This window comes from Bacteroides sp. CACC 737, assembly GCF_013874375.1.
GTDB classification, from domain to species: domain Bacteria; phylum Bacteroidota; class Bacteroidia; order Bacteroidales; family Bacteroidaceae; genus Bacteroides; species Bacteroides uniformis.
On sequence record NZ_CP059408.1, the window covers coordinates 2,361,920 to 2,477,262 of the forward strand.

Sequence of the window (115,343 nt, forward strand, 5' to 3'; positions counted from 1 at the left end):
GAAGTATATAGACAAACGGATAAAAACACCTCTAATCACAGAAGAACTATGGGAAGAAGCCAAACATGCAACCTTTTCTATTTATGACAGAAGTCTAGGTTTGATGTATGTGAAGCGATGTGTGGAACAGTTTGAACAAACCAACAAGACAAAATATTTCAGTGACTTCAAAGAATTTGCATTTGAGTCGTCAGTGGAAGACTTCTGCGACACATCAGGCACCGATGTTGTGGTATCAACCATCCACAAGGCTAAAGGCAGGGAATTTGATGACGTATATATGCTCATATCTGACAGCTATGTAAAGGATATCCATCTGATGCGTCGATACTACGTAGGAATAACTCGTGCAAAAAACAGACTATTCATACATACAAACGGCGATTGCTTCAATCATTTAAGTGTAAACCAATATCTCATTGACCAACGACAATATGATATGCCTGAAGAAATTATACTACAGCTCTCTCACAAAGATGTCAATTTGAGATTCTTCAAAGAACGGAAGCAAGAGGTCTTAGCACTGAGAGGAGGAGATTCATTAATTTACAGTGATTTCTTTTTGTACAGTTCATCGACCGATAAACCTATAGCAAAATTATCATCAAGAATGCAGGGCACGTTATCTGAATGGGAACAAAGAGGTTATAAGGTGAAATCTGCATCTGTACGGTTTGTTGTGGCATGGAAGCCCAAAGATGCACCAAAAGATGAAACGGAAACGGCTGTTCTTTTAGCAGACTTGATACTTTCTTTGTAAGTTAAAGCACTTGAAATTATCATATTATCATTACCTTTGTGATACGAATAATGCAAATACATAACAATCATTGATAACGGAATGCTCAGCTTACGATTTCAAGGAAATGTTGGAACATAAGAAAGTGAAGTCATGGCTTAAATCCGTGTCGGCTTTTGCCAATACGGACGGTGGCAGTTTGTTCTATGGAGTGAATGATGACGGCGTAATTGTAGGGTTGGAGAATCCACAAGCCGATGCTGATTTTATCAGTGAAATGATAAAGGCACGACTTGACCCAGTACCAGAGGTACAACTTATTCCGATTGAACACGAAGGACATACTTTGATTGAAGTGAAAGTAAAGGCAGGAACACTTACACCTTATTATTATTATCAAGACGGAACACGTACAGCTTATACACGAGTTGGCAATGAAAGCGTGGAATGTAATTCTCAACAACTTCTTTCATTGGTATTGAAAGGTACGCACATGACATGGGATTCACTGCCTACCCAAGTGAATGCCAGCAAACATTCTTTCATCATCCTTCCAATACTTTCCGTGAGCAAACCCATCAAGAATGGAATGACAAGTATCTGGAATCATTTGGACTAGTAACTCCTGACGGTAAACTGACTAATGCCGGATTGTTGTTTGTGGATAATTGCACTGTATTTCAATCACGTATTTTCTGTACTCGTTGGACTGGACTCTATAAGGATGATGCCATCAGTTCCGTGGAACATCGGGCTAACCTTGTATTGCTCTTAAAATATGGTATGGACTTCATTAAGAACTATACCATGAGCGGATGGGTAAAGATGCCAAACTATCGCTTGAACCTTCCCGACTATTCCGACCGGGCCATCTTTGAAAGATTGGTAAACCACCTTATCCATTGGGATTACACTGTAATGGGCGGTGAAGTGCATATCGACATTTACGATGACCGAGTAGAACTAGTGTTACCAGGTGCAATACTTGACGGTACACAGATTCAAGACCGAGATATATACAAAGTGCCGTCCATGCGCCGCAACCCCGTCATTGCGGATGTATTTACACAATTGGACTACATGGAGAAACGTGGCTCCGGTTTACGCAAAATGCGGGAACTTACGGAGAAGCTGCCTAATTTCCTGCAAGGCAAAGAACCGCAATATCAAACGGAAGCGATTTCTTTCTACACCACATTCTATAATTTGAACTGGGGCAAAAACGGAAGAATACCTATGGAAGAAGTAGCCAACAGGGTAAACAGTACCCTTGAAAAGTACCTTGAAAACGAAGGAAGTTCGGTGGAAAAGTTCGGTGATACGCAAGAAAGTTCGGAGAAAGGTTCGGAGATAATCCAAAAAGGTTCGGAGAAAAAGTTCGGAGATTCGAAAAACAAATCTAAAAGTATTGGGAAAACCGCACAAAAGATTATTGATTTCGTCATTTCCGACCCGTCAATGTCTACAGAAACAATGGCCTATAAAATAGGAATAAGCTCCCGAGCCGTAGAAAAACATATTTCCAAGTTACGTTCTATGGGTATTTTGTCTCGTGAAGGAGCAGACCATGATGGCTATTGGCGCATTATTGTTAAACCATAAACTGAATAATAAACCGATGGGAACATCTTTCATACCACTCAGTGCAATAATTGCCGTTTTAATTATCGCCTTTTTGTTTGCCTCCCTACCACATGTAAATCATAAAACGCGATACAGAGTGCTTCATAACGACTTATATAATTTATCAATTTCAGATTTGGGAACATAAACATAGTTACCGATTTGGCGTGTAGGAATAGAATGACGGCGTATGTGCTTAAATACACTGCAGTCATTGATATGGAATTTCTTTGCGATCTCTCCGATGGTGTAACAATCTTTGGGTTCAAAGGACAATGCCTCCTTTTTTCTCTTTCTACTCCCTGCCTTTGTTTTGAAGTGTTCATCCATATACTACCGACTAAGGCGTATCAGACGCTGACCCAAATTGTATGACGGTATCAAGCCTTGCCGTATCATACGATAAAGAACGTCTTTACTAATTCCGTAAATCAGCATAGCTTCCTTTACGGTTAGATACCCCTTACTGGATGGCATTCATCTAATCAGTACTTGACGTATCGCCTCTTTCTCTTTTGCGATTTGCCTTTTCTTATACGCCCTCTTGGAACAAGCCGGACAACAATACTTCGACACTAATGTGGGAGGAGTAAATATTTTACCACACTCCTCGCAACTTCTTTGAATGGTGTAATTTCCTCTTGGCATATTCTTCTCGTTTTAAATGGTTTATATCAATTTAAGTTGTACCTTATCGCCAAATAAGACGTGTCGCAAACATGTCGCAAATAAGAGATAAAAAAGCCCATAGAAAACACATAGCAACCATGAACCCCATAAACGCAAAAAGCGTGCAACTCATTGAGCTGCACGCTTTTGCTTATTGTTTATTATCTGTTTCCTTATCGGAATCATTTGACTTCCTCAAAGTCAGCATCCTGCACATTATCGCCATGCTTTGTATTATCCTGAGCACCGCCTTGTTGCCCTGCATTCATATCAGGACCAGCTTGTGCACCACCCTGAGCACCGCTCTGGGCATACATTTCAGCACTTGCAGCCTGGAATGCCGTATTCAATTCGGCCATGGCAGAGTCTACGGTAGCCAGGTCTTGAGCCTTATGGGCATCTTTCAGCTTCTGCAAAGCAGCTTCAATCGGAGCCTTCTTGTCGGCAGGGAGCTTGTCGCCGAGTTCCTTCAACTGATTTTCGGTTTGGAAAATCATAGAATCGGCCTGGTTCAGCTTGTCTACTTTCTCACGCTCTTTCTTATCTGCTTCAGCATTGGCTTCGGCTTCGGCTTTCATCTTTTCGATTTCTTCCTTGCTCAAACCGCTGGAAGCTTCGATACGGATAGCTTGTTCCTTACCGGTAGCCTTATCTTTGGCAGACACCTTCAAGATACCGTTGGCGTCGATATCGAACGTTACCTCAATCTGAGGAATACCGCGACGTGCCGGAGCAATACCTGTCAGGTTGAACTGGCCGATTGACTTGTTCTGCGCAGCCATCGGACGCTCACCCTGCAATACATGGATGGTAACCTCCGTTTGGTTGTCGGCAGCAGTAGAGAATGTCTCGCTCTTCTTGCAGGGGATGGTAGTGTTGGCATCAATCAGCTTCGTCATCACACCGCCCATAGTTTCGATACCCATAGAAAGCGGAGTAACATCCAACAATACAACGCCCTTGATTTCGTCCGTCAAAACGGCACCTTGCACGGCAGCACCTACGGCCACCACCTCATCCGGATTCACACCCTTGGAAGGAACTTTACCGAAGAAATCTTCTACCAACTTCTGTACTGCCGGAATACGTGAAGAACCACCTACAAGGATTACTTCATCGATGTCCGCATTGTTCAGACCAGCATCGCTCATAGCCTTCTTACATGGCTCCAAACAAGCTTGAATCAAGTTGTGAGCCAGAGCCTCGAACTTGGCACGGGTCAACGTCTTCACCAAGTGCTTGGGCACACCGCCTACGGGCATGATGTACGGCAAGTTGATTTCAGTGCTGGTAGAAGAGGACAGCTCAATCTTAGCCTTCTCGGCAGCTTCCTTCAGACGTTGCATAGCCATCGGGTCTTGAGTCAGGTCGGCACCTTCGTCGTTCTTGAACTCCTGAACCAGCCAGTCGATGATTACCTGGTCGAAATCGTCACCACCCAGGTGAGTGTCACCGTTGGTTGACAATACTTCGAACACACCGCCACCGAATTCGAGGATAGAGATATCGAATGTACCACCACCAAGGTCGAATACGGCAACCTTCATGTCCTTGTGAGACTTGTCAATACCGTAAGCAAGAGCTGCGGCAGTCGGCTCGTTCACAATACGCTTCACTTCAAGACCTGCAATCTGTCCGGCTTCCTTTGTAGCCTGGCGTTGGGAGTCGGAGAAGTATGCGGGGACGGTAATTACGGCTTCTGTCACTTCTTGTCCCAGATAATCCTCGGCAGTCTTTTTCATCTTCTGCAGAATCATTGCAGAGATTTCCTGCGGAGTATAGAGACGTCCGTCGATGTCTACACGCGGAGTATTGTTGTCACCCTTTACTACTTTATAAGGCATGCGGCCGATTTCTTTCTGCACCTGGTCCCAGTTTTCGCCCATGAAACGTTTGATGGAGAAAACCGTACGGGTGGGGTTCGTGATAGCCTGACGCTTGGCAGGATCACCGATTTTACGTTCGCCACCATCAACAAATGCTACTACTGAAGGAGTGGTGCGCTTACCTTCACTGTTTGCAATTACTACAGGTTCGTTACCTTCGAATACTGCAACGCAAGAGTTTGTTGTTCCTAAGTCAATACCAATAATTTTTCCCATGATCGTTATTTTTTTATTTGTTATTATTCTGTTTCGACGTCCACCTCAGTGGCAGACGCCAATAAAAAGACAAACGTTGTGCCAAATTGTTCAGAGCAGCCGCAGATTTATACTTGTGGCAGTTTATCTGTCAGTTTGGCAGAATTAAAATCATTTTTTCTGTCGGAAATTACCATTTGTTAATTTCCATTCCATTCAAAAGCTCTACTTTTGTCGCTCGAATCAGAGATAATAAAACATGAACAACATTAATCATTTTCCTTGCATACCTTTAACCGTTCCTCCATGGAGGAAATATTGTTCCACCGTGGAGAAAATATCATTCCACCACGAGGGAAATATCGTTCCACCATGGTGGAACGATTAAGGATTAGTTAACATTGGGCTTAATCGCAGCACGGAAATGATTGTTTTTCACATATAAAGAAATAAATAAGATGAGTATGGAAAAGATGAGAGACAGTATCGACTTCAAGAACACGGACATCAAGACATTGTTCCGCAAACTATTGCTCCCTACTGTACTGGGGATGATTTTCTCCGCACTATTCGTTATCACCGACGGCATCTTTGTCGGAAAAGGAATTGGCAGTGATGCTTTGGCGGCGGTCAACATTGTGGCACCGCTATGGTTGTTCTCTACGGGTGTGGGACTTATGTTCGGTGTCGGCGCCTCTGTAGTAGCCTCCATTCATCTGTCACACGGGAAGGTCAAGGTGGCACGCATCAATATCACACAGTCGGTAGTCATATCTTCCTTGTTGCTGATGTGCACTTCCGCCCTATTCTGTTCATTTGCCCCGCAGGTGGTAAAGCTGCTCGGAGGGTCTGAACGGCTCACGCCATTGGCTGTGGAATACATGCTTTGGTTTGTGCCTTTCTCTCTGTTCACGGCATTGCTCAATTCGGGTATGTTTTTCTTGCGGCTGGACGGTTCGCCTAACTTTGCCATGATGTGCAATGTGGTGGCTGCCGTTCTGAACATCCTATTGGATTATCTGTTCATCTTCCCCTTTGACTGGGGGATGTTCGGTGCCGCATTGGCAAGTGCTATAGGCACTACGGTAGGCGCATTGATGGTAGTATTCTATCTACTGCGCCGCCGGTGCACACTGCGCTTCCACCCCATTAAGATGAGCCGGAAAAGCATGCAACTGATGCGCCGCAACATTGGCTATATGTGCCGCTTGGGTTCTTCCGCCTTCTTGTGCGAGGTGGCGATTGCCTGCATGATGTTTGTCGGCAACCAGGTGTTCATCCATTATCTGAAGGAAGACGGAGTGGCGGCATTCAGCATCGCCTGCTATTTCTTTCCTATTATATTTATGGTATATAATGCCATTGCGCAGTCGGCACAGCCGATTATCAGTTATAACTACGGCCTGAACGAAAGCCAACGTGTCCGCCGCGCCTACTTGCTGGCATTGAAAACAGCCATAGGCTGCGGTGTATGTTTTGCCCTGGTCACAATATTCTGCAGTCCTGAAATTGTAGGCATGTTCATAGACCGCAGTTATCCGGCTTATGACATAGCGGTAAAAGGGTTGCCTTTGTATGCCACCGGCTTCGTGTTCTTTGCTGTTAACATCGTATCCATCGGCTATTTCCAGAGTGTGAAGCGTGCCAAATACGCCACAGTTATCACCCTGCTGCGTGGTTTTATTCTGCTGACAGCCTGCTTTTTCGGATTGCCCCTGCTATTGGGAGACCGGGGAATCTGGCTTGCCACCCCTCTTGCAGAAATGCTGACAACCCTCTTTATCCTCGTGATTTACATATCCGGGAAAAGGAAGCATAAAGAAAAATCCGTATCTTTAGACAAGACAGGCTGCACCCCGACATGACTTTTTCATGCAAGCGTAAAAGTTATGTCTTCAGTTTGCACTATCTTTGCGGCATGGAAACTATGACAAAGAAATTCTGCAAGAAGTATAAACTACCGGAAAACACTTTGCACGAACTTCTGTCACACATGGCAGAAGTTCGTTTCAGCAAGGGAGAACTCATTATCAGCGAAGGGGAGAGGAACAGCAATTTCTATCTTTTGAAGAAAGGTATCTGGCGCGCCTACTACCTGACAGAGGGTACGGAAAACTCCCTTTGGTTCGCCGCACCGGGCGACACAGCTTTCTCATCGTGGGGATATGTGGACGGCGAAGTTTCCCCCATCAACATCGAATCAGTGAACGAGAGCATCGCCTATTGTATCAGTAAGCCTGAGCTGGAAGCCCTTTTTTCGTATTCCATAGATATGGCCAACTTCGGCAGAAGAATCTTTGAACGGGAAATTCTGTCGGTAGACAGTTCTACAGTAGCCTACGGTACCCCTCCCACTGCAAAAGAAAGGTACATGACGCTGATGGAAGAGAATCCAGAACTGCTACAGGATGTACCGCTCAAGTATCTGGCTTCTTACCTCTACATCACTCCGCAATCCTTGAGCCGGATACGCGCAGGATTAAAGAAAAAGTAAAAGACTATTTTATATCAAGATACAAAAAAGGCTCCTAGCAGATTATTGCTGTAAGAGCCTTTATTATTTCAACCTATCTTGTCAGTTCTTCACCAACACCATCACCAGGTTATTGTCAGCATCGTACAGCCCGATGCCTCCACCTGCCAGCTTACCAAAAGACTGAACGGAATTTAAGGCTTTCAGCACACGGCCTTCCACCTCCATATCAGGGCATGCCATCATGGTACTGATAACTTGCGGGAAAGAGATTGCCGAAGGATTTTCATCATCAACCTGGAAAGCGCCGTTAATCAAATTGCAACCCGCATTACCGTGCAAGCTCTTTTCTGCAATATTAAATTCAATGAACGGCTGCTTCTCCATTCCATCGGGAATGGCCTCGCCCGCAGCCTCACTAATTATCCACTTTCCTTCCAAATCAGACAACTTGGAAACGGATTCTTTCTTCTGCAACACGACTATGGGACGATTGGAAGCACCGCATAAAGCTATATTTTCCTTTCCCAGCTTCTTATACTTTTTCACTTTGTTCAAAGCCGACAACACATTATTTTCTACAGTCATATCCGGACAAGCCATACGGGTACTTGCTAAAGCGCCAAGGTCAATCGTGCCGGGCTTGGCATTCACGTCAAACGAACCCATCATACGGTTGCAACCACTATTGCCAAATACTTTTCCAGCCTTTGTGTCGAAACCGATATAGGGAAATTCCTGGCCAGGAGCAGGGACTACGGCGGTGCCATTCACTTCAATAATATTCCACTCACCGTTGATAGAAGAAAGAGTTGCGGCATTTTTAGTTGATGCACAAGAAGACAAGCCCATCAATACGCTTGCCATGCATAGGGAAACAAATACTTTTTTCATTTTCGTTGTTTAAGTTAATTTATTCGAGGGGCAAATATATAGAAAATAACCCAAATGCAAGTAATTTATTTAATATTTGAAGCATTTTTCCCAAAGTATTTAGCAGGATTTTAATGTTTATCTAAGAATTAACCCTTATATTTGCTCTCCATATTTTTTATAAACTTAATATAATAATATAGTAGAAAGAAATGGGTAAAGTTCTTATTATCGGTGCAGGCGGTGTAGGTACCGTTGTTGCGCACAAAGTGGCTCAAAATCCTGATGTGTTTACAGAAATCATGATAGCCAGCCGCACCAAGTCTAAATGTGACGCTGTTGTCAAGGCAATCGGTAACCCGAACATCAAAACCGCCCAGGTAGATGCCGACAACGTGGACGAACTGGTAGCACTCTTCAATAGTTTCAAACCCGAAATCGTCATCAACGTAGCCCTCCCCTACCAAGACCTCACCATCATGGAGGCTTGTCTGCAAAGTGGAGTCAACTATCTGGATACTGCCAATTATGAGCCGAAAGATGTTGCCCACTTTGAATACAGTTGGCAATGGGCTTATAAGAAACGCTTCGAAGATGCCGGACTGACCGCCATCCTCGGTTGCGGTTTCGACCCGGGAGTAAGTGGAATATATACGGCATACGCCGCCAAACATCATTTTGACGAAATACAATATCTGGACATTGTAGACTGTAATGCCGGAAATCATCATAAAGCATTCGCCACCAACTTCAATCCGGAAATCAACATCCGTGAGATTACACAGAACGGCCGCTATTATGAAAACGGAGAATGGGTAACAACCAAGCCGCTGGAAATCCACAAAGACCTGACTTATCCGAACATCGGCCCACGCGATTCCTACCTACTTTATCACGAGGAACTGGAGTCTCTGGTAAAGAATTTCCCCACTATCAAGCGTGCACGCTTCTGGATGACGTTTGGCCAGGAATACCTCACACACCTGCGTGTCATCCAAAATATCGGTATGGCCCGCATAGACGAAGTGGAATATAACGGCATGAAGATTGTTCCGCTGCAATTCCTGAAAGCCGTCCTCCCCAACCCGCAAGACCTGGGCGAAAACTACGAAGGCGAAACATCCATCGGCTGCCGCATCCGCGGACTAAAGGATGGCAAAGAGCGTACTTACTATGTATATAACAACTGTAGCCACCAAGAAGCCTATAAGGAAACCGGCATGCAGGGCGTAAGCTATACCACCGGTGTACCTGCCATGATTGGTGCCATGATGTTCCTCAAAGGATTGTGGAAAAAGCCAGGGGTATGGAATGTCGAGGAATTCAATCCGGACCCGTTCATGGAACAGCTCAACAAACAAGGCCTGCCTTGGCATGAGATTATCGACGGAGACTTGGAAGTTTGAAATTAATGATTAATGATTAATGGTTAATGTTTAATGATTAATACCATGCGGACAAAAAGGTGCTCCGCCCATTAATCATTAAACATTAATCACTAATCATTATCCATTAATCACTAATCATTAAACATTAACAAAGTGAATATAGGAGATAAAGCACCCGAAGTATTGGGCATCAACGAAAAAGGTGAAGAAATCCGCTTGAGCGACTATAAGGGAAAGAAGATTGTACTCTACTTCTATCCCAAAGACATGACATCCGGCTGCACGGCACAAGCCTGCAACCTGCGGGATAATTATGCCGACCTGCGCAAAGCCGGTTATGAAGTCATCGGCGTCAGTGTAGACAGCGAAAAGTCACACCAGAAATTTATTGAGAAAAACAATCTGCCTTTTACCCTGATTGCAGACACCGACAAGAAGCTGGTAGAACAATTCGGAGTATGGGGCGAAAAAAGCATGTATGGCCGCAAATATATGGGAACGTTCCGCACAACTTTCATCATTAATGAAGAAGGTATTGTAGAGCGTATCATCACTCCGAAAGAAGTGAAGACCAAAGACCATGCGGCACAAATTTTATAATCATTAAACATTAACAACGTGGCAAAAAAAGACGAACTGAATTTTGAAAATGGCAACAATCTGGCATCAGGTGAAAAGCTGAAAGCCTTGCAGGCTGCCATGGACAAGATAGAAAAGAGCTTTGGCAAAGGCTCTATCATGAAAATGGGTGACGAAAGTGTCGAACAAGTAGAAGTTATTCCCACAGGGTCCATCGGCCTCAATGTAGCTCTTGGCGTGGGAGGATATCCCCGCGGACGTATCATCGAGATTTACGGCCCGGAATCCTCCGGTAAGACAACCCTCGCCATTCATGCTATTGCTGAAGCGCAAAAGGCAGGAGGCATTGCCGCATTCATTGATGCAGAACATGCTTTCGACCGCTTCTATGCGGCAAAACTGGGTGTGGATGTGGACAATCTGCTGATATCACAACCGGACAACGGCGAACAAGCGCTGGAAATCGCAGAGCAACTGATCCGTTCTTCCGCTATTGACATCATTGTAGTGGACTCTGTGGCTGCCTTAACCCCGAAAGCTGAAATTGAAGGCGATATGGGTGACAACAAGGTGGGTCTGCAAGCCCGACTCATGTCACAAGCCTTGCGTAAACTGACGGCAGCTGTCAGCAAAACACGCACCACCTGCATCTTCATCAACCAGTTGCGCGAAAAAATCGGTGTCATGTTCGGCAATCCCGAAACAACTACCGGTGGTAATGCCTTGAAGTTCTATGCCTCCGTACGTCTTGACATCCGTGGAAGCCAAGCCATCAAAAACGGCGATGAAGTAATCGGCAAGCAGACCAAAGTGAAAGTTGTAAAGAACAAGGTAGCTCCTCCTTTCCGTAGAGCGGAATTCGACATCATGTTCGGTGAAGGCATCTCCCGTGCAGGCGAAATCATTGACTTGGGTGCAGAGCTTGGCATCATCAAGAAAAGCGGCTCATGGTTCAGCTATAACGAGACGAAAATTGCCCAGGGACGCGACGCCGCCAAGCAGGTCATCCTTGACAATCCGGAACTGGCAGAAGAGCTGGAAGGGCTTATCTTTGCAGAATTGAGAAAAGACAAATAACAAAAAAACTTGCCAATAGAAAAACAAAACATTCTATTGGCAAGTTTCCCTAAAAGGTTACCGCTTCCTATTCCATCTTTTCCAAACGTTCTTCCAAAGTCTCCATGCTTTTTTCAAAACGTTTCCATGTATCGGTATCCATTTGTTCTTTCAGATACTTGTTGTCTTTCAGTTTAGCTACATTTTCCAGCCCTTTCAATGCCAGTTCTTGCGAACGCTTCAATTCTCCAAGCCAATCGCGGTTCTTCAGCTTCTCTATCTCAGCCCAGTTTATATCCGGAAGCTGTATATTCACATTGTTACCATTCCAGCTGGTATTCTGATACATCATGATATTCTGTATATCCTTCAAAGTCATATCACCTTCCAGATAAACAAATTTCAGAGTGGCTGCACCATCTACAATCATAATCAGCTCCTTCACCTTTTCCCCTTTACGGCTCATGTAGAATTCAGAACTGGAGACTGTTCCCTTCTGCTTCATCAGCAATTCATATCTGGAAGACTGCACCAAAGAACGAAGATCCTTACGCATTTCTTTCTTTACATTATTATCCATTGTAGAAAGTACCTGCACAGAGTTCAACTGTCCGGACACTTTCCCAATATAAACATCTTTAGTAAACAAGTTGGGATTCGTTTCTATCATTGCCTTGGATATGTAGACGGACGACACGCCTTTCATATCTCCATACTTGTTGAATAGGTTCTTCTGTGCCTGGCAAAGCAAAGGCAACATCAGCAGTACACTTGCCAAAATCATTTTCATTGTTTTCATATCAGATTATTGTTGAATTTCTTTTCTTACTTCCTGGTTCACCTTCGTTACGTCTATCCGCGTTTCCTCTATCTGCTCAATTCCCTTGTTCAGATTCGCAGACACCTCGATTAAAGTGGCCTGCAATGCCTTATAAGCAGCTTCCGGATCAGAGAAAGTGTCCTGAGGTGTAGGAGGACGCATATCCTCTCCCATGTTCGTAATGCCATAACCTACACCTACAAGAACCAGAATGGTGGCAGCAATACCTCCTATCCAGCGCCAATTACGTTTGGCCTTGTTCCGGTGGAAAAAACGTTGTTCCTCTTCAGCCTTTTCATCAATCATCCGGCTCAGTTTATCCTCCAATCCGGCGGGAACATTATCCACCACTTTCCCGGGAAAAAAGCTGAGAAAGAGTTTCTTGTCCTTCTGCAAGTGCTCGGGCACTTCTTCGGTTCTGAAAGCTTCCTTCAACAACTCTTCTTCCTGCTCGTTGGTATTCCCTTCATAAAATTCGGCGAGCAGCCTTTCAATTTCCTCGACTTTCATAGTTACTCCATTTATTAAATTCCTCACGTATCTTTTTTCTTGCCCGGGACAACAGTACACGGACATTGGTAGCATTCAATCCCGTGACCTGCTCTATCTCTTCATAAGAACATCCCTTGACATCACGCAACGTTACTATCTTCTGCTGTTGCACCGGCAGATGGGCAATGATGTGCCTTACCTGCTGCGCTTCATCCCGCGCTTCAAAGTTATCTGCTTGAGACACATTATGCACTTCGGCCAACTCCACACTCTGTCTGCTCAAAGTATACTTTCCCGAACGAAGCAAATCAAAGCACATATTTTTCACCAGAGTAACGCTGAATGCTTCCGGATTACTGATAATGGCCAGTCCTTCCCGCTTGTCCCACAACTTCAGATAAGCTTCCTGCACCAAATCTTCAGCATCGGCAGCATTCTCCAATAGTCTATAAGCTATGCAGTACAACTTGCGATGATATGGCAGAAACTCTTTTTTAAAACTTTCAGCGTCCATGGGCTATTTATCAATAGTAGATTCCTGTTTATACCCTTCAGACGTAGGGGGAAAGGATTTTGTTACACGACCAGGAAAAAAAATGGAAAAAAAATGAAAACACCAATAGCACCAGCCCAAGAGTGCGTTTATTTCAAGACATCAGCAATCCGCTTTTTAAGATTCAATTTTGCAATGTCTTCAGGCTTCAGCTCAAGCTCCACCAACACCTTCGCTGTGGAGAGTCTGTATTCCTGCTCTAACGTATCATAATTTATCTGTTCCTTATGAATGGAATACAACAAAGCAAAATCGTAGTTCAAGGCACGTGAGACATTATACAACGTATCCGTATCAATACTTTTTCTCGTAAGCATATAGTCTACACTTTGAGGCTTAACTTTCAGTCTTCGTGCAAGTTCCGCCTTGGTAACCTGCTGTTCAAGCATCACGTTCTTGATTATCTCTCCGATGTATATATTACTTTTTTCCATTTATATGAAGGTACAAATTAATCATTCATATTATAAGGAACACCAATACCAATTTGTCTGTATGTATCGTTCTTTTTATTCATAATTCGTTTGTTTTATCAAATATTTTATGATACTTTTGCAACATATTCATATAAACAAACAAATAATATCTGCTATCATGAATTTACTGACATGTATTCTCATAGCCATCCCTATCGGCATTATTTTTATTATGCTATGGATATACAATGACTACCGGAAATATAAGAAGAAAAATAAGCTGGCCATTTTGCTGTTTCTCCTATTTCCAACCACTTTATCTGCACAATACGTTGATGCAGGATGCCAAGTATCCTTTAAATGGCTGGAGAACCAAAAAGGGAAATTAGAGTATACAAAAGATGGGGTTACTTATAAGTTTATTCCAAACGACTCCCAATGGGAAATTGTAATTCGCAACAACTCTTCAGAAGATATCCGAATAAACTGGGAAAATATGCAATTCATTGTGGACGGAAGAACCTCAGAAGTCAAATACACCATACTTGCAGAAGCGGAAACTCCCTTTGCAATTATAAAAAGCCAGGCAGAAACAAGCCAAAAGATTGGTGTGACAACTTATACGGCAAATAACTCTCAAATATACAACAAGAAAGATATTCGAAAAGGAAGGAATTCCTCCATTACCATTATCCTTCCCATATCTATCGGTAAGCACCCTCAATTCTTCACCTCTTTCGACTTTATCATCAAAAAAGTGAACTAACTATGACTTCTCAAGATATAAAAAAACAGCTGAAAGAACCACATTTCTGGAACATTGTATTAACTGGTCAGCACGCCGAACCGAGAACAAAAGCAATGCTGGAAGCAAAAGGTATCATAACTTGGCTTCCACTTGCTCCGGTCCGGCGTCAATGGGGAAGGATATTAAAAGAAATACACACCCCGGTTATCCCGAAATGTGTATTCGTCTATATATCCAATGAGGAAAGAAATACGTTGCAAAAATCCTACCGACTTCTTCCACCGGAAGTTATACTTCAAGAACTGCCGGACCTATGCAATCAGAACAAGTAGATATATGCCAACGTGCTCACACTAATCACTATCCACAACAAGGTGCCTTGTATCAAGGGCTTGATACCTACTGCCTTCAGTACATCACGTGACAGAGAGGCACCGATAAAGAACAGAGTGATAGTCAGCGTCTTGCGGGCCAAAGAATTGATTCCCTCCCCAATCATGGCACCCGTTTCGGTAGTACCCAGCACATAAGTATTGAAAATCATAGCCAGCACAAAGAAGAAGATGAACCAGGGAATACTGATTTTCTGTCCCTTGCTCTTAAAGATGAACGAAGTTACCAAAGCCAAAGGAATAATCCATAAGGCACGTGTCAGCTTTATAGTCGTTGCCACCTGTAATGCCTCTTCCCCATAGGCGGCACCTGCCCCCACTACCGAACTCGTATCATGTATGGCAATGGCCGCCCATGTGCCGAACTCATGCTGGCTCATGTTCAAAGCGTGGCCTATCATCGGAAAAACAAACAATGCAATGGCATTCAATATAAAGATGGTGCCCAATGCCACAGACATCTCGCTATCCTTTGCCTTCAACACCGGCCCCACAGCCGCAATGGCACTGCCTCCGCAGATAGCCGTACCGGAACTGATAAGATAGGAAGTGTCACGGTCCACTTTCAGGAACTTACGTCCTATGAGCCAGCCTATGAGCAATGTCCCCACTACAGAAATAATCGTGAACTCCATTCCCTCCTTGCCCGAAGCCAGAGAAGCCTGCAGATTCATTCCAAATCCTAACCCTACAACAGAGTATTGCAACAGGTACTTTGAAGTCTTCTTATTGAACTTCGGATGTGCCTGCCCACACAGCAACGCAAAGGCCAACCCCAAGAACAACGCCAACGGCGGAGTGACCCATGCCGAATAGGCATGCATACCGGGCACATAATCCAGCAGCAGAAAGAAGGAGAGGACAACCAGAAGAGATACATAAATAAATTTATTATTACTTTGAAGAAAAGGCATATTAATGCTTTTAGCCAAAACTCGATTTGAAGCCATACTGTTTATTTTACTATTATTACTAATGTTTATTCCTTAATTTTCCGGATGCAAAGGTAGTTCTATTTTAGTACACCCGCCAATCGTTTCTACTTATAGACTATAACTTATTGTTATCGGGACATAAACATATAGTTCATAAAGGCTTGTGACAACCCTCCTTCCTGCCCTTGCAACTGGACAAAGCAGAAGTCGCGAAGCATGGGCATATCCTTTATCTCGACCACGCGGAAAGTGCCTGCCGCCAGTTCCTTGCAGATGGAACGGATAGACACGATTCCCATGCAATCGGAGTTTTCAAGAAAGAGCTTGATGCTTTCGGTACTACCCAGATACATCAGTACATGGAGTGAGGAAAGCTTGACACCGTGCTTCTGGAGTGAGCGTTCTATCACGTCCAGCGTACCAGAACCACGTTCACGAAGCACTAAAGGAATAGCGGGCAAATCCTGGGGAGTAATCTCTTCGGGCAATTGTAAACGGCTTTTGGAATGGACTACCGCTACCAGTTCATCCTCAAGAAAAGTAGTATACTTCAGATTGGGAAGGCGGAAAACCCCTTCCACCAATCCCAAGTCAATGCGGTGTTCCTGCAAAGCGGCTTCTATTTCCCGGGAATTTCCATTGAGCAAGGACAAGTTGACCTGCGGAAACTTGCCGATAAAACTGCCCAGCAACGGAGGAAGCACATACTGCGCAATGGTAGTGCTGGCTCCCAACTTGAGTTCTCCAATATATTCGTTATGTAACAAGTGCATTTCATATTCCAGCCGTTTATAGTCCTCCAATATCCGTTCGCAATGCTCCAAAAGCAGCCGGCCCGACTCGGTCAGACTGATTTTACTTCCCTGCCGGTCGAAAAGCCTCGTCTGGTAAGTGGCCTCCAGCTCCTGGATATGCTTGGTTATAGCCGGCTGACTAACAAACAACTCTTGCGAAGCCTTTGTAAAACTCAAGTTCTTGGCAACAGACTGAAACACTTTTAAACGGAAATCACTCATATACTTCTTATATCCTATAACTCGTCAGACTTGATGCCGAAAGCATGCGCCAAAGAATAAAACACCGGCTCCAGGCGGCAATACACCGGGCTCAGAGGTTCCTCCGTAATGAAATACACAGCTTTGCCCCGTTCTTCTTCATTCTTGTCTTTGAAGAAACCCGCCAGCTTTTCCTCCACTCCATTACCATATACCTGATGGAAAGGCAACAACATCAAACACTTCACATCTGCAGAATCAAGCGCCAGGTTCATCAGGTCAAGAAACAACTCTTCGGTAGAGACTAAACCAGAAGAGGTGACGGAAGAAAATGTAAATTCGCCCAGTGGCGTACGGCATGCCTGGTGATTCAGTCTATTCACATCGGATGGTTCACAACACTTCAGCACGTCCGCTGCAGGAGTATGCACCAACAACACTTCTACCTCATTTTCTTGTTCTCTCAAGCCGGCATCCAATGCCAGATAGCTCAACCATGCCGGCAGGTCAACATCGGGTAGCTTCCTTCCCAACTTACCTTCCAAAAAGTTCTTTGCACCATATACCACTTCATTCAGAAATGCAACATCTATCAATATCACATTTGCCGGAAACTTTATCTTATCCTCCATTATCTCCTATCTTAATACATAATTATACATAATGCTCCTCTGCAAGCGGAGCTCCGAAAACCTACCACACAGAAAGCACAAAACTTTGAAGCAGTAAAAGTACGACAAATTTATCAATAACTTGTATCATCCCAAGCAATTAATCTATATCTCCGAAGCGGAAAGAGAATATCCTTCCCCCACAACACGGAAACCTTGGAGCTGGAACACGAAGACTTAGCTACTAAAACATATAGCCCCTCACTACATAAGATGTGCATCTCGTACTACATGAGATGTACACCTCGTACTACATGAGATGCACATCTCATGCATGACATCCTTATTTGCCCTTCTCTTTAACCAATAGAGTTTAATACGAAAAGGAACTTTGCTCCAACTTCTTATCTAAAGAAGTAGAAAGAAACAAAACGACTGATTTACAGACAATTTGTCATTTTACATACTTTATATGCAGACAATTTGTCCGAAATGTGCCAATGGCAAATCTTTTGCGCCTTCCCAAGTGTTATGAAACTGATAAAATAGAAAGGAGAACAAAATATGAACTTTAACAACTTTACCATTAAAGCGCAAGAAGCAGTGCAGGAGGCTGTGAACCTGGTACAAAGCCGTGGACAGCAGGCCATCGAGCCCGTGCATGTACTTCAAAGCGTGATGAAAGTAGGTGAAAATGTCACCAACTTCATCTTCCAGAAACTGGGCATGAACGGTCAGCAGATAGCACTTGTACTGGACAAGCAAATTGATTCTCTGCCCAAGGTATCCGGCGGAGAGCCATACCTGAGCCGTGAAACGAACGAAGTGTTCCAGAAGGCCACCCAATATTCCAAGGAAATGGGTGATGAATTCGTCTCCCTGGAACCGGTACTGCTGGCTTTGCTGAATGTGAAAAGCACTGCATCCACCATTCTGAAAGATGCCGGGATGACGGAACGCGAACTGCGGGAAGCCATCAACGAACTGCGAAAAGGAGAAAAAGTAACTTCACAATCCAGCGAAGACACTTACCAGTCATTGGAAAAGTACGCTATCAATCTGAACGAAGCAGCCCGCAGCGGCAAACTGGATCCCGTCATCGGCCGTGACGAAGAGATACGGCGTGTCCTGCAGATTCTGAGCCGGCGTACCAAGAACAACCCGATTCTTATCGGTGAACCGGGTACTGGTAAAACAGCTATCGTAGAGGGACTTGCCCACCGTATCTTGCGTGGAGACGTCCCCGAGAACTTGAAGAACAAACAAGTCTACTCCCTGGATATGGGTGCACTGGTGGCGGGCGCTAAATACAAAGGCGAATTTGAAGAACGCCTGAAGGCCGTTATCAACGAAGTGAAGAAGTCCGAAGGAGACATCATCCTCTTCATTGATGAAATCCACACCCTGGTGGGTGCAGGCAAGGGCGAAGGCGCCATGGATGCCGCCAACATCCTGAAACCCGCCCTGGCACGCGGTGAACTGAGGAGCATCGGGGCCACTACCCTCGATGAATATCAGAAGTATTTCGAAAAGGACAAAGCGTTGGAGCGCCGCTTCCAGATTGTCATGGTGAACGAACCGGACACGCTGAGCACCATCTCCATTCTGCGTGGTCTGAAGGAACGTTATGAGAACCATCACCATGTACGGATTAAAGACGATGCCATCATCGCCGCCGTAGAGTTGAGCAACCGCTACATCACCGACCGTTTCTTACCGGACAAGGCTATCGACTTGATGGACGAAGCCGCTGCCAAGCTACGTATGGAAGTCGATTCCGTTCCGGAAGAACTGGACGAAATCTCGCGTAAGATAAAGCAGCTGGAGATTGAACGCGAGGCCATCAAGCGCGAAAACGACAAGCCCAAGCTGGAACAAATCGGCAAAGAACTTGCCGAGCTGAAGGAGCAGGAAAACTCGTACAAGGCGAAATGGCAAAGTGAAAAGACCCTTGTCAACAAAATCCAGCAGAATAAGGTGGAAATAGAGAACCTGAAGTTCGAGGCCGACAAGGCGGAACGGGAAGGCGACTATGGCCGGGTGGCCGAAATCCGTTACGGCAAACTGCAAGCGCTGAACCAGGAGATTGAAGAAACTCAGCAAAAACTGCACGAAATGCAGGGCGACAAGGCCATGATTAAAGAGGAAGTGGACGCTGAAGACATTGCCGACGTAGTATCCCGCTGGACCGGCATACCGGTAAGCAAGATGCTGCAAAGCGAAAAGGACAAACTGTTGCATCTGGAAGCGGAACTGCACCAGCGGGTTATCGGGCAGGACGAAGCCATCGAGGCCGTATCCGATGCCGTACGCCGCAGCCGTGCCGGACTGCAAGACCCGAAACGTCCTATCGGCTCATTCCTTTTCCTGGGAACCACCGGTGTAGGTAAGACGGAATTGGCAAAGGCACTGGCGGAGTTCCTCTTTGACGACGAGACGATGATGACCCGTATCGACATGAGCGAGTATCAGGAGAAACACAGCGTTTCCCGTCTGGTAGGAGCGCCTCCGGGATATGTGGGCTACGATGAAGGCGGACAACTGACAGAAGCCGTAAGGCGGAAACCGTATTCTGTCGTCCTGTTCGACGAAATCGAGAAAGCGCATCCGGACGTATTCAACATCTTGCTGCAAGTGCTGGATGACGGACGTCTGACAGACAATAAAGGACGTACGGTCAACTTCAAGAATACGATTATCATCATGACCTCCAACATGGGCAGCGGCTATATCCAAAGCCAGATGGAGAAGCTCAACAGTAGCAATAAGGAGCAAATCGTAGAGGAAACCAAGAAGGAAGTGATGAATATGCTGAAAAAGACCATCCGCCCGGAATTCTTGAACCGTATCGACGAAACCATCATGTTCCTGCCACTGACAGAGCCCGAAATCAAACAGATTGTAATGCTCCAAATCAAGAGTGTGCAGAAGATGCTTTCCGGTAACGGTGTGGAACTTGTTCTGACAAATGCCGCCATAGACTTCCTTGCCAATGCAGGTTATGACCCTGAATTCGGCGCCCGTCCGGTGAAACGTGCCATACAGCACTATTTGCTGAACGATTTGTCGAAGAAGTTGCTGTCCCAGGAAGTAGACCGCAGCAAGCCTATTACAGTGGATGCCAATACCACTGACGACGGACTGGTTTTCAGAAATTAAAAGCAATCCGTATCCCCCCAATAAAAGAGGCGATTCCCGACTATTGAGAATCGCCTCTTTTATTTTGTATTTCAATCCTTCTCCGATTACTCGGCCTTGCTTTCCTCCTTCGTTTCTGCCGCAGGAGTTTCTTCAAAATCCGTCATACCGCTTGCCACCAGCAAATTATACCAAACAATCAATTTCTTGATGTCGGACGGATATACGCGGTCGCGATCGAAGGTAGGCAATACCTCTGCCAGGTAAGCACGCAAATCGTCGGCAGTAGCCTTCTTTAAGTCCATCACTACGGCAGCGCCGTTTTCCTTTTTCTTCATGGAAAGAAGCACTTCCTTCAAAGGAACATCTTCCGTATCTGTATACATGGCGATATCGCCCAAAGAAGTAATCTTCTCATTACCATAGGCAGGAAAACGCTTCTTGTCTGCAAGCGACTCTACAATCAACATATTTTTTCCCTGAGAAACAAGCTTATACAATCCCGGTTTACCGGAAATGGACAAAATAGTCTTCAACATAATATATTCTGTTTTGATGATTAGTAGTTATTTTTTCGGGAGGCAAAGATAATGTAAGCCGAAGACAATACAAAATAAGCTTGCTTATTTTTATTGTTAAGAAGATGCCTATTTTCGTAACAGATAGTGCATTTTTTCAGATAGCGAACCGATTAGCTCTAAAACTTGCGGAATCAATGGAGTTTCGCCATCATTTACAATGACAAAATCTGCATATTTACGCTTTTCTTCGTCATCCATCTGGCTACGGATACGCTTTTCTATCAATTCGCGCGAGGAAGCATCCCGCCAGACGGCACGTGAAATACGCACCTCTTCGGGCGCATAGACCATAACAATAGCATCTACTTCACCTGCAAACCCCGCTTCAACCAAAATGGCCGATTCTATACCGACAATGGAAGAAGCGGCGCGACATTGTGTCCACCGCCTGAAATCCTCCTTTACACGAGGATGCACAATACCGTTGATTTTTTGGGCATGCTCCGGACTGCCAAAAAGATAAGACGCCAACAAAGGCTTGTTCAGTGTACCACCGGCATACACTTCCGCACCAAGCAAGGCAGACAATTCCTCGCGGATAAATGAATCGGATACCATCAGCTTTTTCGTTTCCAAGTCCGAGATATAGACGGGAACACCCAGCACTTCCAACAGTCTGGATACCATACTCTTTCCGCTACCGATACCACCGGTTATACCTATCTTAATCGCCATAATCAGGAGAAATTTGCTCTATCAAAAAATCCACCTGTGCCGGATTGAAGCGCACCTGGCTCACCCCTTTCGGCAGATTCTTGATCTTTACCGTATACTTGTCGGAACCCAGACGAAGCAGTTCCTCATAAGACACGTAAATATGAAAATCATCAGCGTTAATCTGCCTGAAATGACTCAGACCAACCTGAAACGTGACCTGCACCTTAGAAGGGAAAGCGCGCAGCACCTTGTCGGCAGGAAAGTTAACGCCACGCAACGGCACCTCCACTGTCTTTTCTGTATAAATATCCACCGGAAGCATCATCTCAATGGAAGAAGGCACAAACTTCACACCTTTCTGAACACGCAGGGGGATTTGCTGTCTCAAGGTATCCGATATATCTTCCAGCTTCACCGGTTGCGTATAGGCAACAGTAATCGTATCCAGCACGCCTTGCGGCGCATACACCAATACGGAATCGGGACTGAATATCGTATCCGAAAGATAATACTCACGTCCGGCACTCAGCGTGCCGCGCAGCTTCACCGGCACCAGTTTGGAGGCTCCCGTCGAATAGATGTACTCCAATGTATCCGGCTTCATGGAAAGCAGGCGGGTAGAAGCATTCAGCTGGTTCAGCACTTTCTTTTCAAACTGCGGGGGATATATCCTTACTTGATTATCCACACCCGTATAATCGGCATAATCGAGAATAACAGGATAGAAGCTCTTTCCCAACATATAGTTGAGCAGTACCGTTCCCTTATCCTTTACCTTGATGCGGAGTTCTGAAACAGGTTCAGAAGTAATCACCACATTATTGGGTACTCCCTTCAGCCGCACCGGTATAGAGAAGTCCGCCTCATAGTCGTTGTTCAAGGTCTGCAAGAGCCAGAAGCCACCGGCCACAAAGAAGAAAAACAAAAAAATGAAGAACTCTCTGCTTTTATCGCTAAGCAGAAAGTCCTTCACTTCTCTTGATATCTTCAGATATGTACGTTGTATGTTCCTACGTTCAAACATAGGCTCACATTTCTATTATTTAGATGCCTGACTGCTATTCGCATCAGCAGCTGCAGCAAAAATAGAATTCTTGTCTATACGAATCTTAACGTTGGAAGCGATTTCAAGCACCACATCATTGTCGTTGATTTCCTTGATAACACCATGGATGCCACCGGCTGTGATTACTTTCTGATTCACTTGAAGCGATTTACGGAAGTTTGCGATTTCCTTTTGCTTCTTGTTTTGAGGACGAATCATAAAGAAATACATAATAACGAACATGGCTATCAGCATAATCCACATCATGCTACCACCACCAGCAGGCCCTGCAACAGGAGCTTGCAGGAAGAATACAGTCATTAAGTTCATAAATACTCAGTTTTGGTTTCTATTATTAAACAAAGGTATTAGTTTTTCGTTAACTTACCTTCTTTTTTTAATTGATTAACTATTCCGTCCAATGTACCGTTCACGAAGCTGCCGCTTTTGACCGTGCTGTAAACTTTGGCAATATCGACATATTCGTTTAACGAAACACTCACCGGAATGTTCGGGAAACTCAATATTTCGGCCAATGCACACTGCATGATTACAACATCCATAAAGGCTACACGGTCCAAGTCCCAATTACGCGTATTCTCACTGATGAGATGACGGTAATAGTCACAGTTCAAGATGGCACGGCGGAACAAACGGCGTGCAAATTCCTGGTCTTCCTCATCCTTAAACTCTGGTAAAAGCTCCTGGTTGGCACCATTCTTCTCTTCGAAGCGCTTGATGGTTTTCAGCACGAAAGTATCCACAATCTCCTTGTCGTCGTTCCAGTAAAGGCTCTGGTCTTCGAGCACACTGTCCAAGGCTTCGTTGTTGAAAACAAAAGTCTTATACAGTTTTCTCCACAATTCACGATCATATTCGTAAGAATCGTCCGAAGAAGCCATATATTCCTTATATATATCTGATTCCACAATTTTCTCATACAATCCCTTGACGAAGTCTTCATCATTGGCCCACGTGCGCTTTTGGTTGGCGATGAATTCCGTCAATTGTTTGTTCACTTCCAACTGGGCTATAAACTTGTTTTCCACAAATTTCATGTTGGGATACAGCTCCTCGGCAGTGGGAGCCAGCTTAGCTTTTGCCGCATCAATACGTTTTTGTGCGTAGTTCGTCAAAGCTATCATCAGCATCAGCAGGTAGTTGTAGAGGTCGTATGCCTTTGAAAGGCTAAAGAATAATTCTTTCTCCGCTGAGTCTAAATTTTTACTGCCATTCTGATAATAAGCATATACAATCTGTATAATCTTAAGACGAATAAGAACTCTGTTGATCATAATTCTAAAGTAAATACTAGTGTTTTAACAAGGCGCAAAAGTAGGCATTTTTAATGAGTTTACATAAATAAATCACATTTTTTAATGCAGATATTGATTATCCGGTCTTTTTCTTTTGACAGTTTAAAAAAAATCGTCAATTTTGAGCCCGATAAAGAGCTAAAAGCTACGAGATACAAGTTTTAAGGTGATAATATCAAAATTGAGACCTATTATAATATGGAAGACTTTAAGAAGAAAAACGCAGCGGACATGAACGACAAGGAGATTGTATTCTCCCAATCCATCAAAGCAGGTAAGCGCATCTACTATTTAGACGTCAAGAAAAACAGAAAAGACGAAATGTTTCTCGCCATTACGGAAAGCAAGAAAATCGTGATGGGCGAGGGTGACGACTCGCAGGTAAGTTTCGAAAAGCACAAAATCTTTCTATACAAAGAAGATTTTGAAAAGTTCATGAACGGACTCCAGCAGGCCATCGGCTTCATCCAGGAGCAACAGGGTTTCCACACAAGACATACCGCTGACGACGAGGCTGAAACTCCCGAAACACACAAAGAAGAAGTACCACAAGAGGAAAAAGCTTGCCCCCTGGACGGAGAAATCAAAATAGACATTGAATTTTAAGTTATAACCTTTTGATAATTCAAAAAGAAGCTGTATTTTTGCACCGCTTTTTTGCAACATCGTGTGGTAAACCACATCGTGTGATGGTGAATTAAGCAAAAAATTTACTTAATTTAGAGTAACACAATTTTTTTAGAAATGAAATCAATTGAAGTAAAAGGAACTGCAAGAACTATTGCAGAACGTTCTTCGGAACAAGCAAGAGCTTTGAAAGCTATTCGTAAAAACAACGGTGTACCTTGCGTACTTTATGGTGCAGGTGAAAATGTTCACTTCACTGTACCTGCAGAAGGTCTGCGCAATTTGGTTTATACTCCGCACATCTACGTAGTTGACTTGGTGATTGATGGCAAGAAAGTAAACGCTATCATGAAAGATATCCAATTCCACCCCGTAAAGGATACCATCCTACACGTTGACTTCTATCAAATTGACGAGGCTAAGCCTATCGTTATGGAAGTTCCGGTACAGATGGAAGGTTTGGCAGAAGGTGTTAAGGCTGGTGGTAAGCTGGTACTCCAGATGCGTAAACTGAAAGTAAGAGCTTTGTATAACGTAATTCCTGAAAGACTGACTATCAACGTTACTCACTTGGGACTTGGTAAGACTGTTAAAGTTGGCGAATTGCAATACGAAGGATTGGAATTGCTGAATGCCAAAGAAGCTGTTGTATGCGCCGTTAAGCTGACTCGTGCTGCAAGAGGTGCCGCTGCTGCTGCAGGCAACTAATCAATTCTTTCCAAGAAAGACTAAATATTGGGGAACGCGGATTAACGCAGCCAACGCAGATTTCATACTGATTTCCGCGGAAAGTTGCGATAATCCGCGTTCTTTTTCTTACTGCTCTTTCTCCTCTGAAAGGAGAAAGAGAATAGACTTGAAGCACTGACAATGAAATATTTAATTGTAGGATTGGGCAATATCGGCCCCGAATATCACGAAACCCGTCACAACATCGGATTCATGGTAGTAGATACTCTGGCAAAAGCAGCAGGTGCCACTTTTACCGACGGACGTTATGGCTTCACCACAACGCTGTCAGTCAAGGGACGCCAACTATTACTACTGAAGCCTTCCACCTTCATGAACCTCAGCGGTAACGCCGTACGCTACTGGATGCAAAAGGAAAACATTCCATTGGAGAATGTGTTGGTAGTGGTAGATGACCTTGCACTGCCTTTCGGTACACTGCGCCTGAAAGGTAAGGGAAGCGATGCGGGACATAACGGCCTTAAGCATATTGCAGTAACGCTGGGCACCCAGAACTATGCACGCCTGCGTTTTGGAATCGGCAATGACTTTCCCCGTGGCGGACAGATTGACTATGTGCTGGGACATTTTACCGATGAAGATTGGAAAACAATGGGCGAGAGATTGGAAACAGCCGGAGAAATCATCAAAAGTTTCTGTCTGGCGGGAATAGATATCACCATGAATCAATATAACAAGAAATGAACGAAGCCAGAATTGACAAATGGATGTGGGCTGTACGCATCTTCAAAACACGTACCATAGCTGCCGAAGCCTGCAAAAAAGGGCGCATCAGCATCAATGGCGCACTGGCAAAGGCTGCCCGTACGGTGAAACCGGGAGACGTCATCCAAGTGCGCAAGCCCCCCGTCACCTATTCCTTCAAAGTACTGCAACCCATTGAAAAGCGTGTCGGCGCAAAGTTAGTAGCTGAAATGATGGAGAATGTAACGGCTCCGGAACAGTATGAACTGCTGGAAATGAGCCGTGTCAGCGGTTTCGTCAACCGTGCCAAAGGTACTGGACGGCCAACGAAAAAAGACCGCCGGAGCCTGGAAGAATTTACAGAACCGGAATTTCTGGATGATTTCGACTTTGAATTCGATTTCGAGGAAGAGTAAAATAAGGGAAAGATTATGAGCGAGAGAATAATTAAATGGGGATTCATCGGTTGCGGAGAAGTGACCAAATACAAAAGCGGACCGGCATTTCAGAAAATAGAGAACTCCGAAGTTGTGGCCGTCATGAGTCGAAATGGTGACAAGGCCAAGACCTACGCCAAGGAAAGAGGGATTCCCAAATGGTACGACGATGCCCAGGAGTTGATTGACGACGAAGAGGTGAACGCCGTGTACATTGCCACTCCTCCTTCTTCACATGCTACGTACGCCATCATGTCCATGAAGGCAGGTAAACCGGTCTACATAGAGAAGCCGATGGCTGTTACCTACGAAGAGTGCTGCCGCATCAACCGCATTTCCAAAGAAACGGGTGTTCCATGTTTTGTTGCGTATTACCGCCGCTATCTGCCCTACTTCCTAAAGGTAAAGTCACTGGTAGAGGAAGGACATATTGGCAACATCATCAACATTCAAATCCGATTCGCCCAGCCTCCCCGCGACCTCGACCATAACAAGGAAAACCTACCGTGGCGCGTGCAACCGGATATTGCCGGTGGAGGATACTTCTATGACCTTGCACCCCACCAGATAGATTTGTTGCAGGAAATCTTCGGATGTATCCTTGAAGCCAGCGGCTACAAGAGCAACCGTGGCGGACTATATCCAGCCGAGGACACCCTAAGCGCATGTTTCCAGTTTGACAGCGGACTGGTGGGCAGCGGCTCCTGGTGTTTCGTCGCCCACGAATCTGCCCGCGAAGATCGTATAGAAATCATTGGAGACAAAGGCATGATTTGTTTCTCCGTGTTCACCTATGACCCCATTGCGCTGCACACAGAAAGAGGGCGTGAGGAAATCATTGTTGAAAATCCCACTTACGTCCAGCAACCGCTTATCCAGGCAGTGGTAGACCACCTGCTAGGCAAGTCAATCTGCAGCTGTGACGGTGAAAGCGCCACTCTTACCAACTGGGTAATGGACAAAATACTGAACAAACTCTGATTAGCGTTCATGGGGTAAATCTTACCCCATGTCGAAACCTTCGCATTTTCGGCCGACCAGTTTGTACACATCGACACTCTCGCCTACAATCCATACCACATCTCCCTCTACAAAAGGTTCATGCGGGTCGGGAGCATGCAAGGTCTCCCCTCCCCGCTCCACACCGGCAATCAGACAGTGATATTTCTCGCGTATCCCTGCTTCTTTCAAGGTCTTGTTCAGGAAAGGAGACTGCCCGTCCACACAGAATTGGCGTAGAATCATTTCACTCTTCTCTATCACATCCGCATTCATGGCAGACACCTTATCCATCTCCTGACCGAAAATGCTCAATTCCTCATCCGTAGCAATTACTTGTATCTTGTCCTGCGGAAAAAGACGGACAGACGCTCCAGGAATATTAATCCGTTTCTTGCCCCGAAGGATAGAGACCACATGGATACCGTATTTCTTTCCAAAATTCAGCTCTGCCAATGTCCTGCCTGCCCATTCCGATTCGCCGGGAATCTCAAAATCTGTCAGGTGCAAGTCGCGTGACAGCAGACGCCCCGCATACTCCGGTTTCTTCTCTCCCATATACTCGGCACGCATGTCGCGGTACCGCAGATTCTGGAAGAATGTCCTTTCTATCATTATGGACTGCTTCTTCAACTGACGGGAAAGTATCATTAAAGTCACCAGCAACACCGCCACCCCAAATACCAGTCCCACAGACATCTTGAATAAACCGGCTATAACGAACATGACAAACGAAACACCCAACAGCAGGCGCAATACAATGGTAGCCACTAACGGCGCCCGATTTCCACGGTTATCCTTCCATAAAGTCACAAACTCTTCCGAGTGATTCTTTTTAATCATGATAGCACGCAGAAACGGAGCTATACACAGAATGATGATAAAGGCAGCCAACAAAGAGCCCCATACCCCGGGCAGACTGTCGTGCACGAAAGGCACCAGAAAACGGAACGCCAAAGCTATCACCGCCACGCAAATGATGGAATATACAACCGTAATCCTGACCAGTGCAAATATCAGTTTCTTCCACAGACTTTCATGGTTCATGGTCTGCGAACCTGAAGCATAGCGGGTCAAGAACTTTCTCCATTTTTCCGGCAAATGCGTATCCACAAGATTGGAAGCGGGCTCTGCCAAACGAATCATATAAGGAGTAAGGAAAGTAGTGATGACAGACACCGCCACCACAATAGGATACAAAAAATGGCTGGTGACATGCAGCGACACGCCCAGCGAAGCTATAATAAAAGCAAACTCACCGATTTGCGTCAGACTGAAACCGCACTGCATGGCCGTCTTCAGCGGTTGCCCCGCCAGCAGCACCCCCAGCGTCCCGAAGAGGGATTGTCCGAAAATGACCGCCAAAGTAATCACGACAATAGGTCCCGCATACTCCACAATCATAGCCGGGTCTACCATCATGCCGACCGATACGAAAAAGATGGCGCCAAACAAGTCCTTGACCGGCTTCACCAGGCGCTCTATGCTCTCCGCCTCTACCGTTTCGGCGAGAATGGAGCCCATGATAAATGCACCGAAAGCAGCCGAAAATCCCGTATGCGCAGCCATCACCACCATACCGAAACAGAGTCCAAGAGAGACTATCAGCAAAGTTTCCTCGCTCATCAACTTCCGGCACCGCTTCAGCAATCCGGGGATGAGGTAAATACCCACCACGAACCAAAGTATCAGGAAGAACAGCAGTTTGGCAATACTCTCCAGCATCTCCGTACCCTCAAAGTTATGGCTGACTGCCATCGTGGAGAGCATCACCATCAATACGATGGCAAGAATATCCTCCAGAATAAGCACACTGAGCACCAGACCCGTGAACTGCTTCTTGCGCATCCCCAAATCATCAAACGCCTTATAGATAATGGTGGTGGACGACATGGCAATCATACCGCCCAGAAATATGCAGTCCATCCGTTTCCAGCCGAAACCGGTACCTACCGCCACACCCAACAATATCATACAAAAGATGATGGTACACGCAGCAATAATCGCTGCCCCTCCCACCTTCACAATCTTCTTGAAGCTGAATTCCAATCCCAGTGCAAACAACAGGAAGATAACACCTATATCCGCCCAGGTCTGTATATTAGCCGTATCCATCACCGACGGTGTATAAGCCATGTGAGGGCTGGCAAGGAATCCTGCAACTACATATCCTAATACCAATGGTTGCTTCAACTTCTTAAAAAGCAGGGTCATAATCCCCGCACAAATCAATATCAGAGCTAAATCAGCTATAAGGGGAGCCAAGTGTGACATAATTCTTCGTCTGTATACCTTTTTGTTGACAAAGATAGTGAAAAGTTTAATAAGATGGAGGAACAATTCATCCTCTATTTCCTTTTTACAACACTCCTTTCGAGCTTGGCAGCCCAAAGTGATAAATATCCCTCTTCACCGCCATCTTCAGCGCACGTGCCAGCGCCTTGAAGATGCCCTCTATCTTATGATGTTCGTTCTGTCCTTCGGCTTTTACATTGAGATTCATCCGGGCAGCATCGCTCAAGGATTTAAAGAAGTGCAGGAACATTTCCGTAGGCATGTCTCCTACCTTCTCGCGCTTGAACTCGGTATCCCATACAAGCCACGGACGTCCGCCAAAATCGAGACACACCTGGCAAAGACAATCGTCCATAGGAAGAGCATAGCCGTAGCGTTCAATGCCTCGTTTGCTTCCTAAGGCTTGATAAAGGCAGTCGCCCAGGGCAAGGGCAGTATCTTCGATGGTGTGATGCTCGTCCACTTCAAGGTCACCTTTCACATGGATGGTAAGGTCCATACCACCGTGCTTGCCTATCTGTTCCAACATGTGGTCGAAGAAGCCCAGTCCGGTCACGATGTCACAATACCCGTCGCCATCCAGATTCAAAGATACATATATATCTGTCTCCTTGGTAGTGCGACGTACTTCCGCTGTACGCTCACCGGCAAAGAGGAATTCGGCCACCTTATCCCAATCCTTGGTGGCGAGAGCGCAGTAATCTTTAAGTCCGTCACAAGCGGCACTGCCACCTTCGGAGATGGGTTTCAATAAAGCCATATCATCTTGCAGAAGAATGGCGCGGCATCCCAAATTCTTTGCCAACTCCACATCCGTAGGCCGGTCACCGATGACGAAACTGTGGGACAAATCGTAGTCCGGGTTATCAAGGTATTTGGTAAGCATCCCGGTACGCGGCTTACGGGTTGGTGCATTGTCATCGGGCATGCTGCGGTCTATGCAGATGTCGTCGAAGGTGATGCCTTCGCCTTCCAATGTCTTCATCATCAGGTTGTGTGCCGGCCAAAAGGTCTCTTCTGGAAAGGAAGTTGTGCCGAGCCCGTCTTGATTGGTCACCATCACAAAATCAAAATCCAGCTTGCTGCGGATGAAGCCAAGATTACGCATCACTTTCGGATAGAACTCCAGCTTCTCCAGGGAGTCCAACTGATAATCAATCGGCGGCTCAATGACTAAAGTTCCGTCACGGTCTATAAAAAGTACTTTCTTCTTCATAAATGCTAAATGCTCAAATCGTAAGAACTTTCAACGCTTCAATCAATTTTTCATTCTCCCCTCTCGTTCCTACCGTCACCCGCAGGCAATTTCCGCAGAGTGACACGGAGTTACGGTTGCGGACAATGATACCCTTACCTACCAGATAATTGTAAATCTTCGCAGCATCCGTCACACGGGCCAGGAAGAAATTGGCATGAGAGGGGAACATCTTCACCGTACATGGCAGTGCGGCGAACTCGGCTTCCAGGTTCTCCCGCTCTTCTTTCAGGGTCTTCACCCAACGTTCTATTTCATAATAGCGGTGAAGCATTTCCACTGCCTGCTTCTGTGTCAACTGGTTCACGTTATAGGGATATTTTATTTTATTGAGGATGCCGATAATCTCCGGTGAGGCAAATGCCATACCTAGACGGATAGCAGCACATCCCCATGCTTTGGAAAAGGTTTGCAGCACAATGAGATTCGGATATTGATTCAAATTTTCAAGGAAGGAAGGTGCCTCGGAGAAGTCATTGTATGCCTCGTCCAGTATCACCAACCCATCAAACCGGCGAATCAGCGTTTCAATTTCGCTACGGAGCAGGTCATTGCCGGTAGGATTGTTGGGAGAACAGATAAAAATCAGTTTGGTATGCTCATCCGCAGCAGCCAGAAGCTTGTCGGCAGAGAACTGGAAATCCTCATCGAGCAGCACTTTGCGGTACTCCACATCATTAACGTCGGCACAGACTTGATACATGCCGTAAGTAGGGTCGATGGCCACTACATTGTCCACACGGGGTTCACAAAAAGCACGGAACACCAAATCGATAGCTTCATCACTGCCATTCCCTAAGAAGATGGAATCGGGACTCACCTTTTTAATTTTAGACAATTCAGTCTTTAACTCCCGCTGCATGGGGTCGGGATAACGGTTGTGCGGCATGTTATAAGGATTCTCGTTTGCATCGAGAAAAACGGATGCCGCAGCACCATTATATTCATCTCGTGCTGAAGAATAAGGCTTCAGACGCCAGATATTCGGACGGGTAAGTTCTTGTAATGTTTTCACCATGTTATTTATGATTTGACAATTTACGATTAAAATTACTTTAAGCCATCAACTCTCAATTTTCAACTTTCAATTTTCATTTCCATTTTCCAACTGCCCCAGTCTCACACTCACAGCATTCTTATGCGCATCCAGCTGTTCATTGGCAGCCATCAGCTCAATGGCAGGGCCGATGATATTCAATCCTTCCGGCTTTATCTCCTGAAAAGTTATCTTGCGGATAAAGCTGTCGAGGCTGACACCGCTGTATGCTTTAGCATAGCCGTTTGTCGGCAAGGTATGGTTTGTGCCCGAAGCATAATCTCCCGCACTCTCCGGAGTAAGAGAACCCAAGAATACAGAACCGACATTCACGATACGTTCTGCCACAGAAAGATAATCCTCGGTTTCTATGATAAGATGTTCGGGAGCATACGCGTTGGTCAGTTCGATGGCTTCTTCCATGCTGTCCACTACAATCAGTTTGCTATTGGCAAGAGACTTTTCGGCAATCTCTTTACGTGGCAGTAAGGCCAGTTGGCATTCCACTTCCACCTTTACAGCTTGTTGCAATTCGACAGAGGTCGTAATTAATATAGCTTGACTGTCCACTCCGTGTTCTGCCTGGCTCAATAAGTCGGCGGCGACAAAAACCGGATTAGCTGTTTCGTCAGCCAGAACTTCTACTTCCGAAGGTCCTGCCGGCATATCTATCGCCACATCACGCAAGCTCACAAGCTGTTTGGCAGCCGTGACATACTGATTTCCCGGACCGAATATCTTGTAAACTTTAGGCACACTTTCCGTTCCGTATGCCATAGCGGCAATGGCTTGTATGCCGCCAGCTTTGAAAATCCGGTTGACACCTGCCACTTTTGCGGCAAACAGCACAGCGGGATGTACCTTTCCGTCACGTCCCGGAGGGGTGCAGAGAACAATTTCCTTGCATCCGGCAATCCTGGCGGGAACGGCCAGCATCAGTACCGTAGAAAACAGCGGAGCCGTTCCTCCGGGGATATACAATCCCACCTTTTCTATAGCAACCGCTTTCTGCCAGCAGGTCACCCCCGGCCGAGTCTGCACTTTCTTGCCCTCAAAACGTTGTGCCGCGTGGAAAGTCTCAATGTTCTGCTTTGCCAGTCGAATAGCTGCTTTCAAGTCTTCACTCACCAGGTTTTCCGCTTCCTGCTGTTCCTCTTCCGACACAGCCAGCGAAGTCAGCACCACTTTATCAAATTTTTTTTCATAATCCAGTACAGCACAGTCTCCCTCCGCTTTCACACGGTCAATAACGCTCCGCACCGTATCAAACAGATTCTCCGTATTCATCACCGGACGTTTCAGAATCTCTTGCCACTGGAATTTATCGGGATTACTAATCAATATCATAATGACATGTTTTTAAAGATTTATGCATAAGCCATGATATTCTTGGAGGTGTGTCGAGGCTTTAAATTATCATTTTCTCAATCGGCAGCACCAGAATGCCTTCCGCCCCCAACGCTTTCAGCTTTCCAATTATCTCCCAGAAACATTTCTCGTCGAGTACGGTATGTACCGAGCACCAGCCTTCTTGCGCCAACGGCATCACCGTGGGGCTCTTCATGCCCGGAAGTACAGAGACAATCTCATCCAGTTTCTCTTTCGGGGCATTCATCAGCACATATTTCTTATCTTCGGCTGTCTTCACGGCATCCATACGAAACAACAGCTCCCTCAATATCTCTTGCTTTTCCTCGCTCATGTTCTTGTTGCCAATCAGTAGCGCTTCCGACTTCATCACAACCTCCACTTCCTTCAAACGGTTGCTCACCAGCGTAGAACCGGAACTTACAATATCGAAAATAGCATCTGCCAGACCGATGCCCGGCGCCACTTCTACTGACCCCGTAATGACGTGTATCTCCGCATTCACCCCATTCTCTTTCAAAAAGCCGGAAAGGATGCCCGGATAAGATGTCGCAATCTTCTTTCCATGAAACCACTTCACCCCCGGATACTCAATATCCTTCGGCATGGCAAGAGACAGACGGCACTTGCTGAATCCCAGACGCTTGATTATCTCCGCATCCTCATTCTTCTCAACAAATTCATTCTCACCCACAATGCCTATATCAGCCACTCCAGTAGCCACAGACTGCGGAATGTCGTCATCCCTCAAAAACAACACTTCAAGAGGAAAGTTTGACGACTGCACCAACAACGAACGCTTCATGGCACTTAACTTAATATCCGATTCTCCCAAAAATGACATGGTCTCGTCATAAAGACGACCTTTAGCTTGTACTGCAATTCTTAACATAAGGCTATTTACTATTTTACGATTTACTATTTTGAATGAGATGGCAGAAAACAAAACGAGGCTTACCAATATTCGGCAAGCCTCGTCATTTATGTCATTTGTTGTACATATACACTCATACGCCCACCGAGTTATTCGTCAGGATGATGATGGTGATGATGTGCAACGATATTCTTCATATTTTTTTGGTTTTAATGCGACAAAAGTAAACTAAAAGTTTGAAACTTCAAAAGATTTATCACAAAAAGTTTATTTTTTCTTTCAAATTCATCTTACTTCACCACAGATTACACAGATTTGCACAGATTATTTTTATTTCAATCTGTGCAAATCTGTGTAATCTGTGGTAAAACAATCAAATCAACGGCAATATTTCCTCCTGCTCCACTTCGCAGCTATGGAAATGCATTTCCGTTTCCGCTTTCTCTTTCGGGAAGGTGAAGTAAGTGCAGGTAGCTTCCGTACAAAGTTCTCCCATGCTATTGTACAGACGTGCTTCTATGATGGCGATATTCCGCTTTTGCTCCCGAAGTGAAGCCCGCAGCACCACATGCGTGTCGTTGGTCGATATGGATTTGCGGAACCGAGTCTCCATTTTCGATGTCACCCCGCCAGTCTGCAGCTTGCGGAACACTACCCAACCGCAGATTTCATCCAGCAATACGGACTGGATGCCTCCATGCAACGTATTCAGCCATCCCTGATACTCCGGACGCGGCTTCCAGATACTCACCACCTCGTCACCGTCCTCATAAAACTCCATTCTCACACCTGCTTCATTGTCGGGAGAGCAACCGAAACAGTTGTACCCCTCCATATCTTTCCACGGATTGATAATCTTCTTCATATCGTATTCTTCTTTTTTATCTGGCTCTGATTCATATATTCTCTCAATAAAACGTTCAATATTAGTCATTCCGATTGAAAACTACAAATTATTAATGCCTTTTTCATCGAAAAATTAGTGGGATGCTGTTCTAAACCGGTTATTTTATTTAGCTTTGTATAAATGAGAGAGAACAACAAGATGCAAAAAGGGGTCTTTTTCTGCTTATGGATACTATTTACATTCTCATTGTTTGCGCAAAACAAGGAGAACGGTTCCGTCACATGCGACAGCATCGTACATAAAAATACCTTCGTAAAAGCATTGAAGAAATTCCTCGACTTCAGTGACTTCGACACTACCTATATCAGTCCCAACCGATACAATTACGCCCTGATGCTCGACCATTTCACCAATTACGAGTATTACTCCGTGGGCAATGACGGTCAGCGGCTCCGTTTTTCGCCCAACCCGCACAACAAGATAGGCGCTTACTTCGGATGGCGTTGGATATTCCTGGGATGGGCTGTCGATACGGACTGGCTCTACGGAAAGAAAAGCAAGAAAAAGCGCGGTACGGAGTTTGATCTCAGTCTTTACAGTTCCAAACTGGGAGTCGACATTTTCTATCGCAGCACCGGAAACGACTATAAGATACACAAGGTATCCGGCTTTTCCGACGAGATTCCCTCCAATTATTCCGAAGACTTCAACGGATTGAAAGTAAAAATGAAGGGGGTGAATCTATATTACATTTTCAACAACCGACGTTTCTCCTATCCGGCTGCCTTCAGCCAGTCCACCAACCAGCGCCGCAATGCAGGTTCTTTTATTGCCGGATTCTCCGTATCCACCCACAATCTGAACTTCGACTATACCAAGCTGCCCAAAATAATTCAGAGAGCCATGAACCCGGGTATGAAGGTGAAACATATCAAATACACGAATATCAGCCTCAACGCCGGCTATGCCTACAATTGGGTGTTTGCCCGCAACTGCCTCGCATGCCTATCGTTCAATCCGGCTGTCGCCTACAAGACATCACGCATAGAGAAGACAGAAGAGCGGGAAGCGGACGACTGGTACAAGAATTTCAATATCGACTTCATTCTGCGTGCAGGTGTGGTATACAACAACAGCAAATACTTCGTGGGTACCTCATTCGTAGGACGGACATACGACTACTACAAAAACAGTTTCTCCCTGAACAACGGGTTCGGCACCCTCCAAATATATGCCGGATTCAACTTTTATCTGAAAAAGGAGTACCGGAAGAACAAAAAGTAAAAAAAGGCTTTCAGCCCTCATCTCCCCTCAAAAGCTATAAACACACTCCACCCCTACTATATCTTTCCGCTTATCCTTCTCCCACTGTCTGCAATAGAAGATGTCCGCCTCCCAGCGCTCGGACAAGGGCAACGTAATGCCTCCGCGATAACGCATCCGCTTTACTCCGAAGTGCTCTGTCCTATTCAAACCATTATACATCTCGGCCGAAGCATACGGCTCCACCTTGCACTTCGGAATGTCATATGCCACCTTCGCACGTGAGCGCAAACGCAACTCGTCCGTATGTCCATCGAACGTATGCTGAAAGCGCTCACGCAAGGACAGTTTCACCCTTTGCACACGGGCAGACAGAGTGCCTTCCAAACGGTAGCGGTGCCGGAACTTCCAGCCATCCGCCCCCCGATTGCGGTAATGCGTCTCATACCCGGCTCCAAGCTTCAGGAAAGGCAACAGCTTATAGCTTCCCCCCACCTTCAGCCCCCACCGGTCTGTCTTTCCCAAATCATCCTTTGTACGCCACTCCAGCCCACCGGAAACAGTAAGTGCCGGCTTCAACTTATATTCGAAACCGGCATTCGCCCAAGTGGCAAAATCCTTCTCCTGCGCCCGCAGGGAAAAAGACGAAACAACCCATAGAACTATCGGCAAAACAAGTACTTTCGTGCATGAAGATATATTACTTACCATACGCTTATTCTGTTAAAGTGTCAAAGGTAAGGATAAATTCTGTAACAATTCTGTAATACTACAAATCTTGTCTGCACATTTCCGATTTTTCAATGATACTTAAAAAACAGAAACCAAGATACAAAAAACAACTCAAAGTTGCCATATATGTATGGCATCATATATATTTGTAGCATGAAAAAACACCCTTATAAGCGTTTCATAGATTATTTATTTTGGGGGATTCATTTATGTGAAATCTCTTTCAAATACTCCTCCACCTTTCCGAAGAAGGAGGTCAGATGAGAACCGTCGACAAAAGCATGGTTCACATAGATGGAAAGAGGAAATACCAGACGACCTTCACGGGATACAGCCTTGCCGGCAGTCATCAACGGATAACTGCAACCGTTGCCTGCTTCGGCAAGTGTATAGGTTATCGAGGTGAAATACATTTTGGGAACTGCACTCAGATGGACCACATCGTAATCGCCTTGCCCGGCAAGAATCTTTTCGGCTCCATAAGGGTCACCGTCCTCGGGTATGTTTGTTATCAAGGCGTAAGCTTCGGCATAGAAACGCTCAAAGTCTTCGTGGTAGGGAATGCGCACGGTATAGAATGTCTTTCCGGGAACAGCTATCGGAGAAATGATGTCCACCCGGTCGTGAAAAACAACCCGGCCTTCCTTGTCGGTACGGTAACGGAGTTCATCGACTTCATTAGCCGAACGCACCACAGCATACAGATAATAAAGGAAAAAGGAGCGCTTTGCAGCCCGGGCTGCAGCACTGGCTTCCGTGCAGTCAATCTCTGTAGTGACGGAATACCAGGAATTTACAAAACTGCGGAAAAAGCCGTAGTTATCCCGACGTTCCCAAGCATCAATGTCTATAATGTGTTTCATACAAAAAGGGGATTTAGTGAAAAAAGGATGCCTTTTTACAAGCATCCTTTTTCCGATTCTATTTATTTCTCTTTCTTATAATTCTCCAGTCCGGTCTGCAGAAATTCGATATACTTAGGTATATCTTCGTCGTAGGAGTAAGACTTGTTAAGCGGCTTACCTTCGTTGTCAATCAACACATAGAAGGGCTGCGCATTGGCACCGAACTTGACACGCTGCAGATAACTCCACTTGTCGCCTACGGTACGCAGCGTACGTTCCGTGCCGTTCTCCACAATCTTCACGGGAGAAGGAAGCGGTGTCTTGTTGTCGACGTAAAGCGTGATAAGCACATAGTCGTTGTTGATAATGTCACTCACCTTAGGGTTTGTCCATACGGCAAGCTCCATCTTACGGCAGTTCACGCAACCATAACCGGTGAAGTCGAGCATCACGGGCTTGCCATGCTGACGGGCATACTCCATACCGAGGTCATAATCATCGAACTTGGCATGCACTTCATTATTGTAAAGATTGAAATCTTGCGTCTGCATGGGCGGCGCAAAAGCACTGACAGCTTTCAGCGGAGCTCCCCACAAACCGGGAATCATATATACTGCAAATGCCAGTGAGGCCAACGCCATAAAGAAACGGGGCACACTAACCTTTGAATCGTCATCATCGTGCGGGAACTTGATTTTGCCCAGCAAGTAGAAACCAAGCAGTGCAAAAAGTACAATCCACAAAGCAAGGAACGTTTCACGGTCGAGGATGCGCCAACCGTAAGCTAAATCGGCTACCGAAAGGAACTTCAGGGCAAAAGCCAGCTCCAGGAAGCCAAGCGTCACCTTGATGATATTCATCCATCCACCGGATTTGGGCATGGACTTCAACCAGGACGGGAATAAGGCAAACAGCGTGAAAGGCAATGCCAATGCAATGGCAAAGCCCAGCATGCCAATAGCGGGAGCCACCACACTACCCGTCGTGGAAACCTGAACCAGCAGGAATCCGATAATAGGTCCCGTGCAGGAGAAAGATACCAGCGACAAGGTAAACGCCATCAAGAAGATACTGAGCAAACCACTTGTCGCCTCGGCTTTACTGTCTACAGCCGTACTCCATTTGGAGGGCAACGTTATTTCGAACGCTCCGAAGAAGGAAGCCGCAAACACAACCAGCATCAAGCAGAAAAGAATATTGAATACTGCATTCGTAGAGAGTGCGTTCAGTGCGCTGGCTCCGAAAATCAGCGTAATGGCCAGCCCGAGCGTCACATAAATCACTACGATGGAAGCACCATACGTCCATGCATCACGGATGCCTTTCTTCTTATCCTTGCTACGCTTCAGGAAGAAGCTGACAGTCATCGGGATGATGGGCCATACACAAGGGGTGAAGAGCGCTAACAGTCCGCCGGCAAATCCGGTAATAAAGATATAAATCCAAGACATATCTTCCTGCGAAGTGGTTTCGCCCAAAGATTGCAGTTCATTGATAACCGGTTTCCAAAAGTTCACCTTGTCCGTCACATTGATTTCCGTCGGTCCGTCCGCACCACCGACAACAGCCACAGAAACCATGTCGGTGGCAGCCTCCTGCTTTGCGGGCTGTTCTTCAACTTTCGTTTCAACCGTAGCTGCAGCAGCTTCTTTGGCAGCCCCTTCTGCCTCACCGGAGAATTGGAAAGGCACTTGTGTGGGCGGCAGACAATTTTCATCGTTGCAAGCGCCATACTCCAGATATCCTTCCAGCTGATAGGCACCACCCGTCAATTTTAGCTTCTGCACAAATTGGGCCGTATTTTCAAAATAGCGTACCTTCATTTCGAACAACTTATCGAAAGTAGAGATTTCCTTGCCTACAGGCTTCAGTTTGCCAGCCACTTCCGCTCCGGAGATTTTCTCCACATTGAAAGTCGCCGAGATAGGACCGCCATCGCCCAAGTCGGTGGAATAGACATGCCAGCCCTTGTCAATAGCAGCCGTAAAAACGACCTCCGCTTCATCGGCAGCCAAAGTCTTCAGCTCGGACTTGAACTTGACTGGGTCTTGTATCTGTGCCTGCACTGCCACAGCGAAAAGCAACAGAAATAAAGGGAACAACAATTTCTTCATGTTCTCTGATTTAATTTTTAATTTTTAATTTTCAGTTATCTCGTAGTCCACGCAGGCACGGCTCTCTTTCACAGCAGCGATAAGCTTGCCGGCAGCCACGTGGTCGGGATGGGTGGCATAGTATTTCACGTCATCCAACGTATCGAACTCACTGTAAAGAGCGATACTCCAAGCCTCGCCTGGATTGATATTCAGCCCGACTTCAATCTTGCGGATAACGGATATTTTAGCCGGAAGCGCTTCGATAGCTGCCTTGAAACTGTTCATTGCAGCCAACTTTTCGTCAGCCGGTGCCTCATCTTTTAACTTAAATAATACAATGTGCTTTACCATAACTTTGCCATTTAAATGATTTATCACTATATTTGTCAGCCTAAGCGGCTGTTTTAACAACTGCAAAAATACTGGTTTTGTTTCAAATATACACTTAAACGGATGTTAATAATAGGAATTGCAGGTGGAACCGGCTCAGGAAAGACCACCGTCGTACGTAAAATTATCGAAAGCCTACCGGCTGGTGAAGTGGTATTATTGCCACAAGACTCTTACTACAAGGACAGTAGCCATGTGCCCGTGGAAGAACGGCAGAACATCAACTTCGACCACCCCGACGCTTTTGAGTGGAGCCTTCTTTCCAGACATGTCGCCATGCTGCGCGAAGGAAAAAGCATAGAACAGCCCACCTACTCATACCTGACGTGTACACGCCAGCCCGAAACCATCCATATCGCCCCCCGGGAAGTCATCATCATAGAAGGTATCCTTGCCTTGTGCGACAAGAAACTGCGAAGCATGATGGACCTCAAGATATTTGTAGACGCTGACCCCGACGAACGCCTAATTCGTGTAATCCAGCGTGATGTAGTGGAACGCGGACGCACGGCAGAAGCCGTTATGGAACGCTATACACGTATACTAAAACCCATGCACCAGCAATTCATAGAGCCCTGCAAACGATATGCAGACCTCATTGTACCGGAAGGCGGAAACAACCAGGTAGCCATCGATATATTGACCATGTATATCAAGAAGCACTTGGGAAGTTAATTTGTAATGGAGAATTGATAATGGAGGATTAAGAACACACTAAATCTATGAGATATGAACAGTTTATTTTCTCTCGCCAAACATAAATCATCCATTATCAATTCTCCCGTCTCAATTATCTTACTGTTGTTGTGCTGTATCGCAGGATGCCGTGGAGGACATCCTGCCGAAAAAGAAGAAGCGGATGACCTGCAACAGATAAAGGACAGCGGAGAACTGGTTGTATTGACTCTGTACAGCTCCACTTCCTACTTCATCTACCGTGGCCAGGATATGGGATTCCAATATGAGCTAAGCGAGCAGTTTGCCAAGAGCCTGGGAGTAAAGCTGAGAATAGAGGTAGCCCGGAATGTGCACGAACTCATAGAGAAGTTATTAGCAGGCAAGGGAGACCTCATCGCCTACAACCTGCCTATCACTAAAGAATGGAAAGACAGTCTGCTTTATTGCGGTGAAGAGGTCATCACGCACCAAGTCATCGTGCAACGTAATAACGGACGTACCAAACCACTGAAAGACGTGACGGAACTCATCGGGAAAGATGTATATGTAAAGCCGGGAAAATATTATGAACGGCTGGTCAATCTGGACGAAGAGCTCGGAGGAGGTATCCACATCCATAAAGTGACCAACGACAGTATCAGTGCAGAAGACCTCATCACCCAAGTGGCACAAGGGAAAATCCCCTATACCGTAGCAGACAATGATGTGGCACAGCTTAATACGACCTATTACCCCAACCTGAATATCAGACTCTCCATCAGCTTTGACCAGCGTGCATCGTGGGCAGTCCGGAAAGACTGTCCGCAACTGGCAGCCGCCGCTAACAAATGGCATGAGGAGAATATGACTTCACCTGCCTATACGGCAAGTATGAAACGATATTTTGAAATCGGCAAGGCCATTCCCCACTCTCCTATCCTCTCCCTGCGCGAAGGAAAAATTTCCCATTACGATGATTTGTTCAAGAAATATGCTCCCAAGATAGACTGGGACTGGCGCCTGCTGGCGTCTCTGGCATATACTGAGTCCAACTTCGACTCCACTGCCGTATCCTGGGCCGGTGCCAGGGGGCTGATGCAACTGATGCCTGCCACAGCCAGGGCTATGGGGCTACCCGAAGGAAAGGAACAGAACCCTGAAGAGAGTATAAAGGCTGCCGTGAAATACATAGGCGCCACAGCCAAAAGTTTTTCCAAGATACCCCAGGAAGAACGCATCAACTTTGTGCTGGCATCTTATAATTCCGGAATCGGCCATGTGCTGGATGCCATGGCACTGGCCGAAAAATACGGCAAAAACAAATATGTCTGGCGTGATAATGTAGAAAACTTCATCCTGCTAAAAAGCAATGAGGAATACTTCACCGACCCCGTCTGCAAAAACGGCTATTTCCGTGGCATCGAAACTTATAACTTCGTAAGGGATATTACGTCACGTTTCGAGCAATACAAGAAGAAGATAAAGAATAAGGATTAGGGGTTAACGAATTGCGCATAATATTAGGAATATATGCCGCAGGAATGTTAATCCCTAATCCTTATTTTCCTTCCTTCTTAAAACAGATTCAGTTTGTTCTTTCTCGCTTCTTCCAGGGAAACGGTTGTTACTTGTTTCTCCCGGTTCTTCTCGCACAACTGCCGATACTTCTCATGCAGTTCTTCTTCCAGTTCCTCCTTTGTCTCAGGATTCATCAGTTTGGCTGCTACTGTAGCATTCTGTGAGGCGTCCTTCAGATGGATTACGGGAGCATGATAGACCGGAGCAATCTTTAGAGCAGTGTGAAGCGGTGAAGTCGTGGCACCACCTATCAGCAGAGGAATGTCCAGGCCTGCCTTTTCCAACTCAATGGCTACATGCACCATTTCATCCAGCGAAGGGGTTATCAAGCCACTCAATCCTATCATGTCTACCTTTTCCTCTATGGCATGCTGTACAATGGTTTCGGCAGGCACCATGACGCCAAGGTCCACTATATCGTACCCGTTGCAGGCCATTACTACCGAGACTATATTTTTTCCAATGTCGTGCACATCACCTTTTACCGTAGCCAACAACACCTTTCCGGCAGCAGTTGCACCTTCTTCTTTCTCCGACTCGATTATGGGCTGGAGGATGGCAACCGCTTTCTTCATGGTGCGTGCCGTCTTCACTACTTGCGGCAGGAACATTTTGCCTGCCCCAAACAAATCGCCTACATGATTCATGCCCGCCATCAACGGACCTTCAATGATAGAAACAGCTTTGGGATACAGCTTCAACGCTTCGGCAAGGTCTGCTTCCAGATAATCGCCGATACCCTTTGTCAAGGCGTACTTCAACCGCTCTTCCACAGAAGTCTCCTCTCTCCAGGCAAGTTGGGAATGGGCGGCAGCCTGCCGCTCTCCTCCGGAAGTTTTTGCCGCCTCTGCTTCCGCTTTCAAGCGTTCGGCAGTTTCTATCAAGCGCTCGGCAGCATCGGGACGACGGTTCAAGACCACATCCTCTATGCGCTCCAATATATCAGCGGGAATATCGGTGTAAAGAACGGAGGTAGCCGGATTGACGATACCCATATCCATGCCCTCGCGGATGGCATAGTAAAGGAATACGGCATGCATCGCCTCGCGAATGTAATTATTGCCGCGGAAAGAGAAGGAAAGGTTACTCACTCCTCCACTGACATGCGCACCGGGCAGATTCTTGCGTATCCATCCGGTGGCACGGATAAAGTCTACAGCATAATTGTTGTGCTCGTCCATACCGGTTGCCACGGCAAGTACATTCGGGTCGAAAATTATATCATGGGGATTGAAACCTGTCTTGTCCACCAAAAGACGGTATGCCCGTTCGCAAACCTCAATCTTACGTTCGTACGTGTCTGCCTGCCCTTTTTCATCAAAAGCCATCACCACGGCTGCCGCACCATATTGCTTGATGGTACGCGCATGCTCCAGGAATTTATCTTCCCCCTCCTTCAAGGAGATGGAGTTGACGATGGACTTGCCTTGCAGGCATTTCAATCCGGCCACAATCACTTCCCACTTAGAGGAGTCTATCATGACGGGAACACGGGCAATCTCAGGTTCCGAAGCTATCAGATGGAGGAAAGTCGTCATCTCCGCTTGAGCATCCAGCAGTCCGTCGTCCATATTTATATCAATGACCTGCGCACCGTCTTCCACCTGCTGGCGAGCAATGCTGAGCGCCTCGTCATATTTCTTTTCATTAATCAGACGCAAGAATTTGCGCGAACCCGCCACATTGCAGCGTTCACCCACATTCACGAAGTTATTTTCCGGCTTCACTTCCAGAAGTTCAAGCCCGGAAAGCCAAAGATTTTCCGGTCTGGGAACCGGCTGATGGGGCGTTGCACCGGCAATCAGCGAGGAGTACTCGGCAATGTAGGCATCTGTCGTTCCGCAACAACCACCGATAATATTCACCAATCCCTCATGGATATACTCTTTTACTTCATGTGCCATATCGGCAGGAGTCTGGTCGTATGTGCCCAAGCTGTTGGGCAGTCCGGCGTTGGGATAAGCGCTGATATAATAAGGTGCACGGGCAGCAAGCTGCTCCAGGAAAGGTTTCAGCTGGCGGGCACCAAAGGAGCAGTTCAGCCCAACGGAAAAAATATCGGCATGCTGCACGGAGGCGAGAAAAGCATCCAAAGTTTGTCCCGACAGAGTACGCCCTCCAATATCAGAAACAGTCACAGAGAGCATCAAGGGTACATGAACTCCTACAGTTTCCATCGCCTGCCCGGCGGCAAAAATAGCAGCCTTGGCATTCAGCGTATCAAAAATGGTTTCTATCAGCAAAGCATCCACACCACCTTCGAGCAACGCTTCCATCTGCTCACGGTAGGCATCGGCCAGTTCATCGTAGCTCAAGGCACGAAAGGCCGGATTGTTCACATCGGGACTCATGGAGCAGGTCTTGTTCGTCGGTCCTACGGAGCCTGCCACAAAACGGGGTTTGTCGGGAGTAAGAGAAGTAAACTCATCCGCCACTTCGCGTGCCAGACGCACTGCGGCAAGATTCATCTCACGCACATAGTCCTGCACATGATAATCGGCCATACTGATGCAGGTGGAACTGAATGTATTTGTTTCGATGATATCCGCACCTGCCGCCAGATACTTGCGGTGAATATCTTGTATCACATCAGGGCGTGTCAGACAAAGCAGGTCATTGTTACCTTTCATCTGTCCGGGAATCTGCGAGAAGCGTTCACCCCGAAAATCTTCCTCTGTCAAGTTGTATTGCTGTATCATAGTGCCCATTGCACCATCCAAAATAAGGATGCGCTCACGCACCAAACTACCAAGTTTACTCATATTATCTTTTAAACATACGCGCCATATCGCGTTTGTCATCTTTTTCCTTCAGTGATTCGCGCTTATCATATTGCTTCTTACCTTTGGCAAGTGCCACCACAAGTTTGGCCAGCCCTTTTTCATTGATAAACAAACGCACGGGAACAATGGTGAAACCCGGATCTTTCGTACCGCGCATCAGTTTTTCAAGTTCCTTCTTATTCAACAAAAGCTTGCGCTCCCTGCGTGCATTGTGATTGTTGTACGAACCATAGAAGTATTCGGCCACATGCATGTTCTTCACCCACAATTCGCCGTTGGCAAAGTAACAGAACGTATCGACCAAGCTTGCTTTCCCCAACCGGATGGACTTGATTTCTGTGCCCGTAAGCACAATGCCAGCCGTATAGGTGTCTGTCAGTTCGTAGTCGAACGTAGCACGCTTATTCTTTATATTTACAGGAGCTTGTTTCATAACATTTATCAGTTTAGCACTACCGTCAGCTTATTGAATATCCATTCAATGACCACCGGACAAGCTATTAACAAAATAGAAGACAGAATGGTGAAACGCAAACGGTATTTTTCTTCTATCTGCATCACCTTTTTGCTTCCTTCCCACACTACATATACAATATAGAATTGGAGCAACAGAGCCATAATGCCGAAATTCGGCAATATGCCGATAACAATCTTCAGCATGAATACCACAACCAGTGCATAACCTGCAAACTGTTGCGCCAAAGGGACATCACTGTCCAGCATAAACATGCGGACACGCAGCCCATTGATGAGATAGGCTGCCAAAAAATATCCTCCGAACAAGGATACAGCCACCGCACAGCATTGTGTCATGGCATATTGAAAGCTTTGCGGCCCATCCCATCCCATCTTCATCAAAGAACCGATGAAAACGGACAACCCGCATAAACCAATCATAGGATAGACAAAAGCAGCAAACACTTTTCGCCTATCCTCTAAACTAATTTCCTCCCAGGCACGAGCCGGAGAGGAAATCAGTAGTATTGCTATATGAAATAAATCTTTGTAATTCAATATCTTATTTTTCAGTTTCTCCCTTTGTAACAGTATACACTTCTTCCTTAGTTTGAGAATCGTCCAACTTCAGTGAATATGAATTTACTTTCGTAACAATTTCAATAGTAGTCGGATTTTCAGAAGTGGATGTCTGACGTTTGTAACGTTCAAAAACCTTTCTTAAATCATATACTTTATAGAACAATCCCAACCCATAATAACCGCCAGTATTTGCAGTCAATGTGTAAGATGTGCTATTAGTGGATGTCGAATCACCATTAGAATTATGGCCCAAATATAATCTTAAAGTTGTTCCATTATCCTCATTCGGGTAATACACTAACGTCAAAAAATGCCTTTTATTAGTAATATAATAATTTATCGGAAGTAGAAGCGTATGATCGTCATAGAAAAACTTAGGAGCATATTTTATACCACCAGCATCATATCCTAACGAAATGATAGCAGCATTATTGGATTTACTGATAGAATCATTTGCAGCGACTCCCTTTTGTTCAACTATTTCCACTGTATTATCTAATGATTCAATAGAGTACAATTCAACCCCCTTAACATCTTTCTCATCAGCAGGTATATCTACTTGAGTAGGATCCCAACGATAATATATCTGTGCTACCTTATCGCTCATATCAGACATTTTAAAGCCATTGGCCTCTAAAGCCGAAATTGAGGCAGATGTTGGAGTTATAGTTACACCGTTCTCACCTTTAAAAGAATAAACACCCATATAGTTCTGAACTTTAACCATACCCCCTCCATAATTGTAAGGGTCACTATCCGAATTCAAACACGAAGTAAACGAAATGCCCATCAACAATGTCAAGGCAACCACCAAGAATTTTAATTGTTTCATCTTTTTTTCTATAAATATTAGAGTTTGCAAATTTAGATAAAAGAATTGAGTAATATAGTACTCTCCTCGTTTTTTCATTGTTTTTAAGATTAAATGAAAGATTAATCTAAATACTGCATATCACAGTAACATTTAACATTTACATCAGTTAATCCACACCTACACAATCTTGGCAAACAGCTCCAAATGTTCATCCACATAGCCAGCAACCAAAGCTGTATATTCCTCCTCTTTTTCCAAAAATTCATCTTCCAGCTCATCGAAAGCCTCATATTGCTCGTACATTGCCATAAACTCCTCGTCTGTACGTTCACGTTCCAAGTCATCACGATGGCTATCGTATACTTTCTTGGCAGCATAAACCAACTTACTCAAATCGCCCACTCTCCACAAACGCATCACTTTGGCAAACGGATTGTCGAAAATATAACCGCCATAACCATTTTGAATCAGTTGGCAGAAGCCTCCCTCCATCACTTCATCACGGAATATCTGATAGGCCAACAATGAATGCTGTTCACCGGTAAGCAAAGGCATCGTCTCGGCAGTCATTTCTCCGCCTATTTCTTTTTTATAAGCATCGGTGAATACGCCAATAAACGCATCCATCCCTTCGCCGGCAGCCTGGCGCAATGCCACATCTGTAACTTCTATCATAGTCTGAATCTTATTTGTTTCTCATTGATTGAATCGGGTGGCAAAGGTAAGAAATGAATTGCGAAAAAAGGAATCATAAGGACCAATTCTGTTCTGCTGCAAGCAGATTCAGCATATCTAAGAGGAAAATGTCCAAAAACTAGCCGCATACTCCCTGAAAACTAAGTACGGAATCGGCACCTATTATTCTTACCACAGCTGTTGTAAGAAAACAACACAGCCGTTGTAAGAAAACGACACAGCTGTTGTAAGAAAGGAACACAAGTGTAGTAAGAATAATAAGTAGGGAGTTTGAGGACAGTTGCAGGCACTTTCCCAACAAATTAATCCTAAGTTCCGGCATAACATTTCAGCCGCAGGATGACAGCGGATAACGCAAACTCATTTTTCAAAATCTGCTTTCGGGCGTACAAAGCAAAAGTCTGAAAAACATCCGCCGAACTACAATTTCACATTATTATAGAAAAAAGTCAAATTGAACAGTTGGCAGAAACGGGGAAAACAACTAACTTTGCACCCGACTAATAAAAGTAGACTACGTTTTTTTTAAATTATATCACTTAAAAAAGAGCTAATTATGACTTATTCACACGAAGTGGAACACATGTGTGTTGTGAAGAAAGGTCCTAACCACGGACCGGCTCCTATTCCCGAAGAAGGTAAATGGGTAAAAGCTAAAGAAATTGTTGACATCTCTGGTCTGACACACGGCATCGGCTGGTGTGCTCCTCAGCAAGGTGCATGTAAATTAACCCTCAATGTAAAGGAAGGCGTTATCCAGGAAGCTTTGGTTGAGACTATCGGTTGCTCCGGTATGACTCACTCTGCTGCTATGGCATCAGAAATCCTCCCGGGAAAGACTATCCTCGAAGCATTGAACACTGACCTCGTTTGTGACGCTATCAACACAGCTATGCGCGAACTCTTCCTGCAAATCGTTTATGGTCGTACCCAATCTGCTTTCTCGGAAGGCGGTTTGATGATTGGAGCTGGCTTGGAAGACTTGGGCAAAGGTCTGCGCAGCCAGGTAGGCACATTGTACGGAACGTTGGCTAAGGGTTCTCGTTACCTGGAAATGGCAGAAGGTTACATCAAGACTATCGCTTTGGACAAGAACGACGAAATCTGCGGTTACGAATTTGTTCATCTGGGCAAGTTTATGGATGAAATCAAGAAAGGTACAGACGCCAATGAAGCATTGAAGAAAGTTACCGGTACATACGGCCGCTTCACTGAAGAGCAAGGTGCAGTTAAACACATTGACCCACGTCACGAATAATATAAGGAGGAAAGACATATGATTAGAGAAGTAAAATTTGAAAGCCAAGACCGTCGTATCAAGCAGATTCTTGCCGCATTGAACGCAAACGGTATCAAAGACATCGAAGAAGCCAATGCTATCTGCGAAGCTCATGGTCTCGATCCTTATAAGACTTGTGAAGAAACTCAGCCCATCTGTTTCGAAAATGCAAAATGGGCATACGTTGTAGGTTGCGCCATCGCCATTAAGAAGGGCTGCAAGAACGCTGCTGAAGCTGCTGAAGCTATCGGTATCGGTCTGCAGGCATTTTGTATTCCGGGTTCTGTAGCTGACGACCGCAAGGTTGGTATCGGTCATGGTAACTTGGCAGCCATGTTGCTGCGTGAAGAAACCAAGTGTTTCGCTTTCTTGGCAGGTCACGAGTCATTCGCTGCTGCCGAAGGTGCTATCAAGATTGCCGCTAAAGCCGACAAGGTACGTAAAGAACCTCTGCGTTGCATCCTGAACGGTCTCGGCAAGGACGCTGCACAGATTATCTCTCGTATCAACGGCTTTACATACGTTCAGACTCAATTCGATTACTATACAGGTGAACTGAAAGTAGTTCGTGAAATCGCATACAGCGACGGTCCCCGTGCCAAAGTAAAATGCTATGGTGCAGACGATGTTCGCGAAGGTGTGGCTATCATGTGGAAAGAGGGTGTGGATGTATCCATCACTGGTAACTCTACGAATCCGACCCGCTTCCAACACCCGGTTGCAGGTACTTATAAGAAAGAACGCGTATTGGCTGGTAAGCCGTACTTCTCAGTAGCATCTGGTGGTGGTACTGGTCGTACTCTGCATCCGGACAACATGGCTGCCGGACCGGCTTCTTACGGTATGACGGACACTATGGGTCGTATGCACTCAGACGCTCAGTTCGCTGGTTCTTCATCAGTTCCTGCTCACGTAGAAATGATGGGATTCCTCGGTATCGGTAACAACCCAATGGTAGGATGTACAGTGGCTTGCGCGGTTGACGTGGCTACTGCTTTGAGCAAGTAATTTAAGTTACTTAATACAGATAAACTCCTGTAATCCTTATGGTTGCAGGAGTTTTTTATTTGTGGTAACTTGACTTAGATAACAGATTGAAGCACCTTGCATCACTCATTATTTGGAGTGAATGAATGGTGAATCAGTAAGGAGATAACAAGATAAATCCTGCTTTATTTAAGTCCAAACAACTCATGTAAAGAGTAGCCAATTACCCCTCAAATCAAGCCATAAACAGGTTACTTTTGCAGCCGATTTGCAGCCGAATTTGCCATTCTTAAAAAACGGCTGCAAGAATTGGCATAATCAACTATAATACAATGCGATACACTCCATATAACATTTAATTTAAAATGGAGAAACATTGTACAATGGTTTACTTTTCATTAAGAGAAAGTAAGCAAAACAAAAAAGGTCTATCACCTATTGAGGTTTCAATCACCACTAACGGAAAGAGAATCTACTTTAGTACAGGTAAACACGTACCTGCTGCTGACTGGAACAAAGAGAAGCAAGCTGTAAAAGGCAAGAGTGAAGAAGCGCAGCTAATCAACGGTTATCTGATTCAACTACGGAATAAGATATATCAAAAAGAAATTGAGCTACTCCAAAAGGGTTATCTTATCACTGCTGAACTATTAAAAGAAGCTATCACAGATAAGGTGGAAGCTCTGAACGAGAAGACTTTATTGGATGTTCTGAATGAACATAATACAGAGCGCAAAGCAATGGTAGGTAAAACTGTTGCCCCTGCCACTTATTGGGTGTTTGAATATACAGGCAGACTATTCAAAGAGTTTATTCAGAAGAAATATGAACGTAAGGACTTATATTTAAGAGAGATAAACTTAGGTTTCATTCAAGGATTCCATGCTTACCTTTTAGGAGAGAAGAAGATGGGACAAAACTCCTGCACCAAGCATTTAAAGTTCTTAAAGAAGTTACTAAATTTAGCTGTCGCCAACTCTTATATATCCTACAATCCTGTAAATGCTTATAAAGTAGAACGTGAACCCGTAGAAGTGGATTTCTTGGATGAAGAAGAATTGAGGAAGATTATTAACTTTGATACTCCTCTGCCACGATTGGAGCGTGCTAAAGATATGTTCCTCTTTGGGTGCTTCACTGGGCTTAGTTACATTGACATTAAGACCTTGACACCAGAGCACTTTGAGAAAGACAGTACAGGCAGAATATGGATTAAGAAGCGTAGAGTTAAAACAGGAGTTCTATCACGCATCCCCCTACTCCCTATCGCCAAACTGATATTGGATAAGTACAAGGGTGGAGAGAAACTACTCCCTATTCAAGACCCTGCGGACATCAACAAATATCTAAAGGATATAGCTATACTTTGTGGAATCAATAAACGGATTTGCTTTCACACAAGTAGGCACACATTCGCAAGTACCGTTACTTTAGCTAATAACATATCTCTGGAAGTCGTTTCTAAGATGTTGGGACATACCAATACACGAATGACTGCCCACTATGCAAAGCTAATAGACAAGTGCATAGGTGAACAAATGGATAAACTTATGGATACGTTCACAGGAGATTCTGATTACTAAGGCATATCCTATCCACAAATTCCTCACTTGCAGCAAATGCAGGTGAGGATTATTTTTTAACTTTGCCTTAAACTAATGATTATGGAGAAGCTAAAGGAAGATTATATAAACATTGACACCCGTTTGGAATACATGGAAGCCATAGCCGTTAAATATGTTCCAGACGTAGATATAGACCCAGCCACAGGAGAAAGATACGTCTGTGGCACTACCGCCTTACCTCTATTCATAAGAAGATACAATCAGAATAAACTATATGGCAACTTCACATACGGAGATTATATAGCCAATGAGGACATACAAAATACTTTAAAAGGTTTGGGAGTTGATATAGACAAGTTCTGGTTTCTACTTCTGTTCATCTTTGATTATACATGTGGCACGTGCTTGGATGGAATGAAAGCTACAGGCATTGGAATAGAACAGCTCACCAAATTCACCACAGCCATAGCTGACAACCATAAGGAGATTAACCAATTTGGAGTAAGTTTTAAGAAACCTATCACTATATCTGTAAAGGTAGAGGGTAAGCATCAGATAGTAATTGATAATGCCAATGCAATAGGTTACTTAGCTACTACCATCGCCAATAACCTAAAAGAGATAGAGGAACACCCTTGGATGCAGAGCCAACAAGTCAGCATAAGCACCCATGCAGAAGAAAAGGAGTCCGTTCAGATATGGCTGTTCTATAAGATGTTCAATGACTTCTTCAATCTATCTCCATATAACAAGCAGTTTAATGTCAGACAGAAGAAAGGAAGCACCATATCACTTAGTAAGACATTGCTCATATCAAAGCTTATCTACTTCACCAAACTATCCAAACATAGTAAATTCTCAGATGATGAAGATGTTTTAAAAGGCTACATCAAGCAATATAAAGACAAGAGAATTGATACTGCGAACAGCATATATTTCTAATAAACATCTGATAATTAATACAGTCCTGCTTCATACCATTAAGAGGGTACATGAAAGCAGGACTTTTTTTCTCTCTTTTAATCCTGCCATTATATCCCATCTTTGCACCGTCAAAACGATAGCGGACGAGCTACCAATTAAGAGGGAAAGTAAAACCACTCATTAATTTCTCTCTTTTAATCAGCCCAGAAGCAAGTAGTTTTGCAACGTAATCAGATAACCAAGTGTACATAGGTTTGAGGGTTACACTAAATGAATAACAACAACTTAAAAGATTAAAACTATGAACGAATTAGTAAATGTAAAAGCTGAGAAAATTAATAATGAAATTGAATCTTTAAATCAGAATGAAATCATGGAAGAAGTAAAAATGACAACCGCAGAGACTAAGTTACAAGCAGTAGAAGAAGCCCGTCAGAATTTGATGAAAGCCAAGAGCGTGCTTGAAGCCAATAAGGATGCAGAAGCCAATATTAAGAAATCTGCACTGGTTAATGTAGGCAAGGCTGAAACTGCATATCTTGAAGCACTTAAAAAGGTAGAACTACCAACTGCTAAAGTAGAATTGTGGAATGAAAGCAAGAACACAAACAAACAGGTAGTCTTTACTAAAGAGGAAAAGGAAATCATCATCGCTACATCTGTTTACAGCATGGCAGTAAGTAAGGTAAACCTTGAATGTGGTAAGGATTTGATAACCAATGAACATTTTGATAAAGTTCCTCTCTACATTACAGAAGCCGCCCTGTTTTACAATGCAGACATTGAGCTGAAAGACCTTAACGGAAACATTGTACCTAAAGGCACTCCCAATGTTTACGTACCTGTTGATACAGCAAACGGATATTGGCAATGGGCAAGCTACCATGAACACAACCTTAATGCCATAGTCAAGGACGACACCAAACTGACCATAGAGAATGTAAGAATTAAAAAGTTTGATTCTTTACAGGAGTTTGGCAAGTACAGAGGAGTGAACAATGTGTTGAGCAGAGGTTTCAATGGATTGGAGAAGGCTGGTAATGCAGCATTAGCCACTCAACAGGAGTTCTTTAACAGAGTGTTCCAAAAGGCATTGGAATTGAAAGCAAACATCAGCGTAATCACCAAATACTATAATTTTGGTAAGACACTAAGTTTGAAAGTCTGGAATAGTGCCATGCAGGGAGTTTGTGAAGCCAAACTTGAAGAATATGACTTGACAATAGGAGATACAATTATCAAGACTTTAAGCAACATGAAGATTTCTAAGGACACTATAAGACATCGCTACATGATTGATGCAATTACCCAGCTTGCCAATTACGCACCGAACGGTGAAAACAAGAAGATTGGGTTGGATGAAACTTTAAGTACCATAAAGACATTGAATGAGAGCAGCATTAAAATTATAAATGAAGTAAAGTCAGACCATGTGAATACCATTTATTCTGAGATGCTTACCCAATATCTAAAGAATCATGGAGTGATTAAAGAAGAACAGGCTGCATAAGCCACTAACAGCAAAGCCCATGTGACAGGTGGGCTTAATTCTTAACCAATTAAATAATAAAACAATGAATCCATATATCATACAATCCAGCTTATATCTAAGCACTATCTACGAAGCAATAATTGCTAAGCAAGAAATACTAAGAGCTAAAATGCAGCAATATAATGATGTCAAGCTCTATCTGTTCAGTTTCATTCTCCCAGAATATAGTTCTAATGAATATATTGCAAATAGCCTCAAACTTTATAATGAGAATGAACTGTTCCCCATTATTATAACTTCCATTACATATAAGGAAGTTAATAATCCAAGAATAGCTTTTAAGAATGAGAATGGAATTATACACTTAGTCCTATGTTTTGAACATGACAAGGAGGATTGACAAAAAGCAGGGAAATGTGAGAGGTTTCCCTGCCTACTTAATACTTCTGAATTGTGGTCTTATCATTAGTTCCCCACTCATGAAATTACTATCTTTACAGTACCACAGACAGATAATCCCACCACACAGATTGACGGACTTACAAACTATTCAGAATATCTAAAATGGAAGAATTTACTTATGAGCAGATAAGGACTAAGGCTCTTAAACAAGGAATAAAAGATAACAAGGTTCACATTGGATTGTGGGCTAATCTTAACAACTATCTAAAGACAAGGAGAAAGAAGAATGGAAAGGTTTCTACTTATTATATCTCATTGCAGAAGTTGGCTTATTAACTCAGTAATATTTAAGCTGACACATATCTAAAGTTTGAAATATTGAGATTTCAAACAGGTAGGGCGGCTCTTTCAAATAGGTAGGGTGGAATTTTCATACAGGTAGGCTACTTATAAATACCTATATATAAATACCTATTACCTATAAATACTCTACTTATCATTCGTCTTGCTACGCAAGCCTCGTGAATACCAATTTATTAAGATGATGATAATTTATAAACTCAATCTATTCATTATGATTATTCATTTACCCACAGGGTTGGAATTTATCACTCAGAAAGATGCCAAGTCTTATTTTGGCAATCACAGATACAGGAGATTGGTAAAAGAGAACAAGATTTATTTTACTGACTATAATAAACCAGTTGCTAATGACAGGAACAGAATTATCATACAGAAGAATAACTGAAACTATTGCAGGTAAATTAGACTTGCTGGAAGCATACCTATTCTATTGTTTGGCTCTATGCTCTGACTGCTACACAATGGTTTCAAATGTCAAGCAAGAGGCATTGACAGAGTTCTATGGAATAAAGAAAGAAGAACAGATAAGGCAATGGCTACACAAGTTTGAGAGCTTGAATTTGATTCAGATAGACAAACACCCAATTAAAGGTAAATATGGAAGTTTTGACAGATGCAGATATACATTGAATACTGAGCATTATGTCCTTATAAGCAAGAAGTTGTACAGTGAACCCATATCCCGCCAATTAAAAGGATTTCTTGTCTTACTAAAGTGCAAGTGTTTGAACGCTACAAATACCTGTCAATATACCCAGAGTGAATTAGCCAAAGAACTGAACATAAGCCCAAGTTCCATTTCAAGATATTTAAAACAGGCAGAAGATTACGGATATATAAAAAGGAATGATAAAGGAATACACCTTAAAGACAGAAAGATATTCATCATTACCTCTGAATCAACATTTGCATTTGTAAAGAATGTCTATCCCAATGTTCTTACTGATGAAGATATAGCAGAGAGAAAGATTCACAATTATACCAAATAATGTTTCAATAACAGATAGCTGGGATTGTTTATACTGTTTATTAGATGGTACGAATAATCCCCAACCAACCTTAAATCCACTTGACAAGCACCTAATGCCCAAATTCTTTAATAACAAGAAGCATATTAAGAGAATAGATGTTAGAGAATCAATTTGTTTTTTCTTTATTTAGCCCTACATTTGTAGATACATAAAAAGAATATTCATGGAACAACTCTGCTACATACACTTTGAGCTTCTTAATCACAAAACCCAAGAAGGTTATTGGGCTACAGATAAGGGATTACAGGTTAAACACTTGCCAGAAGTTATATCAAAATCTAAAGGGAAAACAGCCACAGGATTTTATAATATACAAACTCAACGGTTCAGATTATTTAGCTACAGTGAACAAGATTGGAATAGTTTGTTCCAAGAATATATATTCCACGATAAGGTTACAGACAAGTTTTACTATCTATACCTTTTAAGAATACTGAATGCAATAAATACATCCAAATTTCAATCAGAAGCATTTAAGAGAGCCATTCACAAACAGCTAACAGACTACCCTACTATACAGGAATGGTTCATAAAAGACCTATATAAATACGTCTCATTCGCATCTCTAAATAAACAAGAGCTTATCCTTCCTATATTGAATGAGTTTGGCTATGACTTTAAAGTAATAGAGCCACGATTACTCACTGATGCAATGGAAATCATTGGTGAATCTTTTACTTATAGGGAATTAGGAATCTTCAACCAATTCAGACTTATATATAGCAAAATTCAGCAATGGAAGAAAGAGAATGATTATCGTCTGATAAATATAACTTCACAAGCACATAATGAAATCATCCAACTAATACTATGGCTCAATGATTTGCATTCGATGGTAAACATGAGCATTATTGAGAAATACTTCTACTATTTAGGAATAAATGTCAGAACGCTTATAATAAGAAAGCTATTTGAAGAACATAGAAATAATAACCACTCAATAAACATTGGTTGGTTGGAAACCCTATTAAACTCCAAACGCAAATTATTAGCAGACTATCAAATTACATTATTTGGTTTAAGACCAGAATTAAATCTATCATTAGAAATACTATTAGATGCCATAAAAAGCTATGCAGATAAAAAGACATTTCTAACCCTTAATGGAGTTATTGACATAGCTATACAGCAATCTGGCAGTCAAAAGATAAAAATAAATTTAGATTCTAAGCGAGTGTTTGACACCTGCAATGGAGGGTTGCGAGTTAATCCAAAGTTTAACGGTTTTCTTCTCGTTGAATACCAAATAGCAACAAATAGCACATTAGCTTTAGATAATTTCAGAGAACACATAGATATTGCAATCAATAGAATGAAAAGTCTAAAGGACTTATCCTATGATGATATTGATTATGCAGGATATTTAATTAACGAACTAAATGATAGCAAAGAAGACTTACCCAAGCTGCTATTTTTCTTAAAAGATAAATACCCTGCCAATTCTTGGAGCATAAAAGATGCAGATGAAATAAGCAAATGCCTCATACCAGAACTTCTAACTATAAACAAGGCAAGATTTACCTTAAACTCCTCTATTGAAACTTTCTCCAATAAAGAGGAAATAAAAGAAAATATCATTAATACCCTAAACGAATGGACTGATTCTGACAGTAAAGAAGAATGGATAATTTCTATTCAAAACAAAGAACTTATCAATAGAATCTTAAAGGGTTTTTATGTCCACAACACAGGTGAGAGCAGCCAACCATTCTTTACTGATTGGAAGGATATTTACAACAATCTCAAAAACAATTTACTCAGACCTACTGATATTTGCTATGGTAATCTGTCTGAGAAGAAGCACCACATCACTAACAAAAATTTTGTCTGGTGTAAACACCAACCATGTTTTAGAACCGCTATTGAACATAAGCAATCATGGAAGGATTACAAACTAACAGATATGCTAAATATTTTAGGACATAATATCATAGAAGATAAAGGGTGTGGCTTTATAGCAAATGGAGAATATAATAAATTCGTTGATATAATGCTTAAAGCTCAAAAGATTGTAGATAGGCTCCAATGCAAAGAATGTGGTCATATTCTATTCCCTGCCAAACGTAGTAAAGGAAACGATTCTAACGAATACACATATTATCATTGTGAAAATGTACAATGTAAGGAATACCATCAAGAAATCTACATTAATCATTGCTTTAATTGCAAAGATGGAATTATTGATTCCAGAGAAAGTAAAAGATGTCCCAATGGATTGTGCATTTGCCCAGAATGTTTAACCTGCTGCTCTAATGATTTTTTTGACAGAATGGCTAATAAATACCTATCCTCTAACAGACTTGTTCCTCAATGGATTAATAATAGGTTAGGAAAAGGACATAAAGACCTACACACATTGTTTTGTCCCAAATGTGGAACAGAGTTTGACGATACGCATACAGAGTGCCCTTCATGCCATTATAAGTGGAAAATTGCTAACTACAAAAGAAGAATATAATATAAGCGGACAACCATACTACTATTTTATCCCCCCTCATGGCTCTTAAATAAAAAGAATGCTTTAGAAATACAGTCTGATAGCTGACAGGAATAAGCATTCTTTTTAATCCAAGAACAGGCACGATGCACTATTGCCACTGCCTACCAATAATTTACTAATGCTCCTCATTTCCTTTGAAAGAATCTTTAGGGAAAGACATAGGACAGCCTAAGATGCAAGCGAAGAAATTCACTTGTGTTTTAGGTTTGTTCTTGTTAAATCCATTCAATCAATAACCATTTAATTCAATTTCATTATGAGAGATTTAGTAATTATGCCAGCTATGGCACAGCGTAGAGAATCATTAAACATAGGTGAGTTTGCAGAAGAAGCAATCATTGTGGAAGAAGTAACAGCACCCAAGAGAGTAAACCATTTCATTGAAGCCAATACACAGGAAGTAACCTTACAGCACCTACAACAAGACTGCATCATTCCAAGTTTTGCATCAATGGAAGAAACCATTAGCCACCAATCCTTTATAGGTGCAGTAGTGGATGCAGCTAAGGATTACTTTCATGGAGAACAGTTTGATATGCCAGAGATTAGAATCTCACACCCTATCAATGGAAGAATCCCAAGTGCATTAGGTAAGAAAGCATCTGAATTGACAGATGAAGAGAAAACTTTGTTCTATCAGAGAATGTGTTTCTGCTTTGAAATTCCATCCATTGTACATGATGAATACGGTAACCGTTTAGCGTTATCCATTGGTGGAGTGAGAGCATATAACGAGATTAACCTGTACAGTAAGAAATCTGTGGAGAGATTTAAAATCTTCATAGGTTTTAGGAATCGTGTGTGCTCGAATTTAATGCTCACTACTGACGGTTTACAGGATAAGGTAGAAGTTCTAAGCGTACAGGAACTATATGCAGCAGCATTGAATCTGTTCCATGCTTACAACCCATCCAAAGACCTGCACTTGTTAAGAACACTTGGGCAGATGTCAATCTCAACAAGCGAGTTCTGTCAGATAATAGGCAGGATGAGATTATATCAAGCTCTTACACCCAACCAACAGAAACGCTTACCTCGTCTATTGTTGGGAGACAGTCAAATTAATGCGGCTTGCAGAGCATTCGTTTCTGATGTGAATTTCAAGAGTACAGGGGACAGCATTACAGGCTGGCAGCTCTTAAACCTGCTCAATGGTTCTGTAAAGTCAAGTTACATAGATAACTTCTTGGAGAGGAATCTTAACTGCACAGAGTTCGTACAAGGCATCCAACGTGCCAAATTAGGAGATAGTGAATACGCTTGGTTCTTGGGCTGAGTGGATTGTTGATTGACAGAGGAAAGGGCAGCTATTCAGTTAGTTGTCCTTTCTTTATTTTATGAACTATTTAAAACTACATAAATTATGGAATTACAAAATTCTCGTGAATACAAAGCTGCACAAGAATTAGAACGTGCGCTTAATGATATGAGTTGGAATCCAAAAAGATTTGCTGAAGGTGTAAGTCACTATCACCGCACCCTACAACAAGAGTTGATGAGAACCATTGTTGCAATCATTAAAATGGTAGGCGATGATAATTATGGCACAGACCTCAGAAATCAAGCATCACATGAATTATGCAAAAATATTATTGACAGTGGTGCATTGGATGATACATATCTGCCTTTTATCTAAGAGGACAGACGGTAATATTCAAAAGGACAGCTATTTTGTTAGCTGTCCTTTTCTATTTATACACTTTACAAATTCTATGACATTATGGATAAATCTAAAATTGAAAATGCTATCAATCATATCACTTCTTTACAAGAGAAATTATGCTACTGTGAGAACAATCTGCAATACATCAAACACTTGCAAGCACTTAAATATTGGCTGCACAAGTTTGATTCATTTTTGGATAGGAACAGTAGGCAGCATGGAGAGTATGCAGCAGTTTATGAGAGCTATTTTCATACTTGCTGTGGATTCTCATTCTACGATAGAGTATGCAATTCAATTCTTGTTTATGAATATGGCGATAAACCATTTTAATACTTGATATTATGGATATAGATTATACTGTTGGAGAAGTGGAACTGTCCTACAAACCAAAATTCAAGAATATATATAAGGTAGGCAGTTCTGAGGACGCATATAAATATTTACTTCCTACATATAAGGAGGGAACTATCTGTTACAAAGAATACTTCAAAGTTCTGTTCCTAAACCAAGCCAGCCAAGTTTTAGGCTACACTCTCATATCAGAGGGAGGAATTACTGAAACTTGTGCTGATGTAAGAGTTATTCTGCAAGCCGCATTGCTCACCAATTCAGTAGCTATCATTCTTGCACATAATCACCCAAGCGGTAATCTGAAACCAAGCAGGCAGGATATGGAGATTACTAAGCAGGTCAAAGAAGCTGCAAGACTAATGAGAATTACAGTTTTAGACCACCTCATATTAACAGATACAGGATATTACAGTTTTGCTGACAAGGGAGAATTATAATAAGGTAGAGGGCACTCAATTTTTAAGTTGGGTGTCCTTATCATATTCACTTCTGCTATTAGTGAATGTTCCTTTAGTAATCAGTGAGTTAGTAAATCCAACTCAGAATTAATATTCACTTCTATTCGTTTTATTATAAAACAGAACATTATGTCACTTAAATATTCAAGCACAACGGCAGACTATCTTATATGGTCTGATGCTATGAACCTCATTAGAAAGTTAGCCAAAGACGAGAATTATAAAATCTCACTTCTTATAGCTTTGGGATGCTTCACAGGATTAAGAATATCTGATATTCTATCTCTAAGGTGGAAGCAGATATTAGGTACTGACGAGTTTACAGTAATTGAGCAAAAGACAGGCAAGGTAAGGACTATCAGACTAAACCCACAATTACAACATCATATTAAAGAGTGCTACGAGCATATAAATCCAGTTGGAATCAATGCGCCAATCCTTATCAGTCAGAAAGGCACTATCTTCACGATTCAGAGAATCAATATCATTCTTAAAGAGGTGAAGAAGAAGTACAGGCTAAAGATTAAGAACTTTAGCTGCCATTCTCTTAGAAAGACTTTTGGTAGACAGGTCTATAATATGAACAGCGATAATGCTGAACTTGCTTTAGTAAAGCTGATGGAACTGTTCAACCATAGTTCTGTTGCCATTACTAAAAGATACTTGGGGTTAAGGCAGGAAGAAATCTTACAGACTTATGACTGTTTGAGCTTCTAATAATTGGGACAGGATTATTAAGATACATCTTTATAGTGGTCTGAATGGTTCTGTCCCAAATCTATAAAATATTGAGCTTAGATACATTTAAAGTCCAATCTTGGCAGTTTGGCATTTCAGTCTTATAGAAGTAAGTCAATTCCATAAGTTTACAGAGTTTATAACTATCTCAACTCTTATTAAATATCCCATTCAGACTATGTTTGAGAGCATAGAATTTACTATTAATCCACACTTCATACCTATTAATTTAGAACCTTTCATTATCTTTGCACCAATTCCAATGAACTAATGAGATAGGGAGTTGGAAGGACATATTTAACGAAAGGTGTTATTGAAATTATCTTCTGTTTCTTAGATTCTCGCAAAATTTAAAAACGGTACGAAGATGATAGCAATAGCACCCACACATTTGATATATATTCATCGCTTAGGTGAACTATATACCTTTTGGTGTGGGGCTATTGTTTTATCCGTACCAAAAGGCAATGCGAGAAGCCCAAGAAACAGGATAAGACAAATATAGCTTCCACACCTTTTTTATTTATAATTCATCATAGGAAGCAGGTGAGCGTAAATATCCTAATTATGACTAAAATGCAATATAATGGGGAAGACCCTAAATTATCAGAGTTTTTTGTTATCCTTATAGTTCTGGTAGTAATTGGAATAGCTGCATGGCTATTCTCCTAACAATTAAAAGACATACTATGAATATGTTTACCAGATTATTCTGTTCCAAGAATCATTCAACAGATGATGAAGCATACAATGTTGTTGAGAGCATAGCTAAAGCAAAACAGCTATATAAAGAGCTTATCAAACAAGCTCACCCAGATAAGCATCCCAACAATAAAGATGTAGCAGAGGAGCTAACAGCTATGATTAACAACAACAGATTCAATTACAGAGAACTCTTAAAGATTAAGGATATAGTAAATGATAAATTAGCTTAATATGAACATTGTCGATTTCTTTAAAAACTTACTCAATTCTTTAGTAGGTACTTCATTGGAACGGATGAAGTTAATAAATACCATGAATCAGAATTTTAAAGATAGCTATTGTTGTGGTGAATTAGATAGATTCTGCAAGGTATCTGTAACAATTGGAGATGTAAACTATGCACATGAAATGAGTGCATTCTTTTTAAGAAGTGGATTTAGAATATCAATAGAGAACGATAATAATTTAAAAGATTCTGAAATTAGAGAAATTTCTCAATATATATTATCAAACAAGCCTTTTATTAGGCAGCTAATGACTTTGGGATTTGACACTCTTTTGGTAGGTGGGAAGCACTCTAAAAAAGAGACTCAATATAGTTTAAAGAGTTATACACAATTGGGAGGTTTTTCATTAGAATAATTTATCATGTGGGACATTATAGACATATACTCAATACATATCAGTAGATTGTTCAACAGTTTGCACAATAAAGAACTTATTCAAGGATTAATTGCACAGACATTTACTATTGGTAGAAAAGAAATTAGTAAATGGTACTCTTCTAATAAAGCAATGGAGGAAACAAGAACCATAAAGCTTGAGCATAAGCTTCTTCTTTCTAATGGGAGAATGATAAAGTGCGATACTATATCTTACTATGGGAACAACTTATCTAAACTATTAGTCAGAGAGTTCGATTCTACATATGCCCACATTAAAGAATACAGAAATCAAGTAGAGTTTAGCGGTTCTGCAACGAAGAATGTCGCTCCTTATATTGAACCAGAAGAAAATAAAGGGCAATTAGCTGGAAGAACGATAATTTCTAATTGGGAGGACGATAAGGGCATAAAGAAACAGACTATCATTAAATATAATGATTTAGAGCATATAGTCTTATGCGATGCTTGGTGGAACGGAAAGAGAATAAAGAAAGAGTTTGAATACCAATATGACAGTCATAACAATTGGATAGAATGTAAAGAATACCATGATGGTAACTATGTGAATTTACATTTGTGTCAATATAAGTACAAGTAAACCGCAAATAGATTAATTCAAATGATACGGATAAGCATATTATTAAGTTGCATGATTACAATGATAGCTTGTAACTCTACAAAGCAAAAGGACACTCAAACTTCTACCACCATAGACAGTACTTTACAAGTCAAAGCTACTTCTATCTTAGAAAATAAACTAACTGAACTTAATGCCTTATCTGGGCAAGTTATCATTATGAAAGTTCAGACAGGACATATAAAGGCTATGGTTGGACTTGAAAGGAAAGATGATGCTAACTACCTACCTTGTGAGAACTTCTCCCAAGCACACGAATCAGCACTGATGCACCCTATATCCATATTGGCAGCATTGGAAACAAGAAAGGTGAAACTATCTGATATGGTAGATGTAGGCAATGGAATCTATTCTATACAAGACAGAGAACTGAAAGACCATAATTGGCATAGAGGTGGATATGGTGAAATCTCTATCAAGCAAGGTTTAGCTTCAAGTTCAAACATTGCTGTTTATAAAACAATGGAGAAAGCATTTAGAGATGATGCACAAGCATACTTCAATCTGATAGATAGAATGAGTTATGGTAAACCAGACTGCATCGCAGGAATAGCTAATCTGAAACCTGCATACTTTGTTACTCCTAAAGATAGCGGTTGGAGTGATACAGCTTTTGCATGGTTCTGCATCGGATATAATCAGACTATTACCCCCATACAAACACTAACCTTTTATAATGCTATTGCTAATAGTGGAAAGATGGTACAACCTCAACTTTACAAAGACAGTACAACAGTTATCAATCCACAGATAGCAAGTCAAGCCAACATTGACAGTCTGAAACAGGCATTGGAATATGTGGTAACTGATGGATTGGGACAACCTGCCAAGTCTGATAAGGTACAAATTGCAGGTGAAACAGGGACAATACAGCTTGAAGATGGAAGTTATATTGTAGAGTTCTGTGGTTACTTTCCTGCCAATGCTCCTCAATATTCTATCATTGTTTCCATCCATAAAGAGAGACTACCTGCAAGTGGTGGATTGATGGCAGGTGATGTGTTTAGGCAAATTACAGAATATATTTCTACTTACAATAAATATTTTAATTCAAAATGAGAACATTTAGATTAATTGGAATGACCTTGTTAATGGTCATGTTGGCTGTAAACTTTACAGCTTGTAGTGATGATGAAGATGAACAGACAATCATTGAACAAGCCAACCTTATAGGTAAATGGCAGTCCACTTGGGAGAAGATTCACAAAGTGGAGAATGGCAAAGAAGTGGTTACCTCTGATGAAGCATATACCAATGCCCTATTAGAGTTCAAAGCTGATGGTACTTGCATAGAGAGCCGCGTTGAAGGTGGATATACAGAAACAAGTCGCTGGTCTTTGAAAGACAATAAACTAACCCTCTCTTACAGTGATGGCTATTCTGATGTCCTTACTATCAATGAACTTACAGCTACTAAGTTGGTACTTGCCTTTGAGGACTGGGACAATCTGGACGATGGTAGCTTGGAGTTGGACGACATTACAACAACCACTTACAAGAAAATTGACTAATTGCCAAACTAATTTAAGACAGAGCAGCATTTGAGGGAACTCTTATGCTGCTTCTCTTTTATAGAATGTTCCACAACACCCCATTCGCAAGAATATAACAACCAAAGCATTGCTATTAAAAGAGGAATGATTACCTTTGTCTTAAACTCATAATCAAACAAATTATGGAATACATCAACGAATTTCACAAAGAATGGATAGAACGCACTCGTCAATCAATAGCCTCTTGGAGCAAGCGACCTGCATCGCCAGAAGAAGTAAGGAAGCAGCAGGAGAAGCTGAATCAACAGAGGGCTATAAGAGAAGACAAACAGAAGAACTGATAAAGTTTGCCAATGACAATGGTCTATGGATTGACTTATCACACCTCAACATTACTTATATGGATAGAGGTGGTGAGAATGAAGTGTTCCATGATGGTAATGTGTCTGTTGTAAAATTAAACAACTTTGAGTACGCAGGGGATGATTTAGAGAACTTCTTCATCCGCATTGCTGCACACAACAAGTTCTTTGGCAATGTGCCTTATCAAATGATAGGCTTCGCTTATAACAGTCAGCAGGAATTTTGCGCAGTTCTCGTACAACCTTATATATTAGCAGAACGAGAAGCTACGGAAGACGAGATAGCTGCTTATATGCAAGCATTAGGCTTTGAAATGGACTATTACGACGAATACCATAATTCGGATTATGAAGTGTTTGATGCAGTTCCCAATAATGTGCTTTATGGCATAGACGGAGATTTATACTTCATTGACACGCAAATTAGATTACGGTCTTAACTCCATTAGGAGTACTCTCATCTAAAGGGTAACGCATAGGCATTTGCCCATGATGCAGCCCTTTTTGATAATTCGTTCTTTTATTTACTAACAAGGAGTTTACCCATTGCTATTATAGCATTGATTAATAACAGCTTGCAAAGACTTACAGGGATGCTGTGTCGCTGCTTCTTACGGCATGACGGACACTATGGGTCGTATGCACTCAGACGCTCAATTCGCTGGTTCTTCATCAGTTCCTGCTCACGTGGAAATGATGGGCTTCCTGGGTATCGGTAACAACCCGATGGTAGGATGTACAGTGGCTTGTGCCGTTGACGTGGCTACTGCTTTGAGCAAGTAATATAATACATTACTAATATATAAATCCCTGTAACTGTAATGGTTATGGGGATTTTTATTTTAGTTATACTGCAATGCTTATCCCCTATCTAATACTCATTTCCTTTTGTTATTCTTCTTATAATTAGCTGTGATTAGATAATGGAATTGAAGCAAATTATAGCTTAAATGGAGCTTGAATCTCTAAGGGTAAACGTGGCTGATTATCCTTAAAAGTAGGCTAAATTGAAGCGCTATTTGCGACCATATTGCGACCATTTTACCAAATCTTGACAAGTGGTCGCAAAATCAGCTATATTATTCTAATATACAGATAGATATATCAAATTTAAAGGACTTCCCTAATGTCTAATTTTAAATGATTAAACATTAGTGTCCCATTAAAATTGGGACGAATTAAAAATTAAACAAACTTGGCCCATTTGGTCCGAATCGTTCTTTGTCATTTTGAAATTTAGTTTTATTAAAGAGGTCTCTCAGATAAGTCTTATCAGTCAATGAGATGCTCAGTATTTGTAACACTTCATATGTACTTCTGTCCAGTTGCATATCGTGTTGAATGATTGCCACCAAACAGTAAGCGCATATAGCAGCATATATCTGTATTCGAACAGCATTCTCTGTAGTTCCCCAAAATCTTTTGATTTTAAGGTGCTGCTTGAGCCATTTGAAAAACAGCTCTACCTGCCAGCGATTTTTATAAAGTTCAGCAACTTGAAGCGCAGATATATGCATCGCATTGGTTATGAATATAAATTCTCGTTCTTGTTCTTCATCCCAATATTTAACCAGCCTAAGTGGCTCTGGGTAATATTGTTTAGGATAGAATCCTGTCAGAAGTACACTCGCGTCTGAAAGCACATTCTTAGGCAGCCTACGTTTCCATTGGATGGATTTGTACCCGAGATTCTTTTTGCTCTGACAACAAAGTAGGCTTCAATTTGATGAATTTTATACAGCATTTTGAAGTTGCTATAACCGCGGTCAAAGATGTAATAAGAGCTTGGTTCATAAGGAATTTCAATCATGACTTTAGAATCGTGTACGGATGCTTCCGTGATATGAAAGAATGCAGGAATCTGTGTTTCCACATCATATAATGTATGCACTTTAATACCACCTTTCTTTTTGCGGAATTTTGCCCACCAAAAGACTGAAAGGCACAGGTCAATAGTTGTCGAATCGAAAGCATAAACGTTACCGCCAAGTTTGAAAATATGATTAGCACACTTTTGTCGTGCTTCGCTAACTAGGTAGTAAGCATATTCTTCAAAGATGTGATAGTCTCTATCTTGATTTGCTCTTGCCAGCGATGACTTTGATACATTTTTACCCATTCCTAAATGATAACATTTGGAATGATGAGCTTCAAGAGCAACTCATTACTGTCCCATTAAAATCTAAAAGAGTTCTTTGAAATATTTGAAATTTAGTTAGTTACAGCTATTCTCCGAGCGAACGGACTTGAATTTGTAGCTTTGCATCAGATTAATCCGATGGCATATGTTCCAAGACAAATACGTTTTCGCTCAATTGGCTTCATTTCTGAATCGAAGTAAGTTTAACCGCATAGTCACCAAGTATGATGGCGATAAATATGTGAAGCACTTCACCTGCTGGAATCAACTACTTGCTTTGATATTTGGCCAACTTTCTAATCGTGAAAGTCTGCGAGATTTGATAGTTGCTCTCATGAGTGTACTATTAAAATGGGAACGTTATTAAAAATCGAATAAGCTTGGCTCATTCAAGTCTAATCAACCGTTCTTTGTCATATTGAAATTTAGTTTTGATGAAGAGGATTCTGAGGAGAGTTTTGCCTATCAAATGATATACTCGGAATTTGCAAAACTTAAAGAATATTTCTGTCGAGTTGCATGTTTTTTGGGACAATAGCAACTACAAGTGACAACATAGGCAGATTTATATTCTTATGGTATTTTCAGTAGTTCCCCCAAAAAACTTAATTCTGAGGGGTGCAACTAGTTGAAGAAAAGTTCTTTCCAACGGTTCTTGTAAAGTTCAGCTGGTTGTAGAGAAAATATGTGCGTCTAGTTGGCTAAAAACAAATTCGCGTTTTTGTTCTTGATCTCGGTTCCAACTAAACGGAGAGGCAATATATAGTACCAACCCATATAAAGCATTGTTGCTATGATAGTTATATCCAAATACATTATTAGTTAATCTCCGTTCCCATCTGACAAGTCTACATGATTTTTTTACCCTGGCAACGAAGAAAACTCCTATTTGACGAATCTTATATAACATATTGAAGTTTCTTTAATATCTGTACTTTGCGACAGCAATAGCTGAGTAATGGCTTTCATGATGGGAAAGTGAGTACAACATGTCTACTGAAAATATTACTGAATCCAATCCATTGATTAAATTACCAGCCATACATTTGCATATGTCGAAAAAAATGCAAATTAAATAATTATACCTTTATAATTTATTAAATATCAACAGTATATATATAAGAGCCTTTTAAGACCTTGATTTCGCCAATGGGTTAAGCTATTTTACTTTTCAATTTTGATGGAAGGTTAATTAAACCAAGTAAAAGAAATAATAGATGAATATTATAAATCTTTATCTGAAAGAACTTACCGGCTTCGAATTGAAATATAATAATGAAGGTAAAAAAATTCCCTACTTGAATATTTCATGTATTATAATATGGGAAACTCCCCGATGAGCATAGCTGACAAGATTCTGCTCAGAAAAAGAGCATTGATTGAGACGGTCAATGACGAATTGAAGAACATTGCACAGATAGACACTTCAGACATCGTTCTTTCTGTAATTTTATTGCCAATTCATTGTTAACTATCGTAGCATACTGCTTTTTTGAGAAGCAACCCGCTATTGATGTAAAATTCATCAATAACAAGCAACTCACTATTTTCTAATTTTATTTCACGTTAATTTAGCTAAAAAATCGACAGACCTAACTTTTTTGGTTATCTTTGTGTCAGGTATAGTTCAAACTTTAACAATATCGTAAACTAAAATGGACACAGGTTCCATAAATGTAGATAGGGTAAAAGTTGCTGTATATAATCGAATTAAATTTGAACTTCCAATAATTATTAGGGAAGCAATTGACACGGCTTTCGGCAATTACTGGAATGATGTTATAGGTTTTGGCAATTATGTAAGTTTTGAAGAAACTGTAAATTATATAGACCATCAATTTAAAAAAAGAAGATTATGTTTTCGTATGGTAAGTTGGAACATATTGTCAACATTATATATGACTATATTGAAATGGCTGGTGGCTTTTTGGACGAAGGCACATTTTCCATTCCACGTGCACCACTACCCGATGAATATTTATAACTAAAATAATATGTTGAATAAGGCTTTAGATATTGCTTACAAGGCTCATTGGGGTCAGACAGACAAAGCTGGCACTCCTTACAAACTTCACCCTACAAGGGTGGCATTACATTGCCAAACAGAAGATGAAAAGATTGTGGCATTGTTACACGATGTGGTAGAAGATACCTCTATGACATTGGAAGAATTAAAAGCACAAGGGTTTAGTAATGAAGTGTTGGCTGCTTTAAAGTGTCTGACCCAAATAGAAGATGAGGACTACCAAACATTCATCCAACGTGTAGCAACCAATCCACTTGCCGTAAAAGTCAAAATACAAGATTTGAAAGACAATATGGATTTGTCCCGTTTGGATGGTAAGCCACATTGGAAAATGGAAACATATAAAAAAGCATTGGACTACCTCGAACAGTGCTCAAATAAGAAAGTTCTATATGTAGACATGGATAATGTGTTGGTAAACTTCCAATCTGGCATAGACGCTTTAAGTGAGAAGCTAAAAAAACAATACGCGGGGTGCTATGATAGAGTCCCTAATATATTTTCCAAAATGCAACCCAATGAAGGGGCAATAGATGCTATAAATTGTTTAAAGAACAAATATGACATTTACATATTATCAACAGCTCCATGGGACAACCCAAGTGCATGGTCTGATAAATTGGAATGGGTAAAACGTTATTTGGGTGAAGTATGCTATAAGCGTTTAATCTTGTCGCATCATAAAAACTTAAATGCAGGTGATTACTTAATAGATGATAGGAAGAAGAATGGTGCTGCTAATTTTAAAGGCAAGCTTATATTATTCGGTTCTGAACAGTTTCCAAATTGGAAGTCTGTAGCAAAGTATTTATTGTAACAAAAAATAAGAGCCTTAAGATAACTGAACATTTCCCACATGGTTTCTATTCTATTCATCCAAGCCTTCCGAATAATGGTGTATAATGGCTATGGTTACATCTCTTATCAATAGTGTTCACTGCATTCCGGAAGACTTTTATTTTTTGTAGAGTGAGAAAGAAAGCCTGACCCGAGTATAAAGCTTATGAAACGCTATCTTCACAGACAATGAGGCTCTTCAAGCTGTCTTCAATCTAATTACCTTACAATATCTGTAAAGATAAGGCAACCGAATGAGATAAGCAAATACTCATCCGACCATCACTGGCAGAACGGGCGTGAAATACTACTCAAACACATTGTATCCATATATTGAGATGAAAAACTGATGGATATGTACAATACATAAGGGCGGTCAGTTAATATGAAACAGTTTATTTCACGGAGAAACACCAACCCAGACCGCCCTTTGATACAAATTCTAAAACTATGCCTAAAGTTTCCCACCCCAATAAAGAGGGGTGGGAAGTAACAGTAATTCAAATTTTCTTCGCAAATTAGAGGTATCCAATCAACTGATTTAGGCTCAGTAGATTTTTAGCAGGGATACGCATATAGTTTAGCAATGCGGAAAAGGAAGAACCTTTTGTCAGCTATGCCTCTTAGGTTTGCTCTGAATAGTTTAATTTTAGCATTGAAAGAGTCTGCCATTGCATTTGAAGAGCGATGGTTGTAGAAATTCATAGTGTTCATAAAAAGTAGCAGCAATGACGTTAAAGGAATGTATCCCTGCTTCTTCCACTTTACTATACCACCCTGCCATAGCTAGACGTGCAGCATCCTTTATGGTATTCTTTGAGAATACCATTCTCAAGGAATGGCACAAACCATACGTCTTTTTAATGTCAGGGTATTCTTCGAATAGTATTGCCGCCCTTTGTTTCTGCCTCTCTGTCCATTTATCAGCTGATTTGAAAAGTAAATACCGCGAGCGTATAAGCAATTCCCTACGAGTATCACCATTGGAATATTGGTATGGGACATAATCTTCGTTCTTCTGTTTAGCTTCCTCCATTTCCTCATTGACCTGCTGTATGGCATCCCAACGGTATTTGATGCGTAATTCCTGCACGGCATCATAAGCTAATTTCTGAATGTGAAAACGGTCTATAACACGGCTGGATTTAGGAAATGCAGTCCGTACAATCTTGCGCATGAAGTCTGAAAGGTCAAGTGTCACTTCTTTAACGGCATAACGACTTTCTTCGTCAATTCGCTGAAGCAAAGCTATTACATCCTCTGATTTGGTACCTGCCACAACTGCTACAAGAGAACACTCCCTTGTACAGGCATCGCGATTTGTCACAAAGGTGTAAAGTTCACCGTTTGAGAGCGATGTTTCGTCAATTGCCAGATGCGGTCCCATATTCTCAGGAAACAGCATCTATTCATCGGCATGAGATAACTGTTCCCAATTACGATATCCGCTGAGGGCCTCCTTGTACTGTTTTTCGAATGTATGACCATCTATATGATAGAATTCCTCAAGCGTACGGCAGGTCACTGGGGATGTCTCCATACGTTTCTTTTAAAAAAGCCCCAAATTCTTTGGAGTATCTGGTTCCCTTGGCCACAACGCCGAGGTAGATGGGAATGCTGAAACTTTTACCTGTGCGCAAGTCCGTCCAACGCCGACATCTGATCTTGAGGATTACCTTATGGTCCCGCATAGGAAAGTCCGTCACATTCACAGCTTCCATAAAACCTTTGGACTCAAAATGTACGTCATTGCTTAACTTGGGATTCATCTTTTCATCCAGACTGATATGAATCTCTTGAGAGGTTTGTTCGACTCCAGAGATGAAAAAGTAATCTAATATCTGAGCCGGCAACACGAGGCTGGCTAGCATGTTCAAATAATCGTTTTTCATAATGCGAAGTAAGCAATACTTCATGAGTATAAAAAATAATCCCCACTAAAAATCTACTGAGCCCTGATTTACAATGGGAAATAAGAATACTGTTATAGATGCAGAAATAGCTAATTTGAACGAACTTACCAAGGCTTTGTTTTATCCGTTAAAAGACAAGCCCAAGAACAACTTTTAGTCATCATGCAGGCGTGGAGCATCGGTAAAATCGTTCGTAATCTCAAGTTTGAAAAGGTTCAAGGCTATACTTTGACTTCCCTCTTCATCACGTTCGTCATCGTGCGCTTGTGAGGAAAAACGATTGCCAGTGCAACCTCCAATCATTTTCAGGGACTTTGCACTGTTTCCAAGAACATGTTATACCGCACGCTATTGAACGCTCGCATCGACTGGCGGATATTCCTTACCAAAATCACCCTGCGCTTCCATACCATCTTTCAGGAGCATCAGGTAGATACTGACGAAAATGACACTTGTGCCATCCTTGATGATACGGCCTTTCAAAAGAGCGGTGTCCGAATCGAAGCTGTCAGCAAGGTGTTCGGCCATGTCACCCACAGTTTCATTTATGGAATAAAATGCCTAACGCTCGCCCTCTCTGACGGAAAAAGCTGCTATCCCATAGACTTTTCCCTTCATCGGGAAAAAGGGAAGAATAAGAATTCCGGTTTGACTCTAAAGCAGCGGAAGGAGCAGTTCAAGGAAAAGCGGAACATAAAAAATCCGGACTATGCACGCAAGGTGGAATGTAATGAGAGCAAGCTCGAAATGGCCAAGCGAATGCTTCGTCATTCAGTTAAACATGGCATTAACTCCAAGTATGTGCTTGCTGACAGTTGGTTTACATGCGAATCGTACATTCATACTGTACGTGAGTTATGTGGCGGCGCGATACACTATATCGGTTTAGCCACGATGAATCCTAAGTTGCGTTATCAGACAAATAAGTCCAAACGTCCCCAGAACATCCATGAATTGATTTAAGGTATGAACGCACTGCTTTCTGCTATTGCAGAAAGTACAAGTGCAAATACATTCAGCTTCATGTAAAGATGGACGAAGAACCCGTACGCATCTTCATCATCAAATACGGACGAAGCACCCATCGGAAAGTGCTACTCACAACAGACACCTCCATGCACTCCGTCAGGGCCTTTGAACTGTATGAAAGACGTTGGGGCATAGAGGTCATATTCAAGGAATGCCGTGGATATTTAGGTATTTGAAAAAATAGAATTTATGGAGAAAATTTCAATGGCTTTTGGTTCTACAATACCGAGGTTATTCAATTACCATCCAAAGAAAATATAAACGAACCCCATGCCAATATCTACCCTTCCTGGCCGTGCGAAATAATTCCGGGTACAGCGCGCGGTACGCTTCCATGCTTTATATGCAAGTCACTGGTGCATATGCTACCCAATGTCACCCGCACAATAGCATCGCGTGCATCCTCCAATACTGGTATCGGTTTCTCAAGCAATCCAAACTTTCCGTGTTCAATATAAGTATATGCCAACATAATATATGTTTTTTGAGTTATCACTTTTAAACGCGAAGTTGCCAGAAAGCAACGGCCGCCGCAGCCGCCACGTTCAGAGAATCGACACCGTGCGCCATGGGGATACGAACCACATAGTCGGCTCCCGCAATCGCTTCGTGCGAAAGACCATCTCCCTCAGTACCCATCACAATAGCCAACCGGGGCTCGGTCTTCAAAACGGGATTGTCTATGGAAATGGAATTGTCCGTAAGCGCCATGGCCGCCGTGCGGAAGCCCAACTCACCAAGCGTATCCAAAGGACCGTCCATCCACGTCCACGGCACAAGAAAAACCGTTCCCATTGAAACTCGGACCGCACGACGGTTCAGAGGGTCGCAGGAATTACGCGTCAACAGCACGGCATCCATGCCAAGAGCTGCTGCCGAACGGAAGATGGCCCCGATATTGGTGGTATCCACCACCCCGTCAATAACCACAATACGCCGGGCTCCCCGGCAGATGTCCTCCATACTCTTCGGAACCGGACGGCGCATGGCACAAAGAACACCACGTGTCAAGACGTAACCGGTCAGCTCGGCAAGCAATTCCCTACCGCTTGTGTAGACGGGTATATCGCCACAACGTTCAATGATTTCAGCAGCATCCCCATAGATGTGCTTGTGCTCACACAAAAGGGCCAAAGGCTCGTAGCCGGCATCCAGAGCCACCTTGATAACCTTAGGACTCTCAGCTATAAACAGCCCTTTGTCCGGCTCAAGGCGGTTGCGCAACTGGGCTTCGGTAAGGGTACTGAAGATCTCCACACCGGGATGAGTCAAAGATGATATTTCGATAATAGGCATCGGATGATTTATTATTTGACAATTACTATTTACAATTCATAGCAGAAAGCCCTATAACCCCTTTATTGTCTTCATCAGTTGTTCTCCCAGTCCGATGGTATATCCTTGCGATACAAAGACCACCCGATTGAAAGTATCGGCTATGATGAATATCGGCAGGCTCTCTTTATGCTTCAACTTCATGCTTTCTGCAATCTGCGCAGCGATACCGTCCGTATCTATACCATAAATAATGGTAGAGGGCAAATCGGGGAATGACTCGCGGGCGAACTTGCCGGCTTTGGCCTCATTAGGGAACAGCAACACCATCTTACGCCCCCACTTCTCCAAATCAGCCTTGAATGAAGCGATATCGCGCAACGCATGATTGGTTGGCTCTTGGTTGACACCCAGAATGCCTACGACAAAGTAACCGCGCCCACAAGCCTGCAGCAGACTCTGCCGGGCTGCGGAGCCGGCGTCCGGCAGCGGAGTGAAGAGAGACTCCGAATTAAAGTTCCCGATAACCTGCACCTCATCCTCGCTCTCGCGCATCACCAATTCAATTTCCGTTGTCTTCTCCGGCAGAATATTGAAAAAGGTGGTTTTAGAAAGTACCGTACCGCTGGCAAGGCGTGTACCTGTCACCAAAACATAACCTCCGGCCTCCAGAGCAGTTCCTTCCCTCAGCAGGCTATTCCAGGTAGTACCACCGCCCATATCCGTATCGCCTTCGTCATAAGAAAGCAACTGTAAACTACCCTGCGGAGTCAGTTTGGAAAGGGTGAAATGAGAATAGTATTTCGGGTTGTCCAACGAACGGATAGGCTTATAGGAAGCCACTAACTTTCCCTTCGAAGCAATTCCTTCCGCCATAAAGACCGGCTCTTCCGGATGATGGTTCAAGTCCACATCCGTCACACCATCATCCCCTATCAACTGTACTTTGCCGGTCACTCCGTTGATACGGGCAGGGATTGCCATGCTGCGTGCCATGGAGACGAAGAAAATGTCACGGCTATGGGCATCAGCCACACGGGCCTTCCAGACCCCTTCTGGAGAAATGGGAGCCCCTCCCAGATTACAGTCATTGTCTACCCGGATATTTTGGGCCACCCATGCCACCAGTTTCATCGGTTCTGCCTTGTATGCCTCAGCATCTTCCTTTGAGACGGCTTTCTTGAAAAAGCCTTTATAGGGGGTCAGCATCTCGTTGCTTACGCGTGGATTGCGCACATATCTGCGGAAATGGTCGGCATTCTTGCACATACGGGATTGCATGTGGTCCATCAGAACTTCCAGCGTAACGTCGCGGAGGTCTTTTGCCGAAATCCGTTGGAGCAGGTCCAGACCTCCTCTTTTGGACTTTTCAGAGCGCAACCGTGCCATGAAGTCGGCAATGACCCGGTGGTTTCCTCTGGAAGCGACCAGTATCCGTGAAACGGCATCTTCGTCGAGCTTGTACTGCCGGGCAAAATAACGTGCTGTCTCATCCGTCATGAACATAGACACATAAGCGTTGCGGATGGAATCTTCATGAACCATGCGGCGGTCGTTCGCCGCACGCTGTTCGGGCGTAACCGTCGGTAACTCCGCATTTTCGGGTGGCGGCACAAGTTCAAAATCTACCGCATGGCCGTCACCGACAGTCTTGTCCATCTTCACTGTCAGTTCATGGTCCTTGCCGAAAGACAGTTTGGCATAACCGAACTTTCCGTCTTTGGAGGCCCATACCAGCATGTCGCCTTTGCCAGCCGTCAAGGAAGCTTTTCCCTCTTCATCACTCTGTTTCCGGGCCACAGTATAGAACTCCGCATAATTATAGAGTTTGAACTCCACACAGGCATCAGATACCGGATTGCCTTGCCCATCCGTTACCGTAACGGTGGACTTGGCTGTCGCTGCATAGTTACCGATTACATTGATTTCCGTATAAGTAGGAGTGACGGACATCACTTCCTCCGCTCCTTCATAACGTCCGAAGACCTTGGTATGCATCAACATACCGCGACTGGCCGGAGCATTGAACCAGCCAAGGTTGAGTACCGGTTCCGGTTCGCAGGCTCCAAGAAAATACCATTTCCCGTCTGCCCATGCTTCTACCCACGCATGATTGTCGTCCGTATGCGCCCACCGGGGGGTGTAGACCTGACGGGCAGGAATGCCCACCGAACGCAAGGCGGCAACCAGCAAGGTAGATTCCTCACCACAACGCCCGTATGCCGTGCGTACCGTTGCCAAAGGCGAACTGGTACGGGCATCGGAGGGAGTATAGATAGCCTTCTCGTGGCACCAGTGGTTCACCTCCAGAATGGCATCATAAAGGGACAGAGACTTGACACGATTCTTCAGTTCTTCGTAAAACACTACCCGTGCACTATCCAGATGCTCATTGTTCACCCGCACCGGAAGCACGAAATGACGGAACACCTCCTCGGGCACCGTTTCTCCCCAAGGCATTTCCTCGGCCGCCTTCCGAGAGGCTCGCACATTCATCAGATGAAATTCGCCGGGGTAGTCGGTTATGTCTGCCAAAGGCATATAGGCATAGAGAAACTCCAGTGCCTCACGCTCATACGGCGTCAGGTCCGCATCGAAAATAGCGAACAAATCACCCTGCGGTAACCTTTCCTTTTTTTGATTGAAGTCCTGCTCCACACGTTGGCGGTAAGAAGCGTCTGTAATGAAAGAACGTCCGCCACAAGAGGACAGCAGACATACCACTCCAAGAAATCCCAGAAGTCGTGCAACTCGTTTCATAATCCTTATTATTGAGGTTGAGCCACAAAAATAAGGATTATATTTCAATTTTTACTTCAGATGTATCACCAAAGTCATGTCTCCGGAGAAAATGAAGCTACATTTGGCATAGGACGGAGGCCCCATCATGCCTTCGGCATCATTGCTGAAACCAAACTTCTCCGTAGGGATGCCAAAAGCCCCGCTATCCAGCTTCCCGTTTCCATTCTCATCCTGGAAAAGGGAAATGGCATACGTGCCCGCAGGAAGTCCCTGGCAAGGGATGGAGAGCGACGTATCTTTTACATCTATCCGGAAAGCGGTCAAGGGTTTCTTCATGAACGCCTCTTCCGAGTTATAGAGGGCGACGTAGAGATGTCCCTCCACCTTTTCAATGTCACGCACTTCAATGGTCAGGTTCTGAGCAAAAAGCATCTGGGCAACACTTTGTAACACAAACACTAAAAAAATAATCATTGCTTTCATCTTTGTTCTTTTTTAAAGAGTTATCATTAGAAATTGGATACATCGTAAGCAGCCTTCTTCCCCAAAGTGACGTACACTCCTACATAAAAGAAACGGTCTTGGGAAGCCAGGACAGCCTTGTTGTCTACTTTGCCAAACTCATTCTTGCGACCGAGGATATTGCTGGCGGAAGCATGGATAATCACCTTCTTGCTCGCCAGAAAGGTCACCCCTAAATCCAAGCTATTATAAGGCTTCACTTCATCGTTCATCAACCCCGGCAGCAATGGATTATGATAGGGACGCCCCGTGCTGAAACGGTTCGTTAAGCTGATGATGGAGTGAAGACGGGGCAAGGAATATTTCACAACCAATGCCGCGTTATGCCGAGTGGCATACTGGGGAATGGTCAGCTCGGAACAACTCTGATATTTACGCTTGGAAATGTTATACGTATAGGACAACTGGTATTCCAGATTCTTTATCGAAATCCGGTCGCGGAAGAACAAGTCTACACCTCTGCTATATCCGTATCCACCGGAAGTCAGAAGTACACTCCCCGTTCCAGCATCTGTTTCTTCCAGAACCAAGCGGCTATAGTCTTTATAATAAAGTTCTGCCTTATAGAAACGTCCTTCATAACCGTATTGCATCCCCAGATTATATTGCATGCACACCTCGGACATCAACTTCCGGTTACGTACCAACCAGTCATTTTCGGGCAATTGCGTGTAGCGGCCCACTATGCCAGAGAGCATCATATCCCCCAAATAGTAATTTACCGCCAGACGCGGAGAAAAATTCATCTTCCGGTTCAGAGAAGTATACTCCGTACGGAAAGACAATTCTGCCTTCAAGCGCTCCAGCGGATAGTAAGCAGCCGAAAAGAAACCTGCACTGATAGTGGGGGACATTTGGTTGGCATCGTCTATGTCGGAGTATAGATAACAATTCCGATAGTTACGGATATAACTCTCCACCCCCATATCCAGGTGGAATACTGACGAGAAGCGCCTAGACATCTTAGTCTTCAAATGCAACTCCCACTGGCGTTCCAGCCAATTATCTCCCGAAACAGCAGCAGCGTTGACCTCCCGATTATAATAGGAATAAGCAGCCCCTGCAAACCAGTCCCATCCACCTGCCGCACGATAGCGAAAGGTAGCATTGACGTAGATGTTGTCTTCGGCCAGAGCGAACAATCTGCGTTCATCCCCCTCATAGGCAGAAAAGTCTGTCCGGTCATATTGCGCATAGATCTTAAAAACCGTCGCATCGCCGGGGGTATGACGGAACTGGGTGGCACCGGAAAACATCCGGTAGGGCCGCTCAAATTCTGTCCGTCCGGAATAAACCTTGTCATATAAGCTCAGATTCTGGTAATTCAGATCGACGGACAAGGAGCCACGGTCCAAAGTCTTGGTACCGCCCCCGCCCACACCGACTACGGAAGCATTCACGCCCACCTTATCCACTTTACTATAATCCTTGGTTTCTAAGGGCAGAACAGCCGAAAGAGCCTCTCCGTACTCCTGCGAAGCCCCGCCGGAAGCAAAATTCACCCCACTGAACATGAAGGTGGAATAACGACTACGCGAAGGGGTATTTATTCCATTGGAGGTATAGGGATTCAACACATGCATCCCATCAATGAAGGTCTGTGTCTCATAGCTGCTCCCACCACGTACCAGTAATTCGCCGGTCTCCCCCTGCACCTGCGTACCGGGCAAGGTCTGCAATGCCTTGTACAAATCACCGTTTGCACCGCCCACCGTGACTAGTTCCACCGGATGCATATCGCTCCACCTGCTATTGGCGGCAGGAGTCTTTTTCCCTCTTACCACCACTTCGTCCAGACCTATACTATCGATATTGAATGTCAGACGCACGGTATCCGTCACCGACTTCTGCGCTACGGAAGCTTGTACAAAGAGAAGTCCGCCCGTCATTAAAAAGATTATTTTCCACTTCATATCTTCATGTTCGTTATGTTTTCCTGCCACAAACATAAAGGAAGGACACGGACAAAAAAATATCCGGGACAGACGACCCGGATATGTGACGAACAACCAACGACTTGTGACGAATGGCGTATCTCTGTGACGAATAGCTACCGCTTTATCTTGTTTTCTATCAGTGCTTTCACCTCCTTGGCATAGGCACGTGAAACAGGAATCTCCTCTCCATCTCCCTCCAGCCTCAACCGGTATCCTTGAGAGTTTCCGTCCACTTTCACCACCTTGCGGGCATTCACCAGAAAGGCTCTATGACACCGGATAATGAAGGGGCAGGCAGCAACCGCCTCCTCTGCCTGCTTCATCGTGGCACGCAACATCTTCCGGGTACTCTCTCCCTTCAGTCGATAATCCACCTTCACATAATTTCCTTCAGCCTCCGCATAAAGAAAATCTACGGCCTTCACTTCCAGCATATCTTTGGTGCCACCGGAAAACACCAACACTTCCTCCGGAGAAAACTCCTTACTTTCCGCCCCAACCTCTTGAGATGCCCTCTTTGAAAGGTGGCAATTTATCTCCATGGCTTCTTGCAGATTACGGGTCAGTTGCAAATTGCGATTCCACAGCAAGAAAAACACGACTGGAAAAGGTGCCAGTACCATTACCCAAGACAAAGCCAGAAAAAACAACCGCTTGTCCAGCCACATACCCATCAACCATGAATGATAGACCCAAATTCCCACCGCTATCAGTAACAGCATCAGCAACACGTCCAACACGTGTTTACCCAACGTCCAGTTCTGCTCTTTATAATAGGTGGGAAACAATGCCGGAAGCAGGTAAGTGAAGATGCTCGAAGCACCCGCCGCTATAAGTGCCGAACCGGCAACCACCCAAAATACACCTTCCTTTATCCGGGAAATACCGAAAGGTTGGAGTATATATAGTATCAGAAATATAATGACCGAAGGTATCACCACCGCTTTCCAACGTTGATAAAACATGGGATAGGGGCTCCGCCAAAGTTCTGTCAGTTTATTCATAAGTATTACCTCTCTTCTTTACATGGTAGTACATGCAAAGATATGTAATATATTTGTTATATACGGATTGCAAAATACAGTATTTCTAGAGAAAATGAAGAAAGAAACATAAGTTTTTATGTTATAGAACATATTTATCGCAAACATTTCGTATCTTTGCAGCGTTATAAGATAAAAGAAAAGATATAAAACCCGCTTTCCGAAACGCGGAGAGCACAAAAAGATGAGAATTATGAAAAAGAATGCAAATGAAATTTTTATGTTACAGTACCAAATCAAACGCTATCAAGCAATGGGTAATGGAACAATGTGCCAAACACTGAACGGTAAACTACAAAAACTGCTTGCAAAGCAGCCCCTTGTAACCATGTAAAAAAACACCTTTAAATACAATGAATGAAGGGCGGAGAACTGAAAAATTCCCCGCCCTTCTTCTTCTCTGGCATATTCCAAACCAACAGAAAATAACTCAAGCCGCAACAATATCCTTCCCGAAAGGAGTCAATGCCAGCCCTGCCAACTTAAAATGTTGAATACCGAAAGGAATGCCTATAATAGTGATGCACAGCAACAACCCGAATCCCAAGTGCGAAAGGCAAATCCAAATGCCGCCCAAGAATATCCAAAGAATATTCATCAGCACATAGAAGCAACCGTTGGAACGTTCCCCGCTACGAACCTCTTTGCCGAAAGGCCACAAGGCAAGGCTTGCCATTTTCAAGGTCTGCATGCCGAAAGGGATGCCAATAATGGTGAACATCATCAATAAACTTGCAATAAGATACTCCACAGCAGTGATGATACCTCCAAACATCAACCACAAAATATTCATAAAACAGCCCATAGCTTTCCTTTTTTTAATACTGAACACAAATATAGCATTATTTATTTGAATGGTCCGTCTCCCAGTCACTAAATTCAAAACTCAGCTGCTCCCAGACTCCTTTCTCCTCCCCCTCTTCACGGGGGTTGGAAACGGAAAGCCCAATCAAACGGATAGGATGATGTTCATAATCCACTTCCTGCAGCAATTGCTTTGCCAAAGGCAGAATCACGTCAAGGGCAACCAGCTCCTTTGTTTGGGTCATACTGCGGGTAATCTGGCTAAAATCATGAAACTTGATTTTCAGCGTCAGCGTATTCCCGCGGAAATTGGCGTGCTCCAGTCGCCCCACCAGCTCCACTGCCGCATGGTACAACTCTATAATGACGGATGAACGCTTGCTGATGTCCTTCTCCAACGTATGTTCACAGCCCACAGACTTGCGGATACGGACAGCCTCTACCGGACGGGTATCGATGCCACGGGCAAAATCATAATAGACTGTCCCCACTTTGCCAAACTCGCGGGTCAGCATTTCCAAAGACTGCATGCGCAGCTGTTCCCCGTTGTGAATCCCCAAGGTGTGCATCTTCTTCGCCGTTACCGGTCCCACTCCCCAAAAACTTTCAATGGGCAGCCGGGCAACAAAGTCCAGTGCCTGGGCAGGATGTATGGTGCAAAGCCCGTCCGGCTTGCGGTAGTCCGAGGCTATCTTGGCAAGAAACTTATTATAGGATATGCCGGCGGAAGCCACCAGATTCAACCTCTCCCGCACCTTCCGCTTTATCTCCTTCGCGATGTCCACAGCCAACGGAATGCCCGGTTTATTCTCCGTCACATCCAAAAAAGCCTCGTCCAGCGAAATGGGCTCGATGACATCCGTATATTCATGAAAGATTTCGTGTATCTGGCGGGAAACGGATTTGTAGACTTCCATCCGTCCCGGGATAAAGATAAGTTGGGGGCACAGCCGCTTTGCCTTCAGTGACGACATGGCAGAACGCACCCCGAAACGCCGTGCCTCGTAACTGGCTGCCGCCACCACTCCCCGCTCCTCCGCATGGCCCACGGCAATGGGCTTGCCCCGCAATGCAGGATTATCACGCTGTTCTACGGAGGCGTAGAATGCGTCCATATCGATGTGTATAATTTTTCGTCCGGTCATTCTTCTTTCAACTCCCCGATACAAAGATACACTAATTTTTCTTCATCCGAAGTATCCGCCGATAGACATAAATGAAGGCTGGTATTAAAAAGGCATCTGCAAAAATCCATGCAGTAGGGTCACCAAAACAAACGGCCAGATAGCCGAAAGCCGGAACAGCCAGCAGGCTGACCAGTATCCGGGCAATCATTTCCGAGACACCGGAAAGCATGGCAAGATTGGTATATCCCACCCCCTGGATAGTGTATCGCAGGATGCAGAGCAGTCCCAGAACCGGGAAAAAGGAAACGGAAATGTGCAGGAACAACTCCGTATTCTTTAAAATCTCCAACTCAGAGGCATCTACAAAGAGCAGGGCAAAAGTCCTGGCACCGAACATCAGTACACAGAAAGTGAACGCCCAATAAACAATCATCATCAGGGTGCTTGCCTTGACTCCCATCCAGATACGTTCCGGCTTGCCCGCACCGTAGTTTTGCCCGCTATAGGTGGCCATTGCCATGCCCAGACTCTCGAAAGGACACATGAAAAACATCTTGATACGCATGGCTGCCGTGAATGCAGCCACACAAGCCGTACCCAAAGCATTATTGGCGCTTTGCAGCATAATGCTGCCAATGGCAGTAATGGAAAATTGCAGTCCCATGGGTACGCCGATGTACATCAGTGTGCGTGCCAAAGCACCGTCGAATTTCCGCTCGGCAGGCGTTGTCTTCAGAATGTCGAAACGACGCATCATATAGATGTAGCACAATATGGCCGAGACGCCTTGTGAAAATACGGTAGCGATGGCAGCTCCTGCCACTCCCCAACCCAGTACCAGAATGCAGAACAAATCGAGCAGGATATTCAGTACCGTAGAGAGAAGTAGAAACCAAAACGGCGTCTTGCTGTCACCCAATGCACGGATAATACTGGACAGCAGATTATAGAAGAAAGTAAAGGGAACCCCGATAAACGTGACAAGCAGGTAATAATAGGCTCCCGTGAATATGTTCTCCGGCGTACTCATCATGTGCAGAATATCTGCACAGTAAATGCTGGTAACCACGGCAATGACAACAGACATCACCGCAGCCAGCTGCAGGCTGACAGCCACATAACGGCGCATCGTGACATAATCCCGCGCACCGAACTTTTGCGCCACGGGAATGCCGAAACCTCCGCAACAGCCATTGCAGAATCCCAGAATAAGAAAAACGACCGAAGTGCTTGCCCCGACTGAAGCCAAGGCGTTGATACCCAGAAAGCGCCCCACGATGGCTGCATCCACCAATGAATAGGTCTGTTGCAGCAGATTGCCGAGCAGTAAAGGCAAAGTAAAGTTGAAAATCAACGGAAGAGCCCGTCCTTCCGTCATTTCTCTGGATGTTGCCATAAATCTGATACCTCCGAAATTGGGTGCAAAAATACGAAAAGATAGCGTTTACAGACTTGACGAAAGTCAAATTTAATAGGGAAGCTTAAGGAGAAGGAAGGCGAAGGATAAATCGTTCCATCGTGGGGGAAATATTATTCCACCACTAGGAAAAAATCGTTCCACCATGGTGGAACGATTTTTCCTCCACGATGGAACGATTAAATCTATGCAGATTCGGAGCTTAGTATTTACACTCGCGAATTATCTCTATCAGCTGCCAGAAATCTTCGGGATGAACATCTCCGATATTGCCGATACGGAAAGTGTCGGCTTGCGAAATCTTTCCCGGATAGATGACAAATCCACGCTCTTTCAGTTGTGTGTAGAAAGCTTTGAAATTGAAATCGGCATGAGGATAGAGGAAAGAAGTAATAACGGGCGATTGAATCTCGTCCGGCAGCAACGTTTGGAAACCGAGGGAACGCATGCCGTCCACCAGCACGCGGTGGTTCTCGCAATATCTGTTGTGACGGGCCTCCACACCGCCCTCCTCTGCCAGTTCGTCCATGGCTTGCTTGAAGGCGCGGACCACGTGTGTGGGAGAAGTAAAACGCCATTTGCCATGTCCTTTCTCCATGGCTTCCCATTGGTCGTAAATGTCGAGAGAGAGTGACTTGGAGACGCCCTTGCAGTGCAACAGCTCGGAACGGCGAGCGATGATGAAGCCAAATCCCGGAACGCCCTGGATGCACTTGTTGGCACTGCTGATGAGGAAGTCTATGCCCAGTTCGTGTACATCGAGGGGAACACCGCCGAAGCTGCTCATGGCGTCTACAATCAGTTTCTTGCCGTGCATCTTGACGAGGTGGGCTATCTCCTTGAGGGGATTGAGCACGCCGGTAGTGGTTTCGCAATGCACCACGGCAACGTGAGTGATTTCGGCATTGTGCGAAAGATAGTCGTCAACGTAGCTGACGGAGACTTGCTCCGTTTCGTCAAAAGCAAGCATGTCGTACGAGATGCCGTGATACTCGGCGATGTTGCCCATGCGGTCGCCATAGGCGCCGTTGCTCAGTATGAGAAGTTTGTCGCCAGGCTTGATGACGCTACCGATGACGGCTTCCACACAGTACGTGCCGCTGCCTTGCAGGAGGATGGAAGTATAGTCGCCGGTATGCTGGGTGGCGAGGGAGACGAGGGACTTACGGATTTCTTCCACAATGTGGAGGTTGTAGTCTTCGTCCCAGGTACACCAGTCGGTCAGCATGGCTTCCTTGACAGTTTGTGAGGTAGTAAGGGGGCCGGGGGTAAGGAGAATGTAGGGTTTCATATGCATTGAGTTTTTAAGTTTATACGTTTATAAGGGTTACAAAATCTCAAGTTTACGGTTTATCTCGGCGATGACTGCGGGAAGCTCGGCAATGGTATCGACCACATAGTGGGCACCGGCGGCAAGCATGCGGCGGCGGACATCGGCCTTACGGGCTTCGAGCTCATCGGCAGGCAAGGAGGAGACTTCCTCTTGTGTCAGTCCCAGTTCGTTACTGCCGAGGACTACACCGACGGTCCATGCTTTGGCATTGATACCCTCCTTGATGTCGGCGATGGTATCGCCATACTTCAACACACAATCTACGGAGGGGATGGCGAGGTCTGCCATATTCTTATATATCATGTAGGGAGCAGGACGGCCTGCAGGCAACCCGTCGGGAGTGACACAATTATCTACCGCATAGCCTTTGGCAGTGGCGGCAGGCAGCACAACATCCATCATAGAGCGGGTATAGCCGGTGGTGGAGCCAATGCGGACGCCTTGCGCACGCAGTGCGGAAATCGTTTCCACCACACCGGGAATAGGGTCGGTATAATCTTCGAGCGAGGCAAACAACACCCGTTGGAATTCGGCATAACGTGCCTGCACGTCTTCCTCACCGGCGGGACGGCCGAATTTCCGTTCAAATTCCGCACGGACACGCTCTATATTGAACAGCGCACGGATTTCTTCTACTTTGGTCAGCCCCATGTGCGCACGTGTTTCGGCAGCAGTGACGGGAACGCCGATGGCCCGAAAGCTCTCGACAAAGGCGGCGACGGGAGCAAAGCAACCGTAATCGACGGCAGTTCCTGCCCAGTCCATAATGATACATTCAATTCTTTTCATACGATATATTATTATTATTCAGTCTCAAGAAGCAAGGAATTGCCCGGCCGGGACCAACGGCGCAAACGGAAAAGGGAAGAGCCCAACGGTCCCGAAGCATTCTCCTTGCGATAGCGCTGCACCAGGTAGACAGCCGAGCATAGGAAAGCCACGCTGCACACAATGCCTACATAGCCCGACATCAGGTTATAGAAATCCAGCCAGTTGATGTCCGGATTGAAAAATTCCTTGAATACCAATACCACCACCGTACCGGTATACCCGATAAAATCGAGTGTGACGATAAAGAACCCCACATTCCCCTTGATGCGGAAGCAGGCGATGAAACGCTCGAAGAACAACGTCTGAAAGCTGAGGTAAACAGTATAGAGCGACAAACTCTGGAGGAACAGCCACGTCATGGGTGGCAGTTGCAACCCATCGTAATTGAAGGCCACGAATCCCAAGGTCGCTGTGCCGCACGTCACAAGCACCAACAGCAGGCACAGCACCTTTATATTACTCCTCACCGCGGACATCAGCCCGAAAAGCAACAAGATAATCAGTGTCACCACCGCATCTACCTTGGCAAATGCCCACGACGACAGCCCCACCGCCTCCACATCCAGAATCTTCACCAGGAAGTCCTCCTTGATGTCCTGCAAGACGGTGATGAACAAGTTTGCCGCAAACAGCATCAGCAATACCGGCATGAAGCTCTTGAAGAGGTCCGCACGCGCCCTGCCGTCCAGCGTCACCCGTTCCGAGCGCAGTGCCCGGTCTGCCGCGGTAGGTTGCGGCATTCTCGTCATCAGCCAGCCCAGCAACGACAGCAGCGGGAAGGCAAAGGCACCGATAAAGGCAGGCATCCAGAACTCACTGATGTGGAGATGCTCCATCACAAACAGCCCGACAGACTTTGCCGTGCCCGAACTGATGGCAATGCTCAGCCCCATCAGGCTCGCCAGCAGATCCGTCACCCGCCGCCCCTCGAGGAAACTGAAAATCACTCCCCACATGCATCCCAACGAAAGCCCGTTGAAGAACAGCGCAAAGACATTCAGCGGCCGGGGCAACGCTCCGAACAGCACCAGCGAAAGCTCGGCCACCGCCACCGAGAGGATGATGAACTTCAGACGGTTCTCCTTCTTCAGTTCCGAAATTACCTTGATGCCAATCAGCTTGGAAATAAAATAGCCGGAAATCTGCACGATGCTGGTTGCCGTCTTGTAATCCATCCCGAAGAAGTCGAGCCCGTCGAAGCCCGCAGCCGTAAACGGCTTGCGCAGCGCATAGACCAGTGAATAGGAAAGCAAAGCCGCTCCACCCGCCCAAAGGATGAATAAGGCATCAGCCAGTCTCTTGCTCTGTATTATCTGTTTTTTCTCACCGTTGAACATAGTGTGTTGTTTAAATTCGTTCTTGATTTCGGTGGCAAAGATAGAGGCGGGCGCTGACAGCAAAAATGAATTTCCATTATTAATAAACTTCATGAAAACAGCCCTTTATTATGTAACATTAATGAAATATTTATGTAACGCCAGCATAACATCCGCACCTTTTCTTTGCACCCATTTAAGTAATGTATCATAGAAGCACACCCTTATGAACGACCTTTTAGACATATACAAACGCATCGAATACCTCCGCAACAAAGGAGTGAAAATGAAAGAAATGGCAGACCACACCAACATGGCGGCGAGCGTCCTCTCCTCCCTCTACTCCAGCGTCCTCCCCACCTACATCAGCACCCTGCGGAAAGGCAGTACGGAGGAAGAATCCCTGGACTACGCCCTCTCCCAAGTGAACAACGTATCGAAGAAGCGCCTCCTCGGCTCCCTCAAAGAACTGAAGGAACAACTTTTTGAGCTGGAGCCTGCTCCAGCCACGGGGCAAAAAGCCAACCCTTTCCTCGACATGCTGACCGAAGAGATACTCCACTCGGCGCAGGAAGTGTACAATTACAGCGGCATCTACATCAGTTACAGCCTCTCTTCCTCCTCCAATGCCTTAAAGGTGGAGCCTTACCTGATAACCCCTGCCGACAGCAACGACCACGTCAAAGTGGTGCACATGAGCGCCTACAACACCACCCACTTCGGCACTGCTATCTTCAACAACCACCAGAATGCCTATATCTTCTTCAACGAACGCGAGGCGCCCCAACTGGCCTTGTTCACCATCTACCTGCAACTGCCCATGTACGACTTTCCCCACCTGCTCAAAGGGCTCTACCTCTGTCTGGACTACAACCGCAACCCCATAGCCCGCCGCATCCTCTTCATCAAACACTCGGACAGCACCTCCATGGACGACTTCCTGGAACTGAAAGGCCAACTCATCCCCCAAGACCAGCTGACCGACGAGCAACGCCCCTACTACAACTACACCTGCCAGCCGGGCGACTTCATCAAAACCTGTTCCGTCCCCTCTCCCCTGCTGAACGAGAAAGACCTGGAACGGGAGAAACGGATGCTGGAAATCTAAGACAGCCCGGACAGTCCGGGAATTTTCACTTTGCAACCAAGTTGCATCTCCTTTCCGCTACCTTTGCTGCAGAAAATAGAAAATAGGAGGAAACAATATGAGTTGCAAATGCTGCTGCACACACGGACATACAGCGATACAAGAAAAAAGAAACAGTCTGCTGAAAGATTATTGGAGAATCATCCTCTCTGCCCTATTGCTCTTCGGAGGGCTCATCCTGAATGCTACTGACGCCACCTTCTTCAAGGGAGAGTATGTACCTTTTATATGGTACTTGCTTGCCTATCTCCCCGTAGGCCTCCCGGTGATGAGGGAAGCCTGGGAAAGCATCCTGCAAAAGGACGTGTTCAGCGAATTCACCCTTATGTCCATCGCCACCCTCGGCGCCTTCTATATAGGCGAATATCCCGAAGGCGTTGCCGTCATGCTCTTCTACTCCTTGGGAGAGCTCTTTCAGGACAAAGCCGTAGACAAAGCCAAGCGTAACATCAGCGCCCTGCTCGACGTACGTCCCGAAACGGCAACGGTCATCAGAAACGGCAGTACGCTTGTCGAAGCTCCCCAACGTGTGCAGGTAGGCGAAACCATCGAAGTAAAAGCCGGAGAGCGCGTCCCCCTGGACGGAACGATGCTGGACGAAGTTGCCGCCTTCAACACCTCCGCACTGACGGGAGAAAGTGTTCCCCGCAACATCCGCCAAGGCGGGGAAGTGCTTGCCGGAATGATTGCGACCGACAAAGTCGTACGCATCCAAGTCACCAAACCCTTCGAGAAAAGTGCTCTTTCCCGTATATTGGAACTGGTGCAGAATGCCTCCGAGCGCAAAGCGCCGGCAGAACTTTTCATCCGTAAGTTTGCCCGTATCTATACGCCCACCGTCACCGGACTGGCGGCATTGATTGTACTGCTCCCCTTCCTCTATTCGCTGGCAGATGCACAATTCTCGTTCATCTTCAATGACTGGCTATACAGAGCATTGGTCTTTCTGGTTATCTCCTGCCCGTGCGCCCTCGTCGTAAGCATTCCGTTAGGCTACTTCGGAGGAATCGGTGCCGCCTCCCGCCTGGGTGTCCTCTTCAAAGGGGGCAACTACCTCAATGCCATCACCCAAGTCGACACGGTGGTATTCGACAAGACGGGTACGCTGACCAAAGGCACCTTCGATGTACAATCCTGCCAGGCACAACCGGGAGTTACGGAAGAGAAGTTGATACAGCTTGCCGCCTCGGCAGAGCGAAACAGTACGCACCCCATAGCCAAAGCCATCGTAAGCTATGCCAAACAAAGGGATATAGAGCTGATTGCCACAACGGACGTTACGGAGATTGCCGGCCACGGACTGCAAGCCACTATGGATGGAACGCGTGTCCTGGTGGGCAACACCCGCCTGCTGACTAAGTTCGGGATAGAATATCCCGATGAACTGTCATCAATTGTCGATACGATTGTGGTCTGCGCCATCGGAACCAAATATGCCGGCTATCTGTTATTATCAGACACATTGAAGGAAGACGCCGTCAACGCCGTCAAAGAATTAAAAGCTTTAAATATCAATAATATTCAGATATTATCGGGAGACAAACAAGCCATTGTTACTAACTTTGCAGAAAAGCTAGGCATCACCCAGGCATACGGAGACCTGCTGCCGGACGGAAAGGTGAAGCACATCGAGGCACTCCGCAGCAACCCTGCCAACCGGATAGCCTTTGTGGGCGACGGCATCAATGATGCCCCGGTTCTTGCCCTTAGTCATGTGGGCATCGCCATGGGCGGACTTGGCAGCGATGCCGCCATCGAAACCGCCGATGTAGTGATACAGACAGACCAGCCTTCGAGAGTGGCCACCGCCATTCATGCGGGCAGGCAAACCCGCCGGATTGTCTGGCAGAACATCTCGCTGGCTTTCGGAGTGAAGCTGCTTGTCCTCATCCTCGGTGCCGGTGGAATCGCCACACTTTGGGAAGCTGTCTTTGCCGACGTAGGCGTCGCCCTCATTGCGATAGTGAACGCCATACGCATACAGAAACTTATTAAATAGAAAAAATGGAACAAAAGAAATATTTGGACCTATTGGCCAAAAGAGACATACAGCCCACTGCCATTCGCATCCTGGTATTGCGCACCATGATGCAGGCAGGCCGTTCCGTCTCATTGCTCGACCTTGAAACCATGCTGGATACGGTGGACAAATCCACCATCTTCCGTACCCTTACCCTATTCCTCTCCCATCATCTGATACACAGTATAGATGACGGGACGGGTTCCTTCAAGTATGCCGTGTGCAGTGACAGTTGCTCTTGCGACGTAAGCGACCTGCACCCCCATTTCCATTGCGAGAAATGCAACAAGACCTTCTGCTTCACCAACATTCCCACTCCGGTGGTGAAGCTGCCTCAAGGATTTACACTGAACAGCATCAACTATGTACTGAAAGGCATTTGTCCGGACTGTGCAGCAGAAGCCAACCGGGAGGCTTAGTTAAAAAATAAAAATCCATGCAGTCATTCATGTTCTTCTCTATCTTTAAGAAATAACATTGAGACAAACACATGGATACAAAAGCTCTTGTCACTTTATGCCAGAAGGGAAACGGGCAGGCCTTGAGCCTGCTCTACGAAAACTATTCAGAGAAAATGCTGAAAGTATGCCTACGCTATATTCCCGACCCAACGATAGCCCAAGATCTTCTTCACGACGGTTTTGTCATCATATTCACTTCCATTCATTCGCTGCGCAACCCGGAGAAACTGGAATACTGGATGAAAAAGATTATGAGAAACCTGGCACTGCAATACCTCAACCATGCCAATGCCAACCCCACCATCCCATTGACAGATATTCCGGAAGAGGAAGAGCCTGCTGAAAATCCTTTTTGTCCGGATTTCATTTCGTACGATAAGATGCTGGATATAGTGGAGAGCCTTCCGGAGGGCTACTGCAAGGTATTTAAACTGGCAGTACTGGAAGGATTGTCCCACAAAGAAATCGGAGATTTACTGGGTATAGCGCCACACTCCTCTTCCTCCCAATTGTTCCGGGCGAAAATTTTACTTAAAAAGATGCTGGCAGGATACCGTGTATTCATTGTTTTGACAGTATTGCTTCTCTTTCCAACGCTGTATGACTATCTGTACAGAGAGAAAAAGAGTATCAGGGAAAACCGTTTGTCCAAAGTTTCTTCCAGGCAAGCCGGGAGTACGCAACTAACAAAGAAAACCGATACTCCCCGAAACGACGAACAATGCTATACCAAAGAAAATCTGAACAAAAGGGAACGAATCATCCCTCCCGTTCCTGTTTCCACAGAATGGCCCCTTACCATACCCAAAATGAAAGATAGCATCCACAAATATCCCATACCCTCTCCATTCACCGGACAGACCATCACCAACCGGCAGATGGCTTTCGCCTCCTCCCCTTCCCCGATGCTGCCAACCCGCAAGAAGAAATCCGGGAAATGGAAGTTGATGCTGGCAGGTTCACTCGGACCGCAACTGGCACAGAACTTATATAAGCTGATTGCCACTCCACATACCGACGGCATTTCAAGTGACTTCCCTCAACAAGTCAGTACGTGGGAAGAGTATTATTCTTATCTGCACACCCGCTATCAGCAGGGTACTCTGGGAAAAGATTCCATCGGACTCATGCAGATTGCCCAGAATAACAGCGGCAGGATTGTTGAGAACCAGCAGCATCATGCCCCCATCGTCGTGGGACTCTCTCTCAGCAAGAAATTGAATGAGCGTTGGAGTCTGGAAACCGGATTGCAATATACGCTTCTCAGGTCGGAGTTCACTACCGGCGAAGCATTCCGCATTCAAGACAACCAGAAGCTACATTATATCGGCATCCCTCTCCGGCTTTCCTACCGTTTCTGGCATTACAAACGTTTCTCCGGTTATGCCACGGCAGGCATGCAGGTGGATATCCCCATAAAAGGGACACTCCAAAGCTTCCATGTCACGGACAGTATTCCACACAAGCTCGGCAGTCATCCGGTAAGTGCTCCCTGGCAGTGGTCGGTCAACACAAGTATAGGCATACAATATCACCTCACACCCCAGGCAGGCATCTATCTGGAGCCGACTGTAAACTATTACATCCCCGACGGCAGCCAACTGCGCACCATCCGAAAGGAACATCCGTTCACATTCACCCTCCCGGTAGGCCTCCGCATTTCCTGGTAAAAAAACGATGTGCCACGCAGTCTTTTACCCGACTGATTATCTATTTATATGGATAATCAAACTCAAGAAGGAACAAAGAACATGCAGAAACGACATACCGACCGGGAAAGCTACTTTGGTGAACAGTCACAGACCAGCAAGAACTATTATATCCCCTACATAAAGGAAGTCATCGGACACATCCCCGATAAAGTGCTGGAAGTGGGCTGTGGAGAGGGAGGCAATCTGCTCCCCTTTGCCGAAGCCGGTTGCCGGGTGATGGGCGTAGACATTGATGCCACGCGAATAGAACAAGCCAGAACCTTCTTCGCCCAAAGGCATCAGCAGGGACAGTTCATTGCCACCGACATTTTCCAGCTTAAGGACAAGGCTACGAATTTTCCCCTAATTCTTCTACACGATGTGATAGAGCATATCAGAGACAAAGAACGGTTCCTCTCCGGCCTACAAAAACATTTGTCTGCCGATGGAGCTATATTTGTAGGGTTTCCCGCCTGGCAAATGCCATTCGGAGGCCACCAGCAGATAGCACACAGCCGCATTGTTTCACACTTCCCTTTTCTCCACCTCCTTCCCCGCACTTTATACAAATGGATATTAAGACTATGCGGCGAGCAGGAACACGCAATTACGGAGCTACTGGATATAAAGAGCACCGGATGCACCATAGAACTGTTCAATCGTATCGCCCGGCAAGCCAACTATCAAATCATTGACCGGAGACTGTACCTTATAAACCCACATTATAAAATCAAATTCGGCTTGTCCCCACGAAGGCTCAACGGAGTTATTGCTGCTATCCCGTATATAAGAAACTTCTTTTGTACAAGTTGCTTTTACATATTAAAGAAAGGGACTAAAACTGTTAATCACTACTGATTTCCCAGCTTTAGAATTGATTCCGAACCATCAATTTAAGATTATATATTCAGAAGAAACCATTAATTTTTTGAATAGCTCTGATGAAAGAGTGGGTGTAGAAACCCTCATAAACTAAAAAATCCCCCTCGCTGCAGATGGTTGTAGCGAGGGGGATTTCAATAAAAGAGGAACTTGCACTTCTTCCCTTTTAATGTTTTTACATCGTTACTTGGTTCATTACAGCCTCGTCAGGTGTCGTTCCTATTTCATCGGCAAATAATATGTGGGTGATAGACCCTCTCGGGGTCGGAGTTTCGATTTTAATTCTTTGACCTTGGTACATCTCCGGAATATCAACCAGCTTACATCTATGGGCTTCGTTATTGCCAAAACTGACATAATAGTCTTCCCCTATTACCAGCTTTACAGGTTTACGTTGAGAGAAATGAATCGGACAAACAGAGCTATCCACTTTTATATCTATCACAAAACCAAGAGCGGATGTTACCTTAGATAGTATATCAATGCTCACATTATAAGCCCCTTTCTCTATCTTGGCTATATTAACACGATTAACACCACAAAGATTAGCCAATTCCTCTTGGGTCATATTTCTCTTCTTGCGAAGAATGGCTAACCGGTTACCAATCCGTTCACGTTCTTTCAAAATCTTCTCTGTACATTTTCCTTCGTGAATTTTCATAAATCTGTTGCAGAATTTAAAGTGTTGCCCCCACTTCTAATAGTTATTGATTTTTGAACAGACAAAAGTAGATATTAATTTTGAATTGTAGCACATTTACTACAATTATTTTTAAATGAATATAAAAGATAGAGGAAGTAGTAGAAAAAGAAATTCCCTGAATCATTGAAATTCAAGGAATTAAAAACTTATTTTCCCATTTTTCGTGGAGCTGGAGGGAATCGAACCCTCGTCCAAACGAGGAAATCATAAGCTTTCTACATGCTTATCTTTGCCTAAATTTTCGTGCAGCGGCAGAACCAAAGCCATCAACCGTTGCCTTATCCTCTAAATTTTCACCCGCGCCACGAGGCTGACACGAACTATCCCCGATTTGACTGCACCACTTTATCGGAATGCTTCGGAGCAACAGCTTCCGAGTGATGTCACGTCCCAGCACCTGGTGCCGGGATTAAGCTTCAATCTACTATACTTCGATTAAGCAGCGAGAGCGTAACGAGTTTCGCCAGATAAAATTTTGAGGACTGAGATTAAAGTGCAAATCAACGACGCACTGCATGCTTACTTACCATTTCTGCCCGCTGTCAAATCCAGTCAACCCCATGACTTTATAACGGTCTGAAATTTAAAAGATTGCAGCGTTGTTAGAAGTCGTTGGTAACAAACCAGTAACAAAAGGTACATAAATAAACACCTTATCGCTGCTTTCTTTGATGCAAAGATACATATTCTTTTGTTACCAACAATAATATATTTGCAAATATTAGCTGATACAGTTTATCTGAGATATGAATATATATCATACCCTCAGATATACCACATCCAGCAACATCACAGATTTGCATATTATTAATAAAGCATACCCAATCAACAAGCTATATTCCTTTGCCCTTGTAGCAAAAAAACAGCAGCCTTGAGAAAGTCTCATCACCCCAATAAACAGCTCGAAAATCGCCTCTAATTGCCTCTATGGACTTCGTAATATCCTCGCTCCAAACAGCCATAAGAAACCTCCCCCCTTGATTCTCGCCCGATTTAGGCAGTTCTGTTTCTCTGTAACCATTTATAGTCAATGCTGAAAACCGTTCAAAATCACCCCTATTCGGCTTCTGTAGGCTCGCTACTCATACAGATACCAAGAGGCAGCTTTGGCTATTCATACATTCTCCGAAATATGCTCTACAACCTACTCTCGTGAAATTCAAGGTGTTTTCTTTTGAGTTCCAACGCCTTTTCTATAACTTTGCAGCGTTCTCCAAGTTTGGAGTGCAGACATATTAACGAAAAAGAGCGTTTAAGATATTATCCTTAATCTGAAATCTGGACAATTTCAACCTTCAAGGATGATAGACAAGAACGCTCACGCTTGTGTTATATACCTACTCCTACATGGAAGTAGTCTATATATCATTGGGCGTGGGCTTCTGTTTATTACTTGAAGGTGGGCAGTCCAGAGCCTCAGATTAGGTAATACAGAAGTTCCCACGCTTTTTATATGCCTATATCTAAAATGAAAACCGCTTACTTCGGGAACTGGTCGGCACAAATAATTTAATCATGAAAAGAGTTTTAATTATGCTTATCTGTTGTACGCTATCCTTGATAGCATATTCTCAGGTTCCTCTTGTTCGTTATCATTCGATATACGAAAATGAAAATTCTCAGACCAACAACCGACAGCAACAAAAATATACTACTGTTGCTGGTTACTACTATGACAGCTATACTCAAAGGTTCAAGAGGATTAAAATAAAAGTAAATTCCGTCAATTCTTTTACTGGAACAATCATCTATTTAAAATCCATCTATCTTCCTGAATACGAAAGATGGATGAGTGAAGATGGTGCTACCGCCTCTAAAGTAAATGCTTATCTTGATGGTGAGGATTTAGCTAATAATTTTGAATGGAAAGTAAGCTCATCAAGAGGAGTTATTTATTTTAATTATTAAACTATGTTGATATGAAACGAGTACTTTTTATAATCACAATATTATTTATTACGACTACCGCATTAGGACAAACTTATTTTCGATATGGGAAATGTTTTAATGGTTACTGGGATGATAGATGGGAAGATGGTATGAATATCAATTATGGTTCTGGCATTGGATATGTTATGAAAGGGAATTATGGTGAATTTGTTATCTATAGCTATTCTACTTACTCAGGGGGTAGACCCTCTGATTATATTGCAAAAATAAAAGTGATAGGTTTAAACACTAATATTGATAAAAAAGAGAAGAAAAGAAGGAAAAAAAATAATGAGTGGTATGAATATACGGGTACTATTGAATACTATTCTGATAAATTTAATGAAACAAAGGAAAAATGGCTTCGACATTTTCCATACGTACCCGATGAACGCGGTGAAGGTACTATAAGACGTGTTGCTTCTGTTAGAATTAAAATAGCTCCTTATAAAAAAAATCCAGAATGTTACAATATATGGTTAGAAAATGGCATGGGATTAGGAATACAATTATGATGATAAAATATAGAACTAAAATTGCTTTATGTTTATATTTCATTATGATAGGGAGTTTATTTAGTTGTGCAAATAGGGCTGTTGAAAATAACTCAACTATTGATACGATATGGCAGAAGCGGTTAGCTCCCCTCTTAACTGCGACTTTAGAAAAGCATAAAGTTACATCAGGCAAAGCTATCATCATGGAAACTACTACGGGCTATATCAAAGCAATGGTAGGACTGGAACGAAAAGATACCCTCTCTCCGTTCCAGCCTACAACTGATTTCTGCACCCCATATCCAACGGAGCAGAGGCAAGTAGCCACCCTTTTGGCTGCATTAGAGACTGGCAAGGTCAGTCTATCCGACACCGTAGATGTAGGCGAAGGTATTTATATCTCTGACAGTGATACAATAAAAGACCATAACTGGCATAGAGGTGGCTATGGGAAGATAACGGTAGAATGGGCAATAGCCGCCAGTTCTCGCATTGGAGAAGTCTTGATAAGGGAACGTGCCTTTGACGATAATAAATCCGAATACGAGGCTGCAATCGGGCAAATCGGTTATGGTAAACCCGATTCTGTCAAAGGGTTGGAGTGCATACCGTCCACTAATATGGCTACCTCAAAAATTGCTCCTATACAGTTGATTGCTTTCTATAATGCAATAGCCAATCATGGGTGCATGGTGCAGCCCCAGCTATATAAGGATAGTGTAGCTATTATCAGCCCTCAGATAGCCTCTAAAGCAAACATAGATAGTATTCGTCAAGCACTGGAAAGAACGGCAGCAGAAGGACTTGGAAAGCGTGCCAATACAAATAAGGCAAAGATAGCGGGCAAAGGAGGAACAATACAGATAGGAAATCCTGATGATTTAACCTATATCATGGATTTCTGTGGTTACTTCCCTGCTGACAATCCTCAATATACAATTCTTGTGGTCTTGAAGAAACAAGGGCTTCCTGCAAGCGGTCATATACACGCAGCAACACTATTTAAAGAGATAATAAATAGATTAATAACATCTAATTATTCTTCTAATTGAATATATCAGTAACTTAAAACGTAATTTTATGAGAACATTATTTTTATTAGCCACTATGTTGCTTATAACAAGCATAGGCGTTGCAAATGTAAAGATTGCAGATTCTTATCAGAAAATTGAAACATATAATGGTGAGGAATATATAACGACTATTGGATATTTGATAAAAGGCAAAGATACCACTAAAGCTAAAAAGGTCAAATTGAGATGCAAGAAAGCAATTCGTGATTTTGATAAGGTTCAAATAGGATGGCTTGTTCATTCTTATCAATTTATTGGGGGCAATGATTGGTATTATGTCGATAAAGTTTCACATCCCACTGATAGATGGCAAAAAGAAAATATAGGAGATTTCAACAGTTACGTAAGCACTGGAGAAGGAACTATCTATTTTTGATAAACTATAATTATGCTAATGAAGTCGTGATGGAACACTCTATTACGACTTCATTTTTATAGCTATGCAATGAAGGGAATAGCTGGGTAATCTGAATAAGTTCTGATAGTAGATTTAGCAGACTGGGAGGGTAGAAATATATAATCCTTTTCCTCCATAATAAAAGAGGGGGCTAAATTTCTTCATATTGATAAGCACACCACTCCACCTCTGAAATCCTCCCCCTCCATACTTCCAATTTTAAATTTATATATCTACCCTTCTCTAATTCAAGAACGGAGGTTTTCAATCAAAACCAACCATTTAACGAAATTTTAGTAGCTCAATATTGAGCCATGTACTGCTTCTATACATAGGCAGGAAGATGTTTTCCGGAAAAGCACTCCCTCAAATCACTGATGATTTTTATTCATTCAATCACTTGTAATTAATACAATATAGAATTTATTACATTAACTAAAGTTTAAAACAGCGAAGTCAAGGAAGCTATACCGTTTCCTTTCTCGAAAGCACATCAGACATATAAATTCCGCTATTCCATTCATACTATCTCCCAAGTCGAATTTATAGCTCAAATCGCTATTCAGGCAGATACATGTACGGAGCAATCCTTAGCAATACCCGGTATCTGCCCTATTCAATCAATATTCACTTTTTAAATTTACTGTTATGAGAAATTTAGTAATCATGCCCAATGCGGCACAGCGTAGAGAATCTTTGAATTTGGGTGAGTTTGCAGAAGAAGCAACCGTTATCCAAGACGAAATGGCAGCAAAGTCGGGTGTCAATTTTCTTGAAGCAAATACCGATGCAATCACCATGAACGAGCTTGCAAACAAGTGTGTCGTTCCAACATGGGCGAACCAAGAGCTGACTATCGCCCACCAAGATTTTATATCCTGCGTGCATGATGCAGCCAGTTCCTTCTATGCAGGAGAACGGGTAAATAACCCCGATATAAGGGTGTCACACATCGTCCGAGGCAGAGTACCGCAAGCATTGGGAAAGAAAGCCTCAGAGCTTTTAGAATGCGAAAAGACGCAGTTCTACCAACGGCTTGCGTTTGCTTTTACCATCCCAACCATTACCGAAACGGTAAGAGGGCAACGACTTGAATTGTGCATCGGTGGAGTGCGGAACTACAGCGACCTTAATTTGTACCGAGCCACCAAAGGAATAGAGAAGTTCTCCGTCTTTGTCGGTTGGAGAGTGCATATCTGTTCCAATCAGGTGCTAACTGGTGAAGGGCTGAAATACAACATGGAGGTGACGAGCATCAGTGAACTCTATCGCAACGTGCTTGAACTGTTCCACAGTTTTAATCCTGCAAAGGAAATCCACCTGATGCAGATGCTTACCGACACCTCACTATCCGAAACCCAGTTTGCGCAAATCGTAGGACGGATGCGGATGTACCAAGCATTGTCACCTGCAAGACAGAAAGCAGTTCCAAGATTACTGATAACCGACAGCCAGATTAATTCTGTTTGTCGCGACTACTACCACAACGAAGTGTTCGGAGCAAAGGATAATGCTATATCCATGTTCGATTTTCATAATCTTTTAACGCAGGCTAACAAGGGCAGCTACATTGATACTTATCTGCAACGAGCCGTAAATGCTACGGAAGTCAGTGTAGGGCTTAACAACGTCCTGCAAGGAATTGATAACAAATACGCTTGGTTCTTGGGCTAAGTGGTGTTGATTGAGAGAGAAGAAAGGGCAGCTATTCAATTAGTTGTCCTTTCTTTATTTTATGAACTTCCTAAAACTACAATAATATGGAATTACAAAACAGTCGTGAATACAAGGCAGCACAGGAACTGGAACGAGCCTTAAATGATATGGGCTGGAGCCCCAAGAGATTTGCAGAAAGCACCCGGTTCTACCACCGCACCCTACAGCAAGAGTTGATGCGTACCATAGTGGCGGTTATCCGAATGGTAGGTGACGACAGCTATGGGACAGACCTCAGGAACCAAGCATCACATAAGCTGTGTAAACGGATAATAGACAGCGGTGTGCTGGATGATACTTATCTTCCGTTCATCTGATAAAGTACAGACAACTATTATCAAGAGGATATCATCAGCATGGTGTCCTCTTTTATTAATTAATCAAACATCACATATCATGGATATAGATTATCAAGCGGGAGAGGTGGAGCTTTCCTATAAATCAACAGTTAGAAAGAAGCGAAAAATCGCTACATCTTTCGATGCGTACAGAATGTTACTACCTACGTTCAGGGAAGGTACAATCGGCTATAAGGAATATTTTAAAACGGTGTTCCTGAACCAAGCGCAGGAGGTCTTAGGCTATACACAGATTTCGGAAGGAGGAATAACCGAAACGAGTGCTGATGTACGGATAATCCTGCAAGCAGCCTTGCTTACCAACGCTACGGCTATAATTCTCGCGCACAATCATCCAAGCGGAAAACTACGCCCCAGTCGGCAGGATATTGCCTTGACGGAGCAAGTGAAGAAAGCAGCCGAGATTATGCGAATAACGGTCATGGACCACATTATTCTAACGGATGATAGCTATTACAGCTTTGCCGATGAAGGACAGTTATAGGGCTTCTATCTCGGTCAGGTAGTGGGTATCTGATATGGGTGCTCGTAATCTGACCGAGATAAAATATTCACTTTTATCAGAAGTGAACATTATGCTACTAATCAGCATTCTATATATATCGTCAAAAAATAAATATTCACTTATAATTAAATTGATATAAAACTGAATATAATGAGCTTAAAATTTTCAACTACCACAGCAGACTATCTCGTGTGGTCGGATGCAATGAACCTAATCCGTAAATTAGCCAAAGACGGAAATTATAAGATTTCACTTCTCATATCTTTGGGATGCTTCACTGGTTTAAGAATATCTGATATTCTCGCTTTAAGGTGGAAGCAGATACTTGGTACGGACGAGTTTACGATAATAGAGAAAAAGACTGGTAAGCAAAGAATAATCAGAATCAATCCCCAGTTACAGCAGCACATCAAAGAATGTTACAAGCATATAAATCCGGTCGGGGTTAATGCGCCAATCCTCATAAGCCAGAAAGGAACGGTGTTCACAGTCCAACGGATTAATGTCGTTCTTAAAGAGGTGAGAAGGAAGTACCGACTAAAAATCAAGAACTTCTCTTGTCACAGCCTCAGAAAGACTTTCGGAAGGCAGGTCTATACAATGAATGGGGAGAACTCGGAACTTGCTTTAATCAAATTAATGGAGCTGTTCAACCATAGTTCGGTTGCTATCACCAAACGATATTTAGGGCTTCGTCAGGAAGAAATTCTTCAAACCTACGATTGCCTTACCTTTTAGAAAAAGAGGTCAGGGGGCTAAAAAACAGCCATTCCTGACCTCTTTTTTAGAAGATGAAACTACCAGCCATACTGTTCATTTATTTTTTTGAACTCCGCATCAAGAGCTGAATAAAACCCTGAACTATCATCAGCAGTTGTCAACCTCACTGCGGCTTCTTTCCTCAACTCAATATAACTTTGATACAGTTGGAAAGTAAGCTCCTGCCTGAATACATTTTCATTCCCAATGAAATCAACAAGATGTTTATTTCTGATTCTGATTGGGAAACGCCTGAAAAGACACAGTTCAAATGTCAAAAGCTGAAAATTAGTGTCTTTCAAAAATCCCGACTGGGAAGCATACATGTTGAGTTGCTTGTCACTATTCCTAAAAAAGAAATTCGGATATCCAGTAGCAAAGAATAAGGCAGGTTCGCCTTTCCTATAAAGCTTCTCCATATAACCGCTTTCCTCTTCGGTAAACGGACAAGCTAATTTCTCCAAAGCAGGTTGAACTTCTTTATAGTTAGTCAACAAGCTTACTTTATATCCTAATTGCATAATTTTGAATCCGTTCAAAGGAACTCCAAATATGCTTTCGGCATCTTCTACCATAGATAGAATGGATTGATACAAACTGGGAATACAAGATATTTCAATTTGGCTGGGTGTGACTTGAACAGCATAGTTATCGCCATGCCCTCTAAGATGAAAACCATCCCTTACACGTTCGATACTCATCTCCTGCAATTGGGAAGAGATATTTTCTATTATATCATAGTGCTCTGTTTTCGAGCATTCTTTTAATAGCCTGATATGGCTATACTGTGGAGCTGTGGTTATTTCCACTATAACTCCTTTAACATAGTCTTTCATTATACTATGAATTTAAATTATTTAATATATTGCCAATATTCTCATTTAGCTCCCTCATTAACTCCGCTTCTTGCATTATATTCACTTGGTTCTGAATTTCTCGGAACATAGCTCGTAAACGTGAATAGGAGTTTGGAGAGGAATAGACACCGTACATTTGCATGGTTGTAATTTCTTTTGAAACAAAGTCTATAGGCAGCATCTGCAAGGCTTTTGCTATGACGTAGTAAAAGCCCTCTTTGGGAGTTCTAATCATTCCAATAGCATCATCAACGAGAGTTTTTCTCTTTGCGATTGCAAAGTAAGATTCTGCCCATAATTCCATTATCTTGTGATAAAATCTCTCATCGTACAAGGTGCGCCCTTTAACTTCCGGTTCTTTTAGTTGTGCAGGAAGTCTACCATACCACCGCCGTTCATAACGTAATAAGTTCTCGCCTTCTATTCCCTTCGGGGTTATCTTTCGTTCATCAAGAGCTTCTCGAAGTTTATCATAAAAGCAGAACTGTTGTCCGAGTTTTTTGTTTCCTTGTCGGTAATACAAGGTTTCGTCTTTTACGCTACCTATCCTTTTAAAATGGGCTAATTCGCCCAAACAATCCAAATATAATTTAACTGGTTGCTTCATTGCGAATGTAGCTGCAACATCCACTCGTGTAACATCTACGAGAGTCATATCATAGTGCAGCTTATCGGATAATATCTCGATACAAGTTCGAGAATCCGCACGACTCAACATGAATGTGTTGTCGGGATAGATTAAACGAGGAAGGCTACCAGTAGCACTTAACCAGTTCATACCAAACTGAAATTTGAAGTCACCTATCTTCACCCAACTATAAAGCCACTCTCCAGTTTCTTCATCTGTAATTCTCTTCACCTTCTCAAGATGTTGATTGAGAGAACTCAAATCTAAAGCCTTATCGTGGTGGTAGAAATTAATTGTGTCATACATAAGATAATGTTATTATAGTTTATATACCAATTTTGTAGTGCACTTCCCCCTTATTATATAAGGAATAATACCATTTCATTATTCAGCCTTTCTTTCTCGTAATTGAATAATTTGCCACCTGCTGCTCTATCTCTTCGTGAGTAGCCACTCGATGATTGAGCATCCATGTTTCCAACTCATCTTTCTTAAAATACGTGATTTTACCTCCTTTACTTTTAAAGTGAGGAATCTCTTTTGCGCATACCAATTTATATAGATGACTTTTGGAAAATCCCGTCAATAAACTGGCATCATCCATATTGAGAACATTTTTTGTTCCCAACAACAAGAGCTGCTTAATAGCAGTTAGTTCATCTTCTATTTCTTTTCTCATATATATGTTATTTTTTGATTTTAGTGCAAAATTGAGAAGAACTAACAAACTATCCTATAGACTTTTATTACAAATTTATTTACTGAATAGAAGTAAATAAAAAAGGCAACCTTTACTTGGCTGCCTCATTTACCTCATCTATAATTCTATCTAATTTATTATAAATTAAAGCCCTCTTTCCTTTTAACTTTGGTGGCAAAGATGTTACTTGGTTTAATAGTTGCCTAAGATTTTCACACGACTTACTTTCACCATTAACTTTTATCACAAAAATTTTTTTAACCATTAATTCTGGAAATAACTCATTAAAATGAGTCGAATATATTTTATCAATCAGATAAGCTAATGAAGTTTTTGAATTAAGCCACTCTAATTTTTCATTCCCTGATAATACATCCCTCAAGCCACAATAATATAACAAGCTATCCAAATCATCTTTTAAAAAGTTCTCCAACACCAGAAGTTCATGAAGTTTAGTTATTTGTTTTTCATTATATCCATGTAAAAACTGCTTCCTTTGAAAACATTTTTTATTTTTACTTTGATTTTCATTTAGCACAGTATCTTGAAAAAAATCTTTTTCTTCTTCTAAATTTATCGCTAAATTATTTTCAACAGCTTGTTTTAAGGAATTAATAGCCTCCTCTATTTTACCCGCAATATCGCCATAAGAACTTTTCCCTCCTATAACAATAGATTCACCTATCCCAGCCACATATATCTTATGAGGAATACATACCTGAATATCACAATCCGCAGATGATATATCACATTCTTCTATTGTAGGCAAATCATCAAGATTAACATACGGTTTCCCATCAATAAAAACCATTTCTGAGTTCCTATCATAATGGAAAGGAGTTAACGATTTTTTAAGTTTAGACTTATAATACTTCCATACAGGCTCAATCGGGAGAGGATTTGCTAATATTTCATTTACGACTTTATTAGAATTCAAACGATTTAAGTGATTAAACACCTGACATGCTACCTCCCTCTTTTTTACATACGGCATTGGTGAAAGATAACGAATACCTTCCCAAATCGTGTTCTCATATTTTTCTGTTTGAACAAATTCCATAAAAATTAATATACTTTCGGGTTAATCAAATATTCCATTCTGCTTATCTACAGCCTCTTTTCGTTTCTGGTCTAAGATTTTCGCATAAATCTGAGTTGTAGAAATTTTAGTGTGCCCCATTATTTTAGAAACCGTTTCTATAGGTGTTCCCAAAGACAAATTCAAAGTTGCAGCCGTATGTCTTGCAACGTAAGTAATATTTAGAAATGCAATAAAAAACAGAATGACGATAATTAAACGTAAAACGTTTATAATTAAGCATTTTGCAAGATTTGCAGAACAGACAGACCTGCAAAAGAAAACAAAATATTGCGACGTTTCAGTTACCAGACTGTTAGCCGCCTGTTTCGAAAACAACGGCAGGTAACCGAATTTTTACCGATAGGAACAAAGCAGATTTGTATTCACTGTTTATCAATGTTTTGCATGCCAAAGGACGCTTTTCAAAGGAGTATTTTTACAACCTAAAAAAGAGCGTTATGAAAGTGGAAAAATTCAAGGTGCTGCTCTACCTGAAAAAGAGCGAGCCGGACAAGACCGGCAAGGCCCCGATCATGGGACGGATCACCCTCAACCGCACGATGGCGCAGTTCAGCTGCAAGCTCTCCTGTACCCCCGGGCTATGGAACGCGCGTGAGAGCCGATTGAATGGCAAGAGCCGGGAAGCGGTGGAGACCAATGAAAAAATAGAGAGGCTGCTGCTTGCCGTACACTCGGCCTTCAATTCCCTCATGGAAAGGAAAAAGGATTTCGATGCCGCCGCGGTCAGGGACATGTTCCAGGGTAACGCGGGCATGCAGATGACCCTGCTCAAACTTCTCGACCGGCACAATGAGGAGATGAAGGCCCGTGTCGGCGTGGACCGTGCACCGACGACAATGTCGACCTACGTGTACACCCGGCGCACCCTTGCCGAATTCATCAAAACGGAATTCAAGGTCTCGGACCTCGCCTTCGGACAGCTCAACGAGCAGTTCATCCGTGACTATCAGGATTTCTGCCTGGAAAAGAAGAAACTGGCAATGGAGACGGTGCGCCATTACCTGTCCATCCTGAAAAAGATCTGCCGCATCGCCTACAAGGAGGGGCACTCGGAGAAATACCATTTCTGCCACTTCAAGCTGCCCAAGCAGAAGGAGACAACACCGAAAGCACTCAGCCGGGAGAATTTCGAGAAGCTACGCGATCTGGAGATACCGGAAAAACGCAGGTCACATGTCATCACCCGGGACCTCTTCCTCTTCGCCTGTTACACCGGCACCGCCTATGCCGATGCGGTAAGCATCACCCGGGAGAACCTCTTCCGGGATGACGAGGGCAGCCTCTGGCTGAAATACCGGCGAAAGAAGACTGACTACCTCGGACGCGTCAAGCTGCTGCCGGAAGCACTCGCGTTGATCGAGAAGTACCGTGACGATACCCGCATCACCCTCTTCCCGCCGCAGGACTACCATACGCTCAGGGCCAACATGAAATCCCTGCGCCTGATGGCGGGGCTGAGCCAGGACCTTGTCTACCACATGGGAAGGCATTCTTTCGCCTCATTGGTCACGCTCGAGGAGGGAGTGCCGATCGAGACCATCAGCAAAATGCTGGGACACTCCAACATAAAGACCACCCAGATATATGCCCGTGTAACTCCGAAGCGACTGTTCGAGGACATGGACAGGTTCGTCGAGGCAACCCGCGATTTGAAACTTATTCTTTAATCCTTAAACAATTAAACAATCATTATCATGCGCAGTACATTTAAGCTTTTATTCTACATCAACCGTAACAAGGTAAAATCGGACGGCACGACCGCCGTCCTCTGCCGGATCAGCATCGACGGAAAGAAATCGGCTGTCACGACAGGCATCTATTGCAAACCCGGAGACTGGGACAGCAAGAAGTGTGAAATCAAAACAGCCAGGGAGAACAACCGCCTTGCCGCCTTCCGAAGCCGGCTGGAAGAGGCGTACGGGAACCTGCTAAGGAACCAGGGAGTGGTCACGGCCGAGCTGCTCAAGACCACCGTATCCGGTGCCAATTCCGTGCCGGAATACCTCCTGCAGGCCGGAGAGGTGGAACGCGAACGGCTCAGGGTCCGCTCCAAGGAGATCAATTCCACCTCCACCTACCGCCAGTCGAAGACCACGCAGCTTAACCTCAGGCAGTTCATCGAATCCCGCGGGATGAAGGACATCGCCTTTTCGGACATCACCGAAGAGTTCGCCGAATCGTTCAAGGTCTTTCTCAAGAAGGAGCTGGGACACAGGAACGGACACGTGAACCACTGCCTGTGCTGGCTCAACCGGCTCATCTACATCGCCGTGGACCGGGAAGTATTGCGTGCCAACCCGATAGAGGACGTGGCATACGAGAGGAAAGAAGCACCTAAACTAAGGCATATCAGCCGCAGTGAACTGAAGCGGATGATGGAAACCCCGCTGCCCGACCCGATGATGGAGCTGGCGCGCAGGACGTTCATCTTCTCCTCGCTGACCGGTCTGGCCTACGCGGATACGAGGGCTCTCCATCCCCGTCACATCGGAACGACCTCGGAAGGAAGAAGGTATATCCGCATCCGCCGCGCCAAAACGGACGTGGAGGCGTTCATCCCGCTGCATCCCATAGCCGGACAGATACTGGATCTTTACAACACCACGGATGACGACAGGCCGGTATTCCCGCTGCCGGTCCGCGATGTCCTCTGGTACGAGGTACATGGAATGGGCGTGGCATTAGGCATGAAAGAGAACCTGTCCTACCACATGGCCCGGCATTCGTTCGGGACCCTGACACTGACCGCGGGCATTCCGATAGAGAGCATCGCCAGGATAATGGGCCATACGAATATCGACAGCACGCAGGTCTACGCCCAGGTCACCGACCGGAAGATATCCTCGGACATGGACCGGCTGATGGAAAGAAGAAAGCCTGCGGCCGACAAGGAAGCCGCAGGCTAAATAAAAAAATTGCCGCCGGAATTGTATTTACGATTCCGGCGGCAATCCTTAAACTTGAATACGATATTATACCAATGCTGCGTGATAGTTCTCCTCCAACAGCTTCTCGATGTCCGACTGCCTGTACAGGATCTTCCCGCCAAGCTGGATATAGGGAATCCGCCCTTGGTCCCTGTAATCCTGCAGGCACCTGCGGCTGATCCTCAACGTTCCAGAAAGCTCCCTGTCAGTCAGGAACCGTTCCCCGTTGAAGGGAGGACGGTTGTCACGGGCAAGACGCTCCACTTTTTTCTCCATGTTGTCCAGCAGGGCAAAGAACCTGCGGACACGTTCGTTCTCCTTGTCGATAATGCCTTCCATCTCTTCCGCTCTTTAAAGGTTTCCGTTCTTCCTTCCTTCTCTCATTGCCTTCTCCTTGCGTCTGATGCCGACGTAGGCCATCAGCTTCTCCACATCCTCTGGCTTGTAATAGAACTTGCGCTGGAGGCGGGTGAACGCCAGCCGTCCGGTATCGCGGAGTGTCTGCAGGGTACGTGGCGAGATGTCAAGGCGCAGGCAGACATCCTGGCCGTCCAGTCACTCTCCGGGTTCCTTACAGCGGTTTCTCTCATACAGTCTGTCCACATGTGCGGACAGGTTCTCGGCGCGTGCCAGCATCCTCTCAAGGACACCGGCCTCGATGTAGCATATTTCCATATTTTTCAACTTGTTTAAATGTCAGTGCGAATATAAGGGAAGAAACCATGAGAGGCAAGCGCGACCGGTACACTGGCAGGAATAGTCATGGATAGTCGGTTTTTGTCATATGGGAAGGAAAAATACTCCGTAGCCGGTCGGTTTTCACGCCCCCCTTTGGAAAACCTGAAGGACGGGTGCGTCACGGCGATGAAAAAAGAAAAATCCCCACCGGAAGTGAAGCGACCCCAAACCGGCAGGGAGTGTAATAATAAAGGAACGGACTGTTCAGCCCTTGATGTAACCGTACTTTTTCAGGTCGTCCATGAAATGCTCCGGCGTGTCGGTCCTCACCGTCACCCCGTGCAGTTCCCTGTACCGCCCGGAGAAATTCACCATGTACTCCCCGTCGGTGCACCCGCTGTCAAACCAGCTGCGCTCACGCAGGACGCGTACAAACTCGGAAGGGCCGGAGGCGGCAATCCTGCCGCCATCCGCCAAAATACCTGATCTCGTTTTTTTTATTATCGGTATTTCAAATGTCTCAAAAGCCTCTTTGACAGGTTACCATCCGGGATGATCGCCTGAATTCGCATGTACCGGATTTTCTATTTACCAGATTCCATAATGGTTCCTGCCATCCGTTTTTTCTCTGCGGCTGTCGCTTTTTTCCTCGTGGCATCATGGTCTGTTACCGGATAGGAAAAGCCATCTCCATCACAACCATGAATTATAGTGTAGCCATATTTGTATATAGCCATATGATACGCTATCCGGATAATGCTATCACAGAATTGCGATATAGCCGGATATCAAAATAGGGATAGCCGGGAGCGAAGGGAGCACGCATCCTTCCGGATATAGATATCTCAAAATCTCCATTTGCAGAAGTGTATAAATATCAATCCATTAATGGAGATTATAAAGAAAAAACATAAGTCACACACGACTACCTGTCATTCTCCATTTGCGGATGTGTAGAAGTAGCAATCCATTAATGGAGACGATGAAGAAAAACAATAAGGCGTATACGGCTACCTGTTATTCTCCATTTACAGATGTGTAGAAGTATCAATCCATTAATGGAGACGATGAAAAAACAATAAGGCGTATACGGTTACCTGTTATTCTCCATTTGCAGAAGTGTAGAAGTAGCAATCCATTAATGGACAATAGGGCATGTAAAGGGCAGATTTTCCGTATATTCGCCTCCTTATCCCCGAATTATGGGCGTAAGTCACATGGTCATGGAGATATATCTATCCTTTAATGGGGAGAACAGCCGGCAAATATCTGATGGAAAAGCCCCACAAACCACAGGAAAATAGCCACACAATGGTCTGATACACAATAATTATTGGAGAAACATGGTCCGCCCCTGCGGACAGCAAGTTGTGTTTTCGTTAAACGAAAATCGTACGGTTTAACGGCAACCTGCCGCCAAACCGTCCCTACCCCCTGATGCTCCGGAGTCGTGGGGGATAAGCTACCGGCATGTTCCATGTCCCTTTGGCATGGGATCCTGCGGATGAATCCGGGCACAGAAAGGCGATTTTCGCATAATTTTTCACAAGGTAGTTCCAGAAAAAACTGGTAGCAAGACTTTGCTGGAAGGACTAAACAAGAAGGTGAAAGGAGTGATGTACACCCGCAATGCCCTTGTCCTTTTTCGACTGGGATGCATAAAGGAAGCGAAATATTTTATAAGTGGTTTCTTTCCACCAACCCTTCTGGTTGGTGGAAGCAGATTACCATTCAGTAGATACCAGTTCTGAAAGATGTAAACAACTTGTTTCTTAGATAGCCTTATAAATATGCTACTACTTATTACAGTTCATTTGGAAATGTTATTCTCACTTTTATTCCTCCGCTTTTTCACTTGCTCCACTGCTTCAGATATGATTCCCTTGTTTTCAAAACGCTGCGTGTAATTGGTATAATCCGGATGAATACGTTCGTAAGTTGGGTCAGTGAATAAAGGACTCGTAATAATGTGGTCCGCAGTCGAACGGTTACAGCAGAAAACAATATTTTCAACTCCAGCCAGTCTGGTCAATGCTTTCACATCCGTATCGTGCGGCTGTAGTGTCATCGGATCTGTAAAAAAGAACAGATAGTCTATTTCTCCTTCTACGATCCGCGAACCAATTTGCTGGTCACCTCCTAAAGGACCAGATTTCAGGATTGTGATATCCCATTTGATTTCAGGATGTTTTTCTTCAAGGGCTTTTTTAATTAGTGTACCGGTTGTACCCGTACAATAGAATTTATGTCCTATCAGACGTTCCGAGTTCCAGAGAACCCACTCTATCATGTCTTTTTTCATTGCATCGTGTGCAACAAGCCCAATTCTTCGAACAATTGTTTTCATAAAGCTAAATTATTTTTATATGATAAATTATAATAACAAGAAAAAACTAATTCTATTGAAGGCCGGAGGATGACCGGATAAGTCTGAGCAATTCTTTGTTTGCCCGGCTATCCATGATGGTTTCCCGTTTTTCTTCAAAAAGATTGAGTGTTGTGGAGCATTCCCCACAGATGTCAATGCCCACTACCTGTTCTTTCTGAAGAATAACAGCCAGCAGTTTCTCCAATTCCCATAAGCTGAGAGAACCTTGATCCCAGTTTGTTGCTGCCGAAGCCGGATTCAAGACATCCTTGTCTATGGAAATGTAAACCGGCCCGTTGATATGTCCGGAAGAAAAGTCCTGCCAACCCTCTTCGTGCATGAGCGTAGTTTCACTGTAAAACCGGACTTGTCTTTCATATCCTTTCGGCACAGCCTGTATCAGTTTGTCTGAAGCACCTACGATAATTACTTTCTTGCAGTTGTTGTTATGGTCCAATATATCCTTTACCCAACTTCCGCAAGAAAGTATGTTGTCAAACAACGGTGGCTGCATATCGGGATGGTGGTCGAACACAATCAGCGAAAACGGAGTTTCGAGTTTGTCTGTCCAGAATTTAGTCAAATAATGATAATTGCCTGAATCGATGAAATGGACTCCCTCCGCCGGATAATCAGCAATCATCCGCTTCAAAGCCAAAGTACCATCCCTGTCACAGTAGCCCTCTGTACCATAAAGATGACGACAGTCCAGCCATATAAACTTATTGTTCCGGGCAAACGCCTCGTAGTCATACACTCCCGTGAAGTTCATGATGATGATCGGCCATGCTATCCGTTTATCTGTTTTTTGATTTTGCCCGCTCATACGTTGTTTTTGCATATCCTTTTACTGTTCATTAAAACCATCGTACATAACAGAAATCTTGCCGGTGAGGTAACAAAGCATTCTTGGGATACATACGGAAGGCCTGCTTGAAGCTTCCGGCGTTGAAAATGCCGGATGTCGCCTTAAAGGTATATAAATTCCCATTCTTGGAAACTGACGAAAGGGGAATTACCTCATATATGTGATCCTGACCGCCTTCATGCCTGATAATGACCGATTCTATTCCGATTGCGTCATCCAGGCCTTTCTCATCAACGACAACCGTCACCTCATATTCCTTTCCGGCTTCAACCGTGGCATTCAGCCCATTCCCAGCCTCTATGGATTTGATTTCTATGGCATCCCATCTGCTCCGGACGTTTGCTTTCCAGTCAGCCATCATTTTCGCCTTCGCAAAGTTGTCGGCTGCCAGAATATGGAAATGCTCTGACAGCTTGTTATAGAACCTGTCATAGTAGTCGTCCAACTGTCTTTTCATGGTAAAATGGGGAGCGATTTGTGCGATTGAGTTCTTGATATACTTGACCCAGTTTTCCGAATAGTTCTTCCCCCCATGCTCGTAATATAGTGGCAGGATGTCATGCTCCAACAAATAATAGATGGCTTCGGCATCCAGCTGGTTTTGGTACTGTTCATTCTGATAAGTACTTTTATCGGTCAGTGCCCATCCGGCATCCTTGCGGTATCCTTCATACCACCAACCGTCCAGCACGGAGAAATTAAGCACACCGTTCATCAATGCCTTCTCGCCCGACGTACCCGAAGCTTCTGCCAACCGCGTAGGGGTATTCATCCAGATATCCACACCCGAGATAAGATGGCGCGCCAGGTCCATGTCGTAATTCTCCAAGAATATGATTTTACCTAAAAATTCCGGGCGCCGGGATATTTCCACGATTTGCTTGATCAGTCCCTGCCCGGCACCGTCATTGGGATGGGCTTTGCCTGCAAAGATGAACTGTACCGGATATTTCGGATTATTCACGATCCTAGCAAGTCGGTCTATATCCGTGAACAGAAGATGAGCCCTCTTATATGTAGCAAAACGGCGTCCGAAACCTATTAGAAGGGCATCGGGATTGAATCTCTCAAAAATGGAAACGCTCAATGCCGGATCAACCTGACTCCTGAGCCAGTCCTTGCTGCATTTGCTTTTGATATAGTCCAGCAATTTTGCTTTCTGTTTTAACCGGGTATTCCATATCTCTTCATCTGGGATGCCATAGACAGCCTCCCAGATTTTCTGATTGGACTGGTCACAGAAAAAGTTCTCATCAAAATTGTCCTTGAAAAGCTTTTTCCATTCTGCCGCACACCAGGTAGGCAGATGTACCCCGTTGGTTACATAACCCACATGGTTCTCTTCCGGGAAGTATCCCTTCCAGATCGGCGCAAACATTTGCTGGGATACCGATTTATGTAACTTGCTGACGCCGTTTACCTCCTGGCAGGTCTTGCAGGCGAAGACAGACATGCAGAAACGTTCCTCCTTGTCTCCCGGATTGTGACGCCCGAGATCCATCAGGTTATCCCAGGTTATACCCAACTTGCCAGGATATCCCTTCATATATTTATTGAAAAGCCCTTCGTCAAAATAATCATGACCAGCGGGTACGGGAGTATGTACGGTATAAAGTGAGGAAGCACGTACCAGCTCCATGGCCTGCCCAAAATTCAAGCCGCCATTTATGTAATCACAAAGCCGCTGGATATTGATCAATGCGGCATGCCCCTCATTACAGTGATATACATCCTTCGTTATACCCAAAGCTTTCAGCGTCATCATCCCGCCTATGCCAAGCAGAATTTCCTGTTTTAGCCGATTCTCCCAGTCACCTCCATACAGATGGTGAGTGATAGGGCGGTCAAACTCGCTGTTGAGTTCATTGTCCGTATCCAGCAGATAAAGGGGGATACGCCCCACACTGGCTTTCCAAACATTGGCATGTACCACAAAACTGTCGGCATAGGGGACGTGGATTACCAGTTGTTTCCCATCCGGTTGCATTACCTTTTCAATCGGGAGCTGCCCGAAATTCTGCGCTTTATAATTGACTGTCTGCTGGCCGTCCATGGAAAGCGACTGGTCAAAATAACCGTAACGGTACAAAAGTCCTATGGCACAAAGGTCCACATTGCTGTCCGACGCCTCTTTCAGGTAATCCCCCGCCAACATTCCCAAACCACCGGAATATATCTTAAGAACTTCATCCAAGCCGTATTCCATGCTGAAATAAGCTATTGACGGGCGCTGGTGGTCCGGTTCCACATCGATGTATTTTTTGAAGGCGGAATAGACGGCATCCATTTTATAGACAAAGTTCTCATCATGTGCCAGCGCTACCAGCTTTTCATAATTTATCCGCTCCAGAAACAATACCGGATTCTGTTCCACCTCTTTCCAAAGTCCCGGGTCCAAATCACAATACAGTTTCTTTACGTCATCATTCCATGTCCACCAGAGATTATGTGCGATTTCTGCAAGCTTCCGCAGTTCTGCAGGAAGATGTGAACCTACTGTAATCTCCCTCCATTGAGGGGTATTTACATTATAACTTGAATATTCCATGACATTTTATATTAAATTAAATAAGTTCTAATCTTTATTCAATCCTTTTATTATTTTTCGTTTACCGACAATCCATACCGTATCATTCTCCTTGAAAATTGTATCAGGGTCTGGATTCATAATATTCACGGTACTTCTCTCTATTCCGATAATGATGCTATCCGATATGTCTGCCTCCCGGATCGTCTTTCCGATCAATGGTGAACCTCCTTCGACAGGAAATTGCCCTATTTCCATCTCATCCTGCGAGGATGTTCCGTTCCCGTTCCTTTCTACCTTCTTTTGCTCCATGGATGTCCGGAAGCTTTCCAACTGCCGGTCCGTACCTACGACCGTAACCTTGTCATATGGATAGAGATGCTCTTCCCCTTGTG

Annotated in this window: 110 protein-coding genes, 1 other RNA gene and 7 pseudogenes (2 of these 118 running past the window's edge); 57 read left to right on the top strand and 61 right to left on the bottom strand. The window is 43.9% G+C overall.

Annotated elements, in window-relative coordinates; genetic code table 11:
* Positions 1–760 carry the 3' end of a RecQ family ATP-dependent DNA helicase gene (locus H1A11_RS10305; RefSeq protein WP_138345607.1) on the top strand. 4,115 nt of this gene lie to the left of the window's left edge, so the window shows 760 of its 4,875 coding nt (coding positions 4,116–4,875); its start codon lies beyond the left edge, outside the window; the stop codon is at positions 758–760.
* A 50-nt stretch (positions 761–810) separates the two neighbouring features.
* Positions 811–2,341, top strand: a pseudogene (locus H1A11_RS10310) (RNA-binding domain-containing protein).
* A gap of 123 nt (positions 2,342–2,464) precedes the next feature.
* Here the strand turns inward: H1A11_RS10310 and H1A11_RS10315 are convergent.
* A pseudogene (locus tag H1A11_RS10315) lies at positions 2,465–3,010 on the bottom strand (helix-turn-helix domain-containing protein).
* Between the two features lie 203 nt (positions 3,011–3,213).
* Entirely contained in the window at positions 3,214–5,133 is a 1,920-nt protein-coding gene (dnaK, locus tag H1A11_RS10320; protein WP_005831748.1) for a molecular chaperone DnaK, read from the bottom strand.
* Between the two features lie 443 nt (positions 5,134–5,576).
* On the opposite strand from dnaK, the gene H1A11_RS10325 reads away from it, so the two are divergent.
* Positions 5,577–6,977, top strand: coding sequence for an MATE family efflux transporter (locus H1A11_RS10325; protein ID WP_181757177.1), 1,401 nt, complete (start codon positions 5,577–5,579; stop codon positions 6,975–6,977).
* Between the two features lie 53 nt (positions 6,978–7,030).
* The gene (locus tag H1A11_RS10330) at positions 7,031–7,606 is read left to right on the top strand and encodes a Crp/Fnr family transcriptional regulator (protein ID WP_117601654.1); all 576 of its coding nucleotides are present in this window, start codon (positions 7,031–7,033) and stop codon (positions 7,604–7,606) included.
* 81 nt (positions 7,607–7,687) lie between these two features.
* Here the strand turns inward: H1A11_RS10330 and H1A11_RS10335 are convergent, their stop codons facing one another.
* On the bottom strand, positions 7,688–8,479 hold the full coding sequence (locus tag H1A11_RS10335) for an META domain-containing protein (protein WP_117601635.1): 792 nt from the start codon (positions 8,477–8,479) through the stop codon (positions 7,688–7,690).
* 191 nt (positions 8,480–8,670) lie between these two features.
* Between H1A11_RS10335 and H1A11_RS10340 the strand changes: the two genes are divergently transcribed.
* The 3 genes from H1A11_RS10340 to recA all read left to right on the top strand — a co-directional run bounded on the left by H1A11_RS10340 (position 8,671) and on the right by recA (position 11,502).
* On the top strand, positions 8,671–9,864 hold the full coding sequence (locus H1A11_RS10340; protein WP_016272822.1) for a saccharopine dehydrogenase family protein: 1,194 nt from the start codon (positions 8,671–8,673) through the stop codon (positions 9,862–9,864).
* A gap of 135 nt (positions 9,865–9,999) precedes the next feature.
* Positions 10,000–10,446, top strand: a complete 447-nt coding sequence (bcp, locus tag H1A11_RS10345) for a thioredoxin-dependent thiol peroxidase (RefSeq protein WP_057258658.1) — start codon at positions 10,000–10,002, stop codon at positions 10,444–10,446.
* Positions 10,447–10,464: 18 nt separating this feature from the next.
* A complete protein-coding gene (gene recA, locus H1A11_RS10350; protein WP_117601636.1) occupies positions 10,465–11,502 on the top strand; it encodes a recombinase RecA in 1,038 nt (345 codons plus the stop codon).
* Between the two features lie 67 nt (positions 11,503–11,569).
* Here the strand turns inward: recA and H1A11_RS10355 are convergent, their stop codons facing one another.
* The 4 genes from H1A11_RS10355 to H1A11_RS10370 all read right to left on the bottom strand — a co-directional run bounded on the left by H1A11_RS10355 (position 11,570) and on the right by H1A11_RS10370 (position 13,780).
* Positions 11,570–12,280 carry a DUF4252 domain-containing protein gene (locus H1A11_RS10355; RefSeq protein ID WP_181757178.1) on the bottom strand — a complete coding sequence of 237 codons (711 nt, stop codon included), beginning with the start codon at positions 12,278–12,280 and terminating at the stop codon, positions 11,570–11,572.
* A 6-nt stretch (positions 12,281–12,286) separates the two neighbouring features.
* Positions 12,287–12,811 carry a hypothetical protein gene (locus H1A11_RS10360; protein WP_118930882.1) on the bottom strand — a complete coding sequence of 175 codons (525 nt, stop codon included), beginning with the start codon at positions 12,809–12,811 and terminating at the stop codon, positions 12,287–12,289.
* Positions 12,792–13,307 (bottom strand): RNA polymerase sigma factor, encoded by a 516-nt coding sequence (locus tag H1A11_RS10365; protein ID WP_087331867.1) that lies wholly within the window; start codon positions 13,305–13,307, stop codon positions 12,792–12,794. Before H1A11_RS10365 ends, H1A11_RS10360 begins: the two co-directional genes overlap by 20 nt.
* A gap of 128 nt (positions 13,308–13,435) precedes the next feature.
* Complete coding sequence (locus H1A11_RS10370; protein ID WP_005831772.1) at positions 13,436–13,780, bottom strand: helix-turn-helix domain-containing protein; 345 nt, start codon at positions 13,778–13,780, stop codon at positions 13,436–13,438.
* A gap of 160 nt (positions 13,781–13,940) precedes the next feature.
* Here H1A11_RS10370 and H1A11_RS10375 point away from each other — a divergent pair, with 160 nt between their 5' ends.
* On the top strand, positions 13,941–14,528 hold the full coding sequence (locus H1A11_RS10375) for a hypothetical protein (protein ID WP_119961297.1): 588 nt from the start codon (positions 13,941–13,943) through the stop codon (positions 14,526–14,528).
* Positions 14,529–14,829: 301 nt separating this feature from the next.
* Here H1A11_RS10375 and H1A11_RS10380 read toward each other — a convergent pair whose 3' ends face one another.
* From H1A11_RS10380 to H1A11_RS10390, 3 genes are all read right to left on the bottom strand, one after another.
* Positions 14,830–15,852, bottom strand: coding sequence for a YeiH family protein (locus H1A11_RS10380; RefSeq protein WP_117964227.1), 1,023 nt, complete (start codon positions 15,850–15,852; stop codon positions 14,830–14,832).
* A 113-nt stretch (positions 15,853–15,965) separates the two neighbouring features.
* Positions 15,966–16,853 (bottom strand): LysR family transcriptional regulator, encoded by an 888-nt coding sequence (locus H1A11_RS10385; protein WP_035448955.1) that lies wholly within the window; start codon positions 16,851–16,853, stop codon positions 15,966–15,968.
* Between the two features lie 14 nt (positions 16,854–16,867).
* Entirely contained in the window at positions 16,868–17,464 is a 597-nt protein-coding gene (locus H1A11_RS10390; RefSeq protein ID WP_119961298.1) for a DUF6621 family protein, read from the bottom strand.
* 543 nt (positions 17,465–18,007) lie between these two features.
* Here H1A11_RS10390 and clpB point away from each other — a divergent pair.
* Positions 18,008–20,602, top strand: coding sequence for an ATP-dependent chaperone ClpB (gene clpB, locus H1A11_RS10395; RefSeq protein ID WP_117601639.1), 2,595 nt, complete (start codon positions 18,008–18,010; stop codon positions 20,600–20,602).
* Between the two features lie 86 nt (positions 20,603–20,688).
* On the opposite strand, the gene H1A11_RS10400 is transcribed toward clpB, so the two are convergent.
* From H1A11_RS10400 to nusB, 5 genes are all read right to left on the bottom strand, one after another.
* A complete protein-coding gene (locus tag H1A11_RS10400; protein ID WP_005831788.1) occupies positions 20,689–21,120 on the bottom strand; it encodes a DUF5606 domain-containing protein in 432 nt (143 codons plus the stop codon).
* 108 nt (positions 21,121–21,228) lie between these two features.
* Positions 21,229–21,837, bottom strand: coding sequence for a dephospho-CoA kinase (coaE, locus tag H1A11_RS10405; RefSeq protein WP_119961299.1), 609 nt, complete (start codon positions 21,835–21,837; stop codon positions 21,229–21,231).
* On the bottom strand, positions 21,827–22,843 hold the full coding sequence (locus tag H1A11_RS10410) for a YbbR-like domain-containing protein (protein WP_119961300.1): 1,017 nt from the start codon (positions 22,841–22,843) through the stop codon (positions 21,827–21,829). The genes coaE and H1A11_RS10410 overlap by 11 nt, the downstream gene beginning before the upstream one ends.
* A 15-nt stretch (positions 22,844–22,858) precedes the next feature.
* Positions 22,859–23,194: a preprotein translocase subunit YajC gene (gene yajC, locus H1A11_RS10415; RefSeq protein ID WP_009038121.1), complete on the bottom strand. Its 336-nt coding sequence runs from the start codon at positions 23,192–23,194 to the stop codon at positions 22,859–22,861.
* Positions 23,195–23,232: 38 nt separating this feature from the next.
* Complete coding sequence (gene nusB / locus H1A11_RS10420) at positions 23,233–24,159, bottom strand: transcription antitermination factor NusB (RefSeq protein WP_117601642.1); 927 nt, start codon at positions 24,157–24,159, stop codon at positions 23,233–23,235.
* 219 nt (positions 24,160–24,378) lie between these two features.
* On the opposite strand from nusB, the gene H1A11_RS10425 reads away from it, so the two are divergent.
* The 5 genes from H1A11_RS10425 to H1A11_RS10445 all read left to right on the top strand — a co-directional run bounded on the left by H1A11_RS10425 (position 24,379) and on the right by H1A11_RS10445 (position 27,659).
* On the top strand, positions 24,379–24,786 hold the full coding sequence (locus H1A11_RS10425) for a PUR family DNA/RNA-binding protein (protein ID WP_117601643.1): 408 nt from the start codon (positions 24,379–24,381) through the stop codon (positions 24,784–24,786).
* A 138-nt stretch (positions 24,787–24,924) separates the two neighbouring features.
* The gene (locus tag H1A11_RS10430) at positions 24,925–25,515 is read left to right on the top strand and encodes a 50S ribosomal protein L25/general stress protein Ctc (RefSeq protein WP_117601644.1); all 591 of its coding nucleotides are present in this window, start codon (positions 24,925–24,927) and stop codon (positions 25,513–25,515) included.
* 162 nt (positions 25,516–25,677) lie between these two features.
* A complete protein-coding gene (pth, locus tag H1A11_RS10435) occupies positions 25,678–26,241 on the top strand; it encodes an aminoacyl-tRNA hydrolase (RefSeq protein ID WP_117601645.1) in 564 nt (187 codons plus the stop codon).
* Positions 26,238–26,657, top strand: a complete 420-nt coding sequence (locus tag H1A11_RS10440; protein WP_117601646.1) for an RNA-binding S4 domain-containing protein — start codon at positions 26,238–26,240, stop codon at positions 26,655–26,657. Before pth ends, H1A11_RS10440 begins: the two co-directional genes overlap by 4 nt.
* A 15-nt stretch (positions 26,658–26,672) precedes the next feature.
* Positions 26,673–27,659, top strand: coding sequence for a Gfo/Idh/MocA family protein (locus H1A11_RS10445; RefSeq protein ID WP_117601647.1), 987 nt, complete (start codon positions 26,673–26,675; stop codon positions 27,657–27,659).
* 21 nt (positions 27,660–27,680) lie between these two features.
* Here the strand turns inward: H1A11_RS10445 and H1A11_RS10450 are convergent, their stop codons facing one another.
* The 6 genes from H1A11_RS10450 to H1A11_RS10475 all read right to left on the bottom strand — a co-directional run bounded on the left by H1A11_RS10450 (position 27,681) and on the right by H1A11_RS10475 (position 35,370).
* Positions 27,681–29,951, bottom strand: a complete 2,271-nt coding sequence (locus tag H1A11_RS10450; RefSeq protein ID WP_117601648.1) for a cation:proton antiporter — start codon at positions 29,949–29,951, stop codon at positions 27,681–27,683.
* Positions 29,952–30,036: 85 nt separating this feature from the next.
* On the bottom strand, positions 30,037–31,188 hold the full coding sequence (gene hisB, locus H1A11_RS10455) for a bifunctional histidinol-phosphatase/imidazoleglycerol-phosphate dehydratase HisB (protein WP_138345611.1): 1,152 nt from the start codon (positions 31,186–31,188) through the stop codon (positions 30,037–30,039).
* A 13-nt stretch (positions 31,189–31,201) separates the two neighbouring features.
* Positions 31,202–32,245, bottom strand: a complete 1,044-nt coding sequence (gene hisC, locus H1A11_RS10460) for a histidinol-phosphate transaminase (protein ID WP_119961302.1) — start codon at positions 32,243–32,245, stop codon at positions 31,202–31,204.
* A 66-nt stretch (positions 32,246–32,311) separates the two neighbouring features.
* On the bottom strand, positions 32,312–33,610 hold the full coding sequence (hisD, locus tag H1A11_RS10465; protein ID WP_119961303.1) for a histidinol dehydrogenase: 1,299 nt from the start codon (positions 33,608–33,610) through the stop codon (positions 32,312–32,314).
* Positions 33,611–33,671: 61 nt separating this feature from the next.
* Entirely contained in the window at positions 33,672–34,523 is an 852-nt protein-coding gene (gene hisG / locus H1A11_RS10470; RefSeq protein WP_044467625.1) for an ATP phosphoribosyltransferase, read from the bottom strand.
* Positions 34,524–34,878: 355 nt separating this feature from the next.
* A complete protein-coding gene (locus H1A11_RS10475) occupies positions 34,879–35,370 on the bottom strand; it encodes a PaaI family thioesterase (RefSeq protein ID WP_016272848.1) in 492 nt (163 codons plus the stop codon).
* Between the two features lie 162 nt (positions 35,371–35,532).
* On the opposite strand from H1A11_RS10475, the gene H1A11_RS10480 reads away from it, so the two are divergent.
* A complete protein-coding gene (locus H1A11_RS10480) occupies positions 35,533–36,636 on the top strand; it encodes a DUF4421 domain-containing protein (protein ID WP_370528660.1) in 1,104 nt (367 codons plus the stop codon).
* 27 nt (positions 36,637–36,663) lie between these two features.
* On the opposite strand, the gene H1A11_RS10485 is transcribed toward H1A11_RS10480, so the two are convergent.
* The 4 genes from H1A11_RS10485 to H1A11_RS10500 form a co-directional block, all read right to left on the bottom strand.
* Positions 36,664–37,326 carry a DUF2490 domain-containing protein gene (locus H1A11_RS10485; protein WP_117601652.1) on the bottom strand — a complete coding sequence of 221 codons (663 nt, stop codon included), beginning with the start codon at positions 37,324–37,326 and terminating at the stop codon, positions 36,664–36,666.
* A gap of 224 nt (positions 37,327–37,550) precedes the next feature.
* Complete coding sequence (locus H1A11_RS10490) at positions 37,551–38,210, bottom strand: CatA-like O-acetyltransferase (RefSeq protein ID WP_117601618.1); 660 nt, start codon at positions 38,208–38,210, stop codon at positions 37,551–37,553.
* Positions 38,211–38,272: 62 nt separating this feature from the next.
* Positions 38,273–40,306, bottom strand: a complete 2,034-nt coding sequence (locus H1A11_RS10495) for a cytochrome c biogenesis protein CcdA (RefSeq protein ID WP_117601619.1) — start codon at positions 40,304–40,306, stop codon at positions 38,273–38,275.
* A 24-nt stretch (positions 40,307–40,330) separates the two neighbouring features.
* Entirely contained in the window at positions 40,331–40,639 is a 309-nt protein-coding gene (locus H1A11_RS10500) for a Dabb family protein (RefSeq protein ID WP_117601620.1), read from the bottom strand.
* Positions 40,640–40,741: 102 nt separating this feature from the next.
* On the opposite strand from H1A11_RS10500, the gene udk reads away from it, so the two are divergent.
* Together udk and H1A11_RS10510 are read left to right on the top strand one after the other, a co-directional pair.
* A complete protein-coding gene (udk, locus tag H1A11_RS10505; RefSeq protein ID WP_022401974.1) occupies positions 40,742–41,353 on the top strand; it encodes a uridine kinase in 612 nt (203 codons plus the stop codon).
* Positions 41,354–41,407: 54 nt separating this feature from the next.
* Positions 41,408–42,832, top strand: a complete 1,425-nt coding sequence (locus H1A11_RS10510; RefSeq protein ID WP_174647043.1) for a transglycosylase SLT domain-containing protein — start codon at positions 41,408–41,410, stop codon at positions 42,830–42,832.
* A 77-nt stretch (positions 42,833–42,909) separates the two neighbouring features.
* Here H1A11_RS10510 and metH read toward each other — a convergent pair whose 3' ends face one another.
* The 5 genes from metH to H1A11_RS10535 all read right to left on the bottom strand — a co-directional run bounded on the left by metH (position 42,910) and on the right by H1A11_RS10535 (position 48,223).
* Positions 42,910–45,675: a methionine synthase gene (gene metH, locus H1A11_RS10515; protein WP_119961306.1), complete on the bottom strand. Its 2,766-nt coding sequence runs from the start codon at positions 45,673–45,675 to the stop codon at positions 42,910–42,912.
* 1 nt (position 45,676) lies between these two features.
* The gene (gene smpB / locus H1A11_RS10520; RefSeq protein ID WP_005831836.1) at positions 45,677–46,129 is read right to left on the bottom strand and encodes an SsrA-binding protein; all 453 of its coding nucleotides are present in this window, start codon (positions 46,127–46,129) and stop codon (positions 45,677–45,679) included.
* Between the two features lie 8 nt (positions 46,130–46,137).
* Complete coding sequence (locus H1A11_RS10525; RefSeq protein ID WP_117601624.1) at positions 46,138–46,710, bottom strand: Yip1 family protein; 573 nt, start codon at positions 46,708–46,710, stop codon at positions 46,138–46,140.
* Between the two features lie 4 nt (positions 46,711–46,714).
* Positions 46,715–47,644, bottom strand: a complete 930-nt coding sequence (locus H1A11_RS10530) for a hypothetical protein (protein ID WP_117601625.1) — start codon at positions 47,642–47,644, stop codon at positions 46,715–46,717.
* 81 nt (positions 47,645–47,725) lie between these two features.
* Positions 47,726–48,223 carry a DMP19 family protein gene (locus tag H1A11_RS10535; protein WP_117964215.1) on the bottom strand — a complete coding sequence of 166 codons (498 nt, stop codon included), beginning with the start codon at positions 48,221–48,223 and terminating at the stop codon, positions 47,726–47,728.
* 577 nt (positions 48,224–48,800) lie between these two features.
* Here H1A11_RS10535 and H1A11_RS10540 point away from each other — a divergent pair.
* The 19 genes and pseudogenes from H1A11_RS10540 to H1A11_RS10625 all read left to right on the top strand — a co-directional run.
* Positions 48,801–49,502, top strand: coding sequence for an iron-sulfur cluster assembly scaffold protein (locus H1A11_RS10540; protein WP_005831848.1), 702 nt, complete (start codon positions 48,801–48,803; stop codon positions 49,500–49,502).
* Positions 49,503–49,520: 18 nt separating this feature from the next.
* On the top strand, positions 49,521–50,531 hold the full coding sequence (locus H1A11_RS10545) for a GGGtGRT protein (protein WP_057089564.1): 1,011 nt from the start codon (positions 49,521–49,523) through the stop codon (positions 50,529–50,531).
* Positions 50,532–50,875: 344 nt separating this feature from the next.
* The gene (locus H1A11_RS10550; RefSeq protein ID WP_117601627.1) at positions 50,876–52,093 is read left to right on the top strand and encodes a site-specific integrase; all 1,218 of its coding nucleotides are present in this window, start codon (positions 50,876–50,878) and stop codon (positions 52,091–52,093) included.
* A gap of 81 nt (positions 52,094–52,174) precedes the next feature.
* The gene (locus tag H1A11_RS10555; protein ID WP_181757179.1) at positions 52,175–53,017 is read left to right on the top strand and encodes a hypothetical protein; all 843 of its coding nucleotides are present in this window, start codon (positions 52,175–52,177) and stop codon (positions 53,015–53,017) included.
* Between the two features lie 283 nt (positions 53,018–53,300).
* Positions 53,301–54,509, top strand: coding sequence for a hypothetical protein (locus H1A11_RS10560; protein ID WP_181757180.1), 1,209 nt, complete (start codon positions 53,301–53,303; stop codon positions 54,507–54,509).
* Between the two features lie 1,094 nt (positions 54,510–55,603).
* Positions 55,604–56,245 carry a helix-turn-helix domain-containing protein gene (locus H1A11_RS10565; RefSeq protein ID WP_117853423.1) on the top strand — a complete coding sequence of 214 codons (642 nt, stop codon included), beginning with the start codon at positions 55,604–55,606 and terminating at the stop codon, positions 56,243–56,245.
* Between the two features lie 205 nt (positions 56,246–56,450).
* The gene (locus H1A11_RS10570) at positions 56,451–58,745 is read left to right on the top strand and encodes a zinc ribbon domain-containing protein (protein WP_117853425.1); all 2,295 of its coding nucleotides are present in this window, start codon (positions 56,451–56,453) and stop codon (positions 58,743–58,745) included.
* 298 nt (positions 58,746–59,043) lie between these two features.
* The gene (locus H1A11_RS10575) at positions 59,044–60,063 is read left to right on the top strand and encodes a DUF3871 family protein (protein ID WP_181757181.1); all 1,020 of its coding nucleotides are present in this window, start codon (positions 59,044–59,046) and stop codon (positions 60,061–60,063) included.
* Between the two features lie 87 nt (positions 60,064–60,150).
* Positions 60,151–60,423 (top strand): hypothetical protein, encoded by a 273-nt coding sequence (locus H1A11_RS10580; protein ID WP_009129184.1) that lies wholly within the window; start codon positions 60,151–60,153, stop codon positions 60,421–60,423.
* A gap of 84 nt (positions 60,424–60,507) precedes the next feature.
* Positions 60,508–60,783, top strand: a complete 276-nt coding sequence (locus tag H1A11_RS19125; RefSeq protein WP_009129185.1) for a hypothetical protein — start codon at positions 60,508–60,510, stop codon at positions 60,781–60,783.
* A gap of 11 nt (positions 60,784–60,794) precedes the next feature.
* The gene (locus tag H1A11_RS10585; RefSeq protein WP_025833425.1) at positions 60,795–61,241 is read left to right on the top strand and encodes a JAB domain-containing protein; all 447 of its coding nucleotides are present in this window, start codon (positions 60,795–60,797) and stop codon (positions 61,239–61,241) included.
* A gap of 150 nt (positions 61,242–61,391) precedes the next feature.
* Positions 61,392–61,979 (top strand): tyrosine-type recombinase/integrase, encoded by a 588-nt coding sequence (locus H1A11_RS10590; RefSeq protein ID WP_009129186.1) that lies wholly within the window; start codon positions 61,392–61,394, stop codon positions 61,977–61,979.
* A 716-nt stretch (positions 61,980–62,695) separates the two neighbouring features.
* On the top strand, positions 62,696–62,935 hold the full coding sequence (locus tag H1A11_RS10595; protein ID WP_009129187.1) for a hypothetical protein: 240 nt from the start codon (positions 62,696–62,698) through the stop codon (positions 62,933–62,935).
* Between the two features lies 1 nt (position 62,936).
* Positions 62,937–63,347, top strand: coding sequence for a hypothetical protein (locus tag H1A11_RS10600; RefSeq protein ID WP_009129188.1), 411 nt, complete (start codon positions 62,937–62,939; stop codon positions 63,345–63,347).
* A 6-nt stretch (positions 63,348–63,353) separates the two neighbouring features.
* A complete protein-coding gene (locus H1A11_RS10605) occupies positions 63,354–63,968 on the top strand; it encodes a hypothetical protein (protein WP_025833417.1) in 615 nt (204 codons plus the stop codon).
* 60 nt (positions 63,969–64,028) lie between these two features.
* Positions 64,029–65,066 (top strand): penicillin-binding transpeptidase domain-containing protein, encoded by a 1,038-nt coding sequence (locus tag H1A11_RS10610; RefSeq protein ID WP_370528742.1) that lies wholly within the window; start codon positions 64,029–64,031, stop codon positions 65,064–65,066.
* Positions 65,063–65,518, top strand: coding sequence for a lipocalin family protein (locus H1A11_RS10615; protein ID WP_025833413.1), 456 nt, complete (start codon positions 65,063–65,065; stop codon positions 65,516–65,518). Before H1A11_RS10610 ends, H1A11_RS10615 begins: the two co-directional genes overlap by 4 nt.
* Positions 65,519–65,711: 193 nt before the next feature.
* Complete coding sequence (locus H1A11_RS10620; RefSeq protein ID WP_025833411.1) at positions 65,712–66,302, top strand: hypothetical protein; 591 nt, start codon at positions 65,712–65,714, stop codon at positions 66,300–66,302.
* A gap of 166 nt (positions 66,303–66,468) precedes the next feature.
* Positions 66,469–66,645 (top strand): annotated as a pseudogene (locus H1A11_RS10625) (GGGtGRT protein); the annotation flags it as partial.
* Between the two features lie 395 nt (positions 66,646–67,040).
* On the opposite strand, the gene H1A11_RS19130 reads toward H1A11_RS10625, so the two are convergent.
* Positions 67,041–67,505: a transposase gene (locus H1A11_RS19130; RefSeq protein WP_250646929.1), complete on the bottom strand. Its 465-nt coding sequence runs from the start codon at positions 67,503–67,505 to the stop codon at positions 67,041–67,043.
* Positions 67,478–67,981, bottom strand: a complete 504-nt coding sequence (locus tag H1A11_RS19135; RefSeq protein ID WP_206897514.1) for an IS4 family transposase — start codon at positions 67,979–67,981, stop codon at positions 67,478–67,480. The genes H1A11_RS19130 and H1A11_RS19135 overlap by 28 nt, the downstream gene beginning before the upstream one ends.
* Positions 67,982–68,147: 166 nt before the next feature.
* On the opposite strand from H1A11_RS19135, the pseudogene H1A11_RS10635 reads away from it, so the two are divergent.
* From H1A11_RS10635 to H1A11_RS10645, 3 genes and pseudogenes are all read left to right on the top strand, one after another.
* Positions 68,148–68,336, top strand: a pseudogene (locus H1A11_RS10635) (DUF4372 domain-containing protein); the annotation flags it as partial.
* A gap of 984 nt (positions 68,337–69,320) precedes the next feature.
* A pseudogene (locus H1A11_RS10640) lies at positions 69,321–69,556 on the top strand (transposase); the annotation flags it as partial.
* A gap of 440 nt (positions 69,557–69,996) precedes the next feature.
* Positions 69,997–70,845 (top strand): HD domain-containing protein, encoded by an 849-nt coding sequence (locus H1A11_RS10645; RefSeq protein WP_131225363.1) that lies wholly within the window; start codon positions 69,997–69,999, stop codon positions 70,843–70,845.
* A gap of 578 nt (positions 70,846–71,423) precedes the next feature.
* On the opposite strand, the pseudogene H1A11_RS19140 reads toward H1A11_RS10645, so the two are convergent.
* The 3 genes and pseudogenes from H1A11_RS19140 to H1A11_RS10660 all read right to left on the bottom strand — a co-directional run bounded on the left by H1A11_RS19140 (position 71,424) and on the right by H1A11_RS10660 (position 73,081).
* Positions 71,424–72,405 (bottom strand): annotated as a pseudogene (locus H1A11_RS19140) (transposase).
* A complete protein-coding gene (locus H1A11_RS10655) occupies positions 72,371–72,757 on the bottom strand; it encodes a hypothetical protein (protein ID WP_117601685.1) in 387 nt (128 codons plus the stop codon). The pseudogene H1A11_RS19140 and the gene H1A11_RS10655 overlap by 35 nt, the downstream one beginning before the upstream one ends.
* Positions 72,758–72,931: 174 nt before the next feature.
* Positions 72,932–73,081, bottom strand: a complete 150-nt coding sequence (locus H1A11_RS10660) for a hypothetical protein (protein WP_165491353.1) — start codon at positions 73,079–73,081, stop codon at positions 72,932–72,934.
* Between the two features lie 48 nt (positions 73,082–73,129).
* On the opposite strand from H1A11_RS10660, the gene H1A11_RS10665 reads away from it, so the two are divergent.
* Both H1A11_RS10665 and H1A11_RS10670 read left to right on the top strand, forming a co-directional pair.
* Positions 73,130–73,741: a transposase gene (locus H1A11_RS10665; RefSeq protein ID WP_181757183.1), complete on the top strand. Its 612-nt coding sequence runs from the start codon at positions 73,130–73,132 to the stop codon at positions 73,739–73,741.
* Between the two features lie 68 nt (positions 73,742–73,809).
* Entirely contained in the window at positions 73,810–73,983 is a 174-nt protein-coding gene (locus H1A11_RS10670) for a hypothetical protein (RefSeq protein WP_165491354.1), read from the top strand.
* A 107-nt stretch (positions 73,984–74,090) separates the two neighbouring features.
* Here the strand turns inward: H1A11_RS10670 and H1A11_RS10675 are convergent.
* The 6 genes and pseudogenes from H1A11_RS10675 to H1A11_RS10700 form a co-directional block, all read right to left on the bottom strand.
* A pseudogene (locus H1A11_RS10675) lies at positions 74,091–74,279 on the bottom strand (alcohol dehydrogenase); the annotation flags it as partial.
* Between the two features lie 26 nt (positions 74,280–74,305).
* A complete protein-coding gene (locus H1A11_RS10680; RefSeq protein ID WP_117964208.1) occupies positions 74,306–75,103 on the bottom strand; it encodes an RNA methyltransferase in 798 nt (265 codons plus the stop codon).
* A gap of 51 nt (positions 75,104–75,154) precedes the next feature.
* Positions 75,155–77,842: a transglutaminase domain-containing protein gene (locus H1A11_RS10685; protein WP_117964207.1), complete on the bottom strand. Its 2,688-nt coding sequence runs from the start codon at positions 77,840–77,842 to the stop codon at positions 75,155–75,157.
* 51 nt (positions 77,843–77,893) lie between these two features.
* Positions 77,894–78,307 carry a DUF2141 domain-containing protein gene (locus H1A11_RS10690; RefSeq protein WP_117601676.1) on the bottom strand — a complete coding sequence of 138 codons (414 nt, stop codon included), beginning with the start codon at positions 78,305–78,307 and terminating at the stop codon, positions 77,894–77,896.
* A gap of 26 nt (positions 78,308–78,333) precedes the next feature.
* Entirely contained in the window at positions 78,334–80,259 is a 1,926-nt protein-coding gene (locus H1A11_RS10695; protein ID WP_117601688.1) for a TonB-dependent siderophore receptor, read from the bottom strand.
* Positions 80,260–80,396: 137 nt separating this feature from the next.
* Entirely contained in the window at positions 80,397–81,287 is an 891-nt protein-coding gene (locus H1A11_RS10700) for a LytTR family DNA-binding domain-containing protein (protein WP_117964205.1), read from the bottom strand.
* Between the two features lie 232 nt (positions 81,288–81,519).
* Here H1A11_RS10700 and H1A11_RS10705 point away from each other — a divergent pair, with 232 nt between their 5' ends.
* Positions 81,520–81,660, top strand: a complete 141-nt coding sequence (locus tag H1A11_RS10705) for a hypothetical protein (protein ID WP_165491341.1) — start codon at positions 81,520–81,522, stop codon at positions 81,658–81,660.
* Positions 81,661–81,756: 96 nt separating this feature from the next.
* On the opposite strand, the gene H1A11_RS10710 is transcribed toward H1A11_RS10705, so the two are convergent.
* From H1A11_RS10710 to H1A11_RS10735, 6 genes are all read right to left on the bottom strand, one after another.
* Positions 81,757–82,131, bottom strand: coding sequence for a YccF domain-containing protein (locus H1A11_RS10710; RefSeq protein ID WP_181757184.1), 375 nt, complete (start codon positions 82,129–82,131; stop codon positions 81,757–81,759).
* 37 nt (positions 82,132–82,168) lie between these two features.
* Positions 82,169–83,275, bottom strand: a complete 1,107-nt coding sequence (gene dinB, locus H1A11_RS10715; RefSeq protein ID WP_117964204.1) for a DNA polymerase IV — start codon at positions 83,273–83,275, stop codon at positions 82,169–82,171.
* A 31-nt stretch (positions 83,276–83,306) separates the two neighbouring features.
* Positions 83,307–84,653 (bottom strand): MATE family efflux transporter, encoded by a 1,347-nt coding sequence (locus tag H1A11_RS10720; protein WP_044469012.1) that lies wholly within the window; start codon positions 84,651–84,653, stop codon positions 83,307–83,309.
* 223 nt (positions 84,654–84,876) lie between these two features.
* Positions 84,877–85,965: a 2-aminoethylphosphonate--pyruvate transaminase gene (locus H1A11_RS10725; RefSeq protein WP_117600516.1), complete on the bottom strand. Its 1,089-nt coding sequence runs from the start codon at positions 85,963–85,965 to the stop codon at positions 84,877–84,879.
* A gap of 36 nt (positions 85,966–86,001) precedes the next feature.
* Complete coding sequence (gene phnX / locus H1A11_RS10730) at positions 86,002–86,796, bottom strand: phosphonoacetaldehyde hydrolase (protein WP_117964202.1); 795 nt, start codon at positions 86,794–86,796, stop codon at positions 86,002–86,004.
* Between the two features lie 14 nt (positions 86,797–86,810).
* Positions 86,811–88,268 carry a DUF5690 family protein gene (locus H1A11_RS10735; protein WP_117600419.1) on the bottom strand — a complete coding sequence of 486 codons (1,458 nt, stop codon included), beginning with the start codon at positions 88,266–88,268 and terminating at the stop codon, positions 86,811–86,813.
* Positions 88,269–88,380: 112 nt separating this feature from the next.
* Between H1A11_RS10735 and H1A11_RS10740 the strand changes: the two genes are divergently transcribed.
* The 5 genes from H1A11_RS10740 (at position 88,381) to H1A11_RS10760 (ending at position 94,331) form a co-directional block, all read left to right on the top strand.
* Positions 88,381–89,262 carry a hypothetical protein gene (locus tag H1A11_RS10740; protein ID WP_138345313.1) on the top strand — a complete coding sequence of 294 codons (882 nt, stop codon included), beginning with the start codon at positions 88,381–88,383 and terminating at the stop codon, positions 89,260–89,262.
* 97 nt (positions 89,263–89,359) lie between these two features.
* Positions 89,360–91,300: a heavy metal translocating P-type ATPase gene (locus H1A11_RS10745; RefSeq protein ID WP_119961313.1), complete on the top strand. Its 1,941-nt coding sequence runs from the start codon at positions 89,360–89,362 to the stop codon at positions 91,298–91,300.
* Between the two features lie 5 nt (positions 91,301–91,305).
* The gene (locus H1A11_RS10750) at positions 91,306–91,740 is read left to right on the top strand and encodes a Fur family transcriptional regulator (RefSeq protein WP_181757185.1); all 435 of its coding nucleotides are present in this window, start codon (positions 91,306–91,308) and stop codon (positions 91,738–91,740) included.
* A gap of 71 nt (positions 91,741–91,811) precedes the next feature.
* Positions 91,812–93,452, top strand: a complete 1,641-nt coding sequence (locus H1A11_RS10755) for a sigma-70 family RNA polymerase sigma factor (protein ID WP_118696433.1) — start codon at positions 91,812–91,814, stop codon at positions 93,450–93,452.
* An 81-nt stretch (positions 93,453–93,533) separates the two neighbouring features.
* On the top strand, positions 93,534–94,331 hold the full coding sequence (locus H1A11_RS10760; RefSeq protein WP_057255848.1) for a bifunctional 2-polyprenyl-6-hydroxyphenol methylase/3-demethylubiquinol 3-O-methyltransferase UbiG: 798 nt from the start codon (positions 93,534–93,536) through the stop codon (positions 94,329–94,331).
* A 199-nt stretch (positions 94,332–94,530) separates the two neighbouring features.
* Here the strand turns inward: H1A11_RS10760 and H1A11_RS10765 are convergent, their stop codons facing one another.
* Together H1A11_RS10765 and ssrA are read right to left on the bottom strand one after the other, a co-directional pair.
* On the bottom strand, positions 94,531–95,016 hold the full coding sequence (locus H1A11_RS10765; RefSeq protein WP_118696432.1) for a helix-turn-helix domain-containing protein: 486 nt from the start codon (positions 95,014–95,016) through the stop codon (positions 94,531–94,533).
* A 203-nt stretch (positions 95,017–95,219) separates the two neighbouring features.
* Positions 95,220–95,618: a transfer-messenger RNA gene (gene ssrA / locus H1A11_RS10770) on the bottom strand.
* 955 nt (positions 95,619–96,573) lie between these two features.
* On the opposite strand from ssrA, the gene H1A11_RS10775 reads away from it, so the two are divergent.
* From H1A11_RS10775 to H1A11_RS10810, 8 genes are all read left to right on the top strand, one after another.
* Positions 96,574–96,966 (top strand): hypothetical protein, encoded by a 393-nt coding sequence (locus H1A11_RS10775; RefSeq protein WP_181757186.1) that lies wholly within the window; start codon positions 96,574–96,576, stop codon positions 96,964–96,966.
* A gap of 11 nt (positions 96,967–96,977) precedes the next feature.
* Positions 96,978–97,502, top strand: a complete 525-nt coding sequence (locus tag H1A11_RS10780; RefSeq protein ID WP_181757187.1) for a hypothetical protein — start codon at positions 96,978–96,980, stop codon at positions 97,500–97,502.
* Positions 97,503–97,687: 185 nt separating this feature from the next.
* A complete protein-coding gene (locus H1A11_RS10785) occupies positions 97,688–98,536 on the top strand; it encodes a penicillin-binding transpeptidase domain-containing protein (RefSeq protein ID WP_181757188.1) in 849 nt (282 codons plus the stop codon).
* A 28-nt stretch (positions 98,537–98,564) separates the two neighbouring features.
* On the top strand, positions 98,565–98,933 hold the full coding sequence (locus tag H1A11_RS10790; protein WP_181757189.1) for a hypothetical protein: 369 nt from the start codon (positions 98,565–98,567) through the stop codon (positions 98,931–98,933).
* 669 nt (positions 98,934–99,602) lie between these two features.
* On the top strand, positions 99,603–100,628 hold the full coding sequence (locus H1A11_RS10795) for a DUF3871 family protein (protein WP_181757190.1): 1,026 nt from the start codon (positions 99,603–99,605) through the stop codon (positions 100,626–100,628).
* A gap of 86 nt (positions 100,629–100,714) precedes the next feature.
* Complete coding sequence (locus H1A11_RS10800) at positions 100,715–100,987, top strand: hypothetical protein (RefSeq protein ID WP_181757191.1); 273 nt, start codon at positions 100,715–100,717, stop codon at positions 100,985–100,987.
* 79 nt (positions 100,988–101,066) lie between these two features.
* Positions 101,067–101,513, top strand: a complete 447-nt coding sequence (locus tag H1A11_RS10805; protein ID WP_181757192.1) for a RadC family protein — start codon at positions 101,067–101,069, stop codon at positions 101,511–101,513.
* Between the two features lie 171 nt (positions 101,514–101,684).
* Positions 101,685–102,272 (top strand): tyrosine-type recombinase/integrase, encoded by a 588-nt coding sequence (locus H1A11_RS10810; protein WP_181757193.1) that lies wholly within the window; start codon positions 101,685–101,687, stop codon positions 102,270–102,272.
* Positions 102,273–102,331: 59 nt separating this feature from the next.
* Here H1A11_RS10810 and H1A11_RS10815 read toward each other — a convergent pair whose 3' ends face one another.
* The 5 genes from H1A11_RS10815 to H1A11_RS19745 all read right to left on the bottom strand — a co-directional run bounded on the left by H1A11_RS10815 (position 102,332) and on the right by H1A11_RS19745 (position 105,703).
* Positions 102,332–103,129, bottom strand: coding sequence for a hypothetical protein (locus H1A11_RS10815; protein WP_181757194.1), 798 nt, complete (start codon positions 103,127–103,129; stop codon positions 102,332–102,334).
* 4 nt (positions 103,130–103,133) lie between these two features.
* Positions 103,134–104,084, bottom strand: a complete 951-nt coding sequence (locus tag H1A11_RS10820) for a phage/plasmid replication protein (protein ID WP_181757195.1) — start codon at positions 104,082–104,084, stop codon at positions 103,134–103,136.
* 82 nt (positions 104,085–104,166) lie between these two features.
* The gene (locus tag H1A11_RS10825) at positions 104,167–104,457 is read right to left on the bottom strand and encodes an AlpA family transcriptional regulator (RefSeq protein ID WP_181757196.1); all 291 of its coding nucleotides are present in this window, start codon (positions 104,455–104,457) and stop codon (positions 104,167–104,169) included.
* A 112-nt stretch (positions 104,458–104,569) separates the two neighbouring features.
* Positions 104,570–105,538, bottom strand: a complete 969-nt coding sequence (locus H1A11_RS10830) for a hypothetical protein (protein WP_181757197.1) — start codon at positions 105,536–105,538, stop codon at positions 104,570–104,572.
* 21 nt (positions 105,539–105,559) lie between these two features.
* On the bottom strand, positions 105,560–105,703 hold the full coding sequence (locus H1A11_RS19745) for a hypothetical protein (RefSeq protein WP_370528662.1): 144 nt from the start codon (positions 105,701–105,703) through the stop codon (positions 105,560–105,562).
* A 314-nt stretch (positions 105,704–106,017) separates the two neighbouring features.
* On the opposite strand from H1A11_RS19745, the gene H1A11_RS10840 reads away from it, so the two are divergent.
* Positions 106,018–107,247, top strand: coding sequence for a site-specific integrase (locus H1A11_RS10840; RefSeq protein WP_181757198.1), 1,230 nt, complete (start codon positions 106,018–106,020; stop codon positions 107,245–107,247).
* A 27-nt stretch (positions 107,248–107,274) separates the two neighbouring features.
* Positions 107,275–108,486 (top strand): site-specific integrase, encoded by a 1,212-nt coding sequence (locus tag H1A11_RS10845; RefSeq protein ID WP_155144032.1) that lies wholly within the window; start codon positions 107,275–107,277, stop codon positions 108,484–108,486.
* Between the two features lie 66 nt (positions 108,487–108,552).
* On the opposite strand, the gene H1A11_RS10850 is transcribed toward H1A11_RS10845, so the two are convergent.
* The 7 genes from H1A11_RS10850 to H1A11_RS10880 form a co-directional block, all read right to left on the bottom strand.
* The gene (locus H1A11_RS10850) at positions 108,553–108,846 is read right to left on the bottom strand and encodes a helix-turn-helix domain-containing protein (RefSeq protein WP_005641696.1); all 294 of its coding nucleotides are present in this window, start codon (positions 108,844–108,846) and stop codon (positions 108,553–108,555) included.
* 12 nt (positions 108,847–108,858) lie between these two features.
* Complete coding sequence (locus H1A11_RS10855) at positions 108,859–109,062, bottom strand: helix-turn-helix domain-containing protein (protein ID WP_074668675.1); 204 nt, start codon at positions 109,060–109,062, stop codon at positions 108,859–108,861.
* A gap of 387 nt (positions 109,063–109,449) precedes the next feature.
* Entirely contained in the window at positions 109,450–109,662 is a 213-nt protein-coding gene (locus H1A11_RS10860; RefSeq protein ID WP_173022543.1) for a hypothetical protein, read from the bottom strand.
* A 1,333-nt stretch (positions 109,663–110,995) separates the two neighbouring features.
* Positions 110,996–111,532: a methylglyoxal synthase gene (locus H1A11_RS10865; protein WP_005654459.1), complete on the bottom strand. Its 537-nt coding sequence runs from the start codon at positions 111,530–111,532 to the stop codon at positions 110,996–110,998.
* A gap of 52 nt (positions 111,533–111,584) precedes the next feature.
* On the bottom strand, positions 111,585–112,394 hold the full coding sequence (locus tag H1A11_RS10870; RefSeq protein WP_005825802.1) for an arginase family protein: 810 nt from the start codon (positions 112,392–112,394) through the stop codon (positions 111,585–111,587).
* A 16-nt stretch (positions 112,395–112,410) separates the two neighbouring features.
* Entirely contained in the window at positions 112,411–114,969 is a 2,559-nt protein-coding gene (gene glgP, locus H1A11_RS10875; protein ID WP_005654457.1) for an alpha-glucan family phosphorylase, read from the bottom strand.
* Positions 114,970–114,996: 27 nt separating this feature from the next.
* On the bottom strand, positions 114,997–115,343 hold the 3' end of the coding sequence (locus H1A11_RS10880) for a cation:proton antiporter (RefSeq protein WP_005825801.1). Its footprint extends 1,900 nt past the window's final position; only the last 347 of its 2,247 coding nucleotides appear in the window; the start codon falls outside the window, past its right edge; it ends in the stop codon at positions 114,997–114,999.

What these genes read in the sequence shown, in the direction of transcription:
- H1A11_RS10605 (WP_025833417.1), top strand. Translation starts at nt 63,354, where the DNA reads ATGTGGGACATTATAGACATATACTCAATACATATCAGTAGATTGTTC.
- H1A11_RS10480 (WP_370528660.1), top strand. Translation starts at nt 35,533, where the DNA reads ATGAGAGAGAACAACAAGATGCAAAAAGGGGTCTTTTTCTGCTTATGG.
- H1A11_RS10545 (WP_057089564.1), top strand. Translation starts at nt 49,521, where the DNA reads ATGATTAGAGAAGTAAAATTTGAAAGCCAAGACCGTCGTATCAAGCAG.
- H1A11_RS10390 (WP_119961298.1), bottom strand. Translation starts at nt 17,464, where the DNA reads ATGGAGGATAAGATAAAGTTTCCGGCAAATGTGATATTGATAGATGTT.
- H1A11_RS10850 (WP_005641696.1), bottom strand. Translation starts at nt 108,846, where the DNA reads ATGGAAGGCATTATCGACAAGGAGAACGAACGTGTCCGCAGGTTCTTT.
- H1A11_RS10815 (WP_181757194.1), bottom strand. Translation starts at nt 103,129, where the DNA reads ATGAAAGACTATGTTAAAGGAGTTATAGTGGAAATAACCACAGCTCCA.
- nusB (WP_117601642.1), bottom strand. Translation starts at nt 24,159, where the DNA reads ATGATCAACAGAGTTCTTATTCGTCTTAAGATTATACAGATTGTATAT.
- H1A11_RS19135 (WP_206897514.1), bottom strand. Translation starts at nt 67,981, where the DNA reads ATGGGTAAAAATGTATCAAAGTCATCGCTGGCAAGAGCAAATCAAGAT.
- H1A11_RS10820 (WP_181757195.1), bottom strand. Translation starts at nt 104,084, where the DNA reads ATGTATGACACAATTAATTTCTACCACCACGATAAGGCTTTAGATTTG.
- H1A11_RS10780 (WP_181757187.1), top strand. Translation starts at nt 96,978, where the DNA reads ATGAAACGAGTACTTTTTATAATCACAATATTATTTATTACGACTACC.
- H1A11_RS10840 (WP_181757198.1), top strand. Translation starts at nt 106,018, where the DNA reads ATGAAAGTGGAAAAATTCAAGGTGCTGCTCTACCTGAAAAAGAGCGAG.
- H1A11_RS10375 (WP_119961297.1), top strand. Translation starts at nt 13,941, where the DNA reads ATGAATTTACTGACATGTATTCTCATAGCCATCCCTATCGGCATTATT.
- H1A11_RS10700 (WP_117964205.1), bottom strand. Translation starts at nt 81,287, where the DNA reads ATGAATAAACTGACAGAACTTTGGCGGAGCCCCTATCCCATGTTTTAT.
- coaE (WP_119961299.1), bottom strand. Translation starts at nt 21,837, where the DNA reads ATGGCGATTAAGATAGGTATAACCGGTGGTATCGGTAGCGGAAAGAGT.
- H1A11_RS10825 (WP_181757196.1), bottom strand. Translation starts at nt 104,457, where the DNA reads ATGAGAAAAGAAATAGAAGATGAACTAACTGCTATTAAGCAGCTCTTG.
- H1A11_RS10705 (WP_165491341.1), top strand. Translation starts at nt 81,520, where the DNA reads ATGAAAAAGAATGCAAATGAAATTTTTATGTTACAGTACCAAATCAAA.
- H1A11_RS10790 (WP_181757189.1), top strand. Translation starts at nt 98,565, where the DNA reads ATGAGAACATTATTTTTATTAGCCACTATGTTGCTTATAACAAGCATA.
- H1A11_RS10540 (WP_005831848.1), top strand. Translation starts at nt 48,801, where the DNA reads ATGACTTATTCACACGAAGTGGAACACATGTGTGTTGTGAAGAAAGGT.
- hisD (WP_119961303.1), bottom strand. Translation starts at nt 33,610, where the DNA reads ATGATATTGATTAGTAATCCCGATAAATTCCAGTGGCAAGAGATTCTG.
- H1A11_RS10830 (WP_181757197.1), bottom strand. Translation starts at nt 105,538, where the DNA reads ATGGAATTTGTTCAAACAGAAAAATATGAGAACACGATTTGGGAAGGT.
- H1A11_RS10610 (WP_370528742.1), top strand. Translation starts at nt 64,029, where the DNA reads ATGATAGCTTGTAACTCTACAAAGCAAAAGGACACTCAAACTTCTACC.
- H1A11_RS10440 (WP_117601646.1), top strand. Translation starts at nt 26,238, where the DNA reads ATGAACGAAGCCAGAATTGACAAATGGATGTGGGCTGTACGCATCTTC.
- metH (WP_119961306.1), bottom strand. Translation starts at nt 45,675, where the DNA reads ATGAGTAAACTTGGTAGTTTGGTGCGTGAGCGCATCCTTATTTTGGAT.
- hisC (WP_119961302.1), bottom strand. Translation starts at nt 32,245, where the DNA reads ATGGTGAAAACATTACAAGAACTTACCCGTCCGAATATCTGGCGTCTG.
- H1A11_RS10325 (WP_181757177.1), top strand. Translation starts at nt 5,577, where the DNA reads ATGGAAAAGATGAGAGACAGTATCGACTTCAAGAACACGGACATCAAG.
- H1A11_RS10720 (WP_044469012.1), bottom strand. Translation starts at nt 84,653, where the DNA reads ATGGCAACATCCAGAGAAATGACGGAAGGACGGGCTCTTCCGTTGATT.
- H1A11_RS10430 (WP_117601644.1), top strand. Translation starts at nt 24,925, where the DNA reads ATGAAATCAATTGAAGTAAAAGGAACTGCAAGAACTATTGCAGAACGT.
- dinB (WP_117964204.1), bottom strand. Translation starts at nt 83,275, where the DNA reads ATGACCGGACGAAAAATTATACACATCGATATGGACGCATTCTACGCC.
- H1A11_RS10355 (WP_181757178.1), bottom strand. Translation starts at nt 12,280, where the DNA reads ATGAAAACAATGAAAATGATTTTGGCAAGTGTACTGCTGATGTTGCCT.
- H1A11_RS10535 (WP_117964215.1), bottom strand. Translation starts at nt 48,223, where the DNA reads ATGATAGAAGTTACAGATGTGGCATTGCGCCAGGCTGCCGGCGAAGGG.
- H1A11_RS10670 (WP_165491354.1), top strand. Translation starts at nt 73,810, where the DNA reads ATGGACGAAGAACCCGTACGCATCTTCATCATCAAATACGGACGAAGC.
- H1A11_RS10380 (WP_117964227.1), bottom strand. Translation starts at nt 15,852, where the DNA reads ATGGCTTCAAATCGAGTTTTGGCTAAAAGCATTAATATGCCTTTTCTT.
- H1A11_RS10645 (WP_131225363.1), top strand. Translation starts at nt 69,997, where the DNA reads ATGTTGAATAAGGCTTTAGATATTGCTTACAAGGCTCATTGGGGTCAG.
- H1A11_RS10330 (WP_117601654.1), top strand. Translation starts at nt 7,031, where the DNA reads ATGGAAACTATGACAAAGAAATTCTGCAAGAAGTATAAACTACCGGAA.
- yajC (WP_009038121.1), bottom strand. Translation starts at nt 23,194, where the DNA reads ATGAACTTAATGACTGTATTCTTCCTGCAAGCTCCTGTTGCAGGGCCT.
- H1A11_RS10785 (WP_181757188.1), top strand. Translation starts at nt 97,688, where the DNA reads ATGGAAACTACTACGGGCTATATCAAAGCAATGGTAGGACTGGAACGA.
- H1A11_RS10740 (WP_138345313.1), top strand. Translation starts at nt 88,381, where the DNA reads ATGAACGACCTTTTAGACATATACAAACGCATCGAATACCTCCGCAAC.
- H1A11_RS10685 (WP_117964207.1), bottom strand. Translation starts at nt 77,842, where the DNA reads ATGAAACGAGTTGCACGACTTCTGGGATTTCTTGGAGTGGTATGTCTG.
- H1A11_RS10725 (WP_117600516.1), bottom strand. Translation starts at nt 85,965, where the DNA reads ATGAAACCCTACATTCTCCTTACCCCCGGCCCCCTTACTACCTCACAA.
- clpB (WP_117601639.1), top strand. Translation starts at nt 18,008, where the DNA reads ATGAACTTTAACAACTTTACCATTAAAGCGCAAGAAGCAGTGCAGGAG.
- H1A11_RS10495 (WP_117601619.1), bottom strand. Translation starts at nt 40,306, where the DNA reads ATGAAGAAATTGTTGTTCCCTTTATTTCTGTTGCTTTTCGCTGTGGCA.
- H1A11_RS10340 (WP_016272822.1), top strand. Translation starts at nt 8,671, where the DNA reads ATGGGTAAAGTTCTTATTATCGGTGCAGGCGGTGTAGGTACCGTTGTT.
- H1A11_RS10655 (WP_117601685.1), bottom strand. Translation starts at nt 72,757, where the DNA reads ATGAAAAACGATTATTTGAACATGCTAGCCAGCCTCGTGTTGCCGGCT.
- H1A11_RS10570 (WP_117853425.1), top strand. Translation starts at nt 56,451, where the DNA reads ATGGAACAACTCTGCTACATACACTTTGAGCTTCTTAATCACAAAACC.
- H1A11_RS10485 (WP_117601652.1), bottom strand. Translation starts at nt 37,326, where the DNA reads ATGGTAAGTAATATATCTTCATGCACGAAAGTACTTGTTTTGCCGATA.
- H1A11_RS10765 (WP_118696432.1), bottom strand. Translation starts at nt 95,016, where the DNA reads ATGAAAATTCACGAAGGAAAATGTACAGAGAAGATTTTGAAAGAACGT.
- pth (WP_117601645.1), top strand. Translation starts at nt 25,678, where the DNA reads ATGAAATATTTAATTGTAGGATTGGGCAATATCGGCCCCGAATATCAC.
- H1A11_RS10865 (WP_005654459.1), bottom strand. Translation starts at nt 111,532, where the DNA reads ATGAAAACAATTGTTCGAAGAATTGGGCTTGTTGCACACGATGCAATG.
- H1A11_RS10810 (WP_181757193.1), top strand. Translation starts at nt 101,685, where the DNA reads ATGAGCTTAAAATTTTCAACTACCACAGCAGACTATCTCGTGTGGTCG.
- H1A11_RS10695 (WP_117601688.1), bottom strand. Translation starts at nt 80,259, where the DNA reads ATGAAGTGGAAAATAATCTTTTTAATGACGGGCGGACTTCTCTTTGTA.
- H1A11_RS10805 (WP_181757192.1), top strand. Translation starts at nt 101,067, where the DNA reads ATGGATATAGATTATCAAGCGGGAGAGGTGGAGCTTTCCTATAAATCA.
- phnX (WP_117964202.1), bottom strand. Translation starts at nt 86,796, where the DNA reads ATGAAAAGAATTGAATGTATCATTATGGACTGGGCAGGAACTGCCGTC.
- H1A11_RS10550 (WP_117601627.1), top strand. Translation starts at nt 50,876, where the DNA reads ATGGAGAAACATTGTACAATGGTTTACTTTTCATTAAGAGAAAGTAAG.
- glgP (WP_005654457.1), bottom strand. Translation starts at nt 114,969, where the DNA reads ATGGAATATTCAAGTTATAATGTAAATACCCCTCAATGGAGGGAGATT.
- H1A11_RS10370 (WP_005831772.1), bottom strand. Translation starts at nt 13,780, where the DNA reads ATGGAAAAAAGTAATATATACATCGGAGAGATAATCAAGAACGTGATG.
- H1A11_RS10745 (WP_119961313.1), top strand. Translation starts at nt 89,360, where the DNA reads ATGAGTTGCAAATGCTGCTGCACACACGGACATACAGCGATACAAGAA.
- H1A11_RS10760 (WP_057255848.1), top strand. Translation starts at nt 93,534, where the DNA reads ATGCAGAAACGACATACCGACCGGGAAAGCTACTTTGGTGAACAGTCA.
- H1A11_RS10660 (WP_165491353.1), bottom strand. Translation starts at nt 73,081, where the DNA reads ATGATTGGAGGTTGCACTGGCAATCGTTTTTCCTCACAAGCGCACGAT.
- H1A11_RS10400 (WP_005831788.1), bottom strand. Translation starts at nt 21,120, where the DNA reads ATGTTGAAGACTATTTTGTCCATTTCCGGTAAACCGGGATTGTATAAG.
- H1A11_RS10360 (WP_118930882.1), bottom strand. Translation starts at nt 12,811, where the DNA reads ATGAAAGTCGAGGAAATTGAAAGGCTGCTCGCCGAATTTTATGAAGGG.
- H1A11_RS10755 (WP_118696433.1), top strand. Translation starts at nt 91,812, where the DNA reads ATGGATACAAAAGCTCTTGTCACTTTATGCCAGAAGGGAAACGGGCAG.
- H1A11_RS10800 (WP_181757191.1), top strand. Translation starts at nt 100,715, where the DNA reads ATGGAATTACAAAACAGTCGTGAATACAAGGCAGCACAGGAACTGGAA.
- H1A11_RS10450 (WP_117601648.1), bottom strand. Translation starts at nt 29,951, where the DNA reads ATGTCACACTTGGCTCCCCTTATAGCTGATTTAGCTCTGATATTGATT.
- H1A11_RS10710 (WP_181757184.1), bottom strand. Translation starts at nt 82,131, where the DNA reads ATGGGCTGTTTTATGAATATTTTGTGGTTGATGTTTGGAGGTATCATC.
- H1A11_RS10425 (WP_117601643.1), top strand. Translation starts at nt 24,379, where the DNA reads ATGGAAGACTTTAAGAAGAAAAACGCAGCGGACATGAACGACAAGGAG.
- H1A11_RS10735 (WP_117600419.1), bottom strand. Translation starts at nt 88,268, where the DNA reads ATGAAGTTTATTAATAATGGAAATTCATTTTTGCTGTCAGCGCCCGCC.
- H1A11_RS10620 (WP_025833411.1), top strand. Translation starts at nt 65,712, where the DNA reads ATGGATAGAACGCACTCGTCAATCAATAGCCTCTTGGAGCAAGCGACC.
- H1A11_RS10690 (WP_117601676.1), bottom strand. Translation starts at nt 78,307, where the DNA reads ATGAAAGCAATGATTATTTTTTTAGTGTTTGTGTTACAAAGTGTTGCC.
- smpB (WP_005831836.1), bottom strand. Translation starts at nt 46,129, where the DNA reads ATGAAACAAGCTCCTGTAAATATAAAGAATAAGCGTGCTACGTTCGAC.
- H1A11_RS10585 (WP_025833425.1), top strand. Translation starts at nt 60,795, where the DNA reads ATGGATATAGATTATACTGTTGGAGAAGTGGAACTGTCCTACAAACCA.
- H1A11_RS10615 (WP_025833413.1), top strand. Translation starts at nt 65,063, where the DNA reads ATGAGAACATTTAGATTAATTGGAATGACCTTGTTAATGGTCATGTTG.
- H1A11_RS10845 (WP_155144032.1), top strand. Translation starts at nt 107,275, where the DNA reads ATGCGCAGTACATTTAAGCTTTTATTCTACATCAACCGTAACAAGGTA.
- H1A11_RS10590 (WP_009129186.1), top strand. Translation starts at nt 61,392, where the DNA reads ATGTCACTTAAATATTCAAGCACAACGGCAGACTATCTTATATGGTCT.
- H1A11_RS10600 (WP_009129188.1), top strand. Translation starts at nt 62,937, where the DNA reads ATGAACATTGTCGATTTCTTTAAAAACTTACTCAATTCTTTAGTAGGT.
- udk (WP_022401974.1), top strand. Translation starts at nt 40,742, where the DNA reads ATGTTAATAATAGGAATTGCAGGTGGAACCGGCTCAGGAAAGACCACC.
- H1A11_RS10580 (WP_009129184.1), top strand. Translation starts at nt 60,151, where the DNA reads ATGGAATTACAAAATTCTCGTGAATACAAAGCTGCACAAGAATTAGAA.
- H1A11_RS10445 (WP_117601647.1), top strand. Translation starts at nt 26,673, where the DNA reads ATGAGCGAGAGAATAATTAAATGGGGATTCATCGGTTGCGGAGAAGTG.
- H1A11_RS10595 (WP_009129187.1), top strand. Translation starts at nt 62,696, where the DNA reads ATGTTTACCAGATTATTCTGTTCCAAGAATCATTCAACAGATGATGAA.
- H1A11_RS10365 (WP_087331867.1), bottom strand. Translation starts at nt 13,307, where the DNA reads ATGGACGCTGAAAGTTTTAAAAAAGAGTTTCTGCCATATCATCGCAAG.
- H1A11_RS10510 (WP_174647043.1), top strand. Translation starts at nt 41,408, where the DNA reads ATGAACAGTTTATTTTCTCTCGCCAAACATAAATCATCCATTATCAAT.
- H1A11_RS10410 (WP_119961300.1), bottom strand. Translation starts at nt 22,843, where the DNA reads ATGTTTGAACGTAGGAACATACAACGTACATATCTGAAGATATCAAGA.
- H1A11_RS10870 (WP_005825802.1), bottom strand. Translation starts at nt 112,394, where the DNA reads ATGCAAAAACAACGTATGAGCGGGCAAAATCAAAAAACAGATAAACGG.
- H1A11_RS10335 (WP_117601635.1), bottom strand. Translation starts at nt 8,479, where the DNA reads ATGAAAAAAGTATTTGTTTCCCTATGCATGGCAAGCGTATTGATGGGC.
- H1A11_RS10575 (WP_181757181.1), top strand. Translation starts at nt 59,044, where the DNA reads ATGAGAGATTTAGTAATTATGCCAGCTATGGCACAGCGTAGAGAATCA.
- H1A11_RS10530 (WP_117601625.1), bottom strand. Translation starts at nt 47,644, where the DNA reads ATGAAAAAACGAGGAGAGTACTATATTACTCAATTCTTTTATCTAAAT.
- H1A11_RS10475 (WP_016272848.1), bottom strand. Translation starts at nt 35,370, where the DNA reads ATGAAGAAGATTATCAATCCGTGGAAAGATATGGAGGGGTACAACTGT.
- hisB (WP_138345611.1), bottom strand. Translation starts at nt 31,188, where the DNA reads ATGAAGAAGAAAGTACTTTTTATAGACCGTGACGGAACTTTAGTCATT.
- H1A11_RS10560 (WP_181757180.1), top strand. Translation starts at nt 53,301, where the DNA reads ATGAACGAATTAGTAAATGTAAAAGCTGAGAAAATTAATAATGAAATT.
- H1A11_RS10500 (WP_117601620.1), bottom strand. Translation starts at nt 40,639, where the DNA reads ATGGTAAAGCACATTGTATTATTTAAGTTAAAAGATGAGGCACCGGCT.
- H1A11_RS10795 (WP_181757190.1), top strand. Translation starts at nt 99,603, where the DNA reads ATGAGAAATTTAGTAATCATGCCCAATGCGGCACAGCGTAGAGAATCT.
- H1A11_RS10775 (WP_181757186.1), top strand. Translation starts at nt 96,574, where the DNA reads ATGAAAAGAGTTTTAATTATGCTTATCTGTTGTACGCTATCCTTGATA.
- hisG (WP_044467625.1), bottom strand. Translation starts at nt 34,523, where the DNA reads ATGTTAAGAATTGCAGTACAAGCTAAAGGTCGTCTTTATGACGAGACC.
- H1A11_RS10565 (WP_117853423.1), top strand. Translation starts at nt 55,604, where the DNA reads ATGACAGGAACAGAATTATCATACAGAAGAATAACTGAAACTATTGCA.
- dnaK (WP_005831748.1), bottom strand. Translation starts at nt 5,133, where the DNA reads ATGGGAAAAATTATTGGTATTGACTTAGGAACAACAAACTCTTGCGTT.
- H1A11_RS10555 (WP_181757179.1), top strand. Translation starts at nt 52,175, where the DNA reads ATGGAGAAGCTAAAGGAAGATTATATAAACATTGACACCCGTTTGGAA.
- H1A11_RS19125 (WP_009129185.1), top strand. Translation starts at nt 60,508, where the DNA reads ATGGATAAATCTAAAATTGAAAATGCTATCAATCATATCACTTCTTTA.
- H1A11_RS10385 (WP_035448955.1), bottom strand. Translation starts at nt 16,853, where the DNA reads ATGAGTGATTTCCGTTTAAAAGTGTTTCAGTCTGTTGCCAAGAACTTG.
- H1A11_RS10750 (WP_181757185.1), top strand. Translation starts at nt 91,306, where the DNA reads ATGGAACAAAAGAAATATTTGGACCTATTGGCCAAAAGAGACATACAG.
- H1A11_RS10680 (WP_117964208.1), bottom strand. Translation starts at nt 75,103, where the DNA reads ATGCCTATTATCGAAATATCATCTTTGACTCATCCCGGTGTGGAGATC.
- H1A11_RS10490 (WP_117601618.1), bottom strand. Translation starts at nt 38,210, where the DNA reads ATGAAACACATTATAGACATTGATGCTTGGGAACGTCGGGATAACTAC.